This is a genomic window from Streptomyces sp. NPDC018263 (assembly GCF_055562575.1).
Genome location: NZ_JBVHFA010000004.1, coordinates 226,109 through 339,523 on the forward strand (window position 1 = coordinate 226,109; position 113,415 = coordinate 339,523).

Consider the following 113,415-nt stretch of genomic DNA (forward strand, 5'->3'; position numbering starts at 1 on the left):
TTCCAAGGGGTGGAACGGCAGCGGGTACGCATCTTCGTCCTCGTCCGGCCAGGGGATGACGTCGGCCGGGCGGTCTCCGGCCCAGTAGGGCAGCTCAAAGGGGAGCGGTTCGCCGATGTTCTCGATGATGCCGCTGTCCGGAGATAGGCTCAGGGAACGGACGAGACGCCCGTCCTCCCATACGGCGAATGCGAGCCAGTCGACGACGCTGTGCATGGCGTGCAGGACGAGCCGTCGGCCGGCGCTTGCCGCCACGAGGTGTTCGGGAAGCTGGGAGGGGGCATCGATCATCACCCTCTGATCACCGATGACGTCCACGCCAGGCCAGCTGGCCGCGTACGTCGTCCCCTTCGGTGGGTACACGCCGTCCCAGAGAGTTGAGCCCTCGCACTCCTCGATCTGCCAGCCTGGGTAGAGCCGCCGCATCATCGTGACGGTCCGATCAAGGTCCGCTGCCCCCGCTCGTCGCAGCGCCCCCGGCACGTCGCCGACGGCGTACACCAGCAGTCCCGTCTTGGCTCCCAAAGCAGCCCTCCCCAAAGCGTTGCCCTCGATGGCGGACGCACCATAGCGCCACCCACTGACAACGAGGGCGACTCATTTCTCCTGGCCCCGCTGGGCCGTCTCTGGGCCGTGCGAGGGCGCCCAAGGCCGACCGAGGACGACCGACAGTGACAGCCGAGCCGGAGCCGCTATACGCGGAACCCCAGGTCAGAGCGTCCTGGGGTCACGCGTTTCCCCCCAGGGGTGGCGGTCAGGCAAGATGGGGTGTTTCTTGCCATTGAGTCCAGATTTATAGTCGAGCAGCGTTGTCAGTGGCCAGCTATACGGTCCGCCCATGAGCGAGAGACCCACGACAGGTTGGCGCAAGGGCATCGAGAAGGAACAGCGCGAGCTGGCTGCCGGCACGCTGGAGCCCGATTGTGCGTGCATGGCTGAGCTGTTCCCAGAGCAGCTGATCACCAGCACCGACAGCGTCCTGGACGCGTTCGAAGCCGATGTCTCAGCACTTCAAGATGCTGCCGATGAGCGCGTCTTCGCCGCGGTTCAGCGTGTTGTCCTGGCCCTGAACGCCGTCAACGATGATCACGACGGTGCCGCTTACGAAACCGACGAACGAGAGCAACTGTGCCTCTACATCGACGAAGTCCTCACCGAGCAGGGAGTCGATGTCGTTGCCCTGACCGCACGACACGACTTGGGACGCTACGAACTCACGGACCAGTGGCGCGACTGGTAGCGACGCCGCTGTGTCGAATGCGTGTCGAAGCGAGCTCCTCGGTCAATAGCTCATGCGGAAGTGTGCCGTTCAGGCCGTCTCCTCTCCCTTACCGTCCCAGCGCCTTCTAAGCGCCTGGCCCATCAGTCGGCCCCCCTCACCCCCTCAAACACCCCGAACATCCCCCGTCGAACAACACGAACCGCACCCCTCCACCCCCGTGTCAGCCGCCCGTACCGTCCCCACGGCGACACGCGCCGCCTCCTCTGTGGCAGAGGCGGTGCTGTTCTTGGCGGGGAACGGGTATGCGACGGGGACGACAGTGTTTGGGGATGATTGCCTGGGGCGGGGGCGGCGGGGGCCATCAGGCGAGCACCAGGTGGCCGTAGTCGGTCAGCACATCGCGTGCCTCGGATACGTGGTCGTAGTCCTTCAGCCGGTGCAGAACGGCGCGAGCCCGCGCGGCCGTGCGCTTCGAGGACAGGTCTCTGAGGTGTGTATGACTTGCCGGGCCTCCTCGGGGCCCGCTCGGGCCGTGGAGCACCCGCCGCTGGTCGGACTCAAGCGGGTCGACGTCCCGTATCGCAGCCCCACCGAGGCACCGCAAGCGCCAGCCGTCCCCCACCGGCGGCGTCCCTCCGGGGTCACAGAGCGACCGGAATGACTTTCACACCGGGCGAGGGATTCGTAGGCGCCCGCACGTATTCCGGGACCTCCTGTTCTCCTCCCGGTGTTGCCGACGCCCGGTTCCAGCAGGATCGCCTCCGCGGGGACCCGAGGCCCAGGGCGTGCTCGCGGAAGTGGACGGCTTCGCGTCTGGGCCGAACAGCCGCTCACGGCCTGACGGAGATTCAGCGCCCGGTGCTCAAGGCGGACTCCACCCAGTTGCAGAATTCGATGGCCAGGTGACGCCGGTGTTCGGAGAGGATGCGCGGGAGGGTCGTACGGGGAAACTCGACGCACAGGTGGGCGTGGAAACCTCCTGGGACGTCCTGGAACCCGTGGCGCACGCCGCCTATGTGCAGACCCTTTCCGCTGATGGCGACGCCGGCCATCTCTGCGTCGGTGGCGGAGTCGAAGGGCGTGGTGAGCGTGGAGAGGGCGGTGTAGTCGATGAGGAATCGGGTGGGCAACGGGCTGCCGCCGGTGGTCTCAATCACTTCCTGCCGCCCGTCGGGCAGGGCCTGGATGAGGAAGTGGTCGGGGTGCGCCGCCGTCATGGAGCGGACGTAATCGTCCCGGGAGGTGTCCTCGAACCACTGGACGAGCCCGGCCGCGCTGCCTCCGGTCACCTGGAGCTCGCACACGGAGGTGGCACGTCCCCCGCGGGAGATCCGGGCGGTGGTGTTCGCCACGACATCGCCGACGCGAAGGTCGCGACGCAGGCGGCGTTTGATCTCGTCGGCTCCCAGGGCGAGCTTGCCGTCGGCGAACTCCACGCGCTGCCTGGCGAGTTCCCCGGACGGCACTGGCAGGCCGATCTTCGAGGCCGCCACGGGCAGGCGTTCGGCCTCCCATGCCAGCACCTCGTCGCGACTGAATCGGCGACCGCCGATGATCACGTGCACGGTAGGCGACGCACTGCTCATGGTGTTGCTCCGTTCCTGTGAGGTGAGCTTCGCTGGTGGCGCGTTGCCGTGCCGTCTCAGTCGTCGGACGTCGGCGACGCGGAACGGCCGGGCATCGATGCGGCCCGGATGCCCTGACGGTTCAGCGCGAGCTCGACGGAGCGGTCGACGAGGCGGTCGTCGAGCGGCCGGCCCGTGACGAGGAGCCGGAAGTACGCGGGTGCGGCGAGATCCTCGATCAGCTCGTACGGGTCGGTGTCCGGGGCGAGTTCACCGCGCTCGACAGCACGGGCCACGATCGCGGCGGCGCCGGCGAACCGCGCATCCCAAAAGGTGCCCTTGGCCGCCACCACTTCGTCGTCGTCCGCCGCCAGGGACACGAGGGTGAGGATCACCCGCCGGACCTCGGGCCGCTCGACAAGGCCGACGACCTGGCCGAGCAGTGCCCGCAGGTCCCCCTCGAGCGTGCCGGTATCCGGTATCGGGTTCCCGGTCCTCGCAAACTCGGACAACGCGTCGGCGGCCAGGTGCGCCTTGCTCGGCCAGCGGCGGTAGACAGTGGTCTCCGCGACCTGGGCCGCCGCGGCCACACGGGCGATCGTGAGGTGCTCGTAGCCCTCGTGGAGCAGCACCTCCGCGGTGGCGCGGAGGACGTTCTCACGGTTGCGGGCAGTGCGGCCTCCGGGGCGACGCTTCACTGACTTCTCGGTCATGGATTCCCTCGCGCCACGGTGAGCGGCCGACGGTCGGATGCCTCCCCCGGCCTCTTAGTGCAGTACTTCTTGCGTTAGCGTACGCCATGCAAGCCCACCCGCCTACGGGCCCGGCGGCGGACACACCAGTGCCGCATCGGGCAACGTTCGCCTGTAGTGAGGCCCCGCCTGTCGACGGCTTCGGCCGCTGGCGATAATCGGCTGATGAGCGCCATCGATCGCCCCATGCCGCCCCTGAACGCCGACGAACGCACGACGCTTGAAGGCTGGCTCGACTTTCACCGCACCACACTGGCCATGAAGTGCGAGGGTCTGGACGATGAGCAGGCCGCCGTCGCGTCCGTGCCGCCGTCCGGCTTCACGTTGACCGGCCTGGTCCAGCACATGGCGGAGGTGGAGCGGAACTGGTTCCGCCGCGTGCTCGCCGGAGAACAGGCCCCGCCCATCTACGACCCGCAGGCCGACCCGGCCGGCCCCGACGGCGGCTTCGACCTTGCTGCGGACGCCGCCCTGAGCGACGCCCTCGCCACCTGGCACGCGGAGATCGCCCGCGCCCGCGAGCACTGCGCCGACCGTGCTCTGACCGATACGGGCCGCTTCATGGGGCAGGACGTCAACCTCCGCTGGATATACGTCCACATGATCGAGGAGTACGCCCGCCACAACGGCCACGCCGACCTGCTCCGCGAACGCATCGACGGCACCACCGGCGTTTAGCTCCGGATCAGGCAGCGCCGGCCCTGTCGACGACAGGGCCCAGGTGCTGATCGTCGGCATGGCGGTTTCGCCAGATGATGCATCTGCCCGCCGCGACCTTGACCTCGATCATCGTGTCACCCCCCTTGCTGGTGGGGGCTTCGTGGCACGAGGTCTCCCGATCACGCCGCCAGTGGGCATCCCCTGCGACGGTGGCACGGGTCGACGCTGACGGCAGTGGTGACGGCAACGACAGTGGACGCCGGCAGCGCTCACCAAGATGCTGCAAGGCGGCTTCGCGTTCGAGCTTGCGACCGAAGAGAAGCCCGTCGGGCAGTGTGACTGCTGCAACGCCCCCGACAGCCGTAGCCCGCGGTGACCATGCTCGGCAAGGGGCTCATGTCAGCCTGTCGGGGCAGTGCTTGGCACCTTCATCAGCGAAGGCGCAGAGCTGGCCGAGGAACTCCCGGTATGTGTCGGGGGCCTCACGCTCCTTGCTGGGCGGTCCGTCGATCCACTGCTGCCAGAGTCCGTTCGCAGCGAGGAACCGGCCCGCGTGGTCAGTACCGAGCTTGGCATCGAGCAGCAAGAGCGCGCCGAGGGCGGCCGTCTGGTCGTAGTAGAGGTCAGGGCGCTGCAGGTAGCGGTCAAGGTAGGCAACCAAGGGGACTGCGTCGGCCGAGGTGCCGAAGGTAGCCAGAGCGACACAGAACGCCTGCCCCGCGTACGGCCCTTCACTGGCGAGCAGGAGTTCGCCCAGACTCTTCCGGAACTCGGATCGGCCGGCAACGGCGATGAGCCAGGCTGCCGTCTTCCTCTCGCGCCATCCGCCGTCGAGCAGCATGCTGAGTTCGCGAGGGCTGATCTCACCGGCGTCCTGGCCCAGCTTCCGCATGAACTGGGCACGGTCACGCCCACCCATACGGAGAAGGACGCCCCCTAGTTTGAGGTACCGCCGATCGGGCGTGACATAGCGGCGGATCAACCTGAGCCGCTTGTCATCTTCGTCAGTACCACGCATGGCAGCATCCTCGTATGGACGACGCTGTCAGACCAGCGATCTGGCAGGACGCAGCCCACGAGCAGGTCGCCTATGCAAGCACGTGAACGCCCCTGGATGCAGCCTCAGACCTCGCCCCTCACTTCTTCGGCTACTGGTCGCACACCGCTGATTGAGCCACTGGCACCGGCCGCTGGATGATCTCGCTGCGGTGCTGCGGGAGTGCGTCTCCACTGCGGGCAGTTACGTATGGTTCGCCGGCGCCGCCTTCTAAGCGCTTGGCCCATCAGACAGGCCAGGCCCCCTCACCCCACAACCCCCTCGAACACCCCGAACGTCCCCCCGTCGAACAACACGAACCGCACCTCCTCCACCCCCGACTCAGCCGCCCGCACCGTCTCCACCGCGACCCGTGCCGCCTCCTCCACCGGCCATCGGTACACCCCCGTGGAGATCGCCGGGAACGCGACCGTCCGTGCCCCCACCTCATCCGCGACCCGCAGCGACTCCCGGTAGCAGGACGCCAGCAAGGACGGATCGGAGCCGGGCGCCTGCCACACCGGACCCACCGTGTGGATGACCCACTTCGCCGGGAGATCCCCCGCCGTCGTGGCGACGGCCTCGCCCGTGGGGAGGCCGGCGCCGTAGTGGGAGGCGCGGAGGTCGCGGCAGGCGGCCAGGATCGACGGGCCGCCCCGGCGGTGGATCGCGCCGTCCACCCCTCCCCCGCCCAGCAAGGACGAGTTCGCCGCGTTGACGATCGCGTCCACCCGCTGCTCGGTGATGTCGCCCTGGACGAGCGTGATCCTGGTCATCGTTGCCTCAGCCTTCTCCAGACGTCCTTGGCCGCGTTGTGGCCCGACATGCCGTGTACCCCTGCGCCGGGGGGAGTCGCGGAGGAGCAGAGGAAGACGGCGGGGTGGGGGGTGCGGTACGGGAACAGGGTGGGGCGGGGGCGCAGCAGGAGTTGGAGGCCGTCCACCGCGCCGCAGGCGATGTCGCCGCCGATGTAGTTGGCGTTGCGGGCCGCCAGTTCGGGCGGGCCGGCTGTGGCTCGGGCCAGGACTCGGTCGCGGAAACCGGGCGCGAAGCGGTCCAGTTGGCGTTCGATCGCTTCCGTCAGGTCGCCCTGCCAGTTGTTGGGGACGTGGCCGTAGACCCAGAAGACCTGCTTGCCCTCGGGGGCGCGGGTGGGGTCGGCCACGCTGGGCTGGACCGTGATGAGGAACGGGGGGTCCGGGGCGCGGTCCTCGCGGGACGCGGCGCGCAGGGCTCGGGCGATCTCGGCGCGGTTCGCGCCCAACTGGACGGTGCCGGCCACGCGGGCCTCGGGGGCCGTCCACGGGACCGGGCCGTCCAGGGCGTAGTCGATCTTGAAGACGCTGGGGCCGTACCGGTAGCCGTCGTAGTGGTTGCCGAAGCCTGCGATGCGGGCCAGGGCGGTGGGTGAGGTGTCGAAGATGTAGGCGCGGGCCGGGGGGAGGTCGTCCAGTCGTTTGACCTCGTAGTCGGTGTACACCTTGCCGCCCAGGTCGAGCAGGTACGCCGTCAGCGCGTCCGAGATCGACTGGGAGCCGCCCAGCGGCACCGGCCAGCCCCGGGCGTGCGCGGCCAGCGCGAAGACCAGGCCGATCGCGCTGGTGGCGAACCCGCTCAGCGGAGCGATCGTATGGGCGACCAGGCCGGAGAACAGGGCCTTGAACCGCTCGTCGTGGAAGCGGCTCATCAGGGCCGTCGCGGGCGGCAGGCCGGCCAGGCCGAAGCGGGCCAGGGTGACCGGGTCGCGCGGCAGCGCGGTCAGCGGCAGGGACATGAAGTCCCGCAGCAGCGTGTCCCAGCGGTGCAGGAACGGCGTGATCAGCCGGCGGTACGGCCCCGCGTCGCGCGGGCCGAAGGACGCGGCCGTCTCCGCGACCGAGCGGGCCAACACCGCCGCGCTGCCGTCGAGGAACGGGTGGGCCATCGGCAGCTCGGGGTGGAGCCACCGCAGCCCGTACCGCTCCAGCGGCATCGCGCGGAACGCGGGCGAGTTGACGCCCAGGGGATGCGCGGCCGAGCAGGGGTCGTGCCGGAAGCCGGGCAGCGTGAGTTCCTCGGTGCGCGCGCCGCCGCCCACGGTGGAGCGCGCCTCGAAGACGGCCACGGAGAAGCCCCGGCGGGCCAGCTCCACGGCGGCGGTCAGCCCGTTCGGCCCCGCCCCCACCACGACCGCGTCCAGCATCGACGGCACCTTCCGACCCCCTCGTCAGCCGATGGCAACTCGGCTCAGCATAGGCCGGGGCACCCTCACCGGCCCCGGCCGCTCACCTCACCCCGTGCGCAGCAGCTCCCCCACCCTGCGGGCCGTGGCGGCGTCGCGGGCGGCGGTGAACGGCAGCGCGTTGCCCCCGGTTATCCGGAACGGCTCGCCGGTGAGCGTGAGGTGGGCGCCGCCCGCCTCCTCCACCAGCAGCAGGCCCGCCGCGTGGTCCCAGGCGGCCTCCCAGGAGAACGCCACGGCGTCGGTCTCGCCCCGCGCGATGGCCAGGTACTCCAAACCCGCCGAGCCGCAGGAACGCGGGGCGACCCCGTCGGTCCACAGGGCCCGCAGCGCGCGCTTCTGGTCCTCGGTGGTGTAGTCCGGGTGCGAGACGGCGACCTTGAGGTCCCGGCCCGGCCCGGGCGGCCCGGCGAAGAGCCGCTCCCCGTCCAGGAAGGCGCCCTTGCCGCGCACGGCGGTGGCGAACTGGTCCCGGACCGGCGCGTACGTCCAGGAGGCCAGCACGGTGCCCCGGTGGGCGAGCGCGACCAGGGTGCAGAAGCCGTCGTTGCCGTGCACGAACTGGCGGGTGCCGTCGACCGGGTCGATGATCCACACCGGTGCGTCGCCCCGGATGGCGTCGTAGGACGCCGGGTTCGCGTGCACCGCCTCCTCACCGACCACGACCGAACCGGGCAGCAGGCGGCTCAGCTCCTCGGTGAGGCGCCGCTCGGCCAGCCGGTCGGCGTCGGTCACCAGGTCGTGCGGCCCGCTCTTCTGGTCCACCTCGTGCTCGGCCAGGCGGCGGAAGCGGGGCAGGATCTCGGTGGCCGCGGCCTTGCGGATCGCCTCCTCCACGTCGGCGGAGTGGCGGTCGAGAAACTCCTCGATGGTTCCGGTGTCGTCGATCATGTGTCCATGAGACCACGGTCCGCCGAGATCCCCCTCCCGGCTGTGGATAACCTCCCCGCCGACAGCCGGTCCGGCCCCCGCAGGGCCCCTCAGCGGCCCACCGCGTACCCCTGCATCCCCCGCGGGTTCGCCCCGGCGGACAGCACCCCGGTGGCGGGGTCACGGGCGACCGCGCACATGCGGCCCTCCGACCAGGCGGGCCCCACCGTCACGTCGTGTCCCCGGCGGCGCAGCTCGGCGACGACCTCCTCCGGCATCCGGGACTCGACCGTCACGCTGCCGGCCTGCCAGCCGCGTGGGTAGAACGAGCTGGGGAAGCCGTCGTTGTGCCAGTTCGGGGCGTCGATGGCGCCCTGGAGGTCCAGCCCGCCCCGGACCGGCGCGCGCAGGGCCGCCGCCAGGAAGAAGTGCGTCTGCCACTGGTCCTGCTGGTCACCGCCGGGCGTCCCGAAGGCCAGCACCGGCACACCGTCCCGCAGGGCGAGGGACGGGGAGAGGGTCGTACGGGGGCGGCGCCCCGGCGTCAGCGTGTTGGGCAGGCCCTCCTCCAGCCAGGTCATCTGGAGCCGGGTGCCCAGGGGGAAGCCCAGTTCGGGCACGACCGGGTTGGACTGGAGCCAGCCGCCACTGGGCGTGGCGGCGATCATGTTGCCCCAGCGGTCGACCACGTCGAGGTGGCAGGTGTCCCCGCGCGTGGTGCCGTCGGCGCTCACGCGCGGTTCGGCGACCACGGTGGGCTCCCCCACCGCCGCCGTGGCCACCGTGGGCTCCCCCACCCCCGCCGCGCCACCCGGCACGCGCGCGTGGGCGAGCCTCGGCAGCCGGGGCGCACGTCCACCGGGGCTCCCCGGCCGCAGCTCCCAGGACGCGTCGGCGCCGATCAGGTCCCGCCGACCCGTGTTGTACTCCGCCGACAGCAGCTCGCTGAGCGGCACCTCGTCCGCGTCCCCGTACCACGCCTCGCGGTCGGCCATGGCGAGCTTGCAGCCCTCGATCAGCAGGTGCACGTAGTCCGCGCCGCCGTACTGCGGGAGGTCCGCCGGGAGGAGGGCGAGCTGCTGGAGGAGGGCCGGGCCCTGGCTCCAGGGGCCCGCCTTGCAGAGGGTCCAGCCGTTCCAGTCGTACGTGGCCGGAGCCTCGTAGCCCGCCGTCCAGTCGGCGAGGTCGGACTCGGTCAGGGTGCCGGTGTTGCGCGAGCCGCTGGAGTCCAGCGTGGGGCGGCGGGACTGGCGGAGCAGCGCCTCGGCGATGAAGCCCGTACGCCACACCGCGCGGGCGGCGTCGATACGGGCCTCCCGGTCGCCCGCGCCCGCGGTCTCGGCCAGCAGGCGCTTCCAGGTCGCGGCGAGGGCGGGATTGCGCAGCAGCTCGCCGGGGCGGGGTGCGTGGCCGCCGGGCAGGTACACCTCGGCCGAGCTGGTCCACTCGGTCTCGAACAGCTCCCGCACGCTCTCCACGGTGGCGGTGACGTTCTCCACGGGCGGGTGGCCGTGCTCGGCGTACCCGATGGCGTACTTCAGCACCTCGTCCAGGGGTTTGGTTCCGTGGTCGCGCAGAAGCAGCAGCCAGGCGTCGAAGGCGCCGGGGACGGCGGCCGCGAGGGGGCCGGTGCCGGGGACGAGGTCGAGGCCGAGGCCCCGGTAGTGCGCGACAGTGGCACCCGCCGGGGCGACGCCCTGGCCGCACAGCACCCGGACCTCGCCGCCGGCCGGGGCGAGCAGGATGGGCACCTCGCCCGCCGGGCCGTTCAGGTGGGGCTCCACGACGTGCAGTACGAACGCGCCCGCCACGGCCGCGTCGAAGGCGTTGCCGCCGTCCTCCAGCACCGCCATGGCCGACTGGGAGGCCAGCCAGTGGGTGCTGGACACCATGCCGAAGGTGCCCTGGAGGGTGGGACGGGTGGTGAACATGCGGCCTCTTCTCTGCACGGGGCACGGGGCACGGCGCACGGGGCACGGGCGCCTCGGCCCACGGGCGGCTCTCCGCCCGGTGACTCATGCAGGATGAAACGTGTTCGGCCGAGGCCGGCGCAAGGGGGCCCGGACACGGGAAGGCCCCGCGAGCGGGCGCGCCCGCGAGGCCGTAGTGCGAGAGCGGGTCTCAGGCCGTGTGCAGCGTCAGCCCGTACCGGCTCAGGATCTCGTTGATCGGCTGGAACCAGGTCTCGCCGCCGCTGGAGCAGTTGCCCCAGCCGCCGGAGGTGACGCCCTGGGCCTGGTCGCCGCTGATGAACGCGCCGCCGGAGTCACCGGGTTCGGCGCACACACTGGTCTTGGTGAGCTGGTGCACCGCGCCCTGGCTGTAGTTGACGGTCTCGTTCAGCGCGAGGACGCTGCCGCAGTGCCAGTGGGTGGTCGAGCCGGAGCGGCAGATGGAGGTGCCGGGAGGCGCCACGTTGGAGCCGCGCACCAACTGGTCGGAGGTGGTGCCCCAGCCGAGCACGACCGGTACGGTCCACCAGCCGCTGCCCACGTTGACCCAGGCGTAGTCGTTGTCGGGGAACGACGAGCCCTGGAAGTTGCCGACGTAGGACCGGTCCCAGCCGTAGACGGCGGCGGACGGCTGGCCGCAGTGGCCGGCGGTGACGAAGCCGCCGTACACCGAGAAGCCGATGGAACAGCGGACGTTGCCCGTGTAGTACGGGTCGCCGCCGACCGCGCCGGCCGCCAGGGTGCTCGCGGACTCGGCGACCTTGTTGACAGTGACGGGGCCCGCCTCGCGGGCGCTCGCCAGGAAGCGCTGGACATCGTTGTCGGCGGCCCTGGAGCGGACCACGTCGATCACGACGGACCCGGCGCTCGGGTCGACGTGCCAACTGGTCACCGACTTGGGCGCCTTGAGGCGGTCGACGCGCGCCTTGGCCGCGTTCAGCTCGCGGGCGCTGTGCTCCACCGTGCGTACGGTGGCCCCGGCGTCCTGGAGCTGTTGGCGGACGCTCGCGGAGGCGTCGTCGGTCACGGCCACGGTCAGGTGGTTGCTCCTGGCGTCGAACCAGGAGCCGCCGTAGGCGGCCCCGGCGGTGGCGCGGGCCTTGGGGTCGAGGTCGGTGGCCGCGCGCTCGGCCTTGAGGCGGGCCTCGGCCTGGGACTTGGTGAGCCCGAAGTCGTGCTGCATCGCGGTCAGCAGGCTCTTGGAAGCGGGGGCGGCGGGGGCGGCGGGGGCTTCGCCGGCGTTCTGCGCGGCGGCGGGGAGGGTGCCCGCCGCGGAGAGGCCGCCGAGCATGAGGAGTGCGGCCGCGGCGGCGCGCATGACTTTCTTGCGTCTCATGGGGAGTTGCCCTTCGTCGTTCCAACGAGGTGGGGGTGGAACAGCCGATTTCTGAGAGCGCTCTCATCAGTGCGGGGCAGAGCCTAGCGGCACCTTTACAACAGGTCCATGCCAATCACACGCCCGCTGTTCCGGCCATGGCGGCGAAAGGAGTTACGTCCGGTATGCGCCTCCTCGGCGCACGGGCCGCGTCACGGCCCGAGTACGCAGCGAGTTCGGGCTTCCGTGGCGCGGACCCCTCGTGTGAGACTGGCGTCCCCCGTCCCCGCAGCCCCCTTCCGTCATCCCCTCTCCCACGAGAAGTGCGCCGTGAGTTCTCTGCCTCTGCCGCTCGCCCTCACCGCTCGTCTGTCCCCGGTCGTCGTGCTGGCCGTCGCGGGCTGGGCCCTCAGCTCGGGTCCCGCCGCCACCGCCAATTCCGGCCCCGCGCCCACGAGTCAGGCGTCCGCCGATGCCTCCGCCGACCCGGCCGCGTCCTCCGCCGCGCCCGCCGTGAAGACGTACACCGCCGCGCCCGCGCCCTGCACCGGCGTGCCCGCGGCCACCGTCAAGTCCCTGGTGCCCGGCGCGAAGACGGCCGGCAAGGAGATACCGTCCACCGACTCCGAGTTGCGCCGCACCTGTTCGTGGAACGCGCTCAAGGGCTACGACTACCGCTGGCTGGACGTCTCCTACGAGGTGACCGCCTCCGACGACGCGGCGGAGAAGGAGTACCAGCAGCGGGTCGCCGAGAAGAGCGGCGGTGGTCCCGTGCCGGGGCTCGGTGACGGCGGCTACTCGGTGGTGAACCTGAACACCGAGGACAAGCAGCAGACCCGCGAGGGCGTGGTGCTGGCCCGTGCCGCCAACGCCCTGGTGGTCGTCACCTACAGCGGCAGCGACTTCGAGAGCAAGAAGGCTCCGGAGACCTCCGAGATCAACAAGGGTGCCATCAAGGCGGCCAAGGACGCGGTGGCTTCCTTGCGCGGAAGCGCCAAGTAACGGCGGAGCCCCGGCAGTCGGTGAACGACCGCCGGGGCTCCTGCGCTCAACCGGCCGCTGACCGGCGGCCGCTCGCCAGCGTCAGCACCACGTACAGCACCATCGAGGTGCCCAGTCCGACCGCCCAGCCGTAGTCGGCCAGCGGGCGCAGGGCCGGGATCGGGCGGCCGTCGATCAGCGGGTGGAAGTCGGCGCCGCCGATGGCGAGGACGCCGCCCACCACGAAGGCGACCACCGCCCGCCAGTTCCAGCCGCCCGCGTACCAGTACCGTCCGCCCGCGCGGTACAGGTCGGCCAGGTCCAGGCGGGTGCGGCGCAGGAACCAGTAGTCGGCGACCAGGATGCCCGCGACCGTGCCGAGCAGACCGCCGACCAGACCGAGCCAGGTGAAGATGTAGCCCTGCGGGTCGGAGTACAGCCGCCACGGGAAGATCAGCACCGCGAGGACGGCGGTGATCAGGGCGCCGGTGCGGAAACTGACCTTGCGCGGCGCGACGTTGGAGAAGTCGAAGGCCGGGGAGACCAGGTTGGCCGCGATGTTCACGGAGAGGGTCGCCACCAGCACGGTGACCAGTGCGTAGATCAGGCCCACCACGTTGTCGGTCTTGGCGGCGAGCTGGACCGGGTCCCAGACCGGCTCGCCGTACACCGCCTGCGAACCCGAGGTGACCAGCACCGACAGGAACGCGAACAGCGTCATGGTCGTGGGCAGGCCGAAAGCCTGGCCGAGGGTCTGGGCGCGCTGGCTGCGGCCGTAGCGGGTGAAGTCGGGGATGTTCAGGGAGAGGGTGGACCAGAAGCCGATCATGCCCATCAGGGAGGGCCAGAACAGCTTCCAGAAGTCGCCGCCCCAGCCCAGCTTGGACGGCTGGTCGAAGAGCGGGCCGACTCCCCCGGCCTGGTCGCTCATCCACCACAGCATCACGAGGGCGCCGACGATGACGAAGGGCGCGGCCCAGTTCTCGAAGCGCCGGATGGTCTCCATGCCCCGCAGGATGATGGCCACTTGGAGCGCCCAGAAGATGGCGAAGGAGAGCCACATGGTCCACGCGTAGCCGCCGATGTGCGCGGCGCCGGACCAGCGGTCGCCGATCAGCTTGCCGGCGAGGAAGAAGATGGCCTCGCCGCCGATCCAGGTCTGGATACCGAACCAGCCGCACGCCACCAACGCCCGTACGACAGCGGGCAGGTTGGCGCCGCGCACCCCGAAGGAGGCACGGGCGAACACCGGGAAGGGGATGCCGTACTTGGGTCCGGCGTGCCCGGTGAGCAGCATCGGCACCAGCACGATCAGGTTGGCCATGGCGATGGTGAACACGGCCTGTTTCCAGTCCATGCCCACCGCGATCAGGCCCGAAGCGAGCGTCCAGGAAGCGGTGTTGTGGGCCATGCCGACCCACAGCGCGGAGAAGTTGTACGTCGTCCAGGTCCGTTTGGCGGCCGGTACGGGGAGCAGGTCCTCGTTGGCGTAGGGGCCGCTGGGCGCGGGGGTGCCGGGGGCGATCTCCACCCGGCCGTCGGCGAGGGTGACTTGGGCGGAGGGTGGTATGGCCGTGGGTGCGGTTTCGGTCATGGTGCAGGCCAATCGGATGGGAGGGTCGGGACAGGCCGTGCGGGGGGGGTGCGCCGTAAGGGTTCCGTACGGGCGTCCTGGCCCCCTTCCGCGCGCGGGGCGGGAAGGGGGAGTTCGATTCGCCTGCCGTGCTCAGGCGTTGACGGCGGGGATCACCTTCGAGCCGTAGGCGTCGATGGTGGCCTCCTGCGCGTCGTGCATGTCGTACACCGCGAACTGGTCGACGCCCAGGGCCCGGAGCGCGTTCAGCTTCTCGATGTGGGCCTCGACCGGGCCGATCAGGCAGAAGCGGTCGACGATCTCGTCGGGTACGAACTGGGTGTCGGGGTTGCCGCTGCGTCCGTGGTGGGCGTAGTCGTAGCCCTCGCGGGCCTTGATGTAGTCGGTGAGTTCACCGGGGATCTGCGCGGAGTGCTCGCCGTAGCGGGAGACGAGGTCGGCCACGTGGTTGCCGACCATGCCGCCGAACCAGCGGCACTGTTCGCGGGCGTGGGCGAGCGCCTCGGGCGAGTCGTCGTCGGTGACGTAGGCGGGGGCGGCGACGCAGATGGTGACCTCGCCGGGGTCGCGGCCGGCGGCGACGGCGGCGTCCTTGACGGCCTTGACCATGAACTCGGTGAGGTAGAGGTCGGCGAGCTGGAGGATGAAGCCGTCGGCCTCCTCGCCGGTCATCTTCAGCGCCTTGGGCCCGTACGCGGCCATCCAGACGGGGAGTTCGGCGCCCGGCTTCACCCACGGCAGGCGGATCGGGGTGCCGCCGAGGTCGGTCTCCTCGCCCCGGCCGAGGGCGCGGATGACCTTCATGGCCTCGCTGATCCGGGCGAGGGTGTTGGGCTTGCGGCCCGCGACGCGCATCGCGGAGTCGCCGCGCCCGATGCCGCACACCGTGCGGTTGCCGTACATGTCGTTGAGGGTGGCGAAGGTGGAGGCGGTGACCTCCCAGGTGCGGGTGCCGGGGTTGGTGACCATCGGGCCGACGGTGAGCCGGTCGGTGTGGGCCAGGATCTGGCTGTAGATGACGAACGGCTCCTGCCAGAGCACGGCCGAGTCGAAGGTCCAGCCGTAGGTGAAGCCGTTGCGCTCGGCCCGCTTCATCAGGTCGACGACGCGGGAGGCGGGCGGGTCGGTCTGGAGTACGAGACCGAAGTCCATGGGCACCACTCCTAGTTGAGGTACTGACAGGTGGAGCGCGGGGTGTAGACGCCGTGCCCGGCGTGGCCGGTGTACTGCCGCTCGGTGATCACGGGGACGCCGCGCGAGAGGACCGTCTCGACCCGGCCGGTGATCCGCTTGCCCTCGTAGGCCGAGTAGTCGACGTTCATGTGGTGCGTCTCGGCGGAGATGACCTGCTCGGCGTGCGGGTCGTAGATCACCACGTCGGCGTCGGCGCCGGGGGCGATGGTGCCCTTCTTCGGGTACATGCCGAACATGCGGGCCGGGGTGGCGCAGGCGATCTCGATCCAGCGGCGGCGCGAGATGTGGCCGTCGACCACGGCCTGGTGGAGGAGGTCCATGCGGTTCTCCACGCCCGGCATCCCGTTGGGGATCTTGGAGAAGTCGCCCCGGCCCAGCTCCTTCTGCCCCGAGAAGCAGAACGGGCAGTGGTCGGTGGAGACCACCTGGAGGTCGTTGGTGCGCAGGCCCCGCCAGAGGGCGGCCTGGTGCTCCTGGGGCCGCAGCGGGGTGCTGCACACGTACTTGGCGCCCTCGAAGTCCGGCTCGGCCAGGTTGTCCGTGGACAGGAACAGGTACTGCGGGCAGGTCTCGCCGAAGACGTTCAGCCCCTCGTCGCGGGCCCGTGTCAGCTCGGCCACCGCCTCCTGCGCCGAGACGTGCACCACGTACAGGGGCGCGCCGGCGACCTGGGCGAGCTTGATCGCGCGGTGGGTGGCCTCGGCCTCCAGCAGGGCCTTGCGGACCTCGCCGTGGTAGCGGGGGTCGGTCTCGCCTCGGGCGAGGGCCTGCTCGACCAGGACGTCGATGGCGATGCCGTTCTCGGCGTGCATCATGATCAGCCCGCCGTTCTCGGCGGCGCGCTGCATCGCCCTGAGGATCTGGCCGTCGTCGGAGTAGAAGACGCCCGGATACGCCATGAACTGCTTGAACGAGCTCACGCCCTCCTCGACCAGCAGGTCCATCTCCTTGAGCGTCTCCTGGTTCACATCGGAGACGATCATGTGGAAGCCGTAGTCGATGGCGCAGTTGCCCTCGGCCTTCTGGTGCCAGGCGTCCAGGCCCTCGCGCAGGGTGCCGCCGACGTTCTGGATGGCGAAGTCCACGATCGTGGTGGTGCCACCCCAGGCCGCCGCTCGGGTGCCGGTCTCGAAGGTGTCGGCGGCGTAGGTGCCGCCGAACGGCATCTCCATGTGGGTGTGGCCGTCCACGCCGCCGGGGATGACGTACTTCCCGGTCGCGTCGATCGTCCGGTCCGCGGTGAACGCCTCGGCGGCGGGGGTTCCGGAGGCGGCGAGGGCGGCGATACGGCCGTCCTCGATCAGTACGTCGGCGTGGATCTCGTCGGAAGCGGTGATGACGAGGCCGTTCCGGATGAGCGTGCGGCGGCTCATGGGGTCCTCTCCCTTCGTGGTCTGCTGCGGGTTCGCTGTGGCTGGTCGCGCTCACGCGGCGGTAGCCGCACATCGATGCGGTCCCGCGCCCCTGTTCTGCTTGCCGTCCGCCTTTACGGCGCCGTCAGCGGCGTGTACGCGTTCGGCTCGCGGTCCCGGTAGAACTGCCAGCGGTCGCGGACCTCGCGGAGCTTGGCCATGTCGAGGTCGCGGACGACCAGTTCGGTCTCCTTGTCGCTCGCCACCTCGCCGACGAACTGGGCCTCGGGGTCCACGAAGTACGTGGTGCCGTAGAAGTCGTTGTCGCCGAGGTCCTCCACGCCGACCCGGTTGATGGCGCCGACGAAGTACTCGTTCGCGACGGCCGCCGCCGGCTGCTCCAACTGCCAGAGGTAGCGGGAGAGTCCGCGCGAGGTGGCCGAGGGGTTGAAGACGATCTCGGCACCGGCCAGGCCCAACGCCCGCCAGCCTTCCGGGAAGTGCCGGTCGTAGCAGATGTAGACGCCGATCCGGCCGACGGCGGTGTCGAAGACGGGCCAGCCGCTGTTGCCGGGACGGAAGTAGAACTTCTCCCAGAATCCCTGGACTTGGGGGATGTGGGTCTTGCGGTACTTGCCCAGGTAGGAGCCGTCGGCGTCGATCACGGCGGCGGTGTTGTAGAGGACGCCGGGCTGCTCCTCCTCGTACATGGGCAGCACCAGGACGATGCCCAGTTCCTTCGCCAGCGCCTGGAAGCGGCGGACGGTGGGGCCCTCGGGGATCTGCTCGGCGTACTCGTAGAACGCCTTGTCCTGCACCTGGCAGAAGTAGGGGCCGTAGAACAGCTCCTGGAAGCAGAGGACTTGGGCGCCCTGGGCGGCGGCGTCGCGGGCCGCCTGCTCGTGCACCTGGATCATGGATTCCTTGTCGCCCGTCCAGGCCGTCTGGAAGAGGGCGGCGCGGATCACTCGGCTCATCGGGACCTCCGGGTCGCTCGGTGTGCCTGGAGCCTAGGAAGGCCGGGCGGCCGGTTTGAGTGGCACGGTGTCACGTCTGCGGGGTGCGGGCGTGGCACCGTGTCACGTCTTGCCGTAGTCATGTTTCACCGCCGTTTTCGCAGGTCGTGGCATGTTTCAGCCCTGTTGCGCGTCGTGCGCGAGGAGTGCGATGTGCACGGAGGCCGCCTGTTCGAAGTCGTCCAGGTCGATCCCGAGCCGCGCCTGTATGGCCTCAAGACGGCGGTACAGCGCGGGCCGGGAGACATGGTGGAGCTGGGCGGTGCGGGACTTGTTGCGGCCGGTCGCCAGGTAGGTGCGCAGTACGTCCAGCAGCTCCCCCGCGCCGCCGCACAGCAGGCCGTCCAGCTCGCGTTCGGCGAAGGACTGCACCTGGGGGTCGTCTCTCAACAGCCGGATCAGCCCGCGCAGATGCACGTCCCGCAGCCGCACCACGGCCGGCCGGTCCAGAGCCGCCCCGGCGACCGCGTCGGCGACGTGCCGGGCCTCGCGGAGCCCTGCGGGCACGTCGTCCCAGCAGGTGCGCGGGTCGGCGGCGGCGACCACCGCGTCCGGCAGCTCGGGCGTGCGCAGCCGGGCGGCGAGGCGGCCGGTGAGCGCCTCGGCGTCCTGGTCGCGGGCGAGGCTGAGCAGGACGGCGGTGGCGCCGTCGGCCAGTTCCGCGACCAGCCCGGTCAGGCCCAGCGTGCGCAGCACCCGGTCCAGCCGTTCGGGCTCGGCGCCGGGCACCACGAGCGGCACGAACGTCCGCCGGTTGACCGGGAGTCCGGCCGCCCGCGCCCGGGGCAGCAGATGCCGGGCGGGTACGGTCCCGGAGGCGAGGTCGGTCAGCAGGCCGTGCGCGGACTGCTCCTCCCAGGTGCGGCCCGAGGCGCCGCCGAGCATCCGGTGCAGCACCAGCGCCTCGGCGGCCCGGTCCGCGAGCAGGCGGCCGGTGCCGGTGTCGCCCCGGTAGCCGCACAGCAGCAGCCTGCCCCAGCGCTCCCCGCGCCCGCCCAGCTCGGCACGGACCCAGCCGTCGCCCTCGCTGCCTCCGGCCTGCCGGGCGATGCGCTCCCAGTCCCGCAGCACGTCGTCCACGGCGGGCCGCTCCCCCGCCGTGGCGAGGACCCGGTGCGCGAGGTTGGTGAGGACGACCGGACAGCCGGAGTGCTGCGCGACCTCGTCCAGCAGACGTTGCAGCGGGGCGCCTGAGGTGATCAGCGCGGTGAGGCTCGTCCGGACGGACTCGGAGAGGCTGACGGCGGCGAACTTGGCCCGCACCAGCCGGGATTGCACCTCTTCGGTGAGTTCGGCGAAGGGGAAGGGCCGGTGCAGCACGACGAGTGGCAGCCCGCACCGTTCGGCGGCCCGGCGCATCACCTCGGGCGGCGTGGGGAAGGCGCGGCCGAGCCCGAGAACGACTGCGGCGGCCTCCGCCCGGTGCAGCGACTGGATGTACGCGGCCTGCTTGGCCTCGTCCCCGGCGAGCAGCACCCCGGTGGTGAGCACCATCTCGCCGCCGGTGAGCATCACGCCCACGTCGGCGGCCTCGGCCACGTGCACCCAGCGCACCGCCCGGTCGAGCCCGCCGGCCCCGGCCACCACCTCGGGCTCCCCGGCCAGCACCCGCTCCAGCGTGAGCACCTGCCGGACGGAAAGGGCCGGTTCCTCCGGCCGTGACGCGGCCCGGAACTCCGAGGTCATGGTCATCCGCTGTACCTCGTTCTCTAGTACGTGCTCCTCAGCGCGTCATCGAGGATCGCCGCGCCTTCCTCGGCCTCCGCGACGGCGAGCGTCAGCGGCGGGGCGATGCGCAGGACGCTGGTGTTGTAGCCGCCGCCCTTGCCGATGAGCAGGCCGCTCCGGCGGGCCGCCTCCATGACGGCGGCGGCCGCGGCGGGGTCGGCCTCGTCGGTGCCGGGCTTGACCAGCTCGATGCCGATCATCAGTCCACGGCCGCGCACCTCGCGGACGCCGGGGAGACCGGCGGTGACCCCGCGCAGCAGCTCGATGAGCAGGCCGCCGACCCTTCGGGCGTTGCCCTGGAGGTCGTGTTCGAGGTGGTAGGCGAGGTTGGCGAGCCCGGCGGCCATGGTGATCTGGGTGCCGCCGAAGGTGGAGATGCTGTTGGCGTCGATGCAGTCCATGATCTCGGCGCGGGCGATCACCCCGCCGACGGACATGCCGTTGCCGATGCCCTTGGCGAAGGTGACGATGTCCGGCGGGCCGTTCCGGTCGTGCGCCTGCCAGCCCCAGAAGTGCTCGCCGGTGCGGCCCCAGCCGGTCTGGACCTCGTCGGAGATCCACAGGATGCCGTGCTCGTCGAGGACTTCCTTGAACGCCGCGTACAGCCCGTCCGGCGGGGAGGTGAAGCCGCCGACGCCCTGGACGGGTTCGGCGATCAGCGCTACGGGGGGCCGGGTCTGGCCGAGGAGGTCGCGCAGGTCGGCCACGCAGGCGTCGATGAACGAGCGGTCGTCCAGGTCGGCGTACGGGCCGCGGGTGCGGACGCCGCCGTGCACGTAGAGCGTCTGGAGCGGGGAGAGGGAGGTCGGCGACCAGGTGCGGTTGCCGGTGATGCCGACCGCGCCGAAGGACCGGCCGTGGTAGCTGTTGCGCATCGCCACGACGGTGTTGCCCTGGCGGTAGGTGGTGGCGAGCAGCATCGCCGTGTCGTTGGCCTCGGTGCCGGAGGTGGTGAAGAAGACCCGCGCGTTGGGGATGCCGCTCAGCATGGCGACACGCTCGGCGAGTTCGACCATCGGACGGTTGAGGTAGAGGGTCGAGGAGTGGATGATCCGCCCGGCCTGCTCGCTCACCGCCTTGGTGACCTCGGGCAGCGCGTGCGCGGTCATGGTGGTGAGGATGCCGCCGAAGAAGTCCAGGTAGCGGTTGCCCTGCGCGTCCCAGACGTGCCGGCCCTCGCCGTGGGTGATCTCCAGCGGGTCGTCGTAGTACAGCGCGAGCCAGTCCGGCATGACCTTCCGGTGGCGGGCGTACAGGTCGTTCACGGGTTCACCAGCCCCTCGTAGGCGTCGGGGCGGCGGTCGCGGTAGAACGCCCACTGCTGCCGGACCTCGTCGATGAGGTCGAAGTCCAGGTCGCGGACGAGGAGTTCCTCGGTCTTGTCGTCCCCGACCTCGCCGACGAACTGGCCGCGCGGGTCCACGAAGTACGACGTGCCGTAGAAGTCGTTGTCGCCGTACTCCTCCTGGCCGACCCGGTTGATGGCGGCGACGAAGTACTCGTTGGCGACGGCCGCGGCGGGCTGCTCCAACTGCCAGAGGTGGGAGGAGAGTCCGCGGTGGGTGGCGGACGGGTTGTAGACCAACTGTGCGCCATTGAGACCTAGTTGACGCCAGCCCTCGGGGAAGTGGCGGTCGTAGCAGATGTAGACGCCGACCTTGCCGACCGCCGTGTCGAAGACGGGCCAGCCGAGGTTGCCGGGTTTGAAGTAGTACTTCTCCCAGAAGCCCTTGACCTGCGGGATGTGGTGCTTGCGGTACTTGCCGAGGTAGGAGCCGTCCGCGTCGACCACGGCGGCGGTGTTGTAGTAGAACCCGGAGCCGTCGACCTCGAAGACCGGGACGACGATCACCATGCCGGTCTCGCGGGCCAGTTCCCGCATCCGGGTCACGGTCGGGCCGTCCGGCACCGGTTCCGCCCAGCGGTAGTGCTCGGGCTCCTGCACCTGGCAGAAGTAGGGGGCGTTGAAGACTTCCTGGAACCCGATGATTTTCGCGCCCTGGCGCGCGGCCTCGCGGGCGTGCTCCTCGTGCTTCTCGATCATGGACTCGGTGTCGCCGGTCCAGGTGGCCTGAACCAGTGCGGCACGTACGACGTTGGCCATGAGCTGCTCCTTCGACGCGGCGTCCGAGCCTCTACGCCCGTAGAAACGGGCCGTAGAGGGACGAAAGTAAGCCTCTTGGACGCCCTTGCCAAGACCATCGTCGCCAACCCGCTGATTCGATCCCGTTTCACACTCCTGCGGGTGAGCGGGGTGCCGGTCAGGGGGTGATCCCGGCGGCTCGGAGTGCGTGGAGGAGGGCCCGCTGGTGGTCCTCGGAGAGGTGCCGGGCGGCTTCGAGCAGGAGGGGGGTGAGGCGGTCGGGGTCCGGGGTGGCGAGGCGGGCCGCGTCCTCGGGGGTGCGGAGGCGGACGCAAGCGTCGAGGAGGGTGCGGGCGTCGCGGGTACGGCCCTCTTCTTGGAGTCGCGCCACCGCGGCGCCGGTCTCCTCCGGTGGGCGGGCGGCGCCCTCGCGGAGCAGGCCGTGGGCTTCCTCGGGGTGGCCGGCTGCCGTCAACGCGTTTGCCGCGTCGAGGAGTTGTTCCGGGGGCAGGGCGGCCGCCTCCCAGCGGAGGGTGGTCCAGTCGGCGTGGGTGAGGGCATGGGCGAGGAGGGGGATGCGCACGGCGGGCCACCGGGCGGCTTCCGCGAGGAGTGTGTACGCCTCCCCGCTGCGGCCTGCGGCACGGAGGGCGGCGAGGTGCGCGACGGCTTGGGCCACGGCGCGGTGGTCGTCGGCGTGGGGCACGGGCGCTGCCGGGCCGGGCGCCTCCTCGGCCTCCGCTCCGGCGAACCGCGCACCCCGGAGGTCGGGGGTGTCCGGAGCGGTGCCGGGGAGGACCAGCGGCGCGGGAGTCTCGTCGGACAGCCCGGCAAAACGAGCGCTCCCCCGGCGGCGTCTACGGGGCTTGGACGGCACTTCGGCGACTGCATGCCCCTCGGCCGACCCGTCCGCGGCGAACCCGGAAGCGGCGGCGTAGGGAGTACGACCGGACTCCGCCCGCCCAGCGGCCCAAGCGGCACTTCCGGCCGGGCCATCCGACGCCCGGGCGGGCGCGCCCGCATAGGGGGCAGGCCCGGACACCACCTGCCCAGCGGCCCGCGCGGCACTTCCAGCCGTGCCATCCGGCACGAGGCCGGGCGTGCCCGCGTAGGGAGTACGGCCGGGCCCCGCCTCCCCAGCGCCCCAAGCGGCACTTCCGGCCGGGCCATCCGGCGCGGGGGCGGGCGCACCCCCGTAGGGAGCAGGCCCGGACACCGCCTGCCCAGCGGCCCGTGCAGCGGCTCCGGCCGGGCCATCCGGCGCGAGGGCGGGCGCGCCCGCGTAGGGAGCACGGCCGGGCCCCGCCTCCCCAGCGCCCCAAGCGGCACTTCCAGCCGGGCCATCCGGCGCGGGGGCGGGCGCACCCCCGTAGGGAGCAGGCCCGGACACCGCCTGCCCAGCGGCCCGCGCAGCGGCTCCAGCCGGGCCATCCGGCGCGGGGGCGGGCGCGCCCGCGTAGGGCCCCGCCTGCCCGGCGGTGCGTGCGGCGGCTCCGACCCCGCTGTCCGGTGCGGAGCCGGACGTGTCCGCAGGGGAGGTACGGCCGGGCCCCTGTCCGGGGGCCCGGGCGGGCCACGGGTCCGGGCGGGCCATTCGGGACAGCCGGTCCCGGAGCTCCGCGCAGCGGGCCGTTGCCCGGTGCCGGGTGTCCCGAGCCCAGGCCAGGTCGACGCGGAGGGCCTCCTCCTCCGCCTCCGTCCTCGCCTCGGTGAGGCGCTGGGCCAGCGCGGCCTCGCGTTCGTCGGCGTCGTGGCGCTCGCGGAGGGTGGCGTGGAGGCGGCGGGTCAGGGTGTCGTGGGCGCCGGGGCGGGCGTCGTACGCGGTGAGGGCGGCCGTGTGCAGCGCGCGGGCCCGCTCGCGCTCGGCGAGGGCCGGTGCGGTGCCGTACACCGCCGCGAGGTCCCGCAGCAGCGCGTCCACCACGTCCCACGGGGGCACCTCGCGTCCTTCGCGGCAGGCGCGCATGCCGTGCGGGTCGCGGTGCCAGAAGACCCCGCACCAGCCCGCGCTCTGGTCGAGGCGGGACAGGAGGCCGTCCAGGTAGGACCCGAACTCCCCGGCCACCACTGTGAGTTGTTCCGCCATCGACCGGCTCCCGCCCGTTCGCCAGTACTGCGGGAGCCAGGCAACACCAGCCGTGTTACGGGCCTGCTACGCACGGTTTGCGGAACGGCTCAGACCGGGACCAGCGCGCAGCGGACGACGAGCTCGTCCATGGAGAGCCCGAGCGCCCGCGCCAGCGCCGCGACGGTGAAGAAGGCGGGGGTCGGCGCCCGGCCGGTCTCGATCTTGCGGAGCGTCTCGGCGGAGATGCCGGCGACCGCGGCGACCTCGGTCATGCTCCGCGGGCCGCGCGCCTCGCGCAGCAGCCGGCCGAGCTGTTCGCCGCGCTCGCGCTCTTCTGGGGTCAGGGGGGTGCGCACCATGGCACCCATTCTAATACCGGTATAGTAATTGGCATGGTTGAACTCAAGACGGACGCCTCCATCGAGGCCATGCACACCGCCGGCCAGGTCGTCGGGCGCGCCCTGACCGCCGTACGAGAAGCCGCTGACGTGGGCGTGAGCCTGCGCGAACTGGACGAGGTCGCCCGAGCCGTCCTGCGCGAGGCGGGCGCGACGTCCCCCTTCCTCGGCTACCGGCCCTCCTTCGCCCCGACCCCGTTCCCTGCGGTGATCTGCGCCTCGGTGAACGACGCGATCGTGCACGGCATCCCCACCGATCACCGCCTCCGCGACGGCGACCTCCTCTCCGTGGACTGCGGCGCCCTGCTGGACGGCTGGGCCGGTGACTCGGCGATCAGCTTCGTGGTCGGCCGTCCGCGCCCAGAGGACCTGGCCCTGATCGACACCGCCGAGCGGGCGCTGGCGGCCGGGATCGAGGCGGCCGTGGTCGGCAACCGCATCGGTGACATCGCCCACGCCATCGGCACGGTGTGCCGCGCCGCCGGGTACGGCATCCCGGCCGGCTTCGGCGGCCACGGCATCGGGCGCAAGATGCACGAGGACCCCGGCGTGCCGAACGAGGGCCGCCCCGGCCGGGGCATGCCGCTGCGCCACGGGATGGTCCTGGCGATCGAGCCGATGCTCATCGCGGGCGGCCGGGACGGCTACCACCCCGACCCCGACGGCTGGACCCTCCGCAGCGACGACGGCTCCCGCGCGGCCCACGCCGAGCACACGGTGGCCGTCACGAACGCGGGCCCGCGCATCCTGACGGCCCGCGAGCCGGTCAGGCAGGGAGCGGGGGCGTAGCGCGGGACCGGGGGGAGCCAGCGGGTGCCCTTCCCCCGTGGGCGTGCCATCGTTTCAAGAGCGGCCGATCCGGGGTACCCGGCCGCTCCGCACGCGTCGTCTGCGAAGGACGGAAACGATGACCAGCGGCTACATCGGCCCCGAGGGCGACCCCTTCGGGGAGTTCTTCTCCCGCTTCTTCGGCGGCACCGGGAATCCGGGCCAGCCCGGCGCCCCCCGCCAGGTCGACATCGGCCGCCTGCTGAGCCAGCCCGCGCGCGAGCTGGTCAAGGGGGCCGCACAGTACGCCGCGGAGCACGGCAGCCGGGATCTGGACACCCAGCACCTGCTGCGCGCCGCGCTGTCCAGCGAGCCCACCCGCAGCCTGCTCAGCCGGGCCGGGGCGAACCCGGACTCGATGGCCACCGAGATCGACGGCCGCGCCGGACCCGTGCAGCACCAGCCGGGCAAGGTGCCGCCGACCGCGCTGTCCCTGACCCCGGCCGTGAAGCGGGCGCTGATGGAGGCGCACGAGATGGCACGGGCCAGCGGCGCCGGGTACATCGGCCCCGAGCACGTGCTGAGCGCCCTCGCCATGAACCCGGACTCGGCCGCCGGGCACATCCTGCACGCGGCCCGGTTCAAGGCGGAACCGGCTCCGCCCGAGGCACCGGACACCGCGCAGGGCCGCCATGACCGCCCCCGGCCCACGACCACGCCGACGCTGGACAAGTACGGGCGCGACCTGACCGAGCTGGCCCGCGAGAACCGTATCGACCCGGTGATCGGCCGGGAGAAGGAGATCGAGCAGACCATCGAGGTGCTGTCCCGGCGCGGCAAGAACAACCCGGTGCTGATCGGCGACGCGGGCGTCGGCAAGACCGCCGTGGTCGAGGGGCTGGCGCAGCGCATCGCGGACGGGGACGTGCCCGAGGGGCTGGAGGAGCGCCGGGTGGTGGCGCTGGACCTGACCTCGGTGGTGGCCGGCACCCGCTACCGGGGTGACTTCGAGGAGCGTCTGAACAACATCGTGCAGGAGATCCGCGCGCACTCGGACAAGCTGGTCGTCTTCATCGACGAGCTGCACACCGTCGTGGGCGCGGGCACCGGCGGCGAGGGCGGCGCGATGGACGCGGGCAACATCCTCAAGCCCGCCCTGGCCCGCGGCGAGCTGCACATCGTCGGCGCGACCACGCTGGAGGAGTTCCGGCGGATCGAGAAGGACGCGGCGCTGGCCCGCCGGTTCCAGCCGATCCAGGTGCCGGAGCCGTCCGCCGAGGACGCCCTGGAGATTTTGCGCGGGCTGCGCGACCGCTACGAGGCCCATCACCAGGTCCGGTACTCGGACGAGGCGCTCGCGGCGGCCGTGGAGCTGTCCGACCGCTATCTCACCGACCGGCGGCTGCCCGACAAGGCGATCGACCTGATCGACCAGGCGGGCGCGCGGGTGCGGCTCGGCGCGCGGACCAAGGGCGCGGACGTGCGCGCACTGGAGCGCGAGGCCGAGCAACTGGTGCGGGACAAGGACCAGGCGGTCGCGGACGAACAGTACGAGCAGGCGACCCAGTTGAGGGACCGGATCGCGGACATCCAGCGCCGGATCTCGGAGGCGGCCGACGACGGTGAGGCCGTCGAGGGGCAGAACCTCGAGGTGACGGCGGAGGCAATCGCCGAGGTGGTGTCCCGGCAGACCGGGGTGCCGGTGAGCCGGCTGACCCAGGAGGAGAAGGAGCGCCTGCTCGGCCTGGAGGACCATCTGCACGAGCGGGTGGTGGGCCAGGACGAGGCGGTCAACGTGGTCGCGGACGCCGTGCTGCGCTCCCGCGCGGGGCTGTCCAGCCCGGACCGGCCGATCGGCAGCTTCCTGTTCCTCGGTCCGACCGGGGTCGGCAAGACCGAACTGGCCCGCGCGCTCGCGGAGTCGCTGTTCGGCAGCGAGGACCGCATGGTGCGGCTCGACATGAGCGAGTACCAGGAGCGGCACACCGTCTCCCGGCTGGTCGGGGCGCCGCCCGGTTACGTCGGCCACGAGGAGGCGGGCCAGCTCACCGAGGTGGTGCGGCGGAACCCGTACTCGCTGCTGCTCCTGGACGAGGTGGAGAAGGCGCACCCGGACGTGTTCAACATCCTGCTCCAGGTGCTGGACGACGGCCGGCTGACCGACGCCCAGGGGCGGACGGTGGACTTCACCAACACGGTGATCGTGATGACCAGCAACCTGGGCTCGGACGTCATCACCCGGCGCGGTGCCGGGATCGGGTTCGGGCCGGGCGGCGCGGACGCGGACGAGGAGGCGCGGCGGGAGCAGATCTTGCGGCCGCTGCGGGAGCACTTCCGGCCGGAGTTCCTCAACCGGATCGACGAGATCGTGGTGTTCCGCCAGCTCACCCCGGAGCAACTGCGCCGGATCACCGATCTGTTGCTCAACGGCACCCGTGAACTGACCAGCGCGCGGGGCGTGAGCGTGGAGTTCACCGACGCGGCCGTGGACTGGCTGGCCGAGCGCGGTCATCAGCCGGAGTACGGTGCCCGTCCGCTGCGCCGCACGATCCAGCGCGAGGTGGACAACCAGTTGTCGCGGCTGCTGCTGAAGGGCACGGTGGCCGAGGGCGGCGAGGTGACGGTCGATGTGGCGGACGGGCGGCTGGACTTCCGCGTGCACGGCCAGGAGGCCCAGCCGGCGGAGGCACAACGCGAGGGCGCCTGAGGCCCCTTGAGGCTTCAGGCGCCCTCTCGGGGTCAGCCGGTCGGGTTCACCACCATGGCGGAGCCGCCGCCGCGCCGGGTCGTCTCGGCGGCGGCGAGCCACTTCCCGTTCGGCAGCCGTTGGACGCCGGTCGCGGCGCCGATCTCGGGGTTGAGCTTGAAGCTGTGCCCGAGCTGTTCCAGCCGCTCCCGCAACGCGCTGTCGTACAGGGTGGGTTCGACCTCGGTCTGGGCGGCGTTGCGCTGGCTGGCGCGGGGTGTCGCGATGGCGTCGACCAGCGGGAGCCCCCGGTCGAGGAACTCGGTGAGGGTCTGGAGCACGGTGGTGATGATCGTGGCACCGCCGGGCGAACCGAGCGCCACCACGGGCCGGTCGTGCCGGTCCAGGACGATGGTCGGGGAGATCGAGGAGCGCGGGCGCTTGCCGGGTCCGGGCAGGTTGGGGTCGGGGACGCCGGGGCTCGCCGGGGCGAAGGAGAAGTCGGTCAGCTCGTTGTTGAGCAGGAAACCCCGGCCGGGCACGGTGATGCCGCTGCCGCCGGTCTGCTCGATGGTGAGCGTGTAGGAGACGACGTTGCCCCACTTGTCGGAGACGGTGAGGTGGGTGGTGTTCTCGCCCTCGTACGTGGTCGGCGCGGCCTTCCCCTTGGTCCCGCAGGCGGCTGGGTGGCGCGGGTCGCCGGGGGCGAGCGGGCTGGTCAGGACGGCGTCGCCCTTGATCAGGCAGGCCCGCGAGTCGGCGAACCGCTGCGAGAGCAGTTGCCTGGTGGGGACGTCCTCGAAGGCCGGGTCCCCGACCCAGCGGCCCCGGTCGGCGAACGCGATCCGGCTCGCCTCGATGTACCGGTGCAGGTACTGGGTCTCGCTCGCTTTGGCGAGGTCGCTCTTCTCCAGGATGTTGAGCGCCTCACCCACCGTCGTGCCACCGGAGGAGGAGGGCGCGATGGAGTACACCTTCAGACCGCGGTACGAGGTGTCGGTGGGCCGCTGGAGTTTGGCGCGGTAGCTCGACAGGTCCTTGGCGGTGAGCTTGCCCGGCCGGGCGTTCCAGCCCGAAGAGGGGTCGACCGGGGGCTTGTTGACGGTGGCCACGATGTCCCGTCCGAGGTCGCCCCGGTAGACGGCGTCGGCGCCCTTGCGGCCCAACTCCTGGTAGGTCGTGGCCAGATCGGGGTTCTTGAGGGTGGAGCCGACCACGGGGAGCTTGCCGCCGGGCAGGAACAGCCGGGCGGTGTCCGGGAAGTAGCGGAACCGGGCCTCGTTGGCCGCGGTCTGCGAGCGGAAGGTGTCGTCCACGGTGAAGCCGTCGCGGGCGATCCGCTCGGCCGGCCGCAGCACCTTGGCGAGGCTGTTGGTGCCCCAACTGCGCAGCGCTGTCTGCCAGGTGGCGGGGGTGCCCGGTGTGCCGACGCTCAGCCCGCTGCTGACGGCGTCGGGGAACGCCAGCGGCTTGCCGTTCTCCAGGAACAGGTCGGAGCCGGCGCTGAGCGGGGCGGTCTCGCGGCCGTCGATGGTGTGCACGGTACGGGACTTGGCGTCGTAGTAGACGAAGTAGCCGCCTCCGCCGACACCCGCCGAGTACGGCTCGGTGACGCCCAGCGCGGCTGCGGTGGCCACGGCCGCGTCGACCGCGTTGCCGCCGTTGCGCAGCACCTCGATACCGGCCGCGCTGGCGTCGGCGTCCACGCTGGAGACCGCGCCCCCGTAGCCGACCGCCACGGGCACCTTCCCGCCGGGGCCGCCCGCCGCTGCGGGCGGGGCGACGGCGCCTATCGAGGCGACGGCGGCCGAGACCACGACCACCGCCAGCTTCCGCGTACCAGGACGACCCATCCGAACCTCCCGAGAACACTGTCCGCGCAGCGTAACCAGATCCCCAAGGCCCCCGACAGTATGCCTCGCGCCCTCAGGCCCCGCATGCCGGCTTCAGCCCGCCCGGATGGTGCGCACGGCCATCACCGGGTCGCCGGGCGCCACCAGTTCCCGCGTGACGACATCCACCAGCTCGTCCGGGGCCCCTTCCCCGCCCAGCCCGCTCACGTACGCGAGGGCCTCGCCGAGCACCAGCGCGGGCACCCGCTCCCGCAGCAGCCGCACGGCGGGAAGCTTGCCGCGTTCCACGACGGCCGCCCGCACCTCGTCGTGCAGGTCGTCCACGGCGGTCCGCACGGCCTCACCCCGGATACGCACCCGGTAGTCGGTCTCCCACGCCCCGGACGCCCAGGAGACGGCACCGACCGAGTACAGCCCGCCGTCCACCAGGTCGACCAGACAGGCCTCGACGATCCGTACCGCGGCATCCAGTTCGATCATGCGCTCAGCATCGCGCGGCGGGCCCGTGCCCGCCTCCGTGTTCCGGGACCCGCTACCATCCCGCCGCATGAACGACGACGTGCGCAACATCGTCCTGGGGGTCATAGCCGCCGGCATCAGTGCCGCGATCGGATGGCTGGCCCGGACCTACCTGTGGCGGCGCAAGCTGCGGCGCAAGCAGGTGTTCTTCGGGTTGCCGGACAACTCGGAGACGTTGTTCGTCGTCAACCGGGACCCGGGGGCGACCGAGCCGGCGGTCCACCGGTTCGACGTGTTCGCGTTGCTGGAGCTGTCCGCGCTCATCGAGGACTGCGGCGCGAACATGCAGTTGATGACGCAGGACGTGTCGCACCAGGGCTTCGGCGAGCGGACCGAGTTCTGCGTGGGCGGCCCGGCGTCCAACCGGCGGATGCTGGCGCACATGTCGGCGATGCTGCCGGGGGTGCGGGTGAACACCGAGAAGGAGAAGGGGCCGAACCGGGGAGCGTTCCGGATCGGTACGGAGACCTACCGGATGGAGCCCGGTACAAGCGAGTACGTGCTGCTGGCCAAGGTCGCGGCGGGCCGGCAGACGCGGCCGGTGTTCCTGTTCTGCGGGCAGCGGGCGATCACCAACCAGGCGGCGACCCGCTATCTGGCCCGCAATTACGAGCGGTTGGCCCGCAAGCACGGCTCGAACTCGTTCGTGCTGCTGCTGAAGGTGGTCAACTCCCAGGCGTACGGCCCGGATCTGATCGAAGTGGTCGCCGATGTCACACGGGCCGCTCAGGCCCCGTTCCCGGAGACCGGGGAGAGCGCACAGACCCCGGCTCCGGCGACGCCCGCCCCGTAGCGTGCAACCCTCTTCGATTATTGTTACCCGTACGTAACTTACCGGCGGGTTACTTGAGGTAAGAACCACCCACTACTGTCGGGTCACTTTCGCACTGGCACGCGTCAGGAGTGACCATGGCCCCCGCACGTAATCCCCTGCGCACCTGCGCCGTCGGCACCGTCTCGGCGGCGCTGGTCGCCGGCGCGGTCGTCGGGCTGGCGCCCGCGGCCCAGGCGGCCCCCGCCGTACGGTTCGTCGACATTCCCGGCGACGGGGGCACCGTACTGAAGGCGAACGTCGTCACCCCGGCGGGCTCCGGCAGCCATCCGCTGCTGGTGCTGCCCACGAGCTGGGGCTTCCCGCAGGCCGAGTACCTCGCGCAGGCCCAGAGGCTCGCCGACTCCGGCTATGTGGTGCTCTCCTACAACGTGCGCGGCTTCTGGCAGTCCGGCGGCGAGATCGAGGTGGCCGGGCCGCCCGACCTGGCGGACGCCTCCAAGGTGATCGACTGGGCGCTGGCCAACACCCCCGCCGACTCCGCCCGCATCGGCATGGCGGGCGTCTCCTACGGCGCGGGCATCAGCCTGCTCGCCGCGGCCCACGACCAGCGGATCAGGGCCGTGGCGGCGCTCGGCGGCTGGGCCGATCTGGTCAGCTCGATCTACTCCGGCCGCACCGAGCATGTCCAGGCGGTCGCCCTGCTGGACGGCGCCGGAGCGGTCACCGGTCGCCGGAGCCCGGAGATGCGGCAGGTCTTCGACCGCTTCTACGCCTCAGACCTCAGCCAGGAGCAGAACCTCATCGACTGGGGCAAGCGCCGCTCCGCCGTGACGTACCTGGACCGGCTCAACGCCAACAAGCCCGCCGTCATGCTCGCCAACGCCTGGAGCGACTCGGTCTTCCCGGCCAACCAGTACGCGAGCTTCTACGAGAAGCTGACCGGCCCCAAGCGCCTCGAGTTGCGCCCCGGCGACCATGCGACCCCGGAGCTGGCCGGCCTGTTCGGACTGCCCAACGACGTCTGGAAGGACACCGGCCGCTGGTTCGACCACTACCTGAGGGGCGTGGACAACGGCATCGACCGCGAGCAGCCCGTCCAGTTGAAGTCCCGCACCGGGGGTGGCTACGAGGGCTACCCGGACTGGAAGTCGGTCGCCGCCACCGACCGCAAGATCGCGCTGGCGGGCAGCACCACCATCCACACCAACGTCGACTCCGGCGCGGACGGCGGGATCGTCCTGCTCTCCGGCCTGCTGGACCAGGTCGCCGAGCTGCCCCCCATGGCCTCCGTCCCGCTGCTCCCGCGCCGCTGGGCGGCCGTCTGGCAGTCGGAGCGGTACGCGGCGCCCCAGCACGTACGCGGCACCGCCAGGCTGCACACCACGCTCACCCCGACCGCGGAGAGCGGCACCTTCGTGGCCTACCTGTACGACGTGGGCCCGCTCGGCATCGGCAAGCTGGTCACCCACGCGCCCCTGACCTGGCACGGCCGTACGCCGGGCGAGCCGTTCGGGGTGGACCTGGACCTGTTCGCGACGGCCTACGACGTCCCGGCCGGGCACCGGCTGGCCCTGGTGGCCGACACGGTCGATCCGCTCTACATCGAGCACAACCCGTCCGGCGCGCGGCTGACCTTCTCCTCGCCGGAGCACGACCCGTCGTACGTGTCGGTCCCCCTGCGCGAGCAGTGATCTCCGGCCGCCGCCGGACGAGCATGGCCCGTGTGGACCGCCGCCTTCGTCACGGCTTCGGAGCCGTGGGTGGCTCCCCACCCGGCAGCGGCGCCCCAGGGCCGGGCGCGGCGACAGCCACGGCCTCGGTCTTGGGACTGCGCTGCTCCCGGCGGGACACCCAGACGGCGAACCACGAGAGCAGCATGCACATCCCGATGTAGATCGGCGAGATCACCATCACCACGGGGATGAACGGCAAATCGTAGTCGAGGTTCGAGGCGATGAGCTTCCCGGCGTGGAGGAACTCCTCGTAGGTGATGAGGAAGCCCAGCGAGGTGTCCTTCAACGCGACCACCAACTGGCTGATGATCGCTGGCAACATGGCGCGCACCGCCTGCGGTACGAGCACATAAGACATGACCTGGGTTTTTCTCATGCCGAGAGCGAACGCGGCCTCACGCTGACCCCGTTCGACCGCGTTGACGCCGGAGCGGAAGACCTCGGCGAGCACTGAGCCGTTGTAGAGGGTCAGTCCGGCGACGAGGGCGGGCAGCGGCTGCACCTTGAGCGCCACGAAGATGAAGAAGATCATCACCAGCACGGGCATCGCGCGGAAGAACTCCACCACGAGGGTGGCCAGCCAGCGCACCGGCGCGTGGTCGGAGAGGCGTCCGGCGGCGAGCACCCCGCCGAGGGCGAGGGAGAGCACGGCGGCCATGGCGAACGCCTTGAGGGTGTTGCCGAGGCCGCGCAGCAGCAGTTCCTGAATGCCCTTGTACTCGAAGGGCATCCACTTGGTGGCGGTGAACTGGCCGGTGGAGAACAGCAGATAGAGCACCCAGGCGACCAGGCCCAGCAGCACGGCGGTGGAGAGCACCGCGTACAGCGCGTGCCGCCGCCGGGTGGTGGGTCCGGGGAGGTCGTAGAGCGCGGTGGTCTCGGTCGTCATCGGGCCACTCCCCACTTGCGTTCCAGCAGGTTGAACAGGGCGCTGATGGCGAGCGTGATGATCAGGTAGCCGACGGCGATCCAGACGAAGGTCCAGATGATGTTGTAGCCCAGCTCGCTCAACGTCTTGTAGGTGCCGAGCAGTTCGGTGACGCTGAAGGCGCCGGCGATGGCGGAGTTCTTGGCCAGCGCGATCAGGGTGGAGCCGACGGGCGGGATCACCGAACGGAACGCCTGTGGGAGCACGATCACACCGAGCGTCTGCGAGAAGGTCATGCCGAGGCTGCGGGCCGCCTCCCCCTGGCCCTTGGGCACGGTGTTGATGCCGGAGCGCAGCGCCTCGCAGATGAACGCCGAGGTGTAGCAGCCCAGCGCGAGGACCGCGAACGCCTGGAAGGGCAGCACGAGTCCGAACCGGGGCAGGCCGAGCAGCACCGCGAAGAACAGCAGGGTGAGCGGGGTGTTGCGCAGCACGGTCACCCACACCGTGCCGAAGACCCGCAGCGAGGCGACCGGCGCGACCCGGAAGGACGCCATCAGGAAGCCGAGCGCGAGGGCCAGCAGCGAGGCGTAGACGGTCAGTTCGACCGTGCCGAGGAATCCCTCGGCGTACACGGCGAAGTTGTCGGTCAGTACGTTCATGGCGTCCTCGGTCAGCTCGCCGGATAGCGGTCGATGGGCGGCGGCTTCGGCGCGGGCACGCCCGACAGGCCGAGCGTGGCGTCGTACGCCCTCTTCCAGTCGCCGTTCTTCTCGCGGGCGGCCAGGGCGTTGTCCAGGGCGAAGCGCAGGGCGTTGTCGCCCCGCGGCACCCCGATGCCGTACGGCTCCTCGGAGAACGGCTTGCCGACCACCTTGAGTTCGTCGGGGGCCTTGGCCGCGTAGCCGATCAGGATGGCGTCGTCGGTGGTGACCGCGTCGACCTGGTAGGTGAGCAGGTTGTCGACGCAGACCGAGTACGTGTCGTAGGCGACCAGGACGGCCTTCGGGTAGTCGTCCTTGATGCGCTGGTACGGGGTGGAGCCGGCCGCCGAGCAGACGCGCTTTCCGGCGAGGTCCTCGGGCCCGTGGATGTCGTCGGTGTCCTTGCGCACCAGCAGAGACTGGCCGGCCATGTAGTAGGGACCGGCGAAGCCCACCAGCTTCTTGCGGTTGGCGTTGATGGTGTAGGTGCCGACGTAGTAGTCGATCTGGCCGTTCTGCAGGGCCGTCTCGCGGTTGGCGGAGGCGATGGTGCGGAAGCGGACGCTGTCGCCGGGGAAGCCGAGGGAGGCGGAGAGCATCTTGGCGATCTCGATGTCGAAGCCGGAGTACCGGCCGGTCGCCGGGTCCTTCTCGCCCAGGTAGGGCTGGTCCTCCTTGGCGCCGACGACGAAGTGGCCGCGCTTCTGGGCGCGGACCCAGGTCGGGGAGCCGGGCAGCCGGAAGTCGCGGTTTACCGCGTAGTGCGGGAGCTGGTCGGGGGCGGGGCCCTTGACGGGCGGGCTGCCGTCCTTGCCGCAGGCGGCGGCCAGCAGGGCGAGCGAGGCCAGCAGGGGGGCGAGCAGGGCGATGGCGCGGGGCGCGCGGGTGTGGCGGGACATGGGTCGCACTCCCCCGGTCAGTGCTTGAGGATCTTGGAGAGGAAGTCCTTGGCGCGCTCGCTGCGCGGGGCCGTGAAGAACTCCTCGGGGCTGCGGTCCTCCACGATCCGGCCGCCGTCCATGAAGACGACGCGGTTGGCGGCGGAGCGGGCGAAGCCCATCTCATGGGTGACGACGATCATGGTCATGCCCTCGCGGGCGAGCTGCTGCATGACCTCCAGCACCTCGTTGATCATCTCGGGGTCGAGCGCGGAGGTGGGCTCGTCGAAGAGCAGCGCCTTGGGGTCCATGGCGAGGGCGCGGGCGATGGCCACGCGCTGCTGCTGGCCGCCGGAGAGCTGGGCGGGGTACTTGTCGGCGTGGGCGGACAGCCCGACCCGGTCGAGGAGTTCACGGGAGCGGCGGTCGGCGTCGGCCTTCTTGCGGCCGCGCACCTTGGTCTGCGCGAGGGAGACGTTCTCCAGGACCGTCTTGTGGGCGAAGAGGTTGAACGACTGGAAGACCATGCCCACTTCGGCCCGGAGCCGGGCCAGCGCCCGGCCCTCCTCGGGAAGCGGCTGCCCGTCGAGCGTGATGCTCCCGGACTCGATGGTCTCCAGCCGGTTGATGGCCCGGCACAGTGTCGACTTCCCCGACCCGGAGGGGCCGATCACCACGACTACCTCCCCCTTGCCGACGGTCAGGTCGATGTCCTGGAGGACATGCAGCTCCCCGAAGTGTTTGTTGACGTCACGCAGTTCGATCAACGGATCGACGGCCATCCGCAGCCCTACTCACTCTCGCCGAGTCGTAGTGGCCGAAACTATCCAGCGCGCGCTGGGGCGCATGGACGACACGCACTCAGGGGACATTAGCCGTATAAACACGTCTGACGGACGGGGAACCCTCGCAGCCCGGTGAGCGACCGGTTGACCAGGTCAGAACACCTCTTTGCCTTGGCTGAAGAGGTTCTGGTGGTAAAGCATGAAGTAGCTCCCGAGCTCGGAACTGGTCAGGCTGAAGCCCCGCACGGTCTCGTCGTCCGTGGTGAAGGCGCAGAAGACGGTCCTTTCGTCGATGACGGCGACGCTCAGCGCATCGACTTCCGAGATCGCCCGGGTGTACCTCAGCCGGTAGGCGCCTTTACGTATGTGCCTGCTCTGCTCCCTCTGCTCCTCGACCCAATCCCTCATCGCATCGGTGCTGGGCTCCACCATGACACGCAGAAGCTTGCGGTCGGATCTGGCGTGGGCCCAGGAGACACAGGTCTTGAAGTATTCGTTGGCCGCCTTCTCGTGAGTGGGCGGAACACGCCGGAAGTAACTGACCCTCACCGAGTTCTGCGCCTCTTCCTTCACCGCCTTGTTCAGCGCGCCGTAGAACTCCTTCGCGGTGCCGTAGCGCGTGACGGTGCACGTGGACTCGATCAGCGCATCCAGCTTGTCCTCCGCACTCCTCTGCTGTTGCTGGACGACACCGAGACCGTGAAAGACGAGGCCGGCCAGGAGGAGGGCGACGGCGGGCGCCCAACCGCCGGCGGTCCACGCCGCGTTGATCACGTTGCGGACAGTCAGGAATGCGGCTCCGAGCAGGGGGAACCACACCGTGATGGCGGAACGCCATCTCTCCGCGCGGAGGTTGAGCCTGGTCCTCATCACGATCCCCTCCGTGTTCAGATGGTGCACACCGACGAGAAGGTTCTACGCGCGTAGGGGGCTGACCAACCCTCCCATCCACATCATGAGACAGGGGTGGGAGCAACTCGGTGCGGTCCGGATGGGCTTGACAGTGTCATACCGCCAGGGCGGTCCTGCCCAGGCGAGAAGCGGACAAAACAGTAAGGCGCGGTGACACCACGGCCGCCTGGCGCCTCACCGCCCCTGTCAGGGTTCCGCGATCTCCGCGTAGAGCTGGGACAGCTCGGGGAGGCCGCTGGTGGCCCACTGGCGGCCCGGCCCGGTGACCTCGAACTCCCGGCCGGAGGCGAGCCGCAGAACCGGCTCTCCGTCCGGTCTGATGCGCCAGGCGGCGCCGGGTACGGTGCGGACGACGACGGTGCCGAGGTAGAGCCCGGCGTCGTTGCCGAGCCAGGGCAGCGTCTCGGGGTCGTCGCGCCAGAGCGGGACGAGCTGGTCCAGGGCCTCCAGGGAGGCCGGGGTGTCGTCCAGGCGGACGCCCGCCCGGTCCGCCTGGGAGCGCAGCAGTTCGCACTCGGAGAGCAGCGCGGCGATGGCCTCGGGGTCGGCCGGGAGCGCCGCGTCACCGCTCTTGCCGCGCCGATGGCCCAGGAACGGGATGTTCATGGACCCCAGCGTGGCATCAGACGTCGAGGTCGACCACCACCGGCGCGTGATCGGACGCGCCCTTGCCCTTGCGCTCCTCGCGGTCGACGTAGGCGTCCTTGACCGCGCCGGCGAACGGGCCGTTGCCGTACACCAGGTCGATGCGCATGCCGCGGTTCTTGGGGAAGCAGAGCTGGCGGTAGTCCCAGTAGGTGAAGGGGTGGTCGTACTTCAGCGGGCGGGGCACCACGTCGCTCAGGCCGGTCTCGCGCAGCGCGGTCAGGGCGGCGCGCTCGGCGGGGGTGACATGGGTGGCGCCCTCGAAGGCGGCGCGGTCGTACACGTCGTCGTCGGCCGGGGCGATGTTGTAGTCGCCGAGCACGGCGAAGGGGCGGCCGCCCGCCGCGTCCCCGGCCACCGCCGTCTTCAGGGCTTCGAGCCACTGGAGCTTGTACGCGTAGTGCGGGTGGTCGACCTCGCGGCCGTTGGGCACGTACACCGACCAGACGCGGACCGGGCCGCAGGTGGCCGAGACGGCGCGGGGCTCCTGGACGCCCTCGTAGCCGGGGTCGCCGGGCAGGCCCTTGACCACGTCCGCCAGCCCGACGCGGGAGAGCACCGCCACGCCGTTCCACCGGCCGGTGGCGTGGACCGCCGACTCGTAGCCCAGCTCGCGCAGGGCCTCCACCGGGAACTGCTCCTCGGCGACCTTGGCCTCCTGGAGGCAGAGCACGTCGGTGCCACTGCTCTCCAGCCAGGCCAGCAGCCTCGGGAGACGGGCGGTGATCGAGTTCACGTTCCAGGTGGCGATACGCATGTCCCACAACCTACCCGCCGGGTGTGACAACCGGCCTCACAGCTCGGGCCTCACGCTCGGGCCTCACGCTCGGGCCTCACAGCTCGGCGGAGGCTCCCGGTGCCAGGCGCAGGTGCTCGGCGTCGGCCAGGCCGCCGATCTGGCGGTCGTAGATCGGGCGGGCCAGGTCGGTGAGGAGGGCGTCGTGCACGTCGTAGGCCCGGCGGGGCCCGACCTCGCGGACGTACTCGATCACCTCGGAGATCTTGTTCCACGGCGCCATCACCGGGAGCAGCAGGGTCTCCACGGCCTGGTCGGGGACGGTGAGGGCGTCGCCGGGGTGGAAGACCTTGCCGCCGTCGATCAGATAGCCGACATTGGTGATGCGCGGGATGTCCGGGTGGATGACGGCGTGCAGTTCGCCGTGGACCTGCACGTCGAAGCCGGCGGCGGTGAAGGTGTCGCCGTGACCGACGGTGTGCACCCGGCCGGGGAAGGCGGCCGCGAGCTGGTCCGCGACCGACTTCAGGGTCCAGATCTCCGCTTCCGGGTTCGCCTCCAGCGCGGTGCGCAGCCGGCCCTCGTCGAAGTGGTCCGGGTGCTCATGGGTGACGAGGACGACATCCGCGCCGAGCGCCGCGTCCGGCTCGCTGAAGCCGCCGGGGTCGATGACGAGCGTCCGGCCGTCCTTCTCCAGGCGGACGCAGGAGTGGGACTTCTTGATGAACTTCATGACTTCCCGTCCTGGTCGTCGGGCCGCTTCCGTCTCCATCGTGCCGTCTCCATCGTGCCGCCTCAGGCGGCCCGCGGCCTCACTCGGCGGGCGTGGTCTCCTCGCGGATGACCTGCTGGGCGACCCGGAAGGCGCTGTTCGCCGCCGGGACACCGCAGTAGACGGCGGCCTGGAGCAGGACCTCCTTGATCTCCTGCGGGGTGAGGCCGTTGCGGAGCGCGGCGCGGGTGTGCACGGCCAGGTCCTCCAGGTGTCCGCCCGCGACCAGCGCCGTGAGCGTGACGCAGCTACGGGACTTGCGGTCGAGGCCCGGCCGGTCCCAGACCTCGCCCCAGGCGTACCGGGTGACCAGTTCCTCGAAGTCGCCGGAGAACTCGTCGGCCCGCGCGAGCACGCCCTCGACATGCGCGTCGCCCAGCACCTCGCGGCGGATCTTCAGGCCCGTCTCGTACCGGTCCGGCGGCGCGACCGGCTGCGGCGGCTCGGCGGCGGCCGCGATCTCGGCGACCGGCGCGGTGCGCGGGGGCGGCGTGGGGGCGGTGACGGGTGGGTGAGCGGGCGGCGCGGCCGGCGTGGGGGCGGCCGGAGCCGTGACGGGCGCGGCGGCGGCCGGGAGGGCGGTCTGGCCGGTGTCGAAGGGCTGCCAGGCGGTGGAGAAGTGCCGGACCAGCAGGTCGGTGACGGCGGCGGGCTGCTCGACCGGCACCAGGTGGGAGGCGCCGGGGACGACCGCGAGCCGGGCGTCCCGGATGCCGGCGACCAGCGTGCGGGCCTCGGCGGGGCCGGTGACCTGGTCCTCGGAGCCGACCAGCACCAGCGTGGGCACTCCAATACGGCCCAGCTCCGGACGCACGTCGAAGGCGGCGAGCGCCTCGCAGGCGGCGATGTAGCAGCCGGGGTCGGTGGTGCGGACCATCTGCACCGCCCACTCGGTGATCGCGGGCTGCGCGGCGGCGAAGCCCCCGGTGAACCAGCGGTCGGGCGCGCTTCGCGCGATCGGGTCGAGCCCGTTCGTGCGTACGATCACGCCACGCTGACGGAACTCGTCCGGCGTGCCGAACCGGGGCGAGGCGGCGACCAGGGCGAGCGAGGCGAGCCGCTCGGGGTGGCGCAGGGCCAGCTCGATGCCGACGGCGCCGCCGAGGGCGCAGCCCGCGTACCCGAACCGCTGCACGCCGAGGCTGTCCAGGGTGGCCAGCAGACGCGTGGCCAGCTCCGCGACCGAACCGGCGGGGTGGGCGGGGGCGCCGCCGTGGCCCGGCAGATCGAAGCGCAGGACCCGCCACTGCTTGACCAGTTCCGGCACCTGGCGGTCGAACATGTGCCAGGTCGTGCCGAGGGAGGGCCCCAGGATGAGCACGGGGGCGTCTTCCGGGCCGTCGAACCGGTACTGAAGGGTGGGGGTCTTCTTCTCACTCACCGCACCACGCTAACCGCCCGGACGCCCCCGGCGGGCCGGGGGGCCCGGTGCGTGGCGGGGGGCTCCCCGGAAAGCGCGGCGAACTCTCACACGGTCTTCACGGCGGGCGTACGGCGCTCAGAGGGAGTCCGGTATGTCCAGGGTGGTGAGGGCGGAGACCGGGTCGAGGTCGGGGGTGCCGCGGGGCCACCAGTCGTCGTGGCCGGGCTCCGACTCGTAGGCGTACCACAAATTGTCCTGGCCCAGGCGGAGTTGGGCGTGGCCCGCCGGGTGGGTGAGGTGGTTGCGCCAGGGGCGGAACGCGGGCAGGTCGGCGGCGAGCAGCAGGGGGCGGGCCCGGTCGAAGCGGCCCGCGGGCGGGTCCCAGGGCTCCTCCAGCACGGTCAGTCCCGCGAGACCGCCCTGCCGCCAGGCGGCGACCGCGCGGGCCAGCTCGGCGGGGGTGCGGTCCACGGCGGCGGCCAGGGTGGCGTACAGGCTGCGGGTCGCGGCGGTCAGCCCGGAGCCGGGGCGGGCGGCGGCCAGGCGCACCGCGTCCTGCCACAGCGTCAGACCGCCCACCGGGTCGCGGCCGGTGGTGAGCAGCGCGTGGGCGCGGGCGGCGGCGTCGGTGGCCAACTGGTCGAGCGCGAACGGGTCGGGGCCGCCCGGCGCCGCCGGGTACGCCGGGGGCGCCTCCGGGTGCGCGGGCGCGGGCGGCGGGGCCGGGAGCGGGGGCAGCGGGCGTCCGGCGAGCGCCTCCGACGCGCGTACGCCGGGCAGCGCGGCGGGGCCCCGCTCCCGTGCGGCGCGGGCCGCGCTCGCCGCGCTGCGCCGGGACAGCTCGTCCAGCAGCTCCCGCTCGCCCCGGCCCCGCAGCAGGAGCAGGACGAACGGGTCGGCGTCCAGCAGGCGGGCCGTCTGGTAGCAGAGCGCGGCCGCGTGCTTGCAGGGGCGCCCGGAGTCGGGGCAACTGCACTGCGGGATCAGGTCGCCGGGACCGGGCAGCAGGGGAAGGCCGAGGTCGGCCAGGGTGTGGGGCAGCTCCTTGTCCAGCAGCGCGGCGATGTCGGCCGGGCTGTCCACCGCCGCCTCCAGCAGACGCTCCCAGTCCTCCTCGCTCAGCCTCCGCAGCCGCAACTGCACCCGGTACGGCCGCGGGCGGCTCCCCCGCACGTACGCCAGCACCAGTCCCGGTGTCACCGTGATCGCGTCGACATGGCCGGCGTCGGCGTAACCGCGCCCTCGGTTCAGCCGGTTGACGTCCAGCGCGGTGTGCTCCAGGGCGTCGACCCATGCCTGGCCCCACCAGGTGGTGGCGAAGTCCTGCGGCTCGGGGCGGGGGGCGAACGGGGGGAAGGTGCGGCGCAGTTCGCTGTCCCGGTGGGGGGAGGCCATGGAGGTGGGGTGGTGGGGCGGCGGTGCGGGGTGCTCGGGCGTGCGGGACGGGCCCTTGCCGGGCGCCGGTGGGGTCGGGGCGTGCTCGGTGGGGGGTTCGGGGGTGTCGGTGCGCGGCTGGGCTCCGGCGGCCTCGGGGTCGTCGGTCAGGTCGGGCATGCGGAAGGCCGTGCTGAGGAAGTTCCGCATGTCACGGGCCACTTGGGCGGAGCGGCCCTCGGCGGGTGCGGGGCGCGGGGTGGTCTTGCGGGGGCGCCGGTCCGCGCGGTCGGCCTCCCGGCGGGCGGCACGGAGTGCTTCGCGGGCCGCGTCGCCGGGGCGGGGGGTGGTGGGGTTCGGCCGGGGGGCGGCGGGCGCGGGCAGGTCAGCGGAATCGGTCTCTGCCTCGGCCTCGGCCTCTGCGGGCGGCTCCCCCTCACGCCGGGCCGCGACAGCGGCCCGCAGCGCGGCCCGGGCGACCTCGCCGGGCCGGACTCCGGGCTCGGCAGCCGCCTCGCCGGACCGGCCCTCGCCCTCCGGCACCTCGGCTTCCTGGCTCGGTCCTGGGCCCGGCGCGGCCCGATCAGCGTCACCGGGACGCCGCTCCGCCTCCGGCGCTGCCGTCGGGGTGACGCCCTCCTCGGCTGCCTCCGTCTCGAAGGCGCCCCGGCCCCTGCCGGGCTCAGCCGCACCGGCGCCCCCCGCCCGAGCCGCGCGCAGCGCCTCGCGGGCCTTCTCCGCCGGGGTCCGCTCCTCGGCACTCACGCCGGCCTCCGCAGGGACACGAGGTCGGTCAGCTCACGGTCCGTCAGCTCGGTGAGGGCGGCCTCGCCGGAGCCGAGGATCGCGTCGGCCAGGGCGCGCTTGGCGGTGAGCATCTCGGCGATGCGGTCCTCGACGGTGCCCTCGGTGACCAGGCGGTGGACCTGGACGGGCTGGGTCTGGCCGATGCGGTAGGCGCGGTCGGTGGCCTGTTCCTCGACGGCCGGGTTCCACCAGCGGTCGAAGTGGACGACGTGCCCCGCGCGGGTGAGGTTCAGCCCGGTGCCCGCCGCCTTGAGGGAGAGCACCAGCACCGGGATCTCCCCGGACTGGAACCGGTCCACCATCCGCTCCCGCTCGGGCACCGCGGTGCCGCCGTGCAGAAGGTCGACGGGGACCGCGCGGTCGGCCAGGTGGGCGGTGATGAGCCGGGCCATGCCGACGTACTGGGTGAAGACCAGGATCGAGCCGTCCTCGGCGAGCACGGTGTCCAGCAGCTCGTCCAGCAGGGCGAGTTTGCCGGAGCGGGCGGCGAGCCGGTCGGGGTGGGCGGGCTCCTCCTTGAGGTAGAGCGCCGGGTGGTCGCAGATCTGCTTGAGGGCGCCGAGCAGCTTGAGGACGAGTCCCCGGCGGGCGATGCCGTTCGCGTCCTCGATGGCGAGCATCGACTCGCGCACCACGGCCTCGTACAGCGCGGCCTGTTCGCGGCTGAGCGGGACCGGGTGGTCGGTCTCGGTCTTGGGCGGCAGTTCGGGGACGATGCCGGGGTCGGACTTCTTGCGGCGCAGCATGAACGGCCGGACGAGCCGCGCCAGCCGCTCCACCGCCTCGGCGTCCTCGCCGTTCTCCACGGCACGCGCGTGCCGGGCGCGGAAGGACTTCAGGGGGCCGAGCAGGCCGGGGGTGGTCCAGTCGAGCAGGGCCCACAGCTCGGAGAGGTTGTTCTCCACCGGGGTGCCGGTGAGCGCCACGCGCGCGGGAGTCCGGATCGTGCGCAGCGCCTTCGCGGTGGCGGAGTACGGGTTCTTCACGTGCTGGGCCTCGTCCGCGACGACCATGCCCCAGGGCTGTTCGGCGAGCTGGGCGGCGGCGGAGCGCATGGTGCCGTAGGTGGTGAGGACGAAGCCGCCGGTGAGGCCGTCGAGGGTGCGGTCGGCGCCGTGGAAGCGGCGGACGGGGACACCGGGCGCGAAGCGGTTGATCTCGCGCTGCCAGTTGCCCAGCAGGGAGGCGGGGCAGACCACGAGGGTCGGCTCGGTGCGGGCGCGCTTGAGGTGGAGGGCGATGAGGGTGATCGTCTTGCCGAGGCCCATGTCGTCGGCGAGACAGCCGCCGAGGCCGAGGGAGGTCATCAGGTCGAGCCAGGCAAGGCCGCGCAACTGGTAGTCGCGCAGGGTGGCGTCGAGCCCGGCGGGCGGCTCGGCCGGGGAGATGCCCGCGGTGAGCCGGTCGCGCAGGGCCGCGAGGGCGCCGGTCGGGACGGCTTCCACGGTCTCGCCGTCGACCTCTGCGGTGCCGGTGAGGGCGACGGCGAGCGCGTCGACGGGGTCGAGCAGGCCCAGTTCGCGCTTGCGTGCCTTGCGGACCAGGGCGGGGTCGACCAGGACCCAGCGGTCGCGGAGCCGGACGACCGGGCGGTGGGCCTCGGCGAGGGCGTCCCTCTCGGCCTCGGTGAGCGGGTCGCCGCCGAGCGCCAGTTGCCAGCGGAAGCCGAGCAGTTCCTCGCTCTCGAAGAAGCCGGTGCCGTCGGTCGCGGAGCCGGGGGCGGTGCGGACCTCGGCGGTGGCGGTGAGGTCGCTCGCGAGGTCGCGGGGCCAGTGCACGGCGACCCCGGCGGCGGCGAGGCGGCTCGCGGCGACGCCGAGCAGGTCGGTGACCTCCTCCTCGGACAGGGCGAGCACGTCGGGCACGTCCTGCTCGGCCAGCCGCTCCAGGGGCGCCCACACACGCGCCGCGCGGCGGACGGCGAGGGCGGCGTCCACGTGCGCGCGGGGCCCGAGGGCGTCCGCCTCCCCGGCCCACACGGCCGCCGCGTCGGCGACCAGGGTGGGGTCGGCCAGGCTGTGCACCTGCACGACGGCGGCACCGGCCGCCCTCGCCCGCTGGTCGTCGCCGGTGTCGAAGACGCTGTACCCGGACAGGTCCAGGCGCAGCGAGACGCGTACGCCCGCGTCCATGCCCGCGGCGACCTCGGCCGCCCAGTCGTGGGCGCCGGGCAGCGGCTGGGGCTCGCGGGCGGCGAAGGGGCGCCCGCTGGTGTGCGGGGCGGCCGGGGTGCGGGGCAGGGTGTCCGCGACGGCGTCCAGGAAGGCGCGGACCAGGGCCTCGGGTTCGGGCAGGGTCAGCGGTCCGGGGCCGGGCAGCGGTACGGCGTGGCCCTCGGGCGGCAGGGCGGCGGCCACCGCGCGCAGGTGCGCGATGTCGTCGGGCTCCAGCGGCCCGGCACGCCAGGCGTCGTGCCCGCTCGGGGTGAGGCCGGGCAGCAGGCGTCCCCGCGCGGTCAGCCGCAGCGCGTGCAGCGCGGCGGCGCCCCAGCAGGCGGTGGCGGGGTGGGCGCCCGGATCGTGCCGGGCGCGGACCAGCAGGGGCAGGGCGTCGGCGAGGAACAGGGTGAGCGCGGGCACCTGGCGGCGCCGTACACCTGTACCGTGCGGCCGTACGACGGTCAGTTCGCCGGTGGCGTCCAGGAGGGGCTCGCCCTCGGGGTCCCAGAAGGCGACGCGGGCCTCGCGCGGGAGGGGCGCGGGCAGGAACACGCACGCGAGACGTGCCGGGACCGTGTCCCCGGTCCGCGCGCGGGCCGTCGCCGTGGCCGTGCCGTCACTCATGTGTCCTGTCACCTCCCGTCCCTGTCGGATGAGCCGTGTCCGACTGTACGGGTGGGGTCTGACAACGGGTTCCGCGGCGGGCTCAGGGCACCGTGCGGCTGACCACGTACACCGTCGGATACACCGGGTCGGACATGTTCACGACCACGTCCTGGGTGGGCGCCGGGTTCTTCTGCCTGTGGGTGTAGCCGGACCAGACACCGGGGCCGGTGAGGTCCCAGCCGGAGACCTCGCGGTCGCGGGCGCCGATGGTGACGGCGCCCTGCTTCAGTTGGTCGCGGCGGATGCCGAGGGTGCCGAGGAAGCTGTCCAGACCCGCGCCGTTGGTGCGGAACTGGACGTACAGACGGCTGGTCTTCCAGTTGTTGGTCTCGTAGTACGCGAGCCGGTCGGCGGGGTGCGGCACGGGCACCTGGTAGAGGCGGCGCTGCACCTTGGAGGGCCAGCCGGGGGTGAGGCCGGTGGCGGAGTACTTCGCTTCCTTGTCCTTGCCGCTGTCCCGGCTCTGGTTGGCGGAGATCACCAGGTAACCGGCCGGTACGCCGATGAGCAGCACGATGATCAGCAGGGTGAGGGCGCGGCGCTTGACGCGGTGGCGCGGGTCCTCCCCCGCCGGGTGCGGCGTTGCCGGGGCGGCCGCCTGGTGCGGAAGCGAGGTGGTCATGCGGTGTCCCGGTCCCGGCGGCCCTGGGTGTACCGCTCGTAGCGTTCGTAGCGCTCCACGCGGCGGCGCTTGGCGCGACGGAAGCGGCGGGCGACCAGCCGGGCCAGGTCCGCGGCGCCGACCATGCCGGCCTCGGGGCCGAGCTGGGCGCGGGTGATGCGGGCCTCGGGGCGGTAGCCGCGGCCGGTGAGGTGGCGCTTGAAGGCGTCCCGCGCGGGGCCGATGAGCAGGTCGTCGGCCGCGCTGACCCCGCCGCCGATGACGAAGCAGGACGGGTCGAGGGCGGCGGCGAGGTTGGCGATGCCGACGCCGAGCCATTGGCCGATGTCCTGGAGCAGCTCGATGCACATGGCGTCGCCCTCGCGGGCCAGCTCGGTGATCATCGGGCCGGTGATGTCGCCGATGTTGCCCTTGACGTGCTCGATGATCCCGTAGGCGACCGGGGAGTCGGCGGCGGCCAGCTCCCGCGCCTCGCGGACCAGGGCGTTGCCGGAGCTGTACTGCTCCCAGCAGCCGCGGTTGCCGCACGGGCACCGGTGTCCGCCGGGCACGACCTGCATGTGGCCGAACTCGCCCGCGACGCCGAACTTGCCCCGCTTGACCTGGCCGTCCTCCAGGATGGCGCCCCCGATGCCGGTACCGAGGGTGATCATCACAAGGTGGTCCTCACCGCGCCCGGCGCCGAAGCGCCACTCGGCCCAGGCAGCGGTGTTGGCGTCGTTGTCCACCAGGACGGGCACGGACAGCCGGCCGGAGAGGCGGTCGCGCAGGGGTTCGTTGCGCCAGGACAGGTGGGGCGCGAACAGGACCCGGTTGCGGTCGGCGTCGACCCAGCCGGCGGCCCCGATGCCGACGGCGTGCACGTCGTGCCGGTCGGAGAGGTCGAGCACCAGCTCGACGATGGTGTCCTCGACGACCTGGGGGCTCTTGGACTTGTCCGGGGTCTCCGCGCGGAGCTTCTCCAGGATGTTGCCGTCCGCGTCCACGACGCCCGCCATGACCTTGGTGCCGCCGATGTCGATGCCGACCGTGGGCACCCGGGGCGCGGTCAGGTGGGAGCGGCGTTCCCGGGTGCCCACCGTGCGCAGGACGGGGGCGCGGCGGGAGCCGATGGGGGCGGCGAGGTCGCGGTAGGTGCTCATCGGGCTCGATTGTGCCTCACGCTCACGCCGGGCGCGGCGCTGTCGGGTGCGGAGCCGCGAAACGCCCGCGGCTCCGCGCCCGTCAGCCGCGCTTCAGCTCGTGGTGCAGAGCGTCCAGGTCCGCTCCGCCCGCCATCTGCTTGGTCAGTTCGTCCAGGGTGATCTCGTCGCGTGTGTGGTTGCCCACCATGGTGCCGCGCCGCAGCAGCACGAAGCGGTCGCCGACGAGATGCGCGTGGTGCGGGTTGTGGGTGATCAGCACGACACCCAGGCCCGCATCGCGTGCCGCGGCCACATATTTGAGGACCACACCGGACTGCTTGACGCCCAGTGCGGCGGTGGGCTCGTCCAGGACGAGCACCTTGGCGCCGAAGTGCACGGCACGCGCGATGGCCACGCACTGGCGCTCGCCGCCGGAGAGGGTGCCGATGGGCTGGTCGACGTCGCGCAGGTCGATGCCCATGCGCAGCAGTTCCTCGCGGGTGGTGCGGCGCATGAGGTCGGTGTCCAGGCGCGCGAAGGGGCCCTTGCCCTTGCGGGGCTCGGAGCCGAGGAAGAAGTTGCGCCAGACCGGCATCAGGGAGACGACGGCGAGGTCCTGGTAGACCGTGGCGATGCCCCGGTCCAGGGCGTCGCGCGGGGAGGCGAGCCGGGTCTCCTCGCCCTCGATGCGCAGGGTGCCGCCGTCGTGCTGGTGGAGCCCCGCGATGGTCTTGATCAGGGTGGACTTGCCCGCGCCGTTGTCGCCGAGGACACAGGTGATCTCCCCCGCGTGCACCTCCAGCGAGACTCCCTCCAGGGCGCGGACGTTGCCGTAGTGCTTGCTGACGTCGGTCAGCTCGACCAGGGGCACGCGCTCTTCGGTGACGGTCATTTCGTGGCCTCCGCGCGCTTGCGGACCCAGGTGTTGAGCAGGGTCGCCAGGAGGAGCATGGCTCCGAGGAAGAACTTGAACCAGTCCGGGTTCCACTCGGCGAAGACGATGCCCTTGCTGGTCATGCCGAACAGCAGCGCGCCGACCGCCGAGCCCACGGCGCTGCCGTAGCCGCCGGTGATCAGGCAGCCGCCGATGACGGCCGCGATGATGTAGATCAGCTCGTTGCCGACGCCCTCGCCGGACTGGACGGTGTCGAAGGAGAACAGCAGGTGCTGGCCGGACACCCAGGCGCCGAACGCGACGCCCATGTAGAGGCCGATCTTGGTCTTGGCGACGGGGACGCCGACCGCGCGGGCCGCGTCCTCGTTGCCGCCGACCGCGAAGATCCAGTTGCCCACGCGGGTGCGCAGCAGCACCCAGGAGGCGAGGGCGACCAGGCCGAGCCACCACAGCACGGTGACCTTGAGGTCGACCCCGCCCAGCGAGAGGGTCGAGGCGAACACGGCGTGCGCGCTCGGGAAGCCCTCCATGTCGCCGATCGACTTGGTGGAGACCGTGCCGTCGATCAGCTTGGTGAAGCCCAGGTTCATGCCGGTGAGCATCAGGAAGGTGCCCAGCGTGACGATGAAGCTGGGCAGCTTGGTACGGGTCAGCATGAACCCGTTGAACGCGCCGACGGCCAGGGTGGCCAGCAGGGACACCCCCGCGCCGACCCAGATGTTGGCCGTCATCTGGTAGCTGAACATCGAGGAGATCAGCGCGGACGACGTGACCATGACGCCCGCGGAGAGGTCGAACTCGCCGCCGATCATCAGCAGGGCCACGGGTACGGCCATGATCCCGATGGTCGAGGAGGCGTACAGCACGGTGCTGATGCTGGACGGGCGCAGGAAGCCGTCGGCGGCGACCGCGAAGAAGACCAGGACCGCGAGGGCGCCGACGACCGAGCCCAGTTCGGGCCGGGACAGCAGCTTGCGCAGCGGGGAGGTGCGCAGCAGCCGCTCGTCGCGGGGCTGCTGCCCGCCCGGAGCCGGGCCCGGAGCCGGCCGGGTGTCGGTGGTGGTGCTCATCGGGTGCCCCGATCGGTGTACGCCGCGAGCGCGCCCGCCTGGTCCTTGGTGATGATCTGCGGGCCGGTGAGGACCGGCTTGCCGCCGCCGAGGACGTCGCCGTTGTACTTGTACAGCCACAGCAGGTCGACCGCCTCGTAGCCCTGGAGGTAGGGCTGCTGGTCGACGGCGAAGCCGAGGGTGCCGTCCTTCAGTTCGGCGGCGACCTTGGCGTTGAGGTCGAAGGTGTCGACCTCGGCCTTGCTGCCCGCGTCCTCCTTGGCCTTCACCACGGTGTCGGCGTAGGGGGCGCCCAGGGTGACGACGGCGTCCACGTCCCGGTCGGCCTGGAGCTTGGCGCCTACGGCGGACTGGACGTCGGGCATGTTGGTGCCGTTGACGTAGAGCTTGCGGACCTTGCCGTGGAAGGTCTTCTCCACGCCGTCGCAGCGCTGCTCGTGGCCGACGTTGCCCTGCTCGTGCAGGACGCACAGGGCGTTCTTGCGTCCGCGCTTGTTCAGCTCCTCGCCCACGGCCTCACCGGCGATGGTCTCGTCCTGGCCGATGTGGCTGAGCGCGCCGAACGCCTTGGACTGCGCCGAGCCGGAGTTGACCGTGACCACCGGGATGCCGGCCTTGCGGGCGCGGGCCACGGCCGCCTTGAGGGCGTCGGGCTTGGCCAGGCTGACGACGATCCCGTCGACCTTCTTGTCGATCGCGGCGTCCACGAGCTGCGCCTGCTGCTGGGCCTCGTCGTCGTGCGAGTACAGGAAGTTGATGTTGTCCTTGATCGCCGCCTGCTTGGCGCCGCTCTGCACGATGTCCCAGAAGGTGTCGCCGTCTCCGGAGTGGGTGATCATCGCGATGGTCCAGCGGGGGGTGGTCACCGCCGCCCTGCCCTGGGCCGTGGCGGCCTTGCGGGCGTCCTCGGCCTTCTTGCCGCCGGTGCTGCTGCAGGCGGTCAGCGAGACGCAGGCGAGCAGTGCGAACGCTCCTGCCACCGACATGCCTACCCGGTTCTGAAACCGTGCCACGAGGCCGTGCCCCTTCTTGCCGTGTTGCCGTGTTCTGGGTCGCCGTGTTCTGGCGCAAACACTTCAGTATCGAACACACGGAACACTCGTTACCTGTCCGGGGCACACCTGACAGGGTATTTGTCCGGACAATGTGACGCGGCGAAGGGCCGCTCAGGGGCGCACGAGAAGCTGGAACTCGAAGGAATACCGGGCCGGACGGTAGGTGTGGTCGCCGTGCTCGACCGCACGGCCGGTGTCGTCGAACGTGACGCGGCTCATGGTGAGCAGCGGGGCGCCCTCGGCCTCGGCGAGCCGGTCGGCCTCGGCGGAGGTGGCGCCGCGCGCGCCGATGGACTGGCGGGCGCTGTGCAGGGTGATGCCGGCCGAGCGCATCAGCCGGTAGAGGCCGGTGGCCTCCAGCCGGGCGGTGTCGAGGTCCAGCAGGCCGAGCGGCAGGTGGTTGACCAGGTACGCCATCGGCTCGCCATGCGCGAGGCGCAGCCGCTCGACGCGGTGCACGTCGCCCCCCTCGGTGACGCCGAGCGCGGCGGCGATCTCGGCGGTGGCCGGGACGACCGTGTTGACCAGGACCTTGGTGGCGGGCCGCTGGCCGGCCGCCTCCAGGTCGTCGTAGAGGCTGCTCAGCTCCAGCGGGCGCTTGACCTGGCTGTGCACGACCTGGGTGCCGACGCCCCGGCGGCGCACCAGCAGCCCCTTGTCGACGAGGGACTGGATGGCCTGGCGGACGGTGGGCCGGGACAGGCCGAGCCGCGCGGCCAGCTCGATCTCGTTGCCGAGCAGGCTGCCGGGAGTGAGGGCGCCGCGCTCGATGGCGGCCTCCAACTGCTGGGCGAGCTGGAAGTACAGCGGCACCGGGGAGCTCCGGTCCACCCGGAGGCCGAGCGGCGCGGTCGGGTCCACATCAGGTTTCGGCACGGGCCCGAGCGTAGTCCGGTGCCCGGATGACGGGAAGTCGTGAAGTCCGGTTGTCCTGACATATTGATTGACAGGTGCACGTTGTTCCCCCTCAATGTGTCCTCATGCGCATCGGGGTCATCGGGACGGGCCGTATCGGGGCCATCCACGCCAACACGCTGAGCCGCCACCGGGAGGTCGGATCGCTGATCCTGACGGACTCCGATCCGTTACGCGCGCAGGAGCTGGCGCACCGGCTCGGGGAGACGGCGGCGCCGGGCGTGGACGAGGTCTTCCAGTGGGGCGTGGACGCGGTGGTGATCACCACGGCGACGGCGGCGCACGCGGAGCTGATCGGCCGCGCGGCCCGCTCCGGGCTGCCGGTGTTCTGCGAGAAGCCGATCGCGCTCGACCTGCCCGGCACCCTGCACGCCCTCGCCGAGGTCGCGGCGGCGGGCACCGTGCTCCAGATGGGCTTCCAGCGGCGCTTCGACGCGGGATACGCCGGCGCCCGTGAGGCGGTGCGCTCGGGCCGGCTCGGCCGGCTGCACACCGTGCGCGCGCTGACCTCCGACCAGTCCCCGCCCCCGCGCGAGTGGCTGCCGCTGTCCGGCGGCCTGTTCCGGGACACCCTGATCCACGACTTCGACATCCTGCGCTGGGTCACCGGCCGCGAGGTGGTCGACGTCTACGCGACCGGCTCCGACGCCGGTCCCCCGATGTTCCGCGAGGCCCGCGACGTCGACACCGGCGCCGCCCTGCTCACCCTGGACGACGGCACCGTCGCCACGGCCACCGCGACCCGCCTCAACGGCGCCGGTTACGACGTGCGCATGGAGCTGTCCGGCGAACTCGACACGGTCGTCGTGGGGTTGGACGACCGCACCCCGATCGCCTCCACCGAACCGACGGGCCCTCCCCCGGCCGACAAGCCCTGGCCCGGCTTCCTCGAACGCTTCGGCACCGCCTACGAGTCGGAACTCTGCACCTTTGTCGACGTCGTCCGCGGCGAACACCCCAACCCCTGCGACGGCTGGCAGGCGTTGCAGGCCCTGCGCATCGCGGAGGCGTGCGAGATCTCGCGCCGCGAGCGAAGAGCGGTGGCCCTGGCGGAGGTTCCGGACCGCGTGCGGTCCTCCTACGTCTGAGCCGCCCCCGGACACGGCCCCGCCCCGCGACTCCTGGCGTGGGGGGAAGAGTCGCGGGGCGGGTCGAACGGAGTGGTCAGCAGCCGTAGTCGATGAGGTCGAACGTGGCGTAGTGATCGGAGGTGTAGTAGTCCTCCTGGGTCCGCTGGCCCGTGACGATGCGGCGGGCGCCGCGGGTGGACTCGCCGGGGGTGATGACCGTGTACTCGTGGTAGTACCCGGTGGACTGGCCGGGGAGGACGCCCTCGCGGTTCTGGAAGACGGCGCCGTCCTGGGAGTACGGGTACGGGCCGCCCTGGGCGATGAGGTCGAGGGTGTCGTACGCCTGCGACGGCAGGGAGCCGTAGCAGATGCTGCCGACCGAGGCGGTAGCCGCGTCCGCGGTGGCGGCGGAGACGGTGCCGCCGACGAGGAGGGCGGAGAGGAGGGCCGCCGCAGCGCCGATGCGAGTGGTGCGTGGGGGGAATCTCATGGATTCATGATGACGCGCGTAGACGCGTCCATGTCAATGACGGAGAAGTGGATTTTCCCGGCAGGTCCGATGAGTTCTCGCGGAGTTGACCTCCCCCGACAGGAGCCGTTCGAGCCCCTGTCGGCATCCCGTCGACCGGGCTAGAAGGAGCCGTACTCGGGGCGGCCGTCGAGGTCGTACGACTGGATGGAGACGCCCTTGCCGGTGACCGTGCCGCCCGCGTGCCGGAAGCGGGTGGGGACGGCGCCCTCCACGAACAGGCGGCGCCCCTCGCCCAGCACGACGGGGAAGGTCAGCAGGTGCAGGGTGTCGATCAGGCCCAGGTTCACCAGCGAGCGGACCAGCGCCCCGCTGCCGTGGATCTGGACCTCGCCGTCGGTGCGCTCCTTCAGTGCCCGGACCTCCTTGCCGAGGTCGCCGGAGAGCACGGTCGTCCCGGCCCACTCGGGGTCCTCGACGGTCGCGGAGACGACGTACTTCGGCAGCGCGTTCAGCTTGGCCGCGACCGGGTTGCCGGGGTCGGTCACCTTCGGCCAGTAGCCGGCGAAGATGTCGTAGGTGTGGCGCCCGAGGAGGAAGGCGCCGGCCCGGCGGAAGCTCTCGTCGACGAAGCCGCCGAAGTCGTCGTCGGCGTACGGGAAGGTCCAGCCGCCCTGGCCGAAGCCGCCGCTGGTGTCCTCCTCGGGGCCGCCGGGGGCCTGGTAGACGCCGTCGAGCGAGACGAAGACGGTGGAGACGAGCTTGCCCATGAGGTGCCTTCTTCCGGGGTGCGGGGTCGTGCTGTCAACGGTGCAGACCCCGCGCCGGACCGCAACTCATCGGTCCCCCGGCGCCTCAGCCGTCCAGCTCCCGGTACCGCGCGGCCAGGCGGCTCGCCCCGGCCTCGGTGAGGGAGCCGAAGAGGCGCAGCCGGGAGATCCCGCCGTCCGGGTGGATGTCCACGCGCGCGTGTGTGCCGACGGCCGGCGCCGGGAGCGGGAAGCGGTGGTTGGTGTCCGGCTGGAGGCGGGTGCGCGGCAGGATCTCGGTCCACTCGCCGCTCTCGCCGTCCCGCACCGACACCGACGCCCAGCCCGCGCTGTTGCCCTTCAGATACGCCGTGTCGATCTCCACCGCGCGCACCAGCGCCTGCTCGGTCAGCCGGTACGTGATCCAGTCGTGGCCCCGGTCGCGGCGGCGCCGGGTCTCCCAGCCGTCGTCCATCCGCTGGGAGCGGCCGGGCCGGACGGTGTTGGCGGCCGGGGAGTAGAAGCGGTCGGAGGCGTCCTCGGCCCGGCCGCCGTTCTCCAGCGCGGCCACGTCGAAGGTGCCGAGCGTGGCCAGCCACTCCGGGTCCGGGACGATCTCGCCGTACACGCGCAGCCGGGCCACCCCGCCGTCCGGGTGCTGGTTCAGCCGGAGGTGGGTGAAGCGCTGGGGCGCGGAGACCAGGAAGCCGTTCGCCGCGTGGCCGCCGACCGGGGTGACCGGGACGAGCGTCGTCCACTTCACCTCGTCGCCGAGCAGGTCCTCGGGGGACGGGTTGCCGGGCACCGACGTGGCCTCGACGGAGACGGCCTGCGGATAGTTGCCCCGGAAGTGGGCGGTGTCGACGACGATCCCCCGGATCACGCCGGGCGTGCCGAGGCGGATCAGCGCCCAGTCGTGGTCGTCGGCGCCGGGCCAGGGGTCCTCGGCGCTCGTGCCGCGCCGGCGGCGGGTCTCCCAGCCGTCCATGACCTTGCCCTTGTGACCGAAGCGGCCGGGCTCGAACTCGGCGCGGTGGGGCAGCAGCAGGTTCTCCCGCTCCGCGAAGAACTCGTCGTTCGCGGCGATCACCCCGGCCCCCAGACGCCGGTCGGCGAGGTCGGGGTGGGCGTGGACGAAGGGGAAGTCGGCGGTGCGGTAGTCCGCGTAGGGGTCACCGCCGCCGTAGGGAGCCGCGTCGCCGGTGAAGCGGGGCGGGGTGGAGGGTTGCTGCGCCGTCACGGTGATCGGGGGTCCTTTCGGCGGGGGGCGGGCGGGTCAGCCGGTACGGGTGAGCAAGCGGCCCTTCGGCTCGGTGAACTCGCCCTCGCTGTACACCTGTCGGCCGCGCAGCCAGGTGGACTTCACCACGCCGTGCAGGGTCTTGCCGGCGTACGCGGTGACCGGGTTGCGGTGCTGGAGGCGGGCCGGGTCGACGGTGAAGGTGTCCTCCGGGGCGAGCACGGCGAAGTCCGCGTCGTGGCCCGGCGCGATGGCGCCCTTGCGGTCGAGCCCGGCGAGGGCGGCTGTACGGGCGGACATCCACCGGACCACGTCGGTCAGTCGGTGCCCGCGCTCGCGTGCCTCGGTCCAGATCGCCGGGAGGCTGAGCTGGAGGCCGGAGATACCACCCCAGGCGGTGGCGAAGTCCGGTGTCTTGAGGTCGGCGGTGGAGGGCGAGTGGTCGGTGACGACGCAGTCGATGGTGCCGTCGGCGAGCGCCTGCCAGAGCAGGTCCCGGTTGGCGGCCTCGCGGATGGGCGGGCAGCACTTGAACTCACTTGCCCCGTCCGGGACTTCCTCGGCGCTCAGGGTGAGGTAGTGCGGGCAGGTCTCCACGGTGACGCGGACTCCGTCGGCGCGGGCGGCGGCGATGAGGGGGAGCGCGGCGGCGGAGGAGAGGTGGAGTACGTGTACGCGGGCGTTCGACTTCTTTGCCAGATGCAGCAGTTGAGCGATGGCATCCGTCTCCGCCGCGTGCGGGCGGGAGGCGAGGAAGCCCGCGTACGCCGGTCCGGCGGGGGCGTCCGTGAGGTGGGAGGGGTCCTCGGCGTGCACGATCAGCAGGCCGTCGAAACCGGCGATCTCGCCCAGCGAGCAGGCCAGTTGGGCGCTGTCCAGGTGCGGGAACTCGTCCACGCCGGACGGTGAGAGGAACGCCTTGAAGCCGAACACCCCGGCCTCGTGCAACGGGCGCAGGTCCTTGACGTTGCCGGGCAGCGCGCCACCCCAGAAGCCGACGTCGACGTGGGTCCGGCCCTGCGCCGCCTCCCTCTTGATCCGCAGGTGGTCGACCGTGGTGGTCGGCGGCAGGGAGTTCAGCGGCATGTCGACGAGGGTGGTGATGCCCCCGGCCGCCGCGGCGCGGGTCGCCGTCCAGAAGCCCTCCCACTCGGCCCTGCCCGGATCGTTGACGTGCACGTGCGTGTCGACCAGCCCGGGCAGCAGCGCGTCGTCCCCCAGGTCGACGGCCCGGACCTCCGCCTCGTACGGCAGCACGGCCTCGATCGCGCCGCCGACGACAGTGACCGTCGCGGCCCGCACCCCCTCCGGGGTGACGACCCGCGTGGAACGCAACGCCAGCTCGCTGTCGCCGGACACCCGAACCCCTCTCAGCCGTTCACGCCCAGGAAACGGTATTAACACCCACGTAACGGACTTCAACGTTCTGTTGAAGGAGTCTCGCGGGCCGCTCCACCACGAGTCAAGGGTGCCAGCCGCTGGGGCCGTGGGGCCTTGGCGGACGAGGGGGTGTTCACGGGGGTCGGCCCCAGGGGTTGCCGCACGTCACGCCAGCCCCGCCCCTGGCCCTGCGGGCCGGGACGCACGGGGCAGGCCGAGCGGGCCGGGACGGCCGGGCAGGCCGGCCGGCGCGCCTACGCGCCCGGCCCTGACGCCGAAGGGCGCTACCGGCTCCGCCCGCGCGGATATTTTCGAACCGACACCGGAACTGGGACGCCGTCCGCACCCGCCGGCCCGCCGCCGAAGGGGGCTCCGGCTCCACCACCCGCGGAGACCTCGGCGCCGCCCCCGTACGCGGACCTGCCCTCGAAGGCAGCAGCCGCCCCGCACCGAACTCCCCCGCACCTGCGTGCCCAGCCCTGCCGTCAAAGGGCACTCCCGGCTCCGCCCCGCGCGGAGACCTCGGCCGGACGCCGGAGCTGGGACTCCGTCCGCGTACGCGGGCCTGCCGCTGAAGCCGGTCGCCCCAACCCGTCCCGCACCGGACTGACCGTCTCGGCACGCGGGTGGCCAGCGGCCTCGCCAGAAGCCCCCGTGCCTGCCGGCGTCCCGGCATGCTGGTCCCATGACAGTCGACCGAGCCCCCCACCACCCCCAAGTCGCCGGGCTGCTGCTCGCCGCCGGAGGGGGGCGGAGGCTCGGGGGGCGGCCCAAGGCGTTGTTGCGGCAGGACGGGGTGCTGTTGGTGGAGCGGGCCGCCGGTGCGCTACGGGAGGCCGGGTGTGCACCCGTACACGTGGTGCTCGGTGCGGGGGCCGAAGAGGTGCGTGCACAAGCGGAGTTGAGTGGATGCGTACTCGTGGACAACCCCCGCTGGGACGAGGGGATGGGGTCCTCGCTGCGGGCCGGGCTGCGCTCCCTCGCCGGCACGGATGCGCGCGGCGCTCTCGTGAGCCTCGTCGATCAGCCGGGCATCGGGCCGGAGGCGTACGCGCGGGTGCTGGGTGCCTTCACCGGCGAGACCTCCCTCGTGTCGGCCGCGTACGCCGGGAGGCGCGGGCATCCGGTGCTGCTGGGGGCCGCCCACTGGGCCGGGGTGATCGAAACGGCGCGGGGCGATCAGGGGGCGCGGGAGTATCTGCGACGGCACTCCGCGCAGATCCGGCTCGTGGAGTGCGGGGACGTGGCCGAGCCGTACGACATCGACACCAGGGAAGACCTCGGCAGGCTGCGCCCCGGCGGGGCCCATTGAGGTTCGGCGATCAGGAAATTACGCTGCCCAGTCCGACCAGCCCGCCACGGAGGAAGTGACCCGCTCATGTCCGCACCCGCGTCCCCGCCGGTCGTCGTCGACGCCGAGCCGCTCCCCCGCCAGGAGGAGGTCCTCACCGGCCCGGCGCTGGACTTCCTCGCGGAGCTGCACCGGCGGTTCACCCCGCGCCGGAACGAACTCCTCGCCCGCCGCACCGAGCGCCGCGCCGAGATCGCCCGTACCGGCACGCTGGACTTCCTGCCCGAGACGGCCGGCGTGCGGGCCGACGACTCCTGGCGGGTGGCCCCCGCGCCGCCCGCGCTGGAGGACCGCCGGGTGGAGATCACCGGCCCGGCCGACCGCAAGATGACGGTGAACGCCCTCAACTCCGGCGCCAGGGTCTGGCTCGCCGACTTCGAGGACGCCTCCTCCCCCACCTGGGAGAACGTCATCCTCGGCCAGCTCAACCTGACCGACGCCTACGCCGGCCGGGTCGACTTCACCGACGCCCGCACCGGCAAGTCGTACGCGCTGCGCCCGCAGGAGGAACTGGCGACGGTCGTGATGCGGCCGCGCGGCTGGCACCTGGACGAACGGCACCTCAAGGGCGCCGACGGGGAGCCGATCCCGGGCGCCCTGGTCGATTTCGGCCTGTACTTCTTCCACAACGCCGCCCGCCTGCTGGAGCTGGGCAAGGGCCCGTACTTCTACCTGCCGAAGACCGAGTCCCACCTCGAAGCCCGCCTGTGGAACGACGTGTTCGTCTTCGCCCAGGACCGACTCGGCATCCCCCAGGGCACCGTACGGGCCACCGTACTGATCGAGACGATCACGGCCGCGTACGAGATGGAGGAGATCCTCTACGAACTCCGGGACCACGCCTCCGGGTTGAACGCGGGACGCTGGGACTACCTGTTCTCCATCGTGAAGAACTTCCGCGACGGCGGACCGGAGTTCGTACTGCCCGACCGCAACCTGGTCACGATGACGGCGCCGTTCATGCGCGCGTACACCGAACTCCTCGTCCGCACCTGCCACAAGCGGGGCGCGCACGCGATCGGCGGGATGGCGGCCTTCATTCCGTCCCGCAAGGACGCCGAGGTCAACAAGGTGGCGTTCGAGAAGGTGCGGGCGGACAAGGACCGCGAGGCGGCCGACGGCTTCGACGGCTCCTGGGTGGCCCACCCGGACCTGGTGCCGATCGCCATGGAGTCCTTCGACAAGGTGCTCGGCGACCGCCCGCACCAGAAGGACCGGCTGCGCGAGGACGTCCACGTCGAGGCGGCCGACCTGATCGACATCGCCTCGCTGGACGCGAAGCCGACGTACGCCGGGCTGGTCAACGCGGTGCAGGTCGGCATCCGGTACATCGAGGCATGGCTGCGCGGGCTGGGCGCGGTGGCCATCTTCAACCTGATGGAGGACGCGGCGACCGCCGAGATCTCCCGCTCGCAGATCTGGCAGTGGATCAACGCGGGCGTCGAGTTCGAGAACGGCGAGCGCGCCACCCCCGAGCTGGCCCGCCGGCTGGCGGCGGCCGAACTGGAGGGGGTGCGGGCGGAGATCGGCGACGAGGCGTTCGCGGCCGGGCACTGGCAGGAGGCGCACGACCTGCTGCTGACGGTGGCGCTGGACGAGGAGTACGCCGACTTCCTCACTCTTCCGGCCTACCGCCACCTCACCGGCTGAGCACGCTCACTTCTCGGAGTGAGCGGGCTTGTCGGAGTGACCGAGCGACCGCTTTGGCGCCACCCGGTCCCGCACCAGCCGCTTGACCGCCGTGGGCTCGGGAAAGCCCTGCTCACGGCGGTCCCAGACCGGCTCGCCGTCCACCCGGACGACGAAGACGCCGCCGGTGCCGGGCTTGAGCGCGAGCGCCTCCAGCTCGGTCTCGAAGGTGGTGAGCAGCTCCTGCGCCAGCCAGGCCGCGCGGGGCAGCCAGCGGCACTGGGTGCAGTACTCGATCTCGACTCGGTGACTCACGAAGATCCCTTCATCCCAGGTGTACCGACCAGTCCTGTTCCGCCGCCGGTCGTCCGTGCAGGTCGGGGACCCGCTTGAGCCAGTCCGGCCGTCCCCGCTGGGACCGCTCGGCACGGGCGGCCTCCTCGGCGGCGAGTTCCGCGCGGTCGGGGAAGTCGGTGGGCAGCCACTCGGCGGAGAGCCGGGCGCGGGCCAGCAGATGCTCGACGTAGGCGGCACGGGCCTCGTCCGGGGTGGCGAAGGAGGGATCGTCGGCGAGCCAGGCGTCGGGCACCTCGGCGAGGATGCCGCGCAGCAGCTCCTCGGTGACCCTGGGCGCCAGCTCGGCGTCGGCGGCGCGCACGTCGGGGCCGTACTGGCCGAGCGCGTGGTGGCGGAAGTCGTACTTGCGGCCGGGGTTCGTGGTGTCCCAGCGGTGGTGGAAGACGAGGGCGGCGCCGTGGTCGATGAGCCACAGCCGCGGGGGCGCGACGCCGAGGGTCGGCCAGACCATGAGGTTGGAGCTGTGGACGGTGCGGTCCACGTTGGCGGTGAGGGCGTCCAGCCAGACGATCCGGCCGGCCTCCAGCGGGTCCACCGGGAAGTGCCGGGCCAGCTCGGGGGTGAGGTCGCGGGCGCCCGGCAGCAGGTCCATGCCGAGGTTGACGCCCGCGCTGGCGCCGTGCAGATCGCGCACCTCCTGGTGCGGCTCGTCGGCGGCCACGGCGGGGTCGAAGTGCACGAGCACCAGCTCGGGGAAGCGCAGGCCCAGGGCGCGGGCCAGCTCGCCGACGATCACCTCGGCGACGAGCGCCTTGCGGCCCTGCGCGGACCCGGTGAACTTGACGACGTAGGTACCCAGGTCGTCGGCCTCGACGACCGCGGGTACGGAGCCGCCGGTGCGCAGGGGCTCGATGTAGCGGGTTGCGGTGACCTCGGTCAGCATTCACCCAGGTTATGCGATGGCGAAAGCCCGCTCCCGGCCCTGGAAAGGACCCGGCCGCTCTGCCCGGGGTTCGACGTTCCCCGTCCGAACAGCGGCCAGGCGCGACGGCGCCGGTCACCCCCTGCTGACCCCCGTCACCCGCCGTCGCCCTCGCGCAGCGGGTTCGGCAGCGGCAGGTAGCGGGCGGCCGCCCCGTCCGCGCCGGTCCAGCGGAGCAGGAGGTTGGTCTTGCCGGGCAGGGCGGGCGCGGTGAGCAGGGCCGGTATCTCCGGGAGCGGATGGCGGGACAGCTCGGCGCGGAGGGCCGGCCAGGGGTCCAGGCCGGGGTGGGCCTCGGCGAGGGCGGCGGCGATCTCGCCGAGGTGGTTGACGAGCAGGCAGTACACCAGCCGCTCCCACCCGGCCTCGCGGCTCACGTCGGACAGCAGCTTGGCGCCCTCGGCGTCGCGGAACAGGGCCTGCACGGGCATTCCGGCGGCGTCGACGGCGACCAGGGTGTTCTGGAGGTGCGCCTCCAGCACCACCCCGTGCTGGTCGAAGGCGCGGAGCGCGGGCGGGACGACCTGGCGCAGATACGTGGCCCACCAGGCGTCCGGATCGGGCGCGGCGGCGAGCGGGCTGCCGTCGAAGCCCTCCGCGAGCCCGGCCGCGAGCAGCGGTGTGGCGCCGGGCAGGAGGTGGCCGCGCAGGCCGTCGCGGACCAGGACGGCGAGTTCCTCGAAGGCGAAGGCGGCGGTGCGGTAGCCCCGGTCGCTCAGCCAGGCGGCGGGCGGTCCCATCGCGGCGAAGGCTTCGCGGGCCGCGGTGTCGGTGCGGTCGAGCTTGGCCAGGTCGTGGCGCCACAGCCGGCGGATGTCGTTGGTGATCCGGACGTCCAGGCTGAACTTGAGGAACAGGTCGCGGCCGGGCTCGTACACCGTGCGCACGGCCGCCGTCGGCCAGACCACGGACTCGGTGGTGCCGAGCCGGATCAGGCGCCGGTCGGCGAAGGCGGGGGCGAGGTCGCGGGCGAGGAGGTCGAGCTGCCAGGGGTGGGCGGGCAGCAGCCGGTAGCCGGGCGGTGCGGTGCCGAGGGCGTCCAGGGCGCTGGTGTCGCCCTCTTCGGCGACCTGGTCCGCGCGGACCCCGAGCAGCACCAGCGGGAACCGGGCGTGGGCCTCGGGGGCGTACGGCAGCCAGGACGCGACCGGGCCGCCACCGCGCGCCTTGGGCGCCGGGTGGTGCGGATGTCCGGTGATCAGCGACTGCTCGGAGCGCAGATACGGGTCCTCGGGTGCGAGGGTGCGGGCGCGGGCGGCGAGGAGGGCGGCGACGGTGTCGCGGCTGTCCAGCATCTCGGCGGGCAGGTCGTCGCCCGGTAGGCCGGTGTGGGCGCGCAGTTCCTCCGCGACGAGTTTGACCAGTTCGGCGTGGGTCAGCGGGTGCCAGGCGCCGTCCGCGTGCACCTCGGGGTCGGCCGGGCGGCGGCCGGGGCGCACCCGCAGCAGCCGGCCGGTGCCGGGCAGCCGGTACACGGGCCGGTCCCCGCTGTCCGGGACCGGCCGGGCCACCTCGCGCAGCAGGCAGTTCAGCAGCGGCGCCGAGGCGTAGGCGTCGGCGCGCCGGGCGGCGTCGGTCGGGGGGTTGAGGTCCACGCGTTCCACTCGTTCTCGTCGTGCTGTGGCCGGGTCCGGGGGGCCGACCGTGCCAGGTAAGTCTGCGGTATCCGACAATCGTGCCCTGAGCTGCCAGTCCCCGAGGAGCCGACCGTGTACCACTCCCCCACCGCCGAGGCCGAGGTCGCCGAGGAGCTGGCCGCCGTACGGCCCGCCCTGCGCGACCGCTGCACGGCCGCGCTGCCGGGAGCCCGTGCGGCGGTGCTGACCCGGCTGTGGCGGGCGCTGGCGCATGAACCGCTGCCGTGGGTGGCGTCCCGGACGCCGGGTGCGCACGGGCTGACGGTACGGCTGACGGACGGCCGCGCGCTGCACGGCCCACGCTCCGACCCGTACGCCACCGGCGACCGGGTCACCGAGGTCCGTCTCGGCCGGGAGCGGTACGCGGACCCCGCGCGGCTGATGACCGACCTCGCGGTGCCGCACGCGGCCGCTTTCGCCGCCGAGTTGGCGAACAGCGTGGCCTCGCTCGCGCTGTCCCGCGCCGACGCGGCGGAGCCGGGTGCGGGGTGGCCGGAGCGGGACTGGGAGTGGGAGCAGCGGGTGGTGGACGGGCACCCCTTCCACCCCAACTGCCGTTCCCGGCCCGGCTTCTCGGTGGCCGACCAGTTGGCGTACGGGCCGGAGCACCGGCCGGTGGTGGAGCTGGGCACGGTGGCGGTACCGGTGGACGAGTGCCTGGTGTCGGGCGAGTGGCCGGCCGAACTCCGTTCCCGCAACGCCCTGTTGCTGCCCGTACATCCCTGGCAGGCGGCACATGTGCTCAAGCGGACCACCGAGCCGTGGCGTGCGGCGCATCCGCTGATGTCGCTGCGCACACTGGCGTTGCCCGGCGGACCGCATGTGAAGACCGCGCTGAGCGCCCGGCTGACCTCCTCGGTGCGGGACATCTCCGCGTACTCGGTCCAGGCGTCCGCCGCGTTGTCGGTGCTGGCGGCGGAGGTGGTCGGGCGGATGGACGGGCTGCTGGAGGTCACGCACACGCTCGGCGCGGCCACCGCCCACTCGCCGGACCTCGCGGTGCTGCTGCGCGAGTCGCCCGAGACGTACCTGGCTCCGGGCGAACGGGTGCTGCCGGTGGCGGCGCTGGCCACCACCGCACTGCCCGCATCGCCGGTCTGGCTGGCCGCGTTCACCCGGCTGGCGCTCACGGCGGGCCTGCGCCTGCTGGACCTCGGGGTCGCGCTGGAGGCGCACGGCCAGAACCTCCTGGTGGTGCTCGCGCCGGACGACACCCCGCTGCGGCTGATCTACCGCGACCTGGCCGACATCCGGGTGAGCCCGGCCCGGCTGGCCCGACACGGCATATCCGCACGTGAGTTGACGGGACGCCTGGTCACTGACGACGAACTCGCCCTGCGCCGTAAGCTGTTCGGCTCGCTGGTCGGGGGTGCGCTCGCCGCGACGGCCGGTTCGGGCCCGATGCTGGGTGCCGCGCTGCGGGCCGCGCTGCCGGATCTGCCCCGTACGCCCGACCTCGCCGCGCTGTGTGAAAATCCGCTGCCTGTAAAGGCGTTGACGCTGATGAGGCTGCCCCCGGAGACACCTGGCGACCTGTGGACGGAGCTTCCCGGCCCGTTCGTTTTGGAGCCCGACACCTACGATCAATAAGATCCGCCGATGATCAGAAGACAACGGCTGGCGGCGGGCGTCTGCGCCCTGCTCGCCGCCCTGGCGGCCGGGATCGCGTGTCCCGGCGGGGCCGCAGCGGACGAGACCGAGCCGCAGCCCGCTCCGAAGGTCGAACTCGTCCTGGATGTCAGCGGTTCCATGCGGGCGCGGGACATCGACGGCGGCACCCGGATGGCCGCGGCCAAGCAGGCGTTCAACGAGGTGCTCGACGCGACGCCCGAGGAGGTGGAGCTGGGCATCCGCACCCTGGGCGCCAACTACCGCGGCAACGAACGCCAGGAGGGCTGCAAGGACACCGAGCGGCTCTACCCCGTGGGCCCGCTGGACCGCACCGAGGCGAAGACCGCCGTGGCCACCCTGGCACCGACCGGCTGGACCCCCATCGGTCCGGCGCTGCTGAAGGCGGCCGACGACTTCGGGAACGGTGACGGCACCCGCCGGATCGTCCTGATCAGCGACGGCCAGGACACCTGCCAGCCCCTCGACCCGTGCGAGGTGGCGCGCGAGATAGCCGCCAAGGGCATCGGCCTGACCATCGACACCCTGGGCCTGGTGCCGGACGCCAAGACCCGCGACCAGTTGAGCTGCATCGCGGACGCCACCGGCGGCACGTACACCTCCGTGCAGCACAAGGAGGAACTGACGGACCGGGTCGGCCAGTTGGTCGAGCGGGCCGCCGATCCGGTGGTGACGCCGGTGGCCACCGAGGGCGCCGACGCGTGTGCCGGGGCCCCCGCGCTCAAGTCCGGTCTGTTCACCGACCGCGAGGAGTTCGGCAAGCAGCGCTGGTACAAGGTCGACGTCCAGCCGGGCCAGGAGCTGCGCGCCTCGGTGAGCGTGGCCGACGACCGCGCCACGAGCCCCAACTACGGTGTGCTGCTGCGGGCGGTGACCCAGCAGGGCCGTGAGATCGTACGCGGCGAGGCCGCCGGCACCGGCCGGACCGACACCGTCTCCGCCGGCCTGCGCTACCCCAGGCCCGAGTCCGACGATGACGACGCGACCCCGGAGACGGTGTGTCTCCAGGTCACCAACTCCTTCTCGGCCGCCCCCGGTGTGAAGACCACGCCGGGCATGCCGCTGGAGCTGACGGTCGACGTGGTGGACGGTCCTTCCGCCTCCTCCGACGTGGCCTCCTTCGGCCTCGGCCGGGGCTGGTGGCTGCTGGCCGCGCTGGTGCTGACCGGTTTCGTCGCGGGTCTGCTGTGGGGCTGGCTGTCCCGCTGGCGGGTCGCTGTCTGGAGGACGAACTGATGCGTGCGACACGTGTGCTGAGCGGGGCCCTGCTGGCGCTGGGCCTGGCCGCCGCCCCCGCGGCGGCCGACTCCTCCCCCTCCCCGAGCGCCTCGGCGGACGCCAAGGCCCCCACCCAGGCGGGCACGTCGTTCCGTACGGCGGCCGAGATGGACCAGGGGCAGACCGCCACCGCCTCCGCGTCCACCGGTGACTACCTGTACTGGTCGTTCCCGGCCGACACCGGCCAGCGCCCGACCGTCAGGGCGACGGTGAAGCTGCCGGCCTCGCACGCCGCGCAGACCTGGCAGCTCGACGTGTACGACGGCCTGCGCCGCCACCAGTCCTGCCAGTACGGGGCCGCCACCCGCACCGCCGAGCAGGGCACGGCCACGGTCGAACTGGCCTGCGTGCTGCGCACGGTGCGCGCCTGGTCCGAGCCGTGGGCCAACGACCCGCTGCCCGGCACCTACTACGTCCGGCTGACCGTGCTGAACCTCGGCCCGGCGGACCTCGGTCTGCCGGTGCGGGCCGAAGTCCGCGCGGACTCCGAGAACATCGGCGGTGCCGCCGCCGTGGACGGCTCGCTGGGCAAGCCGCTCGTCCCCGGTATCGCGGTCGAGTCCGAGGCGGAGAAGGACGGTGCGAAGCTGGCCGTGCTCTCCGCGATCGAGCCGGACGACGGCTGGTCCTCGCACTGGTGGTCCAGCCGCTGGGTGTGGACTGCCGTCGGCGGCGTCCTGGCCGCACTCGCGGGCATCGGCGGTTACGCGCTGACCCGGGGCCGGGGCCGCCCGGCCTACGTCCCACCGGGCGCCTGACCCGGACGAAGGCCCGCCGAAACGGCGGGCCTTCGTCATTTCAGCAACTCCTTGGCGAGGGGCCCGTCACCAGTCACCGTGACCCGCCCCGACCGCACCGCGTCCGCGATCCCCATCTCGCCCCGGCACACCTCCGCGCAGGTCGCCGCGTCCATCACCAGCCGGGCGTCCGCCACCCCCGGCGCCGGACCGTGCCCGAACACCGGCCCGCTCTCCGCGCCGACGTACAGATGGAACTCGCCGTCCTCCGTGACGACTTCGGCCACTCCGGCCCCGGCTTCGGCCGTATCCAGCGCCGCCAGCAGCGGCAGTGCCGACCAGTGGGCGCGCACCGCGTCGGTGGGCCGCAGCTCCGCCAGCTCGGGGCTCCCCCACTCCCCCAGGGCATGCAGTACGGGCAGCAAGTCGCGGCCGCGCGGGGTGAGTTCGTACACATAGGCCGCGCCGGGCGGGGGCAGCTTCCGGCGGGCGGTGAGTCCGTCGCGCTCCATGTCCTTGAGCCGGGAGGCGAGTACGTCCGTGCTCACGCCGGGGAGGTCCGCGTGCAGGTCGGTGTACCGGCGAGGGCCGGCCAGCAACTCCCGGACGATCAGCAGGGTCCAGCGGTCCCCGACGAGGTCGAGGGCGCGGGCCGCGGAGCAGTACTGGTCGTAGCGTCGGCGAGGTGGCATGCGACGCAGTCTAGACATGTTGTTGGACTTTCCAAGCTCCCACTTGGTAAAACCAAGCAACACCAGTTGGCGGAGGGGTAGCGGCGCATGGAGTTCCGGCAGTCGAACAAGCTCAGCGAGGTCTGCTACGAGATCCGCGGTCCGGTGATCCAGCACGCGGACGCGCTGGAGGAGGCGGGGCACAGCGTGCTGCGCCTGAACACCGGCAACCCGGCGCTCTTCGGTTTCGAGGCGCCGGAGGAGATCACCCAGGACATGATCCGGATGCTCCCCCGCGCCCACGGCTACACCGACTCGCGCGGTGTCCTCTCGGCCCGCCGCGCGGTGGCCCAGCGCTACCAGACCCTCGGCCTGGAGGTGGACGTCGACGACGTGTTCCTGGGCAACGGCGTCTCCGAGCTGGTGTCCATGGCCGTGACCGCGCTGGTGGAGGACGGGGACGAAGTCCTCATCCCCGCGCCGGACTTCCCGCTCTGGACAGCGGTCACCACGCTGGCCGGCGGCCGAGCGATTCATTACCTGTGCGACGAGCAGTCCGACTGGGCGCCCGACCTGGCCGACATGGCGTCGAAGATCACCGACCGCACCAAGGCCGTGGTCATCATCAACCCCAACAACCCGACCGGCGCGGTGTATCCGAAGGAGGTCGTCGAGGGCATCCTCGACCTGGCCCGCCGCCACGGGCTGATGGTGTTCGCGGACGAGATCTACGACCAGATCCTCTACGACGACGCCGTCCACCACTCGGCCGCCGCCCTCGCCCCCGACCTGGTCGTCCTCACCTTCTGCGGCCTGTCCAAGACCTACCGGGTGGCGGGCTTCCGCTCCGGCTGGCTGGTGATCACCGGGCCCAAGCAGCACGCCAGGAGCTATCTGGAGGGCCTGACCATGCTGGCCTCCATGCGGCTGTGCCCCAACGCGCCCGCCCAGTACGCCATCCAGGCCGCGCTCGGCGGCCGCCAGTCCATCCACGAACTCACCGCGCCCGGCGGCAGGCTGTACGAGCAGCGGAACGTGGCCTGGGAGAAGCTGAACGAGATCCCCGGCGTCTCCTGCGTACGCCCCAAGGGCGCGCTGTACGCCTTCCCGCGCCTCGACCCCAAGGTGCACAAGATCCACGACGACGAGAAGTTCGTCCTCGACCTGCTGCTCCGCGAGAAGATCCAGGTCGTCCAGGGCACCGGCTTCAACTGGCCCGCCCCCGACCACTTCCGCATCCTCACCCTCCCCCACGCGGACGACCTGGAGGCGGCCATCGGCCGGATCGGCCGCTTCCTGAGCGGGTACCGGCAGTAGCTCCGCAGGAGGGATGTCAGTGGCCGGCCGTACGCTTCGAGGACCAGCAGCGGACCGGAGGGAGCACCGCGATGGCACGACCGGCCACCGCCGCCCAGCGGCGCGTCATCGAGGACGCCGATCCCGGCACCGGGCGGCTGCGGGGCACGGACGCCCAGCTCGCCGCGCTGGTCCGGCTGGGGCTCGCCTTCCGGCACCCCAGGCCGCCGCACGACCACTTCCTGACCCCGGCCGGCCACCGGCTGCGCGAGGCCGGGCCGGAGCCCGCTCCCGCCCCCGCCGCCGAGCCCGGCGGTGTCTTCGCCGCGCGGGTCGGCGGCGCGGAGGAGACACCGGCCGGCCCGAGCCGGGCGCGCGAGGTGCGGGACGCCTGGCAGGGCCTGATGGAACTGCGCCGCATGACCAACCCCGACAGCGCCACCGACCGCCCCTGCGGCTGGGAACGCACCCACCTGGTCCGCGCCGCCGCCCTCGCCCTGGAGGCGGCCGGCCACCGACCGGAGCACGCGGACGCCCCCGGCTACCGCGTCCGCGCGACCCCGCAGCCGGAGGCGGTAGCGGTGCACGGCCCGGCGCTCGGGGAGTACGCGGCCACGCTGGAGGCGGCGGGCTGGCAGTGCGGCGAGTACACCGAGGCCCGCACCAGAACCCGCCACCTGCTGGCGTCCCCGCGCCGGGTGTGAGACCTGGAGCCTGCCGCCCGGATCAGGCCGGCGCCGGCCGAGCGCGCCTCTCGGCCGACCAGGAAGTGCGTGCCAGACCCCGCGACCCCGGCACCCCGGCCTGATCCGGGAGACACCCCCCGCGTCAGCCCCCCGCCAGCCGGCGCGCCTGCTCGCGCGTGGCGCGGGCGACCGCGTCCTCGTCCACGTGCAGCAGCCCGCCGTCCGCCACGATCTGCCGGCCGCCCACGAAGGAGGCCGTGACCGGGGCCGGGGCGCCGAGCACCAGGGCCGCCACCGGGTCGGCGATGGAGGCGTGGGCCAGGGTGTCCATGCGCCACAGGACCAGGTCGGCGAGCTTGCCGGGCTCCAGGGAGCCGATCTCCGCTGCCCGGCCCAGGACCTGGGCGCCGCCGTAGGTGCCCAGGCGGAGGGCCTGGCGGGTGGTGAGCGCGGACTCGCGGTGCGGACCGAGGCGGGCCACCAGGAGGGCGTTGCGGAGTTCGGTGTGGAGTTCGCCGGACTCGTTGGAGGCCGTGCCGTCCACGCCGAGGCCGACCGGGACGCCCGCCTTCAGCAGGTCCGGCACCCGTGCGATCCCCGCCGCCAGCCGGGCGTTGGAGGACGGACAGTGGGCGACCCCCGTGCCGGTGCGGGCGAAGGCAGCGATGTCGGAGTCGTTCATGTGGACGCAGTGCGCCATCCACACGTCCTCACCGAGCCAGCCGGTGGACTCGAAGTACTCGGTCGGGCCCATCCCGAACAGCTCGTGGCAGAACTTCTCCTCCTCCACCGTCTCCGAGCCGTGGGTGTGCAGCCGCACCCCCAGCCGCCGCGCCAACTCCGCGCCCTGCTTCATCAGTTCGGTGGAGACGGAGAAGGGCGAGCAGGGTGCGACCGCTACCTGGGTCAGCGCGCCGAAGGCGGGGTCGTGGTGTTCACGGACGGTGGCCTCGGTGGCGGCCAGCGCCTCCTCCAGGCTCTCCACCGCGAAGTCGGGGGGCAGCCCGCCGTCGGACTCGCCCCGGTCCATCGAGCCACGGGCCAGGGTGAAGCGGACGCCGGTGTCGCGGGCGGCGCGCACGATCGCGCCGGACAGGTCGCCGGTGCCGCGCGGGTAGACGTAGTGGTGGTCCATCGCGGTGGTGACCCCGCCCCGCGCCATCATCGCCAGCGAGCCCCGCGCACCGGCGGACACCATGTCCTCGTCGATGCGCGCCCAGGTCGGGTACAGGGCGGTCAGCCAGTCGAAGAGGTTGTGGTCCGTGGCCAGGCCCCGCGTGAGCCACTGGTAGAAGTGGTGATGGGTGTTGACCAGGCCGGGGGTGGCCAGATGCCCGGTGGCGTCGATCCGGCGGGTGACCCTGCTGAGCCCCTCGGGGGCCGGGCCCGGTCCCACGCTTTCGATCCGGTCGCCCGCGAGGACGACGTGCCCCGTGGCGTACTCGGTGTCGTCGGCGTCCACGGTGGCGATCGCGCAGTTCTCGATGACGATGCGCTCGGCTGCTGCCACGGTTCGTCCTTCGCTCTCAGAGGTCTCGCAGAGGTTGCTCAGAGGTCGCTGCTCAGAGGTTGGTGAGGTCCACCGGGATCGCCGCCTCGCGGCCCTCGCGGAGGACGGTCGCCTCGATCAGGCCGTAGGGCCGGTCGGCGGCGAGGTACACCTCGTTGTCGTTGGTCAGCCCGAAGGGCGTGAGGTCGGCCAGGAAGTGGTGCTTGTTCGGCAGGGAGAGCCGGATCTCGTCGACCTCGGCCCGCTCCCCGATCACCCGCGCGCCCATCTCGTACAGGGTCTGCTGGAGCGAGTACGAGTAGGTCCCGGCGAAGGCTTCCAGCAGGTGGCGCCGCGTCTCGGCGTAGGAGGCGTCCCAGTCGGGCGCGGCGCCCTCGCCGGTCCAGCCGTACCGCCAGCGGGCGTTCACCTCGGTGGCCAGCACGCGGTCGTACGCCTCGGGCAGGGTGGTGTACTCGTCCTTGGCGTAGCCCCAGAACTCGGAGTCGGTGGAGTTCAGCACCACCAGGCCGCCCAGGCCGGAGACCACCTGCCAGGAGGTGCCGTCGTAGAAGACCTGGGCGTGCCGGACCTCCTGGCCCCGCCGGACGAAGGAGTGCCCGCCGTCCTCCGCGCCGATCCGGTCCCAGGCGTACTCCTCGATCCGGATGCGGGCGGTGCGGATCGCCTCCTGGGAGGTGACGAAGTGCCGGGCGAGGTGGATGCCGAACTGTTCGGCGGACTCGATGCCGTACCGCTTGGCGAAGGCGTACACCGTGTTCTTGGTGGTGTCGGTCGGCAGGACGTGGGCGTTGGAGCCGGAGTAGTGGACGTCGTCCATGTCGCCGCCGAGGGTGACGGAGACGTTGAGGTCCTTGATGTGGTGGGTGGCGCCGTCGCGCGTGATCCGGACGACCCGGTTCTCGGCCTTGCCGTACTGGTTCTGCGCCAGGATCGCGGGCCCGGCCGGGCGGGACGTTTCTGCCATGAGAGCTAGCTCCCTCGGTATACGGAGTAGCCGAACGGGCTGAGCAGCAGCGGGACGTGATAGTGCTCCCCGGCCCGTACGGCGAAGGTGACGGTCACCTCCGGGAAGAACGCGTCCCTTCGCTCGCCGGCGGAACCGGCCAGGTACGGCTCCACGGCGAAGTCGAGCCGCACCTGGGCGGTTCCCTCCGGCGGGGCCGGCAGGTCCCGGCAGCGGCCGTCGGCGTCGGTGGTCCCCTCGCCGAGCGGGCGCCAGTCGGCGCCGGACGCGGTGCGGGCCGAGAGGCGGACGGTGACGCCCGGGGCGGGGCGGCCGAGCGAGGTGTCCAGGATGTGCGTGGACACGGAGGCGGTGGTGGTCATGGTGCGGGCGTCCTTCAGGCGACGAGTCGGGCCAGGCGGATGCGGTTGATCCTGCCCAGTTCGACGCGGGCGATCTCCCGTTCCCGCTCCGGCGTGTTGCCGAGCCGTTCCGTCAGGGCGTCGCGCATCTCCTCGCCGGTCAGGCCGGTGGCGCAGATCAGGAAGACATGGCCGAAGCGGTCCTGGTAGGCGAGGTTCAGTTCGAGCATCTCGGCGCGCAGGGCGTCGGAGGCGTCCGCCATGCCGCGCTGCTCCCGCCCGGAGGCGGGGTCGCCGGGCCCGGGGCGGCCGATCGGGGGGTGGCCGGCCATCGCCTCGGCCAGGTCGTCGGCGCCGAGTTGGGCGAGGGCCGCGTCGGCGGCGAGGTACAGGTCGTCCGGGGTGGCGTACGGGCGGGCGACGAGCAGCAGACGGCCCCAGGCGGTGGAGGCGCACACCTCGTGCAGGGCGGCGAGCGCGGCCTCGTCCCCCAGGGCGTTGAACCGGGCCAGGCCCAGGGGGGTGGCGGGCGATGTCACGGGCGCCTCCGTGGCCGCGAGGGCCGTCGTGCCGGACGGGGTGCCGTCAGCTAACGCCTCACCGCGACGGCACGTCAACACTTTGTTGAAAATTCTGGGTTACCGGACGGACTCAGCGGCCCTTCTCCCGGTTCAGGTAGTTGTAGATGGTGAAGCGGCTGACGCCGAGCGCCCCCGCCACGGTCTCCACGCCGTGCCGCACGGCGAAGGCGCCCCGCGCCTCCAGCGTACGGACGATTCCCTGCTTGGCCCTGCGGTCCAGCTCGGCCAGCGGCCGCCCCTCCCGGCGCTCCAGCGCGGTGAGGATGTGGTCCAGGGACTCCGCGAGCTGCGGCAGCCGTACGGCGACCACGTCGGCGCCCTCCCAGGCCAGCACCACGTCGTCGGGGCCCGCCTCGCCCGGCGGGAGGAGTTCGCCGCCCATGGCGTCCACCAGGGGACGCACGGCGGCGAGGAAGGACTCCTCGGCGGTCACCTACCGCCCCTCCCCGACCACGTTGACCTGGAGGGATATCCGGGTCGCCCCGGCCTCCAGGCTCCGCCGCAGCAGCGCGTCCACGGCGCCGAGCACCGCGTCCGCGCCGCTCTCGGCCATGGTGCCGAACGGCCCCACGTCCACGGTGTCCAGGCCCGCGCCCTCGACGACCTCGCGGGCCGCCACGGCGTGCGCGGGCGGGACGTCCAGGTCGAAGGGTTCGGTGGTGAACTCCACTCGCAGTCTCAACTCTGCCCCCAGCTCTAGGTCGTACGACCTTAGCCCCGGTCGGCCCCGCGGGGGCGCTCCCCGCGGGGCCGGGTGGGGATCACTCGGGCAGGTCCCCCGTCGCCCAGTCGGTGTCGGGTGCGGTGGTCAGGGTGAAGTCCAGCCTGCCGCCGTGGCGTACCTCGGCCGGGGTGAGCCAGGAGCGGCTCACCGGGTGCCCGTCACGGCGTGCGGCGCCGATGTAGGCGTGGGTGTCGTCGGCCTCGGGGGCGGTGATGACGAGGTCGGCGGGGCCCGGCCGGTCCACGGTCGCCTTCGGGAACACCGGGGCGCCGAGCAGCAGGGTGGCGCTGCCGGGGGTCTGCGGGTAGATGCCGAGGGCGGAGAAGACGTACCAGGCGGACATGGTGCCGAGGTCGTCGTTGCCGGGGAGGCCGGTGGGGCCGGTGCCGTAGACGGTGTCGAGTATCCGGCGCACCGTCGCCTGGGTCTTCCAGGGCTGCCCGAGCGCGTTGTAGAGCCAGGGGGCGTGGATGCCGGGCTCGTTGGTGGGGTCGTAGCGCAGGGGGTCGCCGCCTCGTACGGACCAGGAGCCGTCCGGGTTGTGGAAGAAGCCGTCGAGCCGGGACGCCGCCGTGCTCCGGCCGCCCATCGCCGCGGCGAGCCCCTGGACGTCGTGCGGCACCATCCAGGTGTAGGTGGCGCTGGGGCCCTGCGCGAACCCGAGGTCGCTCGCGGGGTTGAACGGCGTCACCCAGGTGCCGTCGAGCCTGCGGGCCTGGACGTACCCGGTGGCGGGGTTGAAGACGTTGCGCCAGTAGGCGGCGCGGTCGGTGAAGACCTTCGCGTCCTCGTCCCGGCCGAGCTGTCGGGCCCACTGGGCGAGCGAGAAGTCCGCGACCGCGTTCTCCAGGGTCTCCGCGGCGCCGCCCCAGCAGTGGCAGGCGTCCTGGGGCGCGTAGTGAGAGACCAAGTACTGCGCCAGGCCCGGTCGTTGGCCCTCGCACTGGCCGGGGCAGCCCGCGTCGGAGAGGTCGTCCGGGGTGGGGACGGTGGCCTGGCGGACCAGGGAGGCATAGGCGCCCCGGTGGTCGAAGTTCCGTACCCCCATGGCGTAGAAGGTGGCCAGGGTGGCGGCGGACGGGTCGCCGGTCATCACGTGGGTGGCGCCGCTGATGTGCACCCAGCGGTCCCAGACCCCGCCGTTCTGCCGGGCGAAGTTGTACAGCGACTGCGCGAAGTCGCCCGCCACCGTGGGCCGCAGCAGCGCCAGCAACTGGACCTGCGCCCGGTACTGGTCCCAGCCGGAGAAGTTGCTGTACTGCGCCCGCTGCCCGCGCGCCAGGCGGTGCACGGCCTGGTCCATGCCCCGGTAGCGCCCGTCGGTGTCGCTGATCAGGCCGGGCTGCATCAGGGAGTGGTAGAGCGCGGTGTAGAACGCGGTACGCCGGGCCGGACTCCCGCCCTCGGTGCGTACGGTGCTCAGTTCGCGGTCCCAGTCCCGCGCCCCGGCCGCGGCCACCTCGGCGACGCTCGCCCGCGCCGGGATCTCGTGCCGGAGGTTGGCCTCGGCGCCCGCGAGGCTGACGTAGGAGATGCCGAGCCGCATGTGGACATCGTTGTCAGACGCCGTGTCGAAGCCGACCCAGCCGCCGGAGCCGCGTCCGGCGCGGTCGGCGCCGGTGGCGTACCCCTCGCCGCCGGAGGCCGTGGTGGAGCCGGGCGACAGGGTGCCGTCGTGCCAGGTGCCGGTGGTGGCGAAGGCGCGGTCGAAGGTGGCGCTGAAGTGCAGCCGGTAGTAGCTCTGGCGGTTGTTGGTCCCGCCGTTGGCGCGGCGGCCGCAGAACGCGCCGGTCAGCACCCAGCCGGTCACCTTGCGGTGGGCGGCGTCGATGTCGATGTGCGCGTCCTCGCTGCCGTTCAGCGAGTTGGAGACCCGGAAGAGGAGGCTCGCCGGGCTTCCCGCCGGGAAGGTGAAGTCGGCGACCCCGGCCCGCTTGCTCACCGCGAGGTCGGCGGAGGCGCCGGAGGCGAGGCCGAGGGTGTAGCGGCCGGGTACGGCCTTCTCGTCGGCGTGGGAGAAGTCCGCCGCGTAGACGGCGTCCTTGGTGTCGGCGGACGGGGAGGACGTGATGTCGCCGGTGAACGGCATGATCGGGACGTCCCCGGCGGCGCCGGGGTGGCAGCCGGCGCCGTTGACGTGGGTGAGGCTGAGGCCGCGTATCCGGGTGGTGTTGTACGCGTATCCGTTGGCCGCGCCGGTGCTGGTCTGGTCCCCGGCGGTGCTGGTGGGCGACCAGGCGATCATGCCCTGGGGCAGGGTGGCGCCGGGGAAGGTGTTGCCGCCGTTCGCGGAGCCGATCAGCGGGTCCACCTGCGACGACAGCCGCTCCGGCCCGCTCGCCGCCACGGCCGGGAAGGGGGCCGCCACGGCGAGCGCGGTGGTGACGGCCGTGACGGCCGATCGGGTGCCGAGCCGTCTCACGGCGCGGAGGAGGGCGTGGCGCATGCGTCGGTTCGCCTTTCTGCGGGGGACACCGGGCGCCGCGAGGCTAGAAGCCCGGCCGGTGCGGCGGAAGAGGGCCGGGGACGGCGGCGGGTGAAACCTGGGCGAATTCTCGGGCCGCCCGTCGGGCAGTCGAGTAGCGGCGCCGCCCGATCCGCAGGACGCTGAAGCCATGGCCGATCCGACGCGGTTCCCGCACATCGTGGTCCACCCCCCGGCGCTCGACGGCTCCCGCCGGGTCACCGAGGGTGATGTCACCCTCGGCCTCGCCTCCCACCTGGACGACGTGATCGAGATCCTCCGGCTGGCCGACCTCGACCGCATCGAGGTCGAGGAGAGCGACCTGATCGACTGGCTGGGCGGCGGCCCGGACGACTGGCCGGGGCTGTCGGAGCACGAGCTGTGAGGCACCGGGGCGCCGGTCTCCCGGCGCGGGGACCCGAACCTCAAATCAACCTCTGAAGACCTCCCGAAAGGCTTCAACCGCCTTCGAACAAGGGCAGATTGAGGGGGCGAGGTCCCGCCGGGACGGGGGCGGCGGGCCTTGCGGACGGGGGACTTGTGGGGCGCGGTCTCGGCCGGAGGGCCACGGGGGCGACCGCGCCCCGCAAGCGCGTCAGGAACCGTGGGCGCGGCGCAGTTCGACCTTGCGGACCTTGCCCGAGACCGTCATGGGAAAGGCGTCGAGGAGCTGGAGCCGGCTCGGGATCTTGTAGTGGGCCAGCCGGTCCCGGCAGAAGGCGCGCAGTTCGTCCAGCGTGAGCGGGTCGGCCGGGTCGAGCGGGATGACACAGGCGAGGACCTCCTCGCCGTAGCGCTCGTGCGGTACGCCCACCACCTGGACGTCCCGGATCTTGGGGTGGGCGTGGAGGAACTCCTCGATCTCGCGCGGGTAGATGTTCTCACCGCCCCGGATGATCATGTCCTTGATGCGGCCGACGATCTCCACATAGCCGTCCTCGCGCATGACGGCGAGGTCGCCGGTGTGCATCCAGCGGCCGGCGTCGATGGCCTGCGCCGTCTGCTCGGGCTCCTCCCAGTAGCCGAGCATGACGCTGTAACCGCGGGTGCACAGCTCGCCGGCCTCGCCGCGGGGCAGGGTGGTGCCGGTGGCCGGGTCGACCACCTTGACCTCCAGATGCGGCAGGACCCGGCCGACGGTGCCGGTGCGGTGCTCCAGGTCGTCCTCGACACGGGTCTGGAGGGAGACCGGGGAGGTCTCGGTCATGCCATAGCAGATGGACACCTCGGCCATGTGCATCTCGGCGACCACCCGCTTCATCACCTCCACCGGACAGGGCGAGCCCGCCATGATGCCGGTGCGCAGGGTGGAGAGGTCGTACTCCGCGAACTCGGGGAGGTTCAGCTCCGCGATGAACATCGTGGGCACCCCGTACAGCGAGGTGCACCGCTCCCGCTGGACCGCCTCCAGCGTGGCGCCGGGCTCGAAGGACGGGGCCGGGATGACGATGCAGGCACCGTGGGAAGTGGCCGCGAGGTTGCCCATCACCATGCCGAAGCAGTGGTAGAAGGGCACGGGTACGCAGATGCGGTCCTGCTCCGTGTAGGTCACCGACTCGCCCACGAAGAAACCGTTGTTGAGGATGTTGTGGTGGGAGAGGATGGCCCCCTTGGGGAAGCCGGTGGTGCCCGAGGTGTACTGGATGTTGATGGGGTCGTCGCAGGACAGCTCCGCTTCACGGGCGCGGAGTTCACGCTCGGGGACCTCCGCGCCGAGTGCCGTGAACTCCTCCCAGCTCGGGTCCCCGAAGTACACCGTCCGCCTCAACTCCGGCAGTTTCGGCCGCACTTCGTCGACCATCGCCCGGTAGTCGCTCCCCTTGTGCCCGGTGGAGGCGAACAGCAGGGAGACACCGGCCTGCCGCAGGACGTACTCCACCTCGTGGGTGCGGTAGGCCGGGTTGACGTTGACCATGATGGCGCCGACCTGGGCGGTGGCGTACTGGACGAGCACCCATTCCACCCGGTTGACCGCCCAGACGCCCACCCGGTCGCCCTTGGCCACCCCGGAGGCGAGCAGCGCGCACGCGAGGCGCTCGATGTCGGCGGCGAACTCGGCGTAGGTCCAGCGGCGTCCGGCGGGGATGTCGACCAGGGCCTCCCGGTCCGGCCAAGTGGCCGCGGTGCGGGCGAGGTTGGCGCCGATGGTGTCGCCGAGCAGGGCGGTGTCGCCGGTGCCGTGGGTGTAGGAGAGGGTCACCGGAAGTCCTCCTCGCGGTACTCGTCCGCCGAGCCCGCGGCCGTGGCCTCGCGCAGCTCGATGCGGCGGATCTTGCCGGACACGGTCTTGGGCAGTGGCCCGAACTCCAGCCTGCGCAGCCGCTTGTAGGGCGCGAGCACCTCACGGGAGTGCTCGAAGATCGCCTTCGCGGTGCCGGGTCCGGGCTCCCAGCCCTCGGCGAGCACCACATACGCCTTGGGCACCGCGAGCCGGAGGTCGTCGGGCGCGGGCACCACGGCCGCCTCGGCCACCGCCTCGTGCTCCAGCAGCGCGCTCTCCAGCTCGAAGGGGCTGATCTTGTAGTCGCTGGCCTTGAAGACGTCGTCGCTGCGGCCGGTGTAGTACACGTATCCGTCGGCGTCGCGGGAGCCGATGTCGCCGGTGCGGTAGTAGCCACCGTCCATCGCCTCGGCGGTGCGCTCGGGGTCGCCGTGGTAGCCGGTCATCAGGCCGACGGGCCGCGCGGAGAGGTCGAGCGCGATCTCGCCCTCGGTGGCGCCGGGCGCGCCGGTGACCGGGTCGAGGAGTTCGACGCGGTAGCCGGGGCTGGGCCGGCCCATGGAGCCCGAACGCAGCTCCTGGCCGGGGCTGTTGGAGATCTGCACGGCCGTCTCGGTCTGCCCGAACCCGTCCCGTACCGTCACCCCCCAGGCCCGCCGGACCTGCTCGACCACCTCGGGGTTGAGCGGTTCCCCGGCGGCGACGGCCTCGCGGGGCGGGGTGGCGAGCTGGGTCAGGTCGGCCTGGATCAGCATCCGCCACACGGTGGGCGGCGCGCAGAACGTGGTGACGCCCGCCCGGTCCATCTCGGCCATCAGCCGGCCGGCGTCGAAGCGGGAGTAGTTGACGACGAAGACGGTCGCCTCGGCGTTCCAGGGCGCGAACAGGTTGGACCAGGCGTGCTTGGCCCAGCCGGGCGAGGAGATGTTGAGGTGCACGTCGCCCGGTTTCAGCCCGATCCAGTACAGGGTGGCGAGATGGCCCGCCGGGTACGAGGTGTGGGTGTGCTCGACCAGCTTGGGACGGGCGGTCGTCCCGGAGGTGAAGTACAGCATCAGCGGGTCGTCGGCGAGGGTCGGCCCGTCGGGCAGGAACCCGCCGGGGACCGTGTAGGCGTCCTCGTACGGCTCCCATCCCTCCTCGGGCAGACCGCCGACGGAGATCCGGGTGTAGGTGCCGGGGACCTCGTCGAACTTGGCGGTGTCCTCGGCACGTGCGACGACGTGCGCGATCTCGCCCCGGTCGACGCGGTCGCGCAGGTCGGCCGGGCCGAGCAGCGGGGTGGCCGGGATGACCACGGCGCGCAGCTTCATCGCGGCGAGCATGGTCTCCCACAGCTCGGCCTGGTTGCCGAGCATGACGAGGACCCGGTCCCCGGCGCCCACGCCCAGCGCCTTCAGGTGGTTGGCCACCCGGTCGGAGCGGTCGGACAGTTCGGCGAAGGAGAGCCGGGTCTCGGTGCCGTCCTCCTCGACGATGTGCAGGGCGGTGCGGTCGTTGCCGTCCGCGATCACGTCGAACCAGTCCAGCGCCCAGTTGAAGTGCTCCAACTCGGGCCAGCGGAAGCCGTCGTAGGCGCCCTGGTAGTCCTCCCGGTGCTCCAGCAGGAAATCGCGGGCGCTGCGGAACAGCTCCGTCGGGGTCGTCATCCGTGTCCTCCTCGCTGCCGCGGTCGTCCACCGCCGCCGCACTCCCGCGTCCCGGACCATTGCCGGGCGGCTCTCCCCCATCGTCTAATCCGTGATGCGGGTCTCACCACCCCCGAACGGGGGTGGCGGCACGAAGGAGCGAGAAGGTGGCAGCAGATGCCGTGGCGACGGCGGAGATTCGGGGCGCGCTGGCCGGGCTGCGGCGCGCGACGGGACTGCCGGTCGCGTTCGGCGGTGCGGTGGGCCCCGGCGCGGCGCAGGTCCGGATCAGCGAGCTGAGCGGCACCGCGACCGGTGCGCTGCGCTCGCTGCTGGTGACCTCCGGCACCGGGCTCGGCGGCCGTGCGGTCGCGCTGGGCCGGGCGTGCGCGGTGCCGGACTACGCCGGCTCCCGCCGGATCAGCCACGAGTACGACGCCCCGGTGGCCGCCGAGGGCCTGCGCGCGGTCCTCGCGGTACCGCTGGTGGTACGGCACCGGGTGCGCGGAGTGCTCTACGGCGCGCTGCGCACCGCCCAGCCCCTGGGTGACCGGGCGCTCGACGGGGCGGTGGCGGCGGCGCGGGAGGTGGAGCGGGCGCTCGCGGTGCGGGACGAGGCGCGGGGGCTGCTGGCCGCGCTCCGGCCCGCCGAGGCGGCCGTACCGGAGCCGGGGGCGGGGCGGGAGCAGGTGCGGGAGGCGCACGCGGCGCTGCGGGCGCTGGCCCCGCGCATCGCGGACCCGGAGCTGCGCGCCGAGCTGCTGGCGGCGTGCGACCTGCTGACCGCTCCGGCCCCTCGGGGAAGTACGGCGCTGGCCCCGCGTGAGCTGGACGTGCTGACCTGGGTGGCGACCGGCGCCACCAACGCGGCCGTCGCCGACCGGCTGGGCCTGCGCCCGGAGACGGTGAAGGGCTATCTGCGCGCCGCGATGCGGAAGCTGGGCGCGCACACCCGGGGGGAGGCGGTGACGGCGGCACGCCGGGCCGGGGTCCTCCCCTAGGGCGCCGGAACCGGTCACTCCGGTCCCCGGGCAACCGCCGCCGAAACATGCCATTCACATAGGCCAGCTTTGAATTTACCGATGCTTGACTGGCTGTTATTTCCCTCACCACGACTTCTCGCCGAATTCCGGGCTCCGTTGCCTAGAATTTGGCCCGGACACGACACACGAGGGGAGCGGGCGAACCGTGCGACGGGACTTCCAGGAGCCTGCCCGATGCCGCCCCGACCTGCTCATCGGCCGCGAGGAACTGTTCGCCGACGCGAAGGAACAGCTCGCCTCGGGCGGCAGCGTGCTGGTGCACGGCCCGGCCGGAATAGGGAAATCGACCTTCCTGCGGGCATTGGCCGAGGAATACGGCGCCACCGCGCACACCGTGTTGCGCTGCTCGGCGACCGAGTCCGAATCGCATCTGCCCTTCCTCGCCCTGGCCGACCTCCTCGGGCTGGTCCTGGACGAGATCGCGCCGCACCTCCCCTCGGCCCAGTTGACCGCGCTGGAGTCGGCGCTCACCGGCCGGGGCGAGTCCAGCCTCCAGCGGGACGGCCTCGCCCTGCGCCTGGCGGTGCTCTCCGCCCTGCGCGCCCTCGCCGCCCGCGGCCCGGTCCTGCTGGTCGCCGACGACCTCCAGTGGCTCGACCCGGCCAGCGCCGAACTCCTCGGCTTCGCCGCCCGCCGCCTGGACGGCACCCCGGTGCAACTGCTGTGCGCGGTGCGCACCGAGGGCCCGGAGAGCCAGGAGTACGACCGTCATCTGCGCGCCTGTCCCCCCGACACGGCCGCCGTCCGGCTGGGCCCGCTCAACCGCGCCCAGGTGGCCCGGCTGCTGGACCACCGGGGGCACGTCGCGCTGCCCCGCTCCACGGTGCGCGAGATCCACCGCACCAGCGGCGGCAACCCGCTGTTCGCGCTGGAGCTGAGCCGCGCTCTTGCCGACAGCCCGACCCCGCCCCGGCCCGGCGAGCCGCTGCCGGTGCCGACCTCGCTGCGCGCCCTGGTGCTCAGCCGGCTGGACATGCTCTCCGTGGAGGCCCGCCGGACCCTGCTGGTGGCCAGCGCGGGCGCCCGCCCCACCCCGGCCCTGCTGCACGCGGCCGGCCGGGAGAACGCCGAGGCGGAGTGCGCCCAGGCCGCCGAACTCGGCCTGCTCGCCACCGAGCCGGAGGCCCCGGCCGTCCGGTTCGCGCACCCCCTGATCTCCGCGGCCCTGTACGCCGAGGCACCCGCGCCCGAGCGGCGGGCCGCGCACGCGGCGCTGTCCACCGCCGCCTCGGACCCGATCGAGCGCGCCCGGCACCTGGCGCTGGCCACCACCGGCACCGACCCGGAGGTGGCGGCGAAGCTCGCCGGGGCCGCGACCCTGGCCCGCGACCGGGGCGCGCCCTCCGTAGCCGCCCAGCTCGGCCTGCTGGCCGCCCGCCGCACCCCGGCCGACGGCGTGCCCGGCGCGGAGGAGCGGCGGCTGACGGCCGCCGAGGACGCGATCACGGCCGGCGAGGTGGACCTCGCCCGCGACATCGCGCACGAGGTGCTGAGCCGTACCGCCGTGCCCGCCGAGCGGGTGCGGGCCTGGATCGTCGTCATCGACACCGCCGGGCACACCATGGCCGAGGTCGACGCCGTCTTCCCGCAGGCGCTCGCCGACGCCGGGCAGGACCCCCGGCTGCTGGCCCTGGTCAACTACCAGCTCGCCTGGCGCGCGCTGCTCGTGCAGGGCGACTTCACCGAGGCCCGTACCGCCGCCGCGCACGCGGCCGCGCTGGCCGAGCACGGCGGGGACCGCCGCACCGAACTGCTGGCGCTGGCCTTCCAGGCGCAGACGGAGACCCTGATGGGCCATCCGGAGGCACCGCGCACCATCAAGCGGGCGCTGCGCGAGCCGCAGGACGCCTCCGTGGCGTGCCACCACAACGGGGCGGGCAGCGCGCGGTTCCGCTGGCTGGTCATGGGCGACCGGCTGGCCGAGGCGCGCGGCACGGTGACCGCGCTGCTGGGCGAGGTACGGCGGCGGGGCTCGGTGGAGAGCGAGGTGCACTTCCTGCGCGGGCTCGCGGAGACCGAACTGCACGCCGGGCACTGCGGGCGCGCCCTGGAGCTGGCCCGCGAGGCCCTGCGGCTGGCGCGGGACTCGGGGATCGGGGAGACCGGCTCCGCCATGCTGACCTCGCTGGCCGAGGCGTCCGGCGGGGACGTGGGCCGGGCGCTGTCGCTGGCCCGCGAGGCGGTGGAGCACGCCGAGCAGGACGGCGACCAGATGTACCTCTCGCGGGCGCTCGCAGCCCTCGGGTACGCCCAGTTGGTGGCCGGGGACGCGGCGGGCGCGGTCCGTGCGCTGCGCCGGGTACGCCGTCTGGAGCAGGACCTCGGCATCACCGACCCGGCGCGCGGCCGCTGGCAGGGGGACCTCGCGGAGGCGCTGGTCCGGATCGGGGAACCGGCCGAGGCACAGGACCTCATCGACACCAGCCGGGAGCACGCCGAGCGCCTGGGCCGGGCGAGCGTGCTCGCGGTCCTGGACCGGGCGGAGGCCCTGGTCCGGGCGGCCCGCGGCGACCAGGAGGGCGCGCTGACCCGGCTGACGTCCGCTCAGGACCGGCTCACCGAGCTGGGCTACGGACTGGAGGCGGCCCGCGCCGCGTTCGCCCTGGCCCAGCTCCGCGCCCGCTCCCCGGAGGGGGTTCGCCGCAGGGGAACGGTGTACGACGAGGCGACCCGGCTGTTCCGGCGGTGCCGGGCACTGCCGTGGCTGGGCCGGGTGGACGAGGCCCGCAGCGCGCCGGAGCCCGCACCGCCGGTTCCGGTGCCGGACGCCCCCGAGGCGCAGGACGCGCTCTCGGGACTGGCCGCGATGGAGCGTCAGGTGGCCGCGCTGGTGATGGAGGGTGCCACCAACCGGGAGATAGCCGCACGGCTGTTCGTGAGTGTGAAGACGGTGGAGGCGACGCTGACCCGGGTCTACCGGAAGCTGGGCATCCGCTCACGGGTGGACATCGTCCGATTGGCCGCAGGTCGCCGCGCGAAGTGACGGCGTCCCCGGTTAACTGAGCCGGACCGAGGGTTTTCCCTTGCCCGACCCCCTAGGGGGTTCCCTCATTGGGAGGCGGGAGTTCCGGGTCCTAGCGTGAGGGGCGTGCCGCTCGCCGGGCACACGGGTACGGAATCCCGCCCCTCTCCGCTCCACCGGAGTCGGGGGTGCCCCGTCCCCGTGCACCACCCCCCACACCCGTGCGACCCCCACCGGCAACCCCCACTGAGGAGACTCATGTTCGGGCTCAGACGTGCCAGAAAGACCGCCGTGACCGTGCTGGCGACCGCCGCCGCCGCGGCGAGCGCGCTCGTGGCCGCCCCCGCGGCGAGCGCCGCGCCCCAGCCCATCGTGGGCGGCACGACCACCACCACGACCGCGTACCCGTACGTCATGCAGATCACGGACGCGTCCGGCAACCAGTTCTGCGGCGGCACCCTGGTGTCCGCCAACAAGGTGGTCACGGCGGCGCACTGCATGGTCGGCGAGTCGACGAGCAGCGTCCGGGTGGTCGGTGGCCGCACCTACCTGAACGGCACCAACGGCACGGTGAGCCGCGTCGGCAAGATCTGGATCAACCCGGACTACATCGACGCCACCCGCGGCGACGACGTGGCCGTGCTGACCCTGTCGACGTCGATGCCGTACACCCCGGTGTCCTACGTCTCCTCCTCGCAGACGAGCGTGTACGCGGCCGGCACCACGGCCCGCATCCTCGGCTGGGGCACCACCTCGGAGAACGGCAGCTCCTCCAACCAGCTTCGGACCGCGACCGTGCCGATCGTGTCCGACTCCAGTTGCCGTAGCTCCTACGGTTCGGACTTCGTCCAGTCCGACATGGTCTGCGCCGGATTCACCTCCGGTGGCGTCGACACCTGCCAGGGCGACAGCGGCGGTCCCCTGATCATCGGGGGCGTCCTGGCAGGGATCACTTCCTGGGGCGAGGGCTGCGCGGAGGCCGGTTACCCGGGGGTCTACACCCGGCTGACCACCTTCTCCAGCCTGGTGACCGCGCAGGTCAACTCGTGACCCCGAGGATTTCCCGAGCACGCTCGGGTGCCTGACCAGGGGGGCGCTGCGAGCCACCACGAGCGGCCCGCAACGCCCCCCTATCCAACGCCCCCAGGGGACTTTCCCCGGGGGCGTGCCCATGGGCGCGCAAGGTCCCGCGTGCGCCGGTGACACTCCGGTCCATCCGCCGGGCAGGTGACCCGCCGGGGTGAACCCCCAGGTGGCGGACGGCGATTCCCTACGATCGAGGCGTGTCTCTTTTCACGCTCGAACGCACGGTCCCCCTCTCGCTCCACGAGGCGTGGCGCCGGATCACCGACTGGCACCGGCACGGGGACCTGGTGCCGCTCACCCGGATGACGGTGGTGACGCCCCCGCCGACCGGCGTGGGCACCCGCGTCCTCGCCCGTACGGGTGTCGGCCCGCTGCAATTCGACGACCCGATGGACATCACCGTGTGGCGTCCTCCGCTGGACGGCGAACCGGGGCTGTGCCGGCTGGAGAAGCGCGGCCGGGTGGTGCTCGGCTGGGCGGAGATCGAGGTACGGCCGGGGCCCGGCGGCCGGGCCCGCGTGGTGTGGCGGGAGGAACTGCGCGTGTCGTTCCTGCCCCGCGCCGTCGACGGCGTGGTGACGAGCGCCGCGCAGTGGATGTTCGGACGCGTGCTGAACGGGCTGCTCAGGCGGGAGTGAACATGCGGCGTGAGGGGGCGTTCAGTCCGTACGGCCCGTGACCGCGACCGTCACGCCGAGCCCGACCATGGCGAGCCCGCCCGCGCCGCCGACCGCCGCCAGCCGGCGCGGTGAGCGGGCGAACCAGTCCCGCGCGGCCGAGGCGGCCAGCCCCCAGACGCTGTCGCAGACGAGCGCGATGGCGTTGAACACCAGCCCGAGCAGCAGCATCTGGAGGGGCACCCGCCCCTCGGCGGGGTCGGTGAACTGGGGCAGGACGGCGGCGAAGAACACGATCGTCTTGGGGTTGGCCACCCCGACCGCGAACCCGTCCCACAGGGTGCGCGGCCCGCTGTGCGCCGGGGCACCGTCGGTGAACGCGGCCCGCAGCGAGCCGCGCCGCCGCCACGCCGTGACCCCGAGGTACACCAGGTACGCGGCGCCCGCGAGCTTGAGCACGGTGAAGGCCAGGACCGACCGCTCCACGACCGACCCGACGCCCAGCGCCACGGCCGCGACGAGCACATAGGCGCCCAGCGTGTTCCCGAGGACAGTGGTGAGGGCCGCCCGGCGCCCGTGGGCGAGCGCCCGCCCGACGACGAACAGCACGCTCGGGCCCGGCACCACGATCAGCAGCAGGGACAGCGCGGCGAAGGCCAGAAGCCGGTCGGCGGGAAGCATGCCGTCATGCAAGCACGTCCGCCGCCGGGGCCGTAACCGGTTTTCCGCGCGGGCTCAGGCGGGCGAGCCCACCCGTAGGGGGAGGTCGTGGTGGATCGGGGTGTGGGCGCCGGTCAGGGTGATGCCGGTGCCGCCGCGCCGGGCGGCGACGATCTCGGCCGCGATGGACAGCGCCGTCTCCTCCGGGGTGCGGGCGCCGAGGTCGAGGCCGATCGGCGAATGGAGCCGGGCCAGTTGACGGTCGGGGACGCCCGCCTCGCGCAGCCGCTCCAGCCGGTCGAGGTGGGTGCGCCGGGAGCCCATCGCGCCGACGTAGGCGACGGGCAGGCCGAGGGCCAGCCGGAGCAGCGGTACGTCGAACTTGGGGTCGTGGGTGAGGACGCACAGCACCGTGCGGGCGTCGGTGGCGGTGCGCTCCAGGTAGCGGTGCGGCCAGTCGACGACCACCTCGTCGGCCTCGGGGAACCGGGCGCGGGTGGTGAACACCGGCCGGGCGTCGCACACCGTGACGTGGTGGCCGAGGAACTTGCCGACCCGGACCAGCGCGGCCGCGAAGTCGACGGCGCCGAACACGATCATCCGGGGCGGCGGCACGGCCGACTCGATGAGCACGGTGACCGGGGTCCCGCAGCGCGCGCCGCGCGCGCCCACCTCCACGGTGCCGGTGCGGCCCGCGTCCAGGAAGGCCGCGGCCTCGGCGGCGATCGTACGGTCGAGATCCGGGTGGCCGCCGAGGCCGCCGTGCCGGGTGCCGTCGCCGTGGACGAGCAGGGCGCCGCCGAGCAGTTCGGGCGGGCCCGCTGTGATCCGGGCGAGTGCGACGGCCCGGCCGTCGGCGGTGGCGGCCAGCGCGGCGGCGAGCACCGGGCGCTGAGGGCCGGCGGCGCGGACCGGGACCACCAGCACGTCGATGGTTCCGCCGCAGGTCAGCCCGACCCCTAGGCCGTCCTCGTCGTCGTACCCGAAGCGTTCCAGTACGGGCCGGCCGTCCGCCAGTGCCTGTTGGCACAGCTCGTACACCGCGCCCTCCACGCAGCCGCCGGAGACCGAGCCGACGGTCGTGCCGTCGGCGTCGACCGCGAGGGCGGCGCCGGGGCGGCGCGGGGCGCTGCCGCTGACGGCGACCACGGTGGCGACCGCGAAGTCCCGGCCCTCGGCGGCCCACACGTTCAGTTCCTCGGCGATGTCCAGCATCCGACGGCCTCCTGACACATCGCTCTCATGCCGTGCCGGTGAGGTGCTCGGGCCGGACCGGGGTGCGGTTCAGGTCGAGTCCGGTCGCGGCGCGGATGGCGGCGAGCACCGCCGGGGTGGACGACAGGGTGGGGGCCTCACCGACGCCCCGCAGCCCGTAGGGGGCGTGATGGTCGGCGAGTTCGAGGACATCGACCGGGATGGTCGGGGTGTCGAGGATGGTCGGGATCAGATAGTCGGTGAAGGACGGGTTGCGCACCTTCGCCGTCACCGGGTCCACGAGGATCTCCTCCATCACCGCGACCCCGAGGCCCTGCACGGTGCCGCCCTGGATCTGGCCGAGGACGGAGAGCGGGTTGAGGGCCTTGCCGACGTCCTGGGCGCAGGCCAGCTCGACCACCTTGACCAGGCCGAGTTCGGTGTCGACCTCGACGACGGCGCGGTGCGCGGCGAAGGAGTACTGCACATGGCCGTCGCCCTGGCCGGTGCGCCGGTCGAAGGGCTGGGTCGGCCGGTGCCGCCACTCCCGCTCGATCTCGACGCTCTCCCCCTCCAGCACGTCGGCGAGGTCGGCCAGCACCTCACCCCCGTCGGTGACCACCTTGCCGCGCTCCAGCAGGAGTTCGGCGGTGGCCCAGGCGGGGTGGTACGTGCCGAACTTGCGGCGGCCGATCTCCAGCACCTTCTCCCGCACCAGCGCGCAGGCGTTGCGGACGGCGCCGCCGGTGACGTACGTCTGCCGGGAGGCGGAGGTCGAACCGGCGCTGCCCACGCGGGTGTCGGCGGGCTGGATGGTGACCTTCTCCACGCCGAGTTCGGTGCGGGCGATCTGCGCATGCACGGTGATCCCGCCCTGGCCGACCTCCGCCATCGCGGTGTGCACGACGGCGACCGGTTCCCCGGCGACGACCTCCATGCGGACCTTGGCGGTGGAGTAGTCGTCGAACCCCTCGGAGAAACCGACGTTCTTGATGCCGACCGCGTAACCGACCCCGCGCACCACCCCTTCGCCGTGGGTGGTGTTGGAGAGGCCGCCGGGCAACTGCCGTACGTCGGCGCCCTCGCTGGACTCCCACTGGCGCTCGGGCGGCAGGGGCATCGCCTGGACGCGGCGCAGGAGTTCGGCGACCGGCGCGGGCGAGTCCACCACCTGACCCGTCGGCAGGGTGCTGCCCTGCTCCATGGCGTTGCGCTGCCTGAACTCGACCGGATCGAGCCCGAGTTCCTTGGCCAGCTTGTCCATCTGGGCCTCGTAGGCGAAGCACGCCTGGACCGCGCCGAAGCCGCGCATCGCCCCGCAGGGCGGGTTGTTGGTGTAGAGCGCGACGGCCTCGATGTCGACGTCGTCCACGTTGTACGGGCCGATGCCGAGGGAGGCGGCGTTGCCGACGACGGCCGGGGAGGCGGAGGCGTAGGCGCCGCCGTCCAGGACGATCCGGCACTTCACATGGGTGAGCAGGCCGTCGCGGGTCGCGCCGTGCTCGTAGGTCAGCTTGGCCGGGTGGCGGTGGACATGGCCGAAGAAGGACTCGAACCGGTCATAGACGATCTTCACCGGCCGGCCGGTGCGCAGGGCCAGCAGGCAGGCGTGGATCTGCATCGACAGGTCCTCGCGGCCACCGAACGCGCCGCCGACCCCGGCCAGCGTCATGCGGACCTTGTCCTCGGGCAGGCCCAGGACGGGGGCGATCTGGCGCAGGTCGGAGTGGAGCCACTGGGTGGCGATGTAGAGGTGGACCCCGCCGTCCTCCTCGGGCACCGCGAGCCCGGACTCGGGGCCGAGGAACGCCTGGTCCTGCATCCCGAAGGTGTACTCCCCGCGCACGATCACATCGGCCCGCGCGGCGGCCGCGGCCGCGTCGCCGCGCACGATGGGCTGGCGGTGCAGGATGTTGGGGTGGTCCACATGGGGCGCGTGGTGGTCGGTGCGGCCCTCGTGGACCAGCACGGCGTCGGGGGCGGTGGCGGACGACTCGTCGGTGATGACGGGAAGTTCGCGGTACTCGACCCGGATCCTGGCGGCGGCCCGGCGGGCGGTCTCGGGGTGGTCGGCGGCGACGGCGGCGACGGGTTCGCCGTGGTGGCGGACCTTGCCGTGGGCGAGGACCGGGGTGTCCTGGATCTCCAGGCCGTAGGTGCGCACGTCGGCGGGCAGGTCGTCGTAGGTGAGGACGGCGTGGACGCCGGGCAGGGCCAGGGCCTCGGAGACGTCGATGGAGACGATCTCGGCGTGGGCGACGGTGGAGCGCAGCAGGTGGCCCCAGAGCATGTCCTCGTGCCAGAGGTCGGAGGAGTAGGCGAACTCGCCGGTGACCTTGAGGATGCCGTCGGGGCGGAGCGTGGACTCGCCGATGCCGCCCGCCGCCTGGGCGCCCTGGGTGAGCTTCGTGGGGACGCCGGCCGGTCCGGGTGCGCGCATGTCAGACCTCCTCGGCCTGCCGGGCGGCCGCCAGGCGGACCGCGTCCATGATCTTCTCGTAGCCGGTGCAGCGGCACAGGTTGCCGGAGAGCGCCTCGCGGATGTCCGCGTCGCTGGGCTCCGGGTTCTGCTCCAGCAGTTCGTCGGCGGCGACCAGCAGACCGGGGGTGCAGAAGCCGCACTGGACGGCGCCGGCGTCGATGAACGCCTGCTGGACGGGCGCCAGTCGGGTGCCCTCCCCCGGCACCGGCTGCCAGCGCCGGGCCTCGTCCAGGCCGACACCGGCTGCGGTGGTCCGGCGCCCTTCGGCGTGGTCGGCCAGGCCCTCGACGGTGACGACCTCGCGGCCCTCGGCCTGGCCCGCCGCGACCAGGCAGGAGCAGACCAGCTCGCCGTCGAGGCGGACGGTGCAGGAGCCGCACTCGCCCTGCTCGCAGGCGTTCTTGGCGCCGGGCAGGCCGAGCCGCTCGCGCAGCACGTACAGCAGGGACTCGCCCTCCCAGACGTCGTCGGTCTGCTGGGGGCGTCCGTTGACGGTCAGACTGACGCGCATCACGCGGCTCCTTCGGTGGCCGGGCGCCCGCTCCGGTAGGACTCCCAGGTCCACATCAGCGTGCGGCGGGCCAGCACACCGATCGCGTGGCGCCGGTAGTCGGCGGTGCCGCGCACGTCGTCGATGGGGTTGCAGGCGGCCGCGCAGAGGGCGGCGAACTGCTTCACGGCCGAGGGGGCGATCACCTGACCACTCTCCCAGCAACCGTCTTCCTCCAGAGCCGAGTTGAGGAACTCCTCGGCCACCTCGGCCCGGATCGGGGTGGGCGCGGCGGAGCCGATGCCGGTGCGGACGGTACGGGTCTCGGGGTGCAGGGCGAGGCCGAACGCGCACACCGCGATGACCATGGCGTTGCGGGTGCCCACCTTGGAGTACTGCTGGGGGCCGTCCGCCCTGGCGACGCGGACGGCGCGGATCAGCTCGTCGGGCTCCAGGGCGTTGCGCTTGACGCCGGTGTAGAAGGCGTCGACGGGGATGAGCCGGGTGCCGCGCGCCGCCGACTCCGCCTCCACCTCGGCCCCGGCCGCGAGCAGCGCCGGGTGGGCGTCACCGGCGGGCGAGGCGGTGCCGAGGTTGCCGCCGACGCCGCCCCGGTTGCGGATCTGCGGCGAGGCGACGGTGTGCGCGGCGAGCGCGAGTCCGGGCAGCTCGGCGCGCAGGTGGCGCATGATCCGTGCGTACGGGACGGAGGCGCCGAGGCGTACCGAGTCCGCGCCGGTCTCCCATTCGGTCAGCTCGCCGATGCGGGTGAGGTCCAGGAGGTGGGTGGGGCGGCGGTGGTCGAAGTTGATCTCCACCATCACATCGGTGCCCCCGGCGATCGGCACGGCGGTGGGATGCTCGGCCTTCGCGGCGAGCGCCTCCTGCCAGCTTGCGGGGCGAAGGAATTCCATGGCCCGGCTCTCTTCTTCCGTCTCATGACACGGGGGTCGTGAAGTCAGTACACCGGTGCTTTCGCCGGCCAGGTCAGTCACCGAAAACCCGAAGGAGTTGGCTGGCCACGGCGGTCATCTTGTAGATTCGTATGAACGAAGGCCCTCGGCAACCCCTCCGTTTTCCTCCGGAAACACAGGAGACACCGCGGGTGCGGGGCACGGCCCGCGCGCCCCGCCTCCGTCACCCAACCAGATCAAGAAGAGTTTCGACACAGAACGGCGGCGACGAGATGCGGCTGCGCGCACTGCTGGACACCGATGCGCTGGGGCTGCGGCTGCTCGGCGGCGAGGACGAGCTGGACCGTACGGTGCGCGGGGTCATGACGACCGACCTGCGCGACCCGAGCCGGTACCTCTCCGGCGGCGAGCTGGTCCTCACCGGACTGGCCTGGCGCCGGGACGCGGCCGACTCCGAGCCGTTCGTCCGCCTGCTGGTGCAGGCCGGGGTCACCGCCCTGGCGGCCGGGGAGGCGGAGCTGGGGGACATACCCGAGGACCTGGTGGTGGCCTGCGCCCAGCACCGGATGCCGCTGCTGGCCGTGGACGAGTCGGTGGCCTTCGCCACCATCACCGAGCACGTGGTGCGCCAGGTCTCCGGCGAGCGGGCCGGCGACCTGGCCGCCGTGGTGGACCGGCACCGGCGCATGATGACCTCCGGCCCGGCGGGCGGCGGCCCCGACGTGGTCCTCGACCTGCTCGGCAGCGACCTCGACCTGCGCGCCTGGGTGCTCTCCCCCACGGGCCGGCTGATCGCCGGGTCGAATCTCGCGGGCCCGGCCCTGCCGCCGGAGACCTGCGCCCGGCTCGCCGCCGAGCACCTCTCCGCCGTACGCACCGGCCGGCGCGGGCCGCACCGGGTACAGCTCGACGGCACCACGTACTCCCTGTTCCCGGTCCGCTCCTCCGGGCGGGCGCCGCAGGCGGTGCGGGACGCACGGGAGACCGTGCTGTCGGACTGGCTGCTGGCCGTCGAGGCGGACGCCGCCGACTGGCCCGAGGAGCGGCTCGACCTGCTCCGGGGCGTCACCCAGCTCATCGCCGTCGAGCGGGACCGGCGCGACGCCGCCCGTACGGTACGGCGCCGGCTCGCCCAGGAGGTGCTGGAGCTGGTGCAGAGCGGGGCCGCGCCCGCCGAGATCGCGGCGCGCCTGAGGGTCGCCGCGCCGGTGCTGCTGCCGGGGCTCGGGGCGGCGCCGCACTGGCAGGTCGTCGTGGCACGCGTCGAGTGGGAGGACGGCACCGTCGCGGGCGGGCCGGTCACCCAGTCGCTGCTGGAGGAGGTGCTCGTCGACCCGCTGGCCACCGGACCGGAGGCCGCCGACCGGGTCGCCGTGGCGCACACCGGCGACGAGGCGGTGGCGCTGGTGCCGCTGCCCGCCGTCTCCGCCGAGCACGACGGCTCCGAGGCCGGGCTGCAGGCCGACGCGCTGCTGCGCTCGGTGCGCGAGGCACTGTCGGCGGGGCTGGAGGACGACGGACGGCTCACCCTCGGCGTGTCCGCCGCCGTGCACTCGGCGGAGGGGCTGCGCGGGGCGCTGGAGGAGGCCCGGCACGCCCGCCGGGTCGCCGCGGCCCGGCCCGGCCGGGTGTGCGCGGCGGGGCACCAGGAGCTGGCCTCGCACGTGCTGCTGCTGCCGTTCGTCCCGGACGACGTGCGGCGCGCCTTCACCGCCCGGCTGCTGGACCCGCTCACCGAGTACGACCGGCGCCACCGGGCCGAGCTGATCCCGACCCTGGAGGCGTTCCTCGACAGCGACGGCTCCTGGACGCGGTGCGCGAGCCGGCTCCATCTGCACGTCAACACCCTGCGGTACCGGGTGGGGCGCATCGAGCAGTTGACGGGCCGGGACCTGTCCCGGCTGGAGGACAAGCTGGACTTCTTCCTCGCGCTGCGGATGAGCTGAGGACCGCCGTACGGGCGTGATCAGCGGCGGTCGGCGCCGGGGAGCGAATTCGATCTTCCGGCGCCACGGGACGGCCGATCGGTCCCCGGTCCGCAACTTTGTGAAAAGTTTCACCCACCCTCTTGGCCCGGCCCGGTGATCGGTGCTGGAATGCACGCACTCAACAGCTCGACGGCGTGCTCGGGGAGGGCAACGTGGCGCATCCCGCCATGTCTGGTGACGGAACGACCGCCGATGACGATCCGCTCCAGACCGCGGTGTGGCGGCTGCGCTCAAGGGCCTGCTGGGCCGACGCGGCGGCCCTCCTGCCCACGGACACCCCGCGCGCGGCGCTCCAGCGGGCCGCGCTGCTGGTGGAGCGGTGCCTGTACACCGAGCGGGGCTGGGAGGCGGCCGAGGACGCGCTGCGCACCGCCGAGGCGCGGGCGCACAGCGACGAGGAGCGCGGGGCGGCCGCCTGCGAGCGGGGCCGGCTGGCCTACACCTCCACGCTCCACCGCGTACGGGACCGGGCCGACGAGGCGCGGGCCGCGCTGGGCCGGGCCGCCGCGCTGATCCCGCCGGGGGCTCCGGGGCGGGCCCTGCTGGACTTCCGCCGGGGCCTGCTCGCCGAGAACCTGACCCACTCCCCGCAGGCCGCCCGCGCCGCCTACCGCCGGGCCCACGCGGGCGCCACCGCGCAGTCCGACCCCCTCCTGCTCTCCTGCACCTGGCGCCACCTGGCCCAACTGGCCCTGCGTGAAGGCGAACTGGCCGAGGCCCGGCACGGCTTCGCCGAATCCCTCCGCCTCCGCGAAGACCTCGGCTACCTGATCGGCACGGCCCCCGCCCTGGTCTCCCTCGCCGCGACCGAGCCCGAACCCGAGGCAACCCGCCTCCGCGAAGAAGCCACCCGCCTCTTCCGCCTCCTGGGCGGCCTTCCGACGTGGCTGGCGGAACACCTGAGCCCCCCGGCACCGGGAGCGGCTACGGCGTGAGGGCGCCTGCGGCAGGTGGACCCGGCGCAGGCGTGGGTGCGCCGGACCCGCGAGCACCATGGATGGGCGTCGGTGAGCCGGAGCCGTGAGGGCCGGGCGGCTGACGGCGAGCGCGGAGTGTCAGCGGCTGTGGCTGCGGCTGTGGCGGACGCCAGGTGTTGAGCCCGCCGGGATCGCGATCACCGCGGCCCGTACCGGAAGCAGGTCTCCGGCCGGAGACACGACCCCGCCCCGCGCGGATCGCCCCCTCAGTCCCGCTCTGCGAAGTGCTCCGCCACCAAGTCCCCCACCAGGTCCACGTCGCCGGAGGCCAACGCGTCCAGGAGGGCCGTGTGTTGGGCGGCGTCGCGGAGGAGGACCGCGCGGTGCTGGCGGGGTGGGGTGGTGGAGAGGGGCCAGTGGGCGCGGCGGTGGAGGTCTTCGGCGATGCGGAGGAGTTGTTCGTTGCCGGCGAGGGAGAGCAGGGCGCGGTGGAAGGCGCGGTCGGCCTCGGCGTACACGGCCGGGCAGCCGGACGCGGCCGCGCGGGCGGTGTCCTCGGCGAGCGGGCGCAGCTCGGCGAAGCGAGCGGCCGGGACGGTGCCGGCCAGCCTCAGCAGGACGGGGACTTCGAGCAGCGCCCGTACCTCCGCCAGCTCGGCCAGCTCACGGGCGCCGCGCCGTACCACCCGGAACCCACGGTTGGGCACGACCTCGACGGCGCCCTCCAGCGCGAGCTGCTGCATGGCCTCGCGGACCGGCGTGGCCGAGACCCCGAACCGCTCACCGAGCACCGGCGCCGAATAGACCTCGCCGGGACACAGCTCGCCGGTCGTCAGCGCGGAGCGCAGCGCGTCGAGGATCTGCCCGCGCACCGAGGCCCGCTGCACGACCGCACGCGGTCCCGGCAGCGGCGGCTCACTGTGGGTGTGCTCACCCCGTACCCCCGAGGTGCCCTCGGCCCGTTCGCGGGACTGGGCCGGGACCCGCGGGGCGGCGGGCCGCTCGGCGTGCCGGGGCAGCCCCGTACCGGAGACGTCGTGCAGGCCCTGGTTCACGGGTCCTCCTCGGGCTGTTCGGCGGCCGGGGCCCGGCCCCGGACACGGACGACGGACCGTCACATGTCCGTCAAGCACCTTAGGCGCAGGAGGCGGCACTTCAAATTCCCGGAAAGATGGGTAAGGTTAGCCTTACCTGTACGCCCGCCCCCGCGTTCGAAGGATCGGTGGTCCCGCCATGCTCGCTACGGCCTCGCCGCTCACCGCAGCGTACGCCCGGCTCGGCGAGGTTTATCCGGGGCTGAGCGTGACGGTCATGGAGGACCCGGCACGCCCCCTGCCCGCAGGCGACGGCTGGGTCACCGCCGACGGCCTCGCGGCCGGGGGCGCCCAGCTCGACTCCTTCCTCGCGTGGGACGACGCCCAGGTGCTGCGGGACTACGGACAGCCCGCCCGCCCCGACGTGATCGCCGGCTTCGGCCTGCACCGGTACGCGTGGCCCGCCTGCCTCCTGATCACCGTCCCCTGGTTCCTGCACCGCCGCGTCCCCCGGCTGCCCGCCGCCCACGTCGCCTACCACCGCACCGAGGGCCGGATGACCGTACGGCCGGGCACCTTCGCCTGTCTGCCGGACGACCCGGCGGCCGGGCTGCCCGAGGCGGTCGTGGTGGCCGACGAGGAGGCGCTGCGCGCCGAGGTGCGCGCGGCCGTGGCCGAGCACCTCGAACCCGTACTGGGCGGCTTCGGCCCGCGCATGCGGCGGCGCGGCCGCGCCCTGTGGGGCATGGCGACGGACGAGATCGTCGAGGGCCTGTGGTACCTCGCCTCCCTCCTCGGCGAGGTCGAGGAGCGCCGCGCCGTGCGCGAGCTGGAGCTGCTGCTGCCGGGCACCACCCGCCCCTACGCGGGCTCGGCCGCGTTCCGTGAACTGACCGGTCCGGACGGCGCCCCGCTGGCCACCCGCGACCGGGTGAGCTGCTGCATGTTCTACACCCTGCGCCCCGAGGACACCTGCGCCACCTGTCCCCGTACCTGCGACAGCGACCGCGTCGCCAGGCTGACGGCGGCCGCGGCGGCCTGAGCGAGCCGGAACCACTCGTTCGAGCGGCGAAAATCGAACTCAACTACCCAGTCGCAGCACACAGTTCGAGTAGAACGGCGCCATCTCGCCACCCTCGGGCCCCTTTGAAGGATCGTTGCCTCGAAATCCCCGGCCGACCGCCGGGAATGGGTCACTATGACGGGCGATACGCCCTATCCCAAGGCAAGGGACCCCTGATGCGAATGACCGACATATCGCTGAACTGGCTGCTTCCGGGCGCCGTGCTGCTCCTGGGCGTGCCGGCGGCGATCGCGGTGCTCGCGCGCGGCAAGCGCTCCTCCGGGGAGAAGACGGGTGCGGACGACTCCTGGGAGCGCAGCGAGGAGCGCCGCAGGCGCAAGGAGGCGGTCTACGGCACCGCCTCGTACGTCCTGCTGTTCTGCTGCGCCGCGGTGGCGGCGGCCCTCTCCTTCCACGGCCTGGTCGGCTTCGGTGAGCAGAACCTCGGCCTCACCGGCGGCTGGCAGTATCTGGTGCCGTTCGGCCTGGACGGCGCGGCCATGTTCTGCTCGGTCCTCGCCGTGCGCGAGGCCAGCCACGGCGACGCCGCGCTGGGTTCCCGCATGCTGGTGTGGATGTTCGCCGCCGCCGCGGCCTGGTTCAACTGGGTCCACGCGCCACGGGGGATGGGCCACGACGGGGCGCCGCAGTTCTTCTCCGGCATGTCCCTGTCGGCGGCGGTGCTGTTCGACCGGGCGCTGAAGCAGACCCGCCGGGCCGCCCTGCGTGAACAGGGCCTGGTGCCGCGCCCGTTGCCCCAGATCCGCATCGTCCGCTGGCTGCGGGCACCGCGCGAGACCTACGGCGCCTGGTCGCTCATGCTCCTGGAGGGTGTGCGCAGCCTGGACGAGGCGGTCGAGGAGGTGCGCGACGACAAGCGGGAGAAGAGCGAGGCCCGTCAGCGCCGGCGCGATCAACAGCGCGTCGAACGCGCCCAGTTGAAGGCTCTGAGCCGAGGCGCCCGGAGCTTCGTGGGCCGGACGCCCACGCGGACGGTGGAGGTGCAGATGGACCGCGCCCCCGCCCCTGCGACCGGGGAGCCGGCCATAGCGGCGGAGAAGCTGACCACCCGCTCACGGCCCTCGCTGCAGTCGGTCCGCAAGGAGCAGGTCACCGTCGACCTCACCGCGGAGGACGACACGATGGCGCTGCCGCGGCTCGACTCGCTGGAGCGCAAGCTGAAGGACCTTGAGCAGCAGTTCGGTTGAGCCCGAGCGGCGGCGGGGTGGGGACGTGATCCCGTGGGATCGCGTCCCCACCCCGTCGTCGTCTCCGTCTACGCGGCCTGCGAACCCAGCTCGAACCAGACCGACTTGCCCACCGCGTGCGCCCGCACCCCCCAGGCGTCCGCGAGGGACCGCACCAGGACCAGGCCCCGGCCGCCTGTGTCCTCGTCCGGGGTCGGGGTGCGCACCAGGGGCCCTCGGGTCGTGAAGTCCCGTACCTCCACGCGGAGTCCGCGCGGGGAGACGACGGCGGTGAGGACCGCGTCGTCGTCGGTGTGCACCAGGGCGTTGGTGACCAGTTCGCTGGTGAGCAGTTCCGCTATGTCGGACCGGTCGGGCCGGTCCCAGTGCCGCAGCAGGCCGCGCAGCGCGCGCCTCGCCGCGGGCACCGCCGTGAGGTCGGCCCGCGCCAGCTCCCGTCTGAGCCGGTGCGCCTCATGTGTACCGCCGGTCTCGCCGTCTCCCGTGTCCGCCGGAGAGGCCCCCACCGTCATGGGACCGCCCCCTCGCGCCTGACTCGTCATGACCCCCGCCCACACGTCGCCGGCCCTCCCCCTCCTGGTCGACCGCGTCCACGACGGATGGTTGCCCAGTGGACCAACGGCCAGTCATGACCCCCGCCCGACCGCCGGGAGTTCGGCCACGCGCGGCGGCCGTACGGGCCGTCCACCGCCCGCCTGGACACGCGTACGGAAAGCGCGGAGGCGGCCGGAAGGCGCCGCAGGAGCCGTCTGGCGGCCCCTGCGGGCCCACCCGCACACCCTGCGCCCCCAATCGGTCACACGCGGTGAAACTGGCCGGAAATCACCGCCTCCCAGGGCGAGTTCAGGGCCGGGGGACGTTGCGGAGGTTGGAGCGGGCCATCTGGAGCATCCGGCCGACGCCGCCGTCCAGCACGATCTTCGAGGCGGACAGCGCGAACCCGGTGACCATGTCGGCCTTGATCTTCGGCGGGATCGAGAGGGCGTTGGGGTCGGTGACGACGTCCACCAGCGCCGGGCCCTTGTGTCTGAAGGCGTCCTTGAGCGCCCCGGCCAACTGCTTGGGCTTCTCCACCCGCACCCCGAACACACCGCACGCGCGGGCGACTTCGGCGAAGTCGGGGTTGACGTCGGTGGTGCCGTACGACGGCAGGCCCGCGACCAGCATCTCCAACTCCACCATGCCGAGCGCGGAGTTGTTGAACAGCACGATCTTGACCGGCAGATCCTGCTGCACCAGGGTCAGGAAGTCGCCCATCAGCATGGTGAATCCGCCGTCACCGGACATGGAGACGACCTGCCGGTCGCGGTCGACGAGCTGGGCGCCGATGGCCATCGGCATCGCGTTCGCCATCGAGCCGTGCGAGAACGAACCGATGATCCTGCGACGGCCGTTGGGCGAGATGTAGCGGGCGGCCCAGACGTTGTTCATGCCGGTGTCGACGGTGAAGATCGCGTCGTCGTCGGCCAACTCGTCCAGCACGGACGCCACATACTCGGGATGGATGGGGATGTGCTTGTCCACCTTGCGGGTGTACGCCTTGACGACGCCCTCCAGCGCGTCGGCGTGCTTCTTCAGCATCCGGTCCAGGAAGCGGCGGTCCGTCTTCTCCCGCACGCGCGGGATCAGACACCGCAGCGTCTCGCGGACGTCGCCCCACACCGCGAGGTCCAGCCGCGACCGCCGCCCGATGACCTCGGGGCGTACGTCGATCTGCGCGATCTTCACGTCGTCCGGCAGGAACGCGTTGTACGGGAAGTCGGTGCCGACCAGGATCAGCAGCTCGCACTCGTGGGTGGCCTCGTAGGCCGCGCCGTAGCCGAGCAGCCCGCTCATGCCGACGTCGTACGGGTTGTCGTACTGAATCCACTCCTTGCCGCGCAGGGCGTGCCCCACCGGGGACTTGATCCGGCCCGCGAACTCCATCACCTCGGCGTGGGCGCCCGCCGTGCCCGCGCCACAGAACAGGGTGACCTTGTCGGCCTGGTCGATCATCTCCACCAGGCGGTCGATCTCGGCGTCGCCGGGGCGGATCGTGGGCCGGGAGGTGACCAGGGCGCTCTCGAAGGACTGGTCGGGCGCGGGCAGGTCGGCGACGTCGCCGGGCAGCGTGACGACGCTGACGCCGCGCTGGCCGATGGCGTGCTGGATGGCGGTCTGGAGCAGCCGGGGCATCTGCTGCGGGTTGGAGATCATCTCGCTGTAGTGGCTGCACTCCGCGAACAGCCGCTCGGGGTGCGTCTCCTGGAAGTAGGAGAGGCCGATCTCGCTGGACGGGATGTGGGAGGCCAGCGCCAGTACGGGTGCCATGGAGCGGTGGGCGTCGTAGAGGCCGTTGATCAGGTGCAGGTTGCCGGGGCCGCAGGAGCCCGCGCACGCCGTCAGTCTGCCGGTGATCTGCGCCTCGGCGCCGGCCGCGAAGGCGGCGACCTCCTCGTGCCGTACGTGCACCCAGTCGATCCCGGCGTTGCGGCGCACGGCGTCCACGACCGGGTTCAGGCTGTCGCCGACGACGCCGTACATACGGCGCACGCCGGCGCGGGCGAGGATGTCGACGAACTGCTCGGCGACGTTCTGTCTGGCCATGACGGTCGTCCGCCCCTTCGCGGTCCCTGGGATACGCCCCTGCGCTTCCATCAAGTCACAGCGGCCCCGGTTACGCCTCCCAAACGGCGGCGGCCGTACGGTCGTCGGCGTACCCCTTCACCCTGGTCTGCGTGTCCGCGAGGAACCCGGCGAGACCGGGCGCGGCGGGGCGCGACCAGCGGCGGCCCAGGAACGCGCGCAGCGCCGCCTCCCCCCGCAGCGGGTCCGCGAGGCCGGAGGTGCACATCATCAGCACATCACCCGGCCGGGCTATGACGGCCCGGAACCGGAACGGCGTCTGCGGCGGCTCGGCCGGTTCGTACGGGCCCGGCGGGGCCGGGACGCCGAGGTCCATCGTGAGCCGGTCGCCGTCGGGGGTGCCCTCTGCCGGTACGGCCGGTGAGGCTGGTTCGATGTCCCGCCACTCGCCGTCCCGCAGCCGGAACAGGCCGCCCTCCCCGGCGCCGAAGAACACGCGGGTGCGGCAGTCGGGGTCGGCGGGCAGCAGCAGACAGCGCAGGCTCGTGGTGGGTTCCCCGGAGTCGGCGCGGAGTTTGCCCAGGGTGCGGTCGGTGAGGCGGTTCAGCCCGGACTTGAGGTCGCCGCGCCGGTCCGCCCGCAGGTCCTCCACCAGCCGTTCGTGGCTGCGTCCCACCGCCTGCCCGATCCACCGGCACGCCTCGGCGGCCGCCCGGTGCGCACCGGGCGCGGCCCGCGCGCCGGTCGCCGTCGCCACCAGTACCAGTGCCTGCTCGCCGCTGCCGAACCGCGCCACCAGCAGCGCGTCCCGCCGTGCCTCCCCCCGGTAGCGCGCGGAATCCCCCCGCAACGACACCGCCCGCAACGTGCACGCCCCGTACCGCGCGCCCTCCAACACGGTGTCCGACACCAGTTCCCCGAGTTCCTCGGGATCGGCGGCGGGCAGCGCGGTGGGCTCGGGCGCGTAGGTGGGCGGCCGGGAGCCGACGTAGTCGGGGGCGGGGGGAGCGGCGGGGGTGAAGTGGGCTACGCCGGCGACGACGGGCCCTCGGGGCGCGCCCGGCCGCTCCGCGCTGGGCGCGGGCCAGCCGGGCATGGGCGGCACGGCGGGGGGTTGGCCGGGACGTGAATCCGGGCCGATTGGAGTACGCCCCGCCGGGCCGTCCGGCGGGGCAACGGGGGGCTCGCCCGGCCGCGCATCGGGGGCGGCTGGCGAAGCCGGGGTCCGCCCTGCCGGGGTGGCCGGGGCCCGTGACGGAACGGCAGGAGGCTCCCCCGGCCACGCATCCGGGGCGGTGGGCGAAGCCGGGGACCACCCTGCCGGGGTGGCCGGGGCGTCCGGCGGGACGGCGGGAGGCTCCCCCGGCCGCGCATTCGCGGCGGTTGGCGAAGCCGGGGTCCGTCCTGCCGGGGCATCCGGGGCCCGTGACGGGACGGCGGGAGGCTCGCCCGGCCACGCATCCGGGGCGGTGGGTGATACCGGCGCACGCCCTGCCGGGGCTTCCGGGGCCCTTGACGGAACGGCAGGAGGCTCCCCCGGCCTCGCATTCGCGGCGGTTGGCGAAGCCGGGGTCCGTCCTGCCGGGGCATCCGGGGCCCGTGGTGGGACAGCGGGAGGCACGTCCGGCCACGCATCCGGGGCGGTGGGTGATACCGGCGCACGCCCTGCCGGGGCGTCCGGGGCCCGTGGCGGGACGGCGGGAGGCACGCCCGGCCACGCATTCGCGGCGGTTGGCGAAGCCGGGGGCCACCCTGCCGGGGTGGCCGGGGCGCTGGGCGGACCAGGGGGAGGTCCGTCGGGCTGCTGGGCGCTCGGCGGGACGGGCGGCCGGCCCGCGGGCGCCTCCCGGCGGACGTCCGGCCCCGCGGTCGGCGGTAGCGCGTCCGGCACGGGAGGGGCAGGCGGTCCGACGGGCGGCGTCCGCCGGGTTTCCGGAGCCGGGGTCCCCGGCTGGGCACCGGGGGCTGGAGGCGCGGGCGGCTCGGTGCCCCGCTGTGCGGGAAGGGGCGGGCGTTGCTCAGGGGTCTGGTCGTCGGTTCTCCGGGCCGGCGGGGGTGGTGAGCCCTCCTGAAGCGTGCCCCGCCCCTCGGCGCCGCCGGGCACCGTCGCCCGTTTCGCCGAGGCGTAGCGGTCGTCCAGGGAATCCGGGGCCGGTGCCGGTCCGGTGTCGTCGGCCGTCTCGTCGTAGAGCTGCCCCCACCAGTCGTCGTCCTGGCGAGTGGGCCCGCCCCCCTGCTGACTCATGCCGGTAATTGTCACCACGCCGGCGGCGCGGAAACGGGGCATCGGCGAAATCCGGCCCTCCTCACCCAGCGCATCGAGGGACAGGGCGAACGGCCGTACGAGATCTGCGGTTCCGTCCGGGCTCGGGCACGCTGGGCAGATGGGAGCGTGGGAACTCCTGCTGGTCGGCCTGGTGATCGCGCTGGGCCTGTGCGGAGTACTGGTGCCCGGGGTGCCGGGGTCGTGGCTGGTGTGGGCCGGGGTGCTGTGGTGGGCGCTGACGAACCCGTCCGGCCTGGCCTGGGCGCTCCTGGTGGGTGCGACCGTCGTCCTGTTGCTGGCGCAGGTCGTCCGCTGGACGCTGCCCGCGCGCCGACTGCGGGCGAGCGGCGCGACGCCCCGGATGGCGGTCTACGCGGGTGTCGGCGCGCTCGTCGGCTTCGTGCTGCTGCCGGTGGTGGGCGCGCTGCCCGGCTTCATGGGCGGGATCTACCTCGGCGAGCGGCTCCGCCTCGGCCGCCACGGCGAGGCGATGGCCGCGCTGCGTACGGCGTGGCGCTCGGGCGGCTTCAGCGTGTTCACGGAACTCTTCGCCTGCCTGCTGATCGCGGGCGCGTGGCTGGGCGCGGTGGTGTGGGGCTGATCCCGCTCGGGTTCACAGCAGGACACGGCTCACGCAGTCCGCGACCGCCCGCATCCCGTCGTCGTCGAAGTGCAGATGGTCGCCGGGGTCGTACTCCGGCAGCAGGCGCTCGGGGTCGGCCGGATCGCGCAGCGCCGCGTCCGCGTCGCAGACCGCGTCGAAAGCGCCCCCGCCGCGGATGAACTCGTTGACCTGCTGCCGTACCTTCTCGCGTGCCGCCGTGTGCAGCGGGTGGCCGGCGTACGGGGTGAGGGTGACGCCCACGACCCGCAGGTGCCGGGCGTGGGCGCGGGCGACGACGGTGCGGTAGGCGTCGGCGTAGGCGCTGACGTCGTCGGCGGTGGGCTTGCCGTTGATGTCGTTGACGCCCTCGAAGACGACGAGGACGCGGGCCCCGGCGCGGTCCAGCGCGTCCGCGTCGAGCCGGGCGAGGGCGCCGGGACCGGTGCCGTCGCGCAGCAGGCGGTTGCCGCCGATGCCCGCGTTGAGGACGCCTAGGCGGCGGTGGCGTCCGGCCAGCAGGTCGGGCCAGCGGTGGTTGGCGTCGTGGGTGGAGCCGTGGCCGTCGGTGAGCGAGTCCCCGAAGGCGACGACGCTGCCGGTCGCGGGCCCGCCGCGTACGTCGACACCGGCGACGTAGTACCAGTTGCTGATGGGGGTGCGGTACGCGGACCCGTCCTCGTCGGCCGCGTGCCCGGCGCCGACCAGCGCGATCCAGCTCGTCTGGAGGGCGGTGCCGTGCTGGGTGGCGGGGCCGGAGTCGTCCGGGGTGAGGACGGTGACCAGGAGGTCGGCGGCGGCCGGGACGGTGAGCCGGACCGGGTCGGTGAGGAGGTCCCGGCCGGGCGGGACCGTGGCGGTGGTGGCGCGGTGGAAGGTGGCGGTGCGCAGGGTGCCGGGTACGGCGTCCGGGCCCTGGCCCTGCCGGAGGGCGACGGTGACCGCGCCGAGGTGGAGCGGGGCGGTGCCGAGCCGGTTGGTGACGCGTACCCGCAGCTCGTGACCGCCGACGCTGAGGTGGACGATGTTGCGGATCGCGGCGCCGGGCAGGGCGGCGGCGGTGCCGGAGGGGGCGGCCTCCCAGGTGCCGGTCCACGATTTCTGTACCCCGGCGGCGCAGGCCGGGGCCGGGGTGAGGACCAGCAGCAGGGCCGCGAGGAACCGTACGACGTAGCGCAATGTCCGCCCTTTCGCACCGGGCCCGTCCGCGCGTCCGGGCCGCCGGAGGCGACGGTGTCACACCCGGCGGGCCCGTAGGGGGCACCGGCGCGGGGGCCCACCCGCACGGCCCAGCGGGGGCGGCCCCCAGGGTTACGCCTCCCCCAGCACCCCCTCCAGACGCAGCAGCCACATCTTTCGGTCGAGCCCGCCCGCGTATCCGGTCATCGTGCCGTCGGCCCCGATGACCCGGTGGCAGGGGCGGACGACCAGCAGGGGGTTGGCGCCGAGCGCGCCGCCGACCGCACGGATCGCGGCGCGCGGGGCGCCGACCCTGGCCGCGATCGCGCCGTACGTGGTGGTGGCCCCGTAGGGGACGGCGTCCAGCGCGGCCCACACCCGCTCGCGGAACTCGGTGCCCTGCGCGCGGACCGGCAGGTCGAACTCCTCGAGGTCGCCGGCGAAGTACGCGGTGAGCTGCTCGGTGGCCTCCCGGAAGGGTCCGGCGTCGTGCCGCCAGCCCTCCTGGACGGTCCGGCCGCCCTTCTGGCCGGGCACGGAGACCGAGGTCAGCGCGCCGTCGGCGTCGGCGGTGAGCAGCAGGGGGCCGACCGGCGAGGCCAGTTCGGTCCAGTAGGGGTTGTCCATGATCGCCATCACTCGGTCAGCTCCTCGGCGACCCGTAGGTGTTGTACGGCGTAGGACCGCCAGGGCCGCCAGGCTTCGGGCAGGTCCGTACCGGGTGGGGTGACGTCCGGGTCGCCGAGGACGCGCGCCCGGAGGGCGGCGACGGCGGCCGGGGTGATGCCGGGCAGCCCGTCCAGGACGCGCCGGGCCTCGTCCCGGTCGGCGCCGGGGTCGAGGCGCAGCCGGCCGTCGGCGAGGGCGGCGGCGAGCGTGCCGAGCGGGGTCCCGGCCTCCGCCTCGGCGAGGACGGCGGGCTCGGGGAAGAGGTGGGTGAGGGTGCCGCTGGGCGCGTCGAGCGCCTTGCCGTACCGGAGGACGAGCCGTTCGAGGGCCTCCGGAGACCCGGTCAGGACGCGGGCCGCGATCTCCAGCGGGTCGACGGCGCCGGGTGAGCGCAGTCCGGGCCGGGCGGCGACCAGCGGGGCGAGCCGGGGGTCGGCGGCGAGACGGGCGTCTACGGCGTAGGGGTCGGCGTCGAGGTCGTACAGCCGGCGCAGCCGGTGCACGGCGGTGGTGAGGTCGCGGGGGTCGGTGAGCAGCAGGCGCGCGTCGAGCCAGCCGCCGGGCCGGGTGCCGCCACGTGGCTCGGGGGTGTGGGCACGCTCGTGGACGACGGCGACGCCGGTGCCGTAGGGCAGCCGCAGGGTGCGCCGGTGGACGCGGGCGCCCATGGTGCCGGTCACCTCCTCGACGCCGGGTACGGCCTCGCGGGCGAGCAGGTCGAAGACGGCGCCGGCCTGGTAGGGGCCCCGGTGAGCGAGACGCAGCGGGATGCCGGTGCCGGGGGCGCCGCGGCGGGAGCGGGGGGCGGCGTCGCGTACCTCGGTGGGGGTATGGGCGTAGACCTCGCGGATGGTGTCGTTGAACTGGCGGATGCTGCGGAACCCGGACGCGAACGCGATCTCGGTGACCGGGAGTTCGGTGGTCCGCAGCAGGGTGCGCGCGGTGTGGGCGCGCTGGGCGCGGGCGAGCGCGACGGGTCCGGCGCCGACCTCGCCGGTGAGCTGGCGCTGCACCTGGCGGGCGCTGTAGCCGAGGCGGGCGGCGAGGCCGGTGACGCCCTCGCGGTCGACGACGCCGTCCGCGATCAACCGCATGGCCCGGCCGACGACGTCCGCGCGGACGTTCCACTCGGCCGACCCCGGCACGGCGTCCGGGCGGCAGCGGCGGCAGGCCCGGAAGCCCGCGCCCTGGGCGGCGGCGGCCGTGCGGAAGAACGTCACGTTGCACCGCTTGGGGGTCACCGCGGGGCAGCTCGGGCGGCAGTAGATGCCGGTGGTCCGGACGGCGAAGAAGAAGACGCCGTCGAACCGCCCGTCGCGGCCGCGCACCGCCTCGTACCTGCTGTCATCGTCCGTCATGCGTCCAGTGTCGGACGTGGAAGGGGGGCCGGGCCAGCGGAAAACGGACATGCAGATCCGCGCCGGTCGCGTAGCGGCTTTCCTGCTCTTCGGCCTTCCCGGAGGGGTGTCGGGGATCTGTGGGCGGTGAGCGTGATCTGTCGGCGTGGTGTCGGGAGAGATTGCGACCTTGGGGCGGGTCGGTGCTCTCCCTGAGCACGCTGCCACAGAGCGCAAGGAGCCTGTCATCGTGTCTTCCACATCCCGGAGCCGGCCGTGGGACGTCCACCGGCTGCCGTCCGCCGAGGGCAGCACCTTCCTGGTCACCGGGGGCAACGCCGGGATCGGCTACTTCACCGCGGAGCAGCTCGCCGCCACCGGCGCCGTTGTCGTACTCGGCAGCCGGGACCGGGCGAAGGCCGATGCCGCCATGGCCTCGATCCGCTCGCGCGTCCCCGGCGCGCGTGTGCGTCACCTTCCCCTGGACCTCGCCGACCTGTCGTCCCTGAAGACGGCCGTGGACAGGCTGGACCTCGATCGCCTCGACGCGGTGGTCCACAACGCGGGGGTCGCGCTCGACGACCCGCCGCGCCGAGAGACCGCGGACGGCCACGAGTTGATGTTCGGCACCAACCACCTCGGCCACTTCGCGCTGACCCAGTGGCTGGTCCCCCTGCTGTCCGCGGCGCCGGCGGGCCGCATCGTGACGGTGGGAAGCTTCGCGGCGCGTTCCGAGCGACTGGACCTCGGCGATCTGCAGTCGACCCGGGACTACCGGCCCAAGCGCACCTACGGCCGGTCGAAACTGGCCCAGATGTGCTTCGGCTTCGAACTCGATCGCCGCCTGCGGGCCGTCGGCAGCACGGTGCTCAGTGTGGTGGCCCATCCCGGCGGCGCACTGGACTCCCTCACCCCGTCCCGCCCGCCGGTAGGAGTCACCACCCCCGGCGAGCGGCTGCGCGCCTTGCCCGCCGGGCTCCTGGTGCAGGGCAAGGACGCGGGCGCATGGCCCGTCGTGCGCGCCGTCCTCGATCCCAGGGTGCGGGGAGGGGAGCTGTGGGGGCCGAGGGTCTTCGGCCTGCGGGGCAGGCCGAGGCAGGAGCCCGTCCCCTCTCACATGGCCGACCGAGCCGCCGCCGCACACCTGTGGGCGGTCAGCGGCGAGCTGGTCGGCGCCGATCCTCAGCTCGGCCTTCGGTAAGGACGGAACCCCGGGATCGTTTACGACATCACAGGCCCTGGGACCAGGGGCCCCGCTTGGCCCGCATCGCCGCGCGGCCCTCGGCTCCCTTGCGCTTCCAGTCCTTGCGGATCTCGGCGCGCAGGCGGGCGTCGGTCTTGGCGACGATCCGCTGGTTCTCGCGGATCAGCTTGCGGTAGCTCTCCAGCCGTCGGGCGGGCAGCTCGCCGGAGTCGACGGCGGCGGCGACCGCGCAGCCGGGTTCGGCGGCGTGGGAGCAGTCGTGGAACCGGCAGTGTGCCGCCAGCTCCTCGATCTCGGAGAACACCTGGCCGACCCCGTTCTCCGCGTCGTACAGTCCGACGCCGCGCAGTCCGGGGGTGTCGATGAGCACGCCCCCGCCGGGCAGCGGGAGCAGGTTGCGGGTGGTCGTGGTGTGCCGGCCCTTGCCGTCCACGTCCCGCGCGGCCCGGACGTCCATCACGTCCGCGCCGACGAGCGCGTTGGCCAGCGTGGACTTGCCCGCGCCGGACTGCCCGAGCAGCACGGCGGTACCGGTGCCGATCAGCGCCCGGAGCACCTCCAGCCCGTCCCCGTACAGCGCGCTGACGGTGAGCACGGGGACGCCGGGGGCGGTGGTCTCGACGTCCTGTACGAGGTGCGCCAGCGTCACCGGGTCCGGTACGAGGTCGGCCTTGGCCAGCACGACCACCGGCTGCGCGCCGGACTCCCAGCCCAGCGCGAGGAACCGCTCCACGCGCCCGAGGTCCAGCTCGACGGCGAGCGACACGGCGACCACGGCGTGGTCCACGTTGGCCGCCAGGATCTGCCCGTCGGACCGCTTGGAGGAGGTGGAGCGCACGAACGCCGTCCGGCGGGGGAGGTAGGCCCGGACGTACCGGGGGTCGCCGCCCTCGGGGTCGACGGCGACCCAGTCCCCCGTGCACACGACCTTCATCGGGTCACGGGGGACGACGAACTCGGTGTCCGCGCGGACGACTCCGTCCGCGGTGAGGACGTCACACTGCCCCCGGTCGACCCGGACCACGCGTCCGGGAAGCAGACCCTGACGGGCGTAGGGGGCGAACTCGGCTTCCCAGTAGGGGTCCCAGCCGAAGGGGAGAAGAGCGTGCGAGGAGGAGAGTTGCAAGGGAGACCCTTCACAGGGGTGACCCCGGCGAGCGCCTACGGCGCGATCGGATCAGCCGGTGGCCACGGAGGTGGAGTGGATGAACTTCTGGTCGCGGGCACGGCCCGTCACAGAGACAGCCATCGGTCACACCTCCCATTCCTCACTCAGCCGACAGCGGCGGCGAACTGCCGCCGCGCGAAGTGGTTCTCACTGTAGAGCGGCGCGTGCTGCGCCGCCATCGATTTCCGTGACGTCCAGCAAGTGGTGCATGACGGTTTCCGGGATGGCGGGGTTGGCGGCGGCGGCCTCTGCGGTGGTGCGGTCGTTGAGGAGGGTGATCAGGACGTGGGTGGGGAGGCGTGGGTCGGCGGCCGCGGTCTCCCTTATGAACCAGTGCGGATCGTCGAGCAGGCGGATCACTGAAGCGACGGACAGCCGCTCGTCACGCAGCGCGGAGTGGCGGATGCCCCAGTCCGCGTCCCGGCTGAAGCGTTCCACCAGTTCGGCGGGCGCCTCCGGGTCGAGAAGGGCGAGCAGGCGGGTACGGGGGTCGGGGTCGTCTGCGAAGCGGAGGGCGCCCTGCCGGGGGAAGTTGGGGTGTTCGATCATCCGGGCGGACGAATAGCCGTTCCAGCTCCGCACCATCTCCAGCAGGAGGTCGGCCGGGGCCTGGACGCAGTGTTCGGCGAGGAAGAGCCGGACGACCCAGTCCTCGTCGTGCGCCAGCAGTTCGACCACGTCGGGCGGCAGGTTCGTCGCGCACGCGGCGCTGCGGCGGAGCATGACGTGTGCGGAGGTGGCGCAGCGGCGCATGGCTTCCTCGTCGTCCGCCAAGTCCCGGACCCACGGAAGGGGGTTGCAGCGGGCGCTGGGGTCGAACTCGATGGCCACCCGGGCGCGTTCCGCCTCCGTGAGGTCTGGACGGAAGGACACCACCCGGCGGACCCCGGCCTCCGGGTCCTGGCCGAGCAGAGCCACCAGGTCGGCGTCCAGATGGAGGTTCTGGGCGACGGCGCTGCGCAGCGTCGTCTCGCCCCCGTGGACCAGTTCCTCGGCCAGCTCACGGTCGAGCATGCAGGTGCGCGCGGCGCGTTCCCGCTGGGCATCACCGGGGAGGTCGGCGAAACCGGCCGCCGGGAGCGGGGTGGAGAGGTGATGGCGCAACACGGCTTCGGCTCGCACACCGGCGTCCGGGTCCGCGAGCAGAACCGCCCGCGCCGAAGGCATCAGGTGCGCCCAGGCATGCGGAACGGCCTCCTTGCGTACCTCGGCGTCCGGGTCGGCGGCGAGTGCGACGAGGTGTCGCGCCGGCAGATCGCGGTGGCGGGCCAGTTCGGCGCGCACGCGCGGGCTGGGGTCGGTGGCGAGCTGGGCGAAGGTCGCGGCGGTGAGCGGCGAGCGGCCGTCCACCGCGCAGGTGAGCAGTATCCAGCGGTTCCTGGGATCGGGGTCCTGGAAGAGTACGGCGCGCCGTTCGGCGTCGAGTTGCCATCGCTCCGCCAGATTCCTGCGGACCCGCCACTCGGGATGCGCGACCCAGGCGTCGAGCATGTCATCGGGGAGGTCCCGGTAGTTGAGCGCGGACGAAAGCCGCTCCTCGGGACCGACGTCGAGCAGACGGCGCAGCACAGCCGGCGAGGAGGCGGGATTTTTGGCCAGCCCGTCGCGCCATGCACCCCTCAGCCGGGCCGAGGCGGAGTTCCGCCACAGGACGCTGTCCCAGCCGGACTCCCGCTCCGCCGGTCTCTCGGCCGCCCGCGCCCGTGCCCACGCCTCCAGCCAGTCGCCGAACGGGGCGACGGCCACGAACCAGACCTCGTACTCCTCGCAGGTGACGCCCAGGACGCTCTCCCCGTCCGGGGACATGGTCACGAACTCCGGCTGACCCGCGTCCGGGCCGAGGTGACCGGCCAGGTCCCACTGCTCCCCCAGCCGCACTCGGGTCCAGCAGGCGCAGCCCTGATTGCCGACGCTGATCAGGAACTCCCCGTCCGCGCCGATCACACCGCGCTCGACGGCGAGCCGGTGCCACTGCCGGTTCAGCTCGGCGACCAGGTCGGGACGGTCGTCGGGCACCGTGAGCGTGGGCTCGGTACTCGCCGCGATCACCGGGCGCCAGGCAGCTCGCGAGGGCCGGGCGTCGGAGACCCCGCCGTGCCCGGCCTTCTCCAGGCCGGCGCGCTGGAGCAGTTCGTGCAGTTCACCATGGCTGTCACTCATGAGGGCCATCCTCCCCTGCGGCCGACGACCCGCTTCGGTCAACCGTTCGCGCAGGGCTCACCGTTGAGCCGGAACGCGCGTGGCGCGCCGTTGCCCCCGTCGCGCGTCCCGACGAACCCGAACGCGATCGTCCCGTGGGCGGCCACCGAGCGGTTGTAGCTCTTGGCCTCCGCCGTGACCTGGGCGCCCGTCTGGTGCGGGGTGGCGTCCCAGGTCCGGCCGATGTGCTGGCCGTCGGGGAAGGTCCAGGTGAGCTGCCAGTCGGAGAGAGGGGTGTCGGTGGTGATGCGGAGGCTGGCCTGGAAGCCGTCGCTCCATTCGTCGTCGAGGTGGTAGGCGACGTGGCAAGTGACAGAAGGCGGCTCGGGGGACGGGGTCGCGGAGGGCTTCGGTGCCGGGGGCGCCGGTTTCCGAGACCGGGTCGGGGTCGGGGTCGGGGTCGGTTTCGGGGACGCCGGGGCCGGGACCGTGCGGGTGGTCGCCGGTGCCGCCGAACGGGAGGGAACCGGGGTGGGGTCGGGGTGCGGGGTGTCGGGCGCGGCGATCGGCTTCTGGTCGTCGCGGGCGGACACGTCGGTGTCGTCCGGGGTGCCGAAGGGCATCAGGGAGACGCCCAGGGCAACCGCGGAGAGAAGGCCGGCCGCCGCCAGGAGGCTGCCTCGCAGGACGCGACCTCGGGCGGCCTCGTCGTCCGTACGCGCCCCCGGCCCCGAGGGCCCGCCCACGCCGAGGCGCACCTCTGCGGCGCGGCGGCGGCGTTCGAGGTAGGCGAGGGCGCCCCAGCCGATGACGCCGCCGGCGAGCGCGGCCGGGATGCCGCCGCCGTGCAGGCGCAGGCAGGCGGCGGCCTCGGCGCAGGGGACGCAGGTGGCGAGGTGGCGGGAGAGGTCCTCGGGGGTCTCGGCGCCGGGCGAGCGGGTGACGGCGTCCAGCAGGCGTGCGTAGCTGCGGCACTCGGCGTCCAGCGGGGTGTCCCGGTGGGCGCGGTGGCAGCGGTCGTGGAACAGGACGCGCACCTGGTCGAGTTCGGCGCCCGTGGTCAGCGGGTCCAGGCCCAGCCGGCGGGCGACGCTGGGCAGCGGGAGCGACTCCACCTCGGCGAGCCAGAGCAGCGTGGCGTCGGCCTCGGGCATGTCCCGGAGACCCCGCAGCGCGACGGGCCGGCCCAGCGGTGGACCCGTATAGCGGGCGCCCGCCTCCGAGTTGAGCCAGAGGCGGAGGTCGGGGTCGAGCTTGTGCCCCTTGCCCGCGCTCTCCCAGCCGGCCGCCGTCTCCCGTACGGCGGTGAGGAGTTGGGGGACGACCGGCAGCCGGGCGGTACGGCCGCGCACGGCGCCCTGCGCGGCCCGCAGCTCGCGCATCCCCAGGGTGAAGGCTTCGTCGGCCAGTTGGTGTGCCGTTCCCGCTCCGGCCGTGCACAGGTCGGCGTAGGAGAGGACCGCGTCCCAGCACTCGGCGAACAGCGCCGCCTCGGCGGCATCCTGAGGGGGCGGCAGATCGGGCATCGGTCTCCAGCGTCCACGAGCGAGGGCCAACTCACCACAACATTGGTGGAGTTGGGGCCTCGCGGAGGCAGGAGCCTTTCACGCCGACGCCGGGCTGACAAGCGGACCCGGCGGATCGGGTGAGCGGCTCGTCGCCCGGCGTGACCGTGACCGCCCGCCGCGCGCCCGCCACTCCGTCAGGGGATACGGAAGCGCACGCTCGGCGGTTCAAAGCCCCCGAGTCATAGGCCGGTTCAGACCTCCACCCGCTCCTCGGCGGACAGGCTGTCCATGAAGGAGCTGACGGAGAACACCGCGTTGCCGGGGCCGGGCGGGCCGTAGCCGGGCGGGTAGGAGAGGCCGAAGTCGTCCATGGTGTTGCGGTACGCCTCCAGCAGCCGGATGTGGTACTCCAGCGGCGCGCCCTGCGGGTTGGCCTTGCCGAGCGGGGTGGTGGGCTCCGGGCACCAGGTGGTGAAGCGGGGCGTGATGCCGTGTGACATGAAGAAGCGCAGGCCCTCGGTGGTGGAGGCGATGGCCTCGTCGACGGTGGTGAAGCCGAAGGGCTCGGCCATCTCCACGCCCGCCACGAAGTTGGGGATCACGTTGCGCGCGCCGAACACGTCGGCGGAGTCCAGGATGCGCTTGTGCCACTCGTCGCGGCCGACGTACCGCTCCTTGCCGGGGCAGTACATCTTGAACAGGTACTCGTCCCACACCTCGAAGTTGGGGTGGTAGATCTGCACGCCGTAGTCCTTGAAGCGCTGCACGTCCGGCTTGGGCAGCGCCTGGGCGACGACCTTGCCGATCCAGCGGCCCGGGAAGTGCTCCTCGATGGCCTTGGCGTACCGCCCGTAGAAGTCGGCCTCGTCCAGCCCCTGGACCTTCGTCGTGATCGCGCCGCCCGTGAGGGTGTACGCGGTGGAGATCTTGGCGGTGTCGTACTTGTCGATGATCTCCAGCGCCTCGAGGACCTCGTCGACGTCCTTCACGCCCGTGTACGGCCGGCCCGCCGCCTTGTGCTGGCGCCAGTTGTGGTTGATGTCGCAGTACTGGCACTCCTCCTTGGCGCCGAAGTACTGGCAGACGCGGAAAGCGGTCAGATAGATCAGGTAGCCCCACTGGATGGTGGGGGCCACCTCCATGACCGACTTCCCGTTGGAGAGCTTGTGCCGGTAGTACTCCGGCATCGGCGGCACGCCGACGTCGGAGATCCGCTTACCGTCGAGGTAGAGGCCGAGCTGGCCGTGCTCGTCGGCGGCGACCCGGTAGGGGGAGGCGGGGTTCACCCGTACGGAGACGACGGTGCGGCGCAGGTCGTAGGGGCCGCCGGTGAGGATGATCTCCTCCGGGGGCCTGCGGAGCGCGGCCTCGCCCAGCTCGGGCAGGGTGCCGTGGTCGAAGGAGAAGATGAAGTACGACTTCGGCTTGACCTCGCCGTTCTCGTTGTCGCTGAGGGCCGAGGCGTCGAAGGCGACTCCGCCCCGGAGCAGGTCCTCCTTGAAGACGGCTTCCCGCGGCACATGCGGGAACCGCTCCATCAGATCCTCGACCAGCGCGGTGCGGCTGCCCATCCCTGTCTCCTCCGGCTAAGGTCCCGGCTCACACGTACATCTCACACCGTATGCCCCCACTTCCCGGCAAGCCCTCCCGGGGGGGGGCTGTGAGGCACGCGACGTGTTGCCTCTCGGTCCGGGTCTCCCCAGGTCACGGGAGTGATGAGAGGGTCTGGGCACAGGCACTCTCGGGGAGGGACGGCAGGGATGACCAGGTCGGCGCGGGCGGTCACCAACTGGGCGCGGAACATCACGTACACGGCCGACGAGTTCCACCGGCCCACTTCTCCGGACGCCCTGCGGGCGCTGGTGGCGGGCAGCGCGCGGGTGCGGGTGCTGGGCAGCGGGCACTCCTTCAACCGGATCGCGGACCCCGGCGCCGGGGGCGTGCTGCTGTCCGTGGCCGGGCTGCCCCCGGTGATCGACGTGGACACGACGGCGCGGACGGTACGGGTCGGGGGTGGGGTCCGGTACGCGGAGCTGGCCCGTACGGTGCACGCGCACGGGCTGGCGCTGGCCAACATGGCGTCCCTGCCGCATATTTCGGTCGCCGGGTCGGTCGCCACCGGCACCCACGGCTCCGGCGTGCGCAACGGGCCGCTCGCCTCGGCGGTGCGCGAGGTGGAGCTGATCACGGCGGACGGCGGCACGCTGCGGATCGCCCGCGGCGACGCCCGTTTCGACGGTGCCGTGACCTCGCTGGGCGCACTCGGCGTGGTCACCGCGCTCACCCTCGACCTGGAGCCCTCGTACGAGGTCGAGCAGCATGTGTTCGCCGAACTCCCTCTGGACGGGCTGGAGTACGAGGCGGTCGCGGCCTCGGCGTACAGCGTGAGCCTGTTCACCGACTGGCGGGCGCCGGGGTTCCGGCAGGTGTGGCTGAAGCGGCGTACCGACCAGGCGCCGGTGGACTTCCCGTGGGCCGAGCCGGCGGCCGGGGCGATGCATCCGGTGCCGGGGATGCCGGCCGTCAACTGCACCGGGCAGGGCGGAGTGCCCGGCCCCTGGCATGAGCGACTGCCGCATTTCCGGGCCGAGTTCACGCCCAGCAGCGGTTCGGAACTCCAGTCGGAGTACCTGCTGCCCAGAGCGGACGCCATGGCCGCGCTGCTCGCCCTCGACGCGATCCGCGCGACGCTCGCCGAGACCGTGCTGACCTGTGAGGTACGGACGGTCGCGGCCGACGCGCAGTGGCTCAGCCCGGCGTACGGGCGGGACTCGGTGGCGCTGCACTTCACCTGGATCGAGGACGCGGCGGCCGTACTGCCCGCGGTCCGCGCGGTGGAGGCCGCGCTCGGCGCGCTGGACGCCCGGCCGCACTGGGGGAAGGTGTTCGAGAT

The 113,415-nt window shown here is 72.8% G+C and carries 97 protein-coding genes (2 of these 97 only partly in view); 27 read left to right on the forward strand and 70 right to left on the reverse strand.

Translation table 11 applies throughout. The features are described from left to right. Window positions 1-525, reverse strand: the 5' portion of a protein-coding gene (locus ACZ3HQ_RS13460) for a DUF6928 family protein (RefSeq protein ID WP_467510379.1). It extends 234 nt beyond the left edge of the window; only the first 525 of its 759 coding nucleotides appear in the window; its start codon is at window positions 523-525; its stop codon lies beyond the left edge, outside the window. A 313-nt stretch (window positions 526-838) separates the two neighbouring features. Between ACZ3HQ_RS13460 and ACZ3HQ_RS13465 the strand changes: the two genes are divergently transcribed. Beyond that, a complete protein-coding gene (locus ACZ3HQ_RS13465; RefSeq protein WP_356422878.1) occupies window positions 839-1,240 on the forward strand; it encodes a hypothetical protein in 402 nt (133 codons plus the stop codon). An 830-nt stretch (window positions 1,241-2,070) separates the two neighbouring features. On the opposite strand, the gene ACZ3HQ_RS13470 is transcribed toward ACZ3HQ_RS13465, so the two are convergent. Beyond that, the gene (locus ACZ3HQ_RS13470) at window positions 2,071-2,808 is read right to left on the reverse strand and encodes a hypothetical protein (RefSeq protein ID WP_467510382.1); all 738 of its coding nucleotides are present in this window, start codon (window positions 2,806-2,808) and stop codon (window positions 2,071-2,073) included. Between the two features lie 56 nt (window positions 2,809-2,864). Further along, on the reverse strand, window positions 2,865-3,500 hold the full coding sequence (locus ACZ3HQ_RS13475) for a TetR-like C-terminal domain-containing protein (RefSeq protein WP_467510384.1): 636 nt from the start codon (window positions 3,498-3,500) through the stop codon (window positions 2,865-2,867). Window positions 3,501-3,704: 204 nt separating this feature from the next. Between ACZ3HQ_RS13475 and ACZ3HQ_RS13480 the strand changes: the two genes are divergently transcribed. Then, complete coding sequence (locus ACZ3HQ_RS13480; RefSeq protein WP_467510386.1) at window positions 3,705-4,217, forward strand: DinB family protein; 513 nt, start codon at window positions 3,705-3,707, stop codon at window positions 4,215-4,217. Window positions 4,218-4,593: 376 nt separating this feature from the next. Here the strand turns inward: ACZ3HQ_RS13480 and ACZ3HQ_RS13485 are convergent, their stop codons facing one another. The 6 genes from ACZ3HQ_RS13485 to ACZ3HQ_RS13510 all read right to left on the reverse strand — a co-directional run bounded on the left by ACZ3HQ_RS13485 (window position 4,594) and on the right by ACZ3HQ_RS13510 (window position 11,614). Further along, window positions 4,594-5,217, reverse strand: a complete 624-nt coding sequence (locus ACZ3HQ_RS13485; RefSeq protein ID WP_467510388.1) for a DUF6000 family protein — start codon at window positions 5,215-5,217, stop codon at window positions 4,594-4,596. Between the two features lie 284 nt (window positions 5,218-5,501). Next, entirely contained in the window at window positions 5,502-6,011 is a 510-nt protein-coding gene (locus ACZ3HQ_RS13490) for an O-acetyl-ADP-ribose deacetylase (RefSeq protein WP_467510390.1), read from the reverse strand. Then, window positions 6,008-7,426 carry a phytoene desaturase family protein gene (locus ACZ3HQ_RS13495; protein ID WP_467510392.1) on the reverse strand — a complete coding sequence of 473 codons (1,419 nt, stop codon included), beginning with the start codon at window positions 7,424-7,426 and terminating at the stop codon, window positions 6,008-6,010. Before ACZ3HQ_RS13495 ends, ACZ3HQ_RS13490 begins: the two co-directional genes overlap by 4 nt. A gap of 78 nt (window positions 7,427-7,504) precedes the next feature. Continuing rightward, entirely contained in the window at window positions 7,505-8,347 is an 843-nt protein-coding gene (locus ACZ3HQ_RS13500; protein ID WP_467510394.1) for an inositol monophosphatase family protein, read from the reverse strand. Window positions 8,348-8,436: 89 nt separating this feature from the next. Further along, window positions 8,437-10,257 carry a gamma-glutamyltransferase family protein gene (locus ACZ3HQ_RS13505; protein WP_467510396.1) on the reverse strand — a complete coding sequence of 607 codons (1,821 nt, stop codon included), beginning with the start codon at window positions 10,255-10,257 and terminating at the stop codon, window positions 8,437-8,439. Window positions 10,258-10,447: 190 nt separating this feature from the next. Beyond that, window positions 10,448-11,614, reverse strand: a complete 1,167-nt coding sequence (locus ACZ3HQ_RS13510; protein ID WP_467510397.1) for a S1 family peptidase — start codon at window positions 11,612-11,614, stop codon at window positions 10,448-10,450. A 309-nt stretch (window positions 11,615-11,923) separates the two neighbouring features. On the opposite strand from ACZ3HQ_RS13510, the gene ACZ3HQ_RS13515 reads away from it, so the two are divergent. Continuing rightward, complete coding sequence (locus tag ACZ3HQ_RS13515; protein ID WP_467510399.1) at window positions 11,924-12,595, forward strand: hypothetical protein; 672 nt, start codon at window positions 11,924-11,926, stop codon at window positions 12,593-12,595. Window positions 12,596-12,641: 46 nt separating this feature from the next. On the opposite strand, the gene ACZ3HQ_RS13520 is transcribed toward ACZ3HQ_RS13515, so the two are convergent. The 9 genes from ACZ3HQ_RS13520 to ACZ3HQ_RS13560 all read right to left on the reverse strand — a co-directional run bounded on the left by ACZ3HQ_RS13520 (window position 12,642) and on the right by ACZ3HQ_RS13560 (window position 23,968). Next, a complete protein-coding gene (locus tag ACZ3HQ_RS13520) occupies window positions 12,642-14,168 on the reverse strand; it encodes an NCS1 family nucleobase:cation symporter-1 (protein WP_467510401.1) in 1,527 nt (508 codons plus the stop codon). Window positions 14,169-14,300: 132 nt separating this feature from the next. Then, window positions 14,301-15,320 (reverse strand): TIGR03842 family LLM class F420-dependent oxidoreductase, encoded by a 1,020-nt coding sequence (locus ACZ3HQ_RS13525; RefSeq protein WP_467510403.1) that lies wholly within the window; start codon window positions 15,318-15,320, stop codon window positions 14,301-14,303. 11 nt (window positions 15,321-15,331) lie between these two features. Beyond that, window positions 15,332-16,735, reverse strand: a complete 1,404-nt coding sequence (gene hydA / locus ACZ3HQ_RS13530; protein WP_467510405.1) for a dihydropyrimidinase — start codon at window positions 16,733-16,735, stop codon at window positions 15,332-15,334. Window positions 16,736-16,848: 113 nt separating this feature from the next. Further along, the gene (locus ACZ3HQ_RS13535; protein WP_030809660.1) at window positions 16,849-17,691 is read right to left on the reverse strand and encodes a nitrilase-related carbon-nitrogen hydrolase; all 843 of its coding nucleotides are present in this window, start codon (window positions 17,689-17,691) and stop codon (window positions 16,849-16,851) included. A 156-nt stretch (window positions 17,692-17,847) separates the two neighbouring features. Further along, on the reverse strand, window positions 17,848-19,422 hold the full coding sequence (locus tag ACZ3HQ_RS13540) for a PucR family transcriptional regulator (protein ID WP_467510407.1): 1,575 nt from the start codon (window positions 19,420-19,422) through the stop codon (window positions 17,848-17,850). A gap of 17 nt (window positions 19,423-19,439) precedes the next feature. Next, on the reverse strand, window positions 19,440-20,723 hold the full coding sequence (locus tag ACZ3HQ_RS13545) for an aspartate aminotransferase family protein (RefSeq protein WP_467510409.1): 1,284 nt from the start codon (window positions 20,721-20,723) through the stop codon (window positions 19,440-19,442). Continuing rightward, window positions 20,720-21,562, reverse strand: a complete 843-nt coding sequence (locus tag ACZ3HQ_RS13550; RefSeq protein WP_467510411.1) for a nitrilase-related carbon-nitrogen hydrolase — start codon at window positions 21,560-21,562, stop codon at window positions 20,720-20,722. The genes ACZ3HQ_RS13545 and ACZ3HQ_RS13550 overlap by 4 nt, the downstream gene beginning before the upstream one ends. A gap of 157 nt (window positions 21,563-21,719) precedes the next feature. Next, the gene (locus ACZ3HQ_RS13555; protein ID WP_467510413.1) at window positions 21,720-23,627 is read right to left on the reverse strand and encodes a hypothetical protein; all 1,908 of its coding nucleotides are present in this window, start codon (window positions 23,625-23,627) and stop codon (window positions 21,720-21,722) included. 89 nt (window positions 23,628-23,716) lie between these two features. After that, window positions 23,717-23,968: a helix-turn-helix domain-containing protein gene (locus tag ACZ3HQ_RS13560; protein ID WP_030809674.1), complete on the reverse strand. Its 252-nt coding sequence runs from the start codon at window positions 23,966-23,968 to the stop codon at window positions 23,717-23,719. Window positions 23,969-24,001: 33 nt separating this feature from the next. Here ACZ3HQ_RS13560 and map point away from each other — a divergent pair, with 33 nt between their 5' ends. Then, a complete protein-coding gene (gene map, locus ACZ3HQ_RS13565; protein ID WP_467510415.1) occupies window positions 24,002-24,796 on the forward strand; it encodes a type I methionyl aminopeptidase in 795 nt (264 codons plus the stop codon). A 118-nt stretch (window positions 24,797-24,914) separates the two neighbouring features. After that, the gene (locus tag ACZ3HQ_RS13570) at window positions 24,915-27,482 is read left to right on the forward strand and encodes an ATP-dependent Clp protease ATP-binding subunit (RefSeq protein WP_467510417.1); all 2,568 of its coding nucleotides are present in this window, start codon (window positions 24,915-24,917) and stop codon (window positions 27,480-27,482) included. A 32-nt stretch (window positions 27,483-27,514) separates the two neighbouring features. Here ACZ3HQ_RS13570 and ggt read toward each other — a convergent pair whose 3' ends face one another. Together ggt and ACZ3HQ_RS13580 are read right to left on the reverse strand one after the other, a co-directional pair. Next, on the reverse strand, window positions 27,515-29,314 hold the full coding sequence (ggt, locus tag ACZ3HQ_RS13575; protein WP_467510419.1) for a gamma-glutamyltransferase: 1,800 nt from the start codon (window positions 29,312-29,314) through the stop codon (window positions 27,515-27,517). Between the two features lie 93 nt (window positions 29,315-29,407). Beyond that, window positions 29,408-29,794 carry a hypothetical protein gene (locus tag ACZ3HQ_RS13580; RefSeq protein WP_467510420.1) on the reverse strand — a complete coding sequence of 129 codons (387 nt, stop codon included), beginning with the start codon at window positions 29,792-29,794 and terminating at the stop codon, window positions 29,408-29,410. Window positions 29,795-29,861: 67 nt separating this feature from the next. Here ACZ3HQ_RS13580 and ACZ3HQ_RS13585 point away from each other — a divergent pair, with 67 nt between their 5' ends. Then, entirely contained in the window at window positions 29,862-30,626 is a 765-nt protein-coding gene (locus tag ACZ3HQ_RS13585; protein WP_467510422.1) for a hypothetical protein, read from the forward strand. A 116-nt stretch (window positions 30,627-30,742) separates the two neighbouring features. Next, a complete protein-coding gene (locus ACZ3HQ_RS13590) occupies window positions 30,743-32,299 on the forward strand; it encodes a CocE/NonD family hydrolase (protein ID WP_467510424.1) in 1,557 nt (518 codons plus the stop codon). Between the two features lie 49 nt (window positions 32,300-32,348). Here the strand turns inward: ACZ3HQ_RS13590 and ACZ3HQ_RS13595 are convergent, their stop codons facing one another. From ACZ3HQ_RS13595 to ACZ3HQ_RS13675, 17 genes are all read right to left on the reverse strand, one after another. Beyond that, window positions 32,349-33,230, reverse strand: coding sequence for an amino acid ABC transporter permease (locus ACZ3HQ_RS13595; RefSeq protein WP_467510426.1), 882 nt, complete (start codon window positions 33,228-33,230; stop codon window positions 32,349-32,351). Then, a complete protein-coding gene (locus tag ACZ3HQ_RS13600) occupies window positions 33,227-33,871 on the reverse strand; it encodes an amino acid ABC transporter permease (RefSeq protein ID WP_130336760.1) in 645 nt (214 codons plus the stop codon). Before ACZ3HQ_RS13600 ends, ACZ3HQ_RS13595 begins: the two co-directional genes overlap by 4 nt. A gap of 11 nt (window positions 33,872-33,882) precedes the next feature. Further along, complete coding sequence (locus tag ACZ3HQ_RS13605) at window positions 33,883-34,812, reverse strand: glutamate ABC transporter substrate-binding protein (protein WP_467510428.1); 930 nt, start codon at window positions 34,810-34,812, stop codon at window positions 33,883-33,885. 17 nt (window positions 34,813-34,829) lie between these two features. After that, window positions 34,830-35,573 (reverse strand): amino acid ABC transporter ATP-binding protein, encoded by a 744-nt coding sequence (locus ACZ3HQ_RS13610; protein ID WP_467510430.1) that lies wholly within the window; start codon window positions 35,571-35,573, stop codon window positions 34,830-34,832. A 156-nt stretch (window positions 35,574-35,729) separates the two neighbouring features. Beyond that, window positions 35,730-36,446, reverse strand: a complete 717-nt coding sequence (locus ACZ3HQ_RS13615) for a hypothetical protein (RefSeq protein WP_467510432.1) — start codon at window positions 36,444-36,446, stop codon at window positions 35,730-35,732. Window positions 36,447-36,674: 228 nt separating this feature from the next. Further along, window positions 36,675-37,094: a DUF6278 family protein gene (locus ACZ3HQ_RS13620; RefSeq protein WP_467510434.1), complete on the reverse strand. Its 420-nt coding sequence runs from the start codon at window positions 37,092-37,094 to the stop codon at window positions 36,675-36,677. Between the two features lie 16 nt (window positions 37,095-37,110). After that, complete coding sequence (locus ACZ3HQ_RS13625; protein ID WP_467510436.1) at window positions 37,111-37,890, reverse strand: exodeoxyribonuclease III; 780 nt, start codon at window positions 37,888-37,890, stop codon at window positions 37,111-37,113. Window positions 37,891-37,966: 76 nt separating this feature from the next. Next, the gene (locus ACZ3HQ_RS13630; protein WP_467510438.1) at window positions 37,967-38,602 is read right to left on the reverse strand and encodes an MBL fold metallo-hydrolase; all 636 of its coding nucleotides are present in this window, start codon (window positions 38,600-38,602) and stop codon (window positions 37,967-37,969) included. Window positions 38,603-38,681: 79 nt separating this feature from the next. Further along, window positions 38,682-40,022 carry a bifunctional 3-oxoadipate enol-lactonase/4-carboxymuconolactone decarboxylase PcaDC gene (gene pcaDC, locus ACZ3HQ_RS13635; RefSeq protein WP_467510439.1) on the reverse strand — a complete coding sequence of 447 codons (1,341 nt, stop codon included), beginning with the start codon at window positions 40,020-40,022 and terminating at the stop codon, window positions 38,682-38,684. Window positions 40,023-40,139: 117 nt separating this feature from the next. Next, a complete protein-coding gene (locus ACZ3HQ_RS13640; RefSeq protein ID WP_467511057.1) occupies window positions 40,140-41,921 on the reverse strand; it encodes an SWIM zinc finger family protein in 1,782 nt (593 codons plus the stop codon). Window positions 41,922-42,139: 218 nt separating this feature from the next. Next, entirely contained in the window at window positions 42,140-44,968 is a 2,829-nt protein-coding gene (locus ACZ3HQ_RS13645) for a DEAD/DEAH box helicase (RefSeq protein ID WP_467510441.1), read from the reverse strand. An 82-nt stretch (window positions 44,969-45,050) separates the two neighbouring features. Then, entirely contained in the window at window positions 45,051-45,632 is a 582-nt protein-coding gene (locus ACZ3HQ_RS13650; RefSeq protein ID WP_467510443.1) for a sugar kinase, read from the reverse strand. Then, on the reverse strand, window positions 45,629-46,774 hold the full coding sequence (locus ACZ3HQ_RS13655; RefSeq protein ID WP_399572122.1) for an ROK family glucokinase: 1,146 nt from the start codon (window positions 46,772-46,774) through the stop codon (window positions 45,629-45,631). Before ACZ3HQ_RS13655 ends, ACZ3HQ_RS13650 begins: the two co-directional genes overlap by 4 nt. An 82-nt stretch (window positions 46,775-46,856) precedes the next feature. After that, window positions 46,857-47,648 carry an ATP-binding cassette domain-containing protein gene (locus ACZ3HQ_RS13660; protein ID WP_467510446.1) on the reverse strand — a complete coding sequence of 264 codons (792 nt, stop codon included), beginning with the start codon at window positions 47,646-47,648 and terminating at the stop codon, window positions 46,857-46,859. Continuing rightward, a complete protein-coding gene (locus ACZ3HQ_RS13665; protein ID WP_467510448.1) occupies window positions 47,645-48,721 on the reverse strand; it encodes an ABC transporter permease in 1,077 nt (358 codons plus the stop codon). Before ACZ3HQ_RS13665 ends, ACZ3HQ_RS13660 begins: the two co-directional genes overlap by 4 nt. Then, entirely contained in the window at window positions 48,718-49,734 is a 1,017-nt protein-coding gene (locus ACZ3HQ_RS13670) for a sugar ABC transporter substrate-binding protein (protein ID WP_467510450.1), read from the reverse strand. Before ACZ3HQ_RS13670 ends, ACZ3HQ_RS13665 begins: the two co-directional genes overlap by 4 nt. Before the next feature lie 153 nt (window positions 49,735-49,887). Then, on the reverse strand, window positions 49,888-50,637 hold the full coding sequence (locus ACZ3HQ_RS13675; protein ID WP_467511059.1) for a GntR family transcriptional regulator: 750 nt from the start codon (window positions 50,635-50,637) through the stop codon (window positions 49,888-49,890). Window positions 50,638-50,756: 119 nt separating this feature from the next. Here ACZ3HQ_RS13675 and ACZ3HQ_RS13680 point away from each other — a divergent pair, with 119 nt between their 5' ends. Further along, window positions 50,757-51,779 (forward strand): Gfo/Idh/MocA family protein, encoded by a 1,023-nt coding sequence (locus ACZ3HQ_RS13680; protein WP_467510452.1) that lies wholly within the window; start codon window positions 50,757-50,759, stop codon window positions 51,777-51,779. 76 nt (window positions 51,780-51,855) lie between these two features. Here ACZ3HQ_RS13680 and ACZ3HQ_RS13685 read toward each other — a convergent pair whose 3' ends face one another. From ACZ3HQ_RS13685 to allB, 4 genes are all read right to left on the reverse strand, one after another. After that, the gene (locus ACZ3HQ_RS13685) at window positions 51,856-52,251 is read right to left on the reverse strand and encodes a ribonuclease domain-containing protein (protein WP_467510454.1); all 396 of its coding nucleotides are present in this window, start codon (window positions 52,249-52,251) and stop codon (window positions 51,856-51,858) included. Between the two features lie 140 nt (window positions 52,252-52,391). Continuing rightward, window positions 52,392-53,000, reverse strand: coding sequence for a dihydrofolate reductase family protein (locus tag ACZ3HQ_RS13690; RefSeq protein WP_467510456.1), 609 nt, complete (start codon window positions 52,998-53,000; stop codon window positions 52,392-52,394). Window positions 53,001-53,085: 85 nt separating this feature from the next. After that, entirely contained in the window at window positions 53,086-54,225 is a 1,140-nt protein-coding gene (gene alc, locus ACZ3HQ_RS13695; protein ID WP_467511061.1) for an allantoicase, read from the reverse strand. A 30-nt stretch (window positions 54,226-54,255) separates the two neighbouring features. Beyond that, on the reverse strand, window positions 54,256-55,578 hold the full coding sequence (allB, locus tag ACZ3HQ_RS13700) for an allantoinase AllB (RefSeq protein ID WP_467510458.1): 1,323 nt from the start codon (window positions 55,576-55,578) through the stop codon (window positions 54,256-54,258). Between the two features lie 706 nt (window positions 55,579-56,284). Between allB and ACZ3HQ_RS13705 the strand changes: the two genes are divergently transcribed. Beyond that, the gene (locus ACZ3HQ_RS13705) at window positions 56,285-56,911 is read left to right on the forward strand and encodes a nucleotidyltransferase family protein (protein WP_467510460.1); all 627 of its coding nucleotides are present in this window, start codon (window positions 56,285-56,287) and stop codon (window positions 56,909-56,911) included. A gap of 66 nt (window positions 56,912-56,977) precedes the next feature. Beyond that, window positions 56,978-58,600 carry a malate synthase A gene (gene aceB / locus ACZ3HQ_RS13710; protein WP_467510462.1) on the forward strand — a complete coding sequence of 541 codons (1,623 nt, stop codon included), beginning with the start codon at window positions 56,978-56,980 and terminating at the stop codon, window positions 58,598-58,600. A gap of 6 nt (window positions 58,601-58,606) precedes the next feature. Here the strand turns inward: aceB and ACZ3HQ_RS13715 are convergent, their stop codons facing one another. The 3 genes from ACZ3HQ_RS13715 to ACZ3HQ_RS13725 all read right to left on the reverse strand — a co-directional run bounded on the left by ACZ3HQ_RS13715 (window position 58,607) and on the right by ACZ3HQ_RS13725 (window position 61,462). Next, complete coding sequence (locus tag ACZ3HQ_RS13715) at window positions 58,607-58,894, reverse strand: Rdx family protein (RefSeq protein ID WP_467510464.1); 288 nt, start codon at window positions 58,892-58,894, stop codon at window positions 58,607-58,609. Between the two features lie 10 nt (window positions 58,895-58,904). Beyond that, a complete protein-coding gene (locus tag ACZ3HQ_RS13720; protein ID WP_467510466.1) occupies window positions 58,905-59,819 on the reverse strand; it encodes a HipA family kinase in 915 nt (304 codons plus the stop codon). A 134-nt stretch (window positions 59,820-59,953) separates the two neighbouring features. Beyond that, the gene (locus tag ACZ3HQ_RS13725) at window positions 59,954-61,462 is read right to left on the reverse strand and encodes an IucA/IucC family protein (protein ID WP_467510468.1); all 1,509 of its coding nucleotides are present in this window, start codon (window positions 61,460-61,462) and stop codon (window positions 59,954-59,956) included. Between the two features lie 105 nt (window positions 61,463-61,567). Between ACZ3HQ_RS13725 and ACZ3HQ_RS13730 the strand changes: the two genes are divergently transcribed. The 3 genes from ACZ3HQ_RS13730 to ACZ3HQ_RS13740 are packed head-to-tail and all read left to right on the forward strand — an operon-like array spanning window position 61,568 to window position 65,160. Next, window positions 61,568-63,085, forward strand: a complete 1,518-nt coding sequence (locus tag ACZ3HQ_RS13730) for an IucA/IucC family protein (RefSeq protein WP_467510470.1) — start codon at window positions 61,568-61,570, stop codon at window positions 63,083-63,085. A 9-nt stretch (window positions 63,086-63,094) separates the two neighbouring features. After that, window positions 63,095-64,360, forward strand: a complete 1,266-nt coding sequence (locus ACZ3HQ_RS13735) for a VWA domain-containing protein (RefSeq protein ID WP_467510472.1) — start codon at window positions 63,095-63,097, stop codon at window positions 64,358-64,360. Next, on the forward strand, window positions 64,360-65,160 hold the full coding sequence (locus tag ACZ3HQ_RS13740) for a hypothetical protein (RefSeq protein ID WP_467510474.1): 801 nt from the start codon (window positions 64,360-64,362) through the stop codon (window positions 65,158-65,160). Before ACZ3HQ_RS13735 ends, ACZ3HQ_RS13740 begins: the two co-directional genes overlap by 1 nt. A gap of 35 nt (window positions 65,161-65,195) precedes the next feature. On the opposite strand, the gene ACZ3HQ_RS13745 is transcribed toward ACZ3HQ_RS13740, so the two are convergent. Then, window positions 65,196-65,831 (reverse strand): winged helix-turn-helix transcriptional regulator, encoded by a 636-nt coding sequence (locus ACZ3HQ_RS13745; protein WP_467510476.1) that lies wholly within the window; start codon window positions 65,829-65,831, stop codon window positions 65,196-65,198. Between the two features lie 87 nt (window positions 65,832-65,918). On the opposite strand from ACZ3HQ_RS13745, the gene ACZ3HQ_RS13750 reads away from it, so the two are divergent. Beyond that, window positions 65,919-67,127 carry a pyridoxal phosphate-dependent aminotransferase gene (locus ACZ3HQ_RS13750; RefSeq protein WP_467510478.1) on the forward strand — a complete coding sequence of 403 codons (1,209 nt, stop codon included), beginning with the start codon at window positions 65,919-65,921 and terminating at the stop codon, window positions 67,125-67,127. A gap of 71 nt (window positions 67,128-67,198) precedes the next feature. Continuing rightward, a complete protein-coding gene (locus ACZ3HQ_RS13755) occupies window positions 67,199-67,810 on the forward strand; it encodes a hypothetical protein (protein ID WP_467510480.1) in 612 nt (203 codons plus the stop codon). Window positions 67,811-67,934: 124 nt separating this feature from the next. On the opposite strand, the gene ACZ3HQ_RS13760 is transcribed toward ACZ3HQ_RS13755, so the two are convergent. The 7 genes from ACZ3HQ_RS13760 to ACZ3HQ_RS13790 form a co-directional block, all read right to left on the reverse strand. Next, window positions 67,935-69,302 (reverse strand): 8-oxoguanine deaminase, encoded by a 1,368-nt coding sequence (locus ACZ3HQ_RS13760; RefSeq protein ID WP_467510482.1) that lies wholly within the window; start codon window positions 69,300-69,302, stop codon window positions 67,935-67,937. Window positions 69,303-69,354: 52 nt separating this feature from the next. Further along, on the reverse strand, window positions 69,355-70,269 hold the full coding sequence (gene pucL, locus ACZ3HQ_RS13765) for a factor-independent urate hydroxylase (protein ID WP_467510484.1): 915 nt from the start codon (window positions 70,267-70,269) through the stop codon (window positions 69,355-69,357). Window positions 70,270-70,274: 5 nt separating this feature from the next. Next, window positions 70,275-70,631 carry a hydroxyisourate hydrolase gene (gene uraH / locus ACZ3HQ_RS13770; protein WP_467510486.1) on the reverse strand — a complete coding sequence of 119 codons (357 nt, stop codon included), beginning with the start codon at window positions 70,629-70,631 and terminating at the stop codon, window positions 70,275-70,277. Window positions 70,632-70,645: 14 nt separating this feature from the next. Then, window positions 70,646-71,149, reverse strand: a complete 504-nt coding sequence (gene uraD, locus ACZ3HQ_RS13775; protein ID WP_467510488.1) for a 2-oxo-4-hydroxy-4-carboxy-5-ureidoimidazoline decarboxylase — start codon at window positions 71,147-71,149, stop codon at window positions 70,646-70,648. Between the two features lie 112 nt (window positions 71,150-71,261). Then, window positions 71,262-71,573, reverse strand: a complete 312-nt coding sequence (locus tag ACZ3HQ_RS13780; protein WP_467511063.1) for a helix-turn-helix domain-containing protein — start codon at window positions 71,571-71,573, stop codon at window positions 71,262-71,264. A 51-nt stretch (window positions 71,574-71,624) separates the two neighbouring features. Next, the gene (locus ACZ3HQ_RS13785; RefSeq protein ID WP_467510490.1) at window positions 71,625-71,873 is read right to left on the reverse strand and encodes a hypothetical protein; all 249 of its coding nucleotides are present in this window, start codon (window positions 71,871-71,873) and stop codon (window positions 71,625-71,627) included. A gap of 79 nt (window positions 71,874-71,952) precedes the next feature. Beyond that, window positions 71,953-74,361 carry a GH92 family glycosyl hydrolase gene (locus ACZ3HQ_RS13790; RefSeq protein WP_467510492.1) on the reverse strand — a complete coding sequence of 803 codons (2,409 nt, stop codon included), beginning with the start codon at window positions 74,359-74,361 and terminating at the stop codon, window positions 71,953-71,955. A 169-nt stretch (window positions 74,362-74,530) separates the two neighbouring features. Here ACZ3HQ_RS13790 and ACZ3HQ_RS13795 point away from each other — a divergent pair, with 169 nt between their 5' ends. Further along, complete coding sequence (locus ACZ3HQ_RS13795) at window positions 74,531-74,764, forward strand: hypothetical protein (RefSeq protein WP_031182510.1); 234 nt, start codon at window positions 74,531-74,533, stop codon at window positions 74,762-74,764. A 210-nt stretch (window positions 74,765-74,974) separates the two neighbouring features. Here the strand turns inward: ACZ3HQ_RS13795 and ACZ3HQ_RS13800 are convergent, their stop codons facing one another. Together ACZ3HQ_RS13800 and ACZ3HQ_RS13805 are read right to left on the reverse strand one after the other, a co-directional pair. Beyond that, window positions 74,975-76,579, reverse strand: coding sequence for an AMP-binding protein (locus ACZ3HQ_RS13800; RefSeq protein ID WP_467510494.1), 1,605 nt, complete (start codon window positions 76,577-76,579; stop codon window positions 74,975-74,977). Beyond that, on the reverse strand, window positions 76,576-78,249 hold the full coding sequence (locus ACZ3HQ_RS13805; RefSeq protein ID WP_467510496.1) for an AMP-binding protein: 1,674 nt from the start codon (window positions 78,247-78,249) through the stop codon (window positions 76,576-76,578). Before ACZ3HQ_RS13805 ends, ACZ3HQ_RS13800 begins: the two co-directional genes overlap by 4 nt. A gap of 146 nt (window positions 78,250-78,395) precedes the next feature. On the opposite strand from ACZ3HQ_RS13805, the gene ACZ3HQ_RS13810 reads away from it, so the two are divergent. From ACZ3HQ_RS13810 to ACZ3HQ_RS13825, 4 genes are all read left to right on the forward strand, one after another. Next, the gene (locus ACZ3HQ_RS13810) at window positions 78,396-79,229 is read left to right on the forward strand and encodes a helix-turn-helix transcriptional regulator (RefSeq protein WP_467510498.1); all 834 of its coding nucleotides are present in this window, start codon (window positions 78,396-78,398) and stop codon (window positions 79,227-79,229) included. Between the two features lie 187 nt (window positions 79,230-79,416). Further along, complete coding sequence (locus ACZ3HQ_RS13815; protein ID WP_467510500.1) at window positions 79,417-82,254, forward strand: ATP-binding protein; 2,838 nt, start codon at window positions 79,417-79,419, stop codon at window positions 82,252-82,254. Between the two features lie 237 nt (window positions 82,255-82,491). Then, on the forward strand, window positions 82,492-83,283 hold the full coding sequence (locus ACZ3HQ_RS13820) for a S1 family peptidase (RefSeq protein ID WP_467510502.1): 792 nt from the start codon (window positions 82,492-82,494) through the stop codon (window positions 83,281-83,283). A gap of 233 nt (window positions 83,284-83,516) precedes the next feature. Continuing rightward, window positions 83,517-83,957 (forward strand): SRPBCC family protein, encoded by a 441-nt coding sequence (locus ACZ3HQ_RS13825; protein WP_467510504.1) that lies wholly within the window; start codon window positions 83,517-83,519, stop codon window positions 83,955-83,957. Window positions 83,958-83,978: 21 nt separating this feature from the next. On the opposite strand, the gene ACZ3HQ_RS13830 is transcribed toward ACZ3HQ_RS13825, so the two are convergent. From ACZ3HQ_RS13830 to ACZ3HQ_RS13850, 5 genes are read right to left on the reverse strand one after another with little or no spacing between them, the layout of a single operon-like run. Further along, window positions 83,979-84,617, reverse strand: coding sequence for a LysE family translocator (locus ACZ3HQ_RS13830; protein WP_467510506.1), 639 nt, complete (start codon window positions 84,615-84,617; stop codon window positions 83,979-83,981). 54 nt (window positions 84,618-84,671) lie between these two features. Then, window positions 84,672-85,811 (reverse strand): XdhC family protein, encoded by a 1,140-nt coding sequence (locus tag ACZ3HQ_RS13835; RefSeq protein ID WP_467510508.1) that lies wholly within the window; start codon window positions 85,809-85,811, stop codon window positions 84,672-84,674. A 25-nt stretch (window positions 85,812-85,836) separates the two neighbouring features. Continuing rightward, window positions 85,837-88,230, reverse strand: a complete 2,394-nt coding sequence (gene pucD, locus ACZ3HQ_RS13840) for a xanthine dehydrogenase subunit D (RefSeq protein ID WP_467510510.1) — start codon at window positions 88,228-88,230, stop codon at window positions 85,837-85,839. Window position 88,231: 1 nt separating this feature from the next. Next, entirely contained in the window at window positions 88,232-88,783 is a 552-nt protein-coding gene (locus ACZ3HQ_RS13845; RefSeq protein ID WP_467510512.1) for a (2Fe-2S)-binding protein, read from the reverse strand. Next, window positions 88,783-89,676, reverse strand: a complete 894-nt coding sequence (locus ACZ3HQ_RS13850) for an FAD binding domain-containing protein (protein WP_467510514.1) — start codon at window positions 89,674-89,676, stop codon at window positions 88,783-88,785. Before ACZ3HQ_RS13850 ends, ACZ3HQ_RS13845 begins: the two co-directional genes overlap by 1 nt. 272 nt (window positions 89,677-89,948) lie before the next feature. Here ACZ3HQ_RS13850 and ACZ3HQ_RS13855 point away from each other — a divergent pair, with 272 nt between their 5' ends. Beyond that, on the forward strand, window positions 89,949-91,622 hold the full coding sequence (locus ACZ3HQ_RS13855) for a PucR family transcriptional regulator (RefSeq protein WP_467510516.1): 1,674 nt from the start codon (window positions 89,949-89,951) through the stop codon (window positions 91,620-91,622). 209 nt (window positions 91,623-91,831) lie between these two features. Next, entirely contained in the window at window positions 91,832-92,599 is a 768-nt protein-coding gene (locus ACZ3HQ_RS13860) for a hypothetical protein (protein ID WP_467510518.1), read from the forward strand. A gap of 248 nt (window positions 92,600-92,847) precedes the next feature. On the opposite strand, the gene ACZ3HQ_RS13865 is transcribed toward ACZ3HQ_RS13860, so the two are convergent. After that, window positions 92,848-93,636, reverse strand: a complete 789-nt coding sequence (locus tag ACZ3HQ_RS13865) for a GntR family transcriptional regulator (protein WP_467510520.1) — start codon at window positions 93,634-93,636, stop codon at window positions 92,848-92,850. Between the two features lie 178 nt (window positions 93,637-93,814). Between ACZ3HQ_RS13865 and ACZ3HQ_RS13870 the strand changes: the two genes are divergently transcribed. Together ACZ3HQ_RS13870 and ACZ3HQ_RS13875 are read left to right on the forward strand one after the other, a co-directional pair. Next, window positions 93,815-94,657 (forward strand): (2Fe-2S)-binding protein, encoded by an 843-nt coding sequence (locus ACZ3HQ_RS13870; protein ID WP_467510522.1) that lies wholly within the window; start codon window positions 93,815-93,817, stop codon window positions 94,655-94,657. Between the two features lie 197 nt (window positions 94,658-94,854). Continuing rightward, complete coding sequence (locus ACZ3HQ_RS13875; RefSeq protein ID WP_467510524.1) at window positions 94,855-95,886, forward strand: DUF2637 domain-containing protein; 1,032 nt, start codon at window positions 94,855-94,857, stop codon at window positions 95,884-95,886. A 68-nt stretch (window positions 95,887-95,954) separates the two neighbouring features. Here the strand turns inward: ACZ3HQ_RS13875 and ACZ3HQ_RS13880 are convergent, their stop codons facing one another. The 3 genes from ACZ3HQ_RS13880 to ACZ3HQ_RS13890 form a co-directional block, all read right to left on the reverse strand. After that, on the reverse strand, window positions 95,955-96,398 hold the full coding sequence (locus ACZ3HQ_RS13880; RefSeq protein WP_467510526.1) for an ATP-binding protein: 444 nt from the start codon (window positions 96,396-96,398) through the stop codon (window positions 95,955-95,957). Between the two features lie 331 nt (window positions 96,399-96,729). Then, a complete protein-coding gene (locus ACZ3HQ_RS13885) occupies window positions 96,730-98,472 on the reverse strand; it encodes a pyruvate dehydrogenase (protein WP_467510528.1) in 1,743 nt (580 codons plus the stop codon). A gap of 70 nt (window positions 98,473-98,542) precedes the next feature. Beyond that, on the reverse strand, window positions 98,543-100,738 hold the full coding sequence (locus ACZ3HQ_RS13890) for a protein phosphatase 2C domain-containing protein (RefSeq protein WP_467510530.1): 2,196 nt from the start codon (window positions 100,736-100,738) through the stop codon (window positions 98,543-98,545). Between the two features lie 97 nt (window positions 100,739-100,835). Here ACZ3HQ_RS13890 and ACZ3HQ_RS13895 point away from each other — a divergent pair, with 97 nt between their 5' ends. Next, window positions 100,836-101,318, forward strand: coding sequence for a DUF456 domain-containing protein (locus ACZ3HQ_RS13895; protein WP_467510532.1), 483 nt, complete (start codon window positions 100,836-100,838; stop codon window positions 101,316-101,318). A gap of 12 nt (window positions 101,319-101,330) precedes the next feature. Here ACZ3HQ_RS13895 and ACZ3HQ_RS13900 read toward each other — a convergent pair whose 3' ends face one another. From ACZ3HQ_RS13900 to ACZ3HQ_RS13910, 3 genes are all read right to left on the reverse strand, one after another. Continuing rightward, window positions 101,331-102,497, reverse strand: a complete 1,167-nt coding sequence (locus tag ACZ3HQ_RS13900; protein WP_467510534.1) for an SGNH/GDSL hydrolase family protein — start codon at window positions 102,495-102,497, stop codon at window positions 101,331-101,333. A gap of 132 nt (window positions 102,498-102,629) precedes the next feature. Further along, window positions 102,630-103,124, reverse strand: coding sequence for a methylated-DNA--[protein]-cysteine S-methyltransferase (locus ACZ3HQ_RS13905; protein WP_467511065.1), 495 nt, complete (start codon window positions 103,122-103,124; stop codon window positions 102,630-102,632). A gap of 8 nt (window positions 103,125-103,132) precedes the next feature. Then, window positions 103,133-104,524, reverse strand: coding sequence for a DNA-3-methyladenine glycosylase 2 family protein (locus tag ACZ3HQ_RS13910; RefSeq protein ID WP_467510536.1), 1,392 nt, complete (start codon window positions 104,522-104,524; stop codon window positions 103,133-103,135). Between the two features lie 229 nt (window positions 104,525-104,753). Between ACZ3HQ_RS13910 and ACZ3HQ_RS13915 the strand changes: the two genes are divergently transcribed. After that, window positions 104,754-105,704, forward strand: a complete 951-nt coding sequence (locus tag ACZ3HQ_RS13915) for an SDR family NAD(P)-dependent oxidoreductase (RefSeq protein ID WP_467510538.1) — start codon at window positions 104,754-104,756, stop codon at window positions 105,702-105,704. A 28-nt stretch (window positions 105,705-105,732) separates the two neighbouring features. Here the strand turns inward: ACZ3HQ_RS13915 and rsgA are convergent, their stop codons facing one another. From rsgA to ACZ3HQ_RS13935, 4 genes are all read right to left on the reverse strand, one after another. Next, the gene (gene rsgA, locus ACZ3HQ_RS13920; protein WP_467510540.1) at window positions 105,733-106,833 is read right to left on the reverse strand and encodes a ribosome small subunit-dependent GTPase A; all 1,101 of its coding nucleotides are present in this window, start codon (window positions 106,831-106,833) and stop codon (window positions 105,733-105,735) included. A 189-nt stretch (window positions 106,834-107,022) separates the two neighbouring features. Next, window positions 107,023-109,035 (reverse strand): PE-PGRS family protein, encoded by a 2,013-nt coding sequence (locus tag ACZ3HQ_RS13925; protein ID WP_467510542.1) that lies wholly within the window; start codon window positions 109,033-109,035, stop codon window positions 107,023-107,025. A gap of 38 nt (window positions 109,036-109,073) precedes the next feature. After that, window positions 109,074-110,540, reverse strand: coding sequence for a cellulose binding domain-containing protein (locus tag ACZ3HQ_RS13930; protein ID WP_467510544.1), 1,467 nt, complete (start codon window positions 110,538-110,540; stop codon window positions 109,074-109,076). Window positions 110,541-110,773: 233 nt separating this feature from the next. Next, window positions 110,774-112,093, reverse strand: coding sequence for a radical SAM protein (locus tag ACZ3HQ_RS13935; protein ID WP_467510546.1), 1,320 nt, complete (start codon window positions 112,091-112,093; stop codon window positions 110,774-110,776). 189 nt (window positions 112,094-112,282) lie between these two features. Here ACZ3HQ_RS13935 and ACZ3HQ_RS13940 point away from each other — a divergent pair, with 189 nt between their 5' ends. Next, window positions 112,283-113,415, forward strand: the 5' portion of a protein-coding gene (locus tag ACZ3HQ_RS13940; RefSeq protein ID WP_467510548.1) for an FAD-binding protein. Its footprint extends 118 nt past the window's final position; 1,133 of the gene's 1,251 nt are visible here — the first part of the coding sequence; its start codon is at window positions 112,283-112,285; the stop codon falls past the right edge of the window.

Coding starts and splice junctions, on each gene's coding strand:
- ACZ3HQ_RS13850 (WP_467510514.1), bottom strand. CDS start 89,676: ATGGAATTCCTTCGCCCCGCAAGCTGGCAGGAGGCGCTCGCCGCGAAG.
- map (WP_467510415.1), top strand. CDS start 24,002: ATGGTTGAACTCAAGACGGACGCCTCCATCGAGGCCATGCACACCGCC.
- ACZ3HQ_RS13585 (WP_467510422.1), top strand. CDS start 29,862: ATGAACGACGACGTGCGCAACATCGTCCTGGGGGTCATAGCCGCCGGC.
- ACZ3HQ_RS13490 (WP_467510390.1), bottom strand. CDS start 6,011: ATGACCAGGATCACGCTCGTCCAGGGCGACATCACCGAGCAGCGGGTG.
- ACZ3HQ_RS13500 (WP_467510394.1), bottom strand. CDS start 8,347: ATGATCGACGACACCGGAACCATCGAGGAGTTTCTCGACCGCCACTCC.
- ACZ3HQ_RS13790 (WP_467510492.1), bottom strand. CDS start 74,361: ATGCGCCACGCCCTCCTCCGCGCCGTGAGACGGCTCGGCACCCGATCG.
- pucD (WP_467510510.1), bottom strand. CDS start 88,230: ATGCGCGCACCCGGACCGGCCGGCGTCCCCACGAAGCTCACCCAGGGC.
- ACZ3HQ_RS13750 (WP_467510478.1), top strand. CDS start 65,919: ATGGAGTTCCGGCAGTCGAACAAGCTCAGCGAGGTCTGCTACGAGATC.
- ACZ3HQ_RS13740 (WP_467510474.1), top strand. CDS start 64,360: ATGCGTGCGACACGTGTGCTGAGCGGGGCCCTGCTGGCGCTGGGCCTG.
- ACZ3HQ_RS13935 (WP_467510546.1), bottom strand. CDS start 112,093: ATGGGCAGCCGCACCGCGCTGGTCGAGGATCTGATGGAGCGGTTCCCG.
- ACZ3HQ_RS13600 (WP_130336760.1), bottom strand. CDS start 33,871: ATGAACGTACTGACCGACAACTTCGCCGTGTACGCCGAGGGATTCCTC.
- ACZ3HQ_RS13570 (WP_467510417.1), top strand. CDS start 24,915: ATGACCAGCGGCTACATCGGCCCCGAGGGCGACCCCTTCGGGGAGTTC.
- ACZ3HQ_RS13505 (WP_467510396.1), bottom strand. CDS start 10,257: ATGTTCACCACCCGTCCCACCCTCCAGGGCACCTTCGGCATGGTGTCC.
- ACZ3HQ_RS13525 (WP_467510403.1), bottom strand. CDS start 15,320: ATGGACTTCGGTCTCGTACTCCAGACCGACCCGCCCGCCTCCCGCGTC.
- ACZ3HQ_RS13895 (WP_467510532.1), top strand. CDS start 100,836: ATGGGAGCGTGGGAACTCCTGCTGGTCGGCCTGGTGATCGCGCTGGGC.
- aceB (WP_467510462.1), top strand. CDS start 56,978: ATGTCCGCACCCGCGTCCCCGCCGGTCGTCGTCGACGCCGAGCCGCTC.
- ggt (WP_467510419.1), bottom strand. CDS start 29,314: ATGGGTCGTCCTGGTACGCGGAAGCTGGCGGTGGTCGTGGTCTCGGCC.
- ACZ3HQ_RS13630 (WP_467510438.1), bottom strand. CDS start 38,602: ATGAAGTTCATCAAGAAGTCCCACTCCTGCGTCCGCCTGGAGAAGGAC.
- ACZ3HQ_RS13590 (WP_467510424.1), top strand. CDS start 30,743: ATGGCCCCCGCACGTAATCCCCTGCGCACCTGCGCCGTCGGCACCGTC.
- ACZ3HQ_RS13645 (WP_467510441.1), bottom strand. CDS start 44,968: ATGAGTGACGGCACGGCCACGGCGACGGCCCGCGCGCGGACCGGGGAC.
- ACZ3HQ_RS13620 (WP_467510434.1), bottom strand. CDS start 37,094: ATGAACATCCCGTTCCTGGGCCATCGGCGCGGCAAGAGCGGTGACGCG.
- ACZ3HQ_RS13705 (WP_467510460.1), top strand. CDS start 56,285: ATGACAGTCGACCGAGCCCCCCACCACCCCCAAGTCGCCGGGCTGCTG.
- ACZ3HQ_RS13720 (WP_467510466.1), bottom strand. CDS start 59,819: ATGCTGACCGAGGTCACCGCAACCCGCTACATCGAGCCCCTGCGCACC.
- ACZ3HQ_RS13520 (WP_467510401.1), bottom strand. CDS start 14,168: ATGACCGAAACCGCACCCACGGCCATACCACCCTCCGCCCAAGTCACC.
- ACZ3HQ_RS13650 (WP_467510443.1), bottom strand. CDS start 45,632: ATGACCACCTCGCTTCCGCACCAGGCGGCCGCCCCGGCAACGCCGCAC.
- ACZ3HQ_RS13610 (WP_467510430.1), bottom strand. CDS start 35,573: ATGGCCGTCGATCCGTTGATCGAACTGCGTGACGTCAACAAACACTTC.
- ACZ3HQ_RS13745 (WP_467510476.1), bottom strand. CDS start 65,831: ATGCCACCTCGCCGACGCTACGACCAGTACTGCTCCGCGGCCCGCGCC.
- ACZ3HQ_RS13540 (WP_467510407.1), bottom strand. CDS start 19,422: ATGACCATGACCTCGGAGTTCCGGGCCGCGTCACGGCCGGAGGAACCG.
- ACZ3HQ_RS13660 (WP_467510446.1), bottom strand. CDS start 47,648: ATGACCGTCACCGAAGAGCGCGTGCCCCTGGTCGAGCTGACCGACGTC.
- ACZ3HQ_RS13665 (WP_467510448.1), bottom strand. CDS start 48,721: ATGAGCACCACCACCGACACCCGGCCGGCTCCGGGCCCGGCTCCGGGC.
- ACZ3HQ_RS13685 (WP_467510454.1), bottom strand. CDS start 52,251: ATGAGATTCCCCCCACGCACCACTCGCATCGGCGCTGCGGCGGCCCTC.
- ACZ3HQ_RS13465 (WP_356422878.1), top strand. CDS start 839: ATGAGCGAGAGACCCACGACAGGTTGGCGCAAGGGCATCGAGAAGGAA.
- ACZ3HQ_RS13805 (WP_467510496.1), bottom strand. CDS start 78,249: ATGACGACCCCGACGGAGCTGTTCCGCAGCGCCCGCGATTTCCTGCTG.
- ACZ3HQ_RS13830 (WP_467510506.1), bottom strand. CDS start 84,617: ATGCTTCCCGCCGACCGGCTTCTGGCCTTCGCCGCGCTGTCCCTGCTG.
- ACZ3HQ_RS13835 (WP_467510508.1), bottom strand. CDS start 85,811: ATGCTGGACATCGCCGAGGAACTGAACGTGTGGGCCGCCGAGGGCCGG.
- hydA (WP_467510405.1), bottom strand. CDS start 16,735: ATGAGCCGCCGCACGCTCATCCGGAACGGCCTCGTCATCACCGCTTCC.
- ACZ3HQ_RS13820 (WP_467510502.1), top strand. CDS start 82,492: ATGTTCGGGCTCAGACGTGCCAGAAAGACCGCCGTGACCGTGCTGGCG.
- ACZ3HQ_RS13925 (WP_467510542.1), bottom strand. CDS start 109,035: ATGAGTGACAGCCATGGTGAACTGCACGAACTGCTCCAGCGCGCCGGC.
- ACZ3HQ_RS13480 (WP_467510386.1), top strand. CDS start 3,705: ATGAGCGCCATCGATCGCCCCATGCCGCCCCTGAACGCCGACGAACGC.
- ACZ3HQ_RS13735 (WP_467510472.1), top strand. CDS start 63,095: ATGATCAGAAGACAACGGCTGGCGGCGGGCGTCTGCGCCCTGCTCGCC.
- ACZ3HQ_RS13655 (WP_399572122.1), bottom strand. CDS start 46,774: ATGAGCACCTACCGCGACCTCGCCGCCCCCATCGGCTCCCGCCGCGCC.
- ACZ3HQ_RS13855 (WP_467510516.1), top strand. CDS start 89,949: ATGCGGCTGCGCGCACTGCTGGACACCGATGCGCTGGGGCTGCGGCTG.
- ACZ3HQ_RS13905 (WP_467511065.1), bottom strand. CDS start 103,124: ATGGACAACCCCTACTGGACCGAACTGGCCTCGCCGGTCGGCCCCCTG.
- ACZ3HQ_RS13860 (WP_467510518.1), top strand. CDS start 91,832: ATGTCTGGTGACGGAACGACCGCCGATGACGATCCGCTCCAGACCGCG.
- ACZ3HQ_RS13625 (WP_467510436.1), bottom strand. CDS start 37,890: ATGCGTATCGCCACCTGGAACGTGAACTCGATCACCGCCCGTCTCCCG.
- ACZ3HQ_RS13615 (WP_467510432.1), bottom strand. CDS start 36,446: ATGAGGACCAGGCTCAACCTCCGCGCGGAGAGATGGCGTTCCGCCATC.
- ACZ3HQ_RS13780 (WP_467511063.1), bottom strand. CDS start 71,573: ATGGGCGGCGAACTCCTCCCGCCGGGCGAGGCGGGCCCCGACGACGTG.
- ACZ3HQ_RS13475 (WP_467510384.1), bottom strand. CDS start 3,500: ATGACCGAGAAGTCAGTGAAGCGTCGCCCCGGAGGCCGCACTGCCCGC.
- ACZ3HQ_RS13795 (WP_031182510.1), top strand. CDS start 74,531: ATGGCCGATCCGACGCGGTTCCCGCACATCGTGGTCCACCCCCCGGCG.
- ACZ3HQ_RS13845 (WP_467510512.1), bottom strand. CDS start 88,783: ATGCGCGTCAGTCTGACCGTCAACGGACGCCCCCAGCAGACCGACGAC.
- ACZ3HQ_RS13510 (WP_467510397.1), bottom strand. CDS start 11,614: ATGAGACGCAAGAAAGTCATGCGCGCCGCCGCGGCCGCACTCCTCATG.
- ACZ3HQ_RS13870 (WP_467510522.1), top strand. CDS start 93,815: ATGCTCGCTACGGCCTCGCCGCTCACCGCAGCGTACGCCCGGCTCGGC.
- ACZ3HQ_RS13485 (WP_467510388.1), bottom strand. CDS start 5,217: ATGCGTGGTACTGACGAAGATGACAAGCGGCTCAGGTTGATCCGCCGC.
- ACZ3HQ_RS13605 (WP_467510428.1), bottom strand. CDS start 34,812: ATGTCCCGCCACACCCGCGCGCCCCGCGCCATCGCCCTGCTCGCCCCC.
- ACZ3HQ_RS13560 (WP_030809674.1), bottom strand. CDS start 23,968: ATGGTGCGCACCCCCCTGACCCCAGAAGAGCGCGAGCGCGGCGAACAG.
- ACZ3HQ_RS13555 (WP_467510413.1), bottom strand. CDS start 23,627: ATGGCGGAACAACTCACAGTGGTGGCCGGGGAGTTCGGGTCCTACCTG.
- ACZ3HQ_RS13930 (WP_467510544.1), bottom strand. CDS start 110,540: ATGCCCGATCTGCCGCCCCCTCAGGATGCCGCCGAGGCGGCGCTGTTC.
- ACZ3HQ_RS13755 (WP_467510480.1), top strand. CDS start 67,199: ATGGCACGACCGGCCACCGCCGCCCAGCGGCGCGTCATCGAGGACGCC.
- ACZ3HQ_RS13890 (WP_467510530.1), bottom strand. CDS start 100,738: ATGCCCCGTTTCCGCGCCGCCGGCGTGGTGACAATTACCGGCATGAGT.
- ACZ3HQ_RS13595 (WP_467510426.1), bottom strand. CDS start 33,230: ATGACGACCGAGACCACCGCGCTCTACGACCTCCCCGGACCCACCACC.
- ACZ3HQ_RS13535 (WP_030809660.1), bottom strand. CDS start 17,691: ATGAGCCGAGTGATCCGCGCCGCCCTCTTCCAGACGGCCTGGACGGGC.
- uraH (WP_467510486.1), bottom strand. CDS start 70,631: ATGACCACCACCGCCTCCGTGTCCACGCACATCCTGGACACCTCGCTC.
- ACZ3HQ_RS13550 (WP_467510411.1), bottom strand. CDS start 21,562: ATGGCCAACGTCGTACGTGCCGCACTGGTTCAGGCCACCTGGACCGGC.
- ACZ3HQ_RS13690 (WP_467510456.1), bottom strand. CDS start 53,000: ATGGGCAAGCTCGTCTCCACCGTCTTCGTCTCGCTCGACGGCGTCTAC.
- ACZ3HQ_RS13470 (WP_467510382.1), bottom strand. CDS start 2,808: ATGAGCAGTGCGTCGCCTACCGTGCACGTGATCATCGGCGGTCGCCGA.
- ACZ3HQ_RS13680 (WP_467510452.1), top strand. CDS start 50,757: ATGCGCATCGGGGTCATCGGGACGGGCCGTATCGGGGCCATCCACGCC.
- ACZ3HQ_RS13875 (WP_467510524.1), top strand. CDS start 94,855: ATGCGAATGACCGACATATCGCTGAACTGGCTGCTTCCGGGCGCCGTG.
- ACZ3HQ_RS13885 (WP_467510528.1), bottom strand. CDS start 98,472: ATGGCCAGACAGAACGTCGCCGAGCAGTTCGTCGACATCCTCGCCCGC.
- ACZ3HQ_RS13910 (WP_467510536.1), bottom strand. CDS start 104,524: ATGACGGACGATGACAGCAGGTACGAGGCGGTGCGCGGCCGCGACGGG.
- ACZ3HQ_RS13580 (WP_467510420.1), bottom strand. CDS start 29,794: ATGATCGAACTGGATGCCGCGGTACGGATCGTCGAGGCCTGTCTGGTC.
- ACZ3HQ_RS13880 (WP_467510526.1), bottom strand. CDS start 96,398: ATGACGGTGGGGGCCTCTCCGGCGGACACGGGAGACGGCGAGACCGGC.
- pucL (WP_467510484.1), bottom strand. CDS start 70,269: ATGGCAGAAACGTCCCGCCCGGCCGGGCCCGCGATCCTGGCGCAGAAC.